The organism is Coralloluteibacterium stylophorae, from assembly GCF_018122625.2.
Taxonomy (GTDB): Bacteria; Pseudomonadota; Gammaproteobacteria; order Xanthomonadales; family Xanthomonadaceae; genus Coralloluteibacterium; species Coralloluteibacterium stylophorae.
In genome coordinates, this window is record NZ_JAGQFT020000005.1 from 113,443 (window position 1) to 226,704 (window position 113,262).

99 protein-coding genes and 3 pseudogenes (2 of these 102 cut by a window edge) are annotated in these 113,262 nt (G+C 72.2%); 57 read left to right on the forward strand and 45 right to left on the reverse strand.

The annotated features are described in order from the left end of the window. The 10 genes from KB893_RS09025 to map form a co-directional block, all read left to right on the forward strand. Window positions 1–358, forward strand: the 3' portion of a protein-coding gene (locus KB893_RS09025; protein WP_211924879.1) for a carboxypeptidase-like regulatory domain-containing protein. The gene continues 320 nt to the left of window position 1, outside the view; 358 of the gene's 678 nt are visible here — the last part of the coding sequence; its start codon lies beyond the left edge, outside the window; it ends in the stop codon at window positions 356–358. Window positions 359–564: 206 nt separating this feature from the next. Next, window positions 565–876: a cupin domain-containing protein gene (locus KB893_RS09030; RefSeq protein ID WP_246505539.1), complete on the forward strand. Its 312-nt coding sequence runs from the start codon at window positions 565–567 to the stop codon at window positions 874–876. Between the two features lie 138 nt (window positions 877–1,014). Then, on the forward strand, window positions 1,015–1,425 hold the full coding sequence (locus KB893_RS09035) for a DUF5655 domain-containing protein (protein ID WP_211924880.1): 411 nt from the start codon (window positions 1,015–1,017) through the stop codon (window positions 1,423–1,425). Window positions 1,426–1,831: 406 nt separating this feature from the next. Continuing rightward, entirely contained in the window at window positions 1,832–2,431 is a 600-nt protein-coding gene (locus tag KB893_RS09040) for an XAC0095 family protein (protein ID WP_246505540.1), read from the forward strand. A 179-nt stretch (window positions 2,432–2,610) separates the two neighbouring features. Beyond that, complete coding sequence (locus tag KB893_RS09045) at window positions 2,611–3,681, forward strand: aldo/keto reductase (protein WP_211924882.1); 1,071 nt, start codon at window positions 2,611–2,613, stop codon at window positions 3,679–3,681. A 3-nt stretch (window positions 3,682–3,684) separates the two neighbouring features. Then, entirely contained in the window at window positions 3,685–4,161 is a 477-nt protein-coding gene (locus KB893_RS09050) for a nuclear transport factor 2 family protein (protein ID WP_211924883.1), read from the forward strand. A gap of 96 nt (window positions 4,162–4,257) precedes the next feature. Beyond that, the gene (locus KB893_RS09055; RefSeq protein WP_211924884.1) at window positions 4,258–5,148 is read left to right on the forward strand and encodes an AraC family transcriptional regulator; all 891 of its coding nucleotides are present in this window, start codon (window positions 4,258–4,260) and stop codon (window positions 5,146–5,148) included. A gap of 140 nt (window positions 5,149–5,288) precedes the next feature. Continuing rightward, on the forward strand, window positions 5,289–7,307 hold the full coding sequence (locus KB893_RS09060; protein ID WP_213173625.1) for a TonB-dependent receptor plug domain-containing protein: 2,019 nt from the start codon (window positions 5,289–5,291) through the stop codon (window positions 7,305–7,307). A gap of 17 nt (window positions 7,308–7,324) precedes the next feature. Continuing rightward, a complete protein-coding gene (locus KB893_RS09065; RefSeq protein ID WP_211924886.1) occupies window positions 7,325–7,726 on the forward strand; it encodes a MerR family transcriptional regulator in 402 nt (133 codons plus the stop codon). 50 nt (window positions 7,727–7,776) lie between these two features. After that, on the forward strand, window positions 7,777–8,523 hold the full coding sequence (map, locus tag KB893_RS09070) for a type I methionyl aminopeptidase (protein ID WP_211924887.1): 747 nt from the start codon (window positions 7,777–7,779) through the stop codon (window positions 8,521–8,523). A 5-nt stretch (window positions 8,524–8,528) separates the two neighbouring features. Here the strand turns inward: map and KB893_RS09075 are convergent, their stop codons facing one another. Beyond that, entirely contained in the window at window positions 8,529–9,002 is a 474-nt protein-coding gene (locus KB893_RS09075) for an AtaL-like protein (RefSeq protein WP_211924888.1), read from the reverse strand. A 49-nt stretch (window positions 9,003–9,051) separates the two neighbouring features. Then, entirely contained in the window at window positions 9,052–9,921 is an 870-nt protein-coding gene (locus KB893_RS09080; RefSeq protein ID WP_211924889.1) for an SDR family oxidoreductase, read from the reverse strand. A gap of 105 nt (window positions 9,922–10,026) precedes the next feature. Here KB893_RS09080 and KB893_RS09085 point away from each other — a divergent pair, with 105 nt between their 5' ends. Continuing rightward, window positions 10,027–10,920, forward strand: coding sequence for a LysR family transcriptional regulator (locus tag KB893_RS09085; RefSeq protein ID WP_211924890.1), 894 nt, complete (start codon window positions 10,027–10,029; stop codon window positions 10,918–10,920). Between the two features lie 12 nt (window positions 10,921–10,932). Then, window positions 10,933–11,289 carry a DUF7079 family protein gene (locus KB893_RS09090; protein ID WP_211924891.1) on the forward strand — a complete coding sequence of 119 codons (357 nt, stop codon included), beginning with the start codon at window positions 10,933–10,935 and terminating at the stop codon, window positions 11,287–11,289. A 168-nt stretch (window positions 11,290–11,457) separates the two neighbouring features. On the opposite strand, the gene KB893_RS18805 is transcribed toward KB893_RS09090, so the two are convergent. Beyond that, complete coding sequence (locus KB893_RS18805) at window positions 11,458–11,679, reverse strand: hypothetical protein (protein ID WP_377730059.1); 222 nt, start codon at window positions 11,677–11,679, stop codon at window positions 11,458–11,460. A 394-nt stretch (window positions 11,680–12,073) separates the two neighbouring features. On the opposite strand from KB893_RS18805, the gene KB893_RS09095 reads away from it, so the two are divergent. Both KB893_RS09095 and KB893_RS09100 read left to right on the forward strand, forming a co-directional pair. Beyond that, on the forward strand, window positions 12,074–12,481 hold the full coding sequence (locus tag KB893_RS09095; RefSeq protein ID WP_211924964.1) for a (R)-mandelonitrile lyase: 408 nt from the start codon (window positions 12,074–12,076) through the stop codon (window positions 12,479–12,481). 4 nt (window positions 12,482–12,485) lie between these two features. Continuing rightward, window positions 12,486–12,731, forward strand: coding sequence for a tautomerase family protein (locus KB893_RS09100; protein WP_211924892.1), 246 nt, complete (start codon window positions 12,486–12,488; stop codon window positions 12,729–12,731). A gap of 137 nt (window positions 12,732–12,868) precedes the next feature. On the opposite strand, the gene KB893_RS09105 is transcribed toward KB893_RS09100, so the two are convergent. After that, window positions 12,869–13,141, reverse strand: coding sequence for a metal/formaldehyde-sensitive transcriptional repressor (locus KB893_RS09105; RefSeq protein ID WP_211924893.1), 273 nt, complete (start codon window positions 13,139–13,141; stop codon window positions 12,869–12,871). A gap of 45 nt (window positions 13,142–13,186) precedes the next feature. Here KB893_RS09105 and dmeF point away from each other — a divergent pair, with 45 nt between their 5' ends. After that, complete coding sequence (dmeF, locus tag KB893_RS09110; protein WP_211924894.1) at window positions 13,187–14,146, forward strand: CDF family Co(II)/Ni(II) efflux transporter DmeF; 960 nt, start codon at window positions 13,187–13,189, stop codon at window positions 14,144–14,146. Between the two features lie 38 nt (window positions 14,147–14,184). Here the strand turns inward: dmeF and arsH are convergent, their stop codons facing one another. Continuing rightward, window positions 14,185–14,919, reverse strand: a complete 735-nt coding sequence (gene arsH / locus KB893_RS09115) for an arsenical resistance protein ArsH (RefSeq protein WP_211924895.1) — start codon at window positions 14,917–14,919, stop codon at window positions 14,185–14,187. Between the two features lie 38 nt (window positions 14,920–14,957). On the opposite strand from arsH, the gene KB893_RS09120 reads away from it, so the two are divergent. The 8 genes from KB893_RS09120 to KB893_RS09155 all read left to right on the forward strand — a co-directional run bounded on the left by KB893_RS09120 (window position 14,958) and on the right by KB893_RS09155 (window position 21,613). Further along, window positions 14,958–15,284 carry an ArsR/SmtB family transcription factor gene (locus KB893_RS09120; protein WP_211924896.1) on the forward strand — a complete coding sequence of 109 codons (327 nt, stop codon included), beginning with the start codon at window positions 14,958–14,960 and terminating at the stop codon, window positions 15,282–15,284. Between the two features lie 27 nt (window positions 15,285–15,311). After that, entirely contained in the window at window positions 15,312–15,803 is a 492-nt protein-coding gene (locus KB893_RS09125) for an arsenate reductase ArsC (RefSeq protein ID WP_211924897.1), read from the forward strand. Then, window positions 15,800–16,855, forward strand: a complete 1,056-nt coding sequence (arsB, locus tag KB893_RS09130; protein WP_211924898.1) for an ACR3 family arsenite efflux transporter — start codon at window positions 15,800–15,802, stop codon at window positions 16,853–16,855. The genes KB893_RS09125 and arsB overlap by 4 nt, the downstream gene beginning before the upstream one ends. A gap of 27 nt (window positions 16,856–16,882) precedes the next feature. Beyond that, complete coding sequence (locus KB893_RS09135) at window positions 16,883–17,560, forward strand: glycosyltransferase (protein WP_211924899.1); 678 nt, start codon at window positions 16,883–16,885, stop codon at window positions 17,558–17,560. Next, window positions 17,557–18,156 (forward strand): glycosyltransferase, encoded by a 600-nt coding sequence (locus KB893_RS09140; protein WP_211924900.1) that lies wholly within the window; start codon window positions 17,557–17,559, stop codon window positions 18,154–18,156. The genes KB893_RS09135 and KB893_RS09140 overlap by 4 nt, the downstream gene beginning before the upstream one ends. An 88-nt stretch (window positions 18,157–18,244) precedes the next feature. Further along, complete coding sequence (locus KB893_RS09145; RefSeq protein WP_211924901.1) at window positions 18,245–19,102, forward strand: PA4780 family RIO1-like protein kinase; 858 nt, start codon at window positions 18,245–18,247, stop codon at window positions 19,100–19,102. Window positions 19,103–19,186: 84 nt separating this feature from the next. Further along, on the forward strand, window positions 19,187–20,809 hold the full coding sequence (locus tag KB893_RS09150) for an alkaline phosphatase (protein WP_338026915.1): 1,623 nt from the start codon (window positions 19,187–19,189) through the stop codon (window positions 20,807–20,809). Window positions 20,810–21,238: 429 nt separating this feature from the next. Next, window positions 21,239–21,613, forward strand: coding sequence for a hypothetical protein (locus KB893_RS09155; RefSeq protein ID WP_211924902.1), 375 nt, complete (start codon window positions 21,239–21,241; stop codon window positions 21,611–21,613). 160 nt (window positions 21,614–21,773) lie between these two features. Here the strand turns inward: KB893_RS09155 and KB893_RS09160 are convergent, their stop codons facing one another. Continuing rightward, window positions 21,774–22,670 carry an NAD(P)/FAD-dependent oxidoreductase gene (locus tag KB893_RS09160; RefSeq protein ID WP_211924903.1) on the reverse strand — a complete coding sequence of 299 codons (897 nt, stop codon included), beginning with the start codon at window positions 22,668–22,670 and terminating at the stop codon, window positions 21,774–21,776. Further along, window positions 22,660–23,124, reverse strand: coding sequence for an RrF2 family transcriptional regulator (locus KB893_RS09165; RefSeq protein ID WP_211924904.1), 465 nt, complete (start codon window positions 23,122–23,124; stop codon window positions 22,660–22,662). The genes KB893_RS09160 and KB893_RS09165 overlap by 11 nt, the downstream gene beginning before the upstream one ends. A gap of 125 nt (window positions 23,125–23,249) precedes the next feature. Here KB893_RS09165 and KB893_RS09170 point away from each other — a divergent pair, with 125 nt between their 5' ends. Both KB893_RS09170 and KB893_RS09175 read left to right on the forward strand, forming a co-directional pair. Next, window positions 23,250–23,498: a DUF4287 domain-containing protein gene (locus KB893_RS09170; protein ID WP_211924905.1), complete on the forward strand. Its 249-nt coding sequence runs from the start codon at window positions 23,250–23,252 to the stop codon at window positions 23,496–23,498. Between the two features lie 48 nt (window positions 23,499–23,546). Further along, on the forward strand, window positions 23,547–24,866 hold the full coding sequence (locus KB893_RS09175) for a glycoside hydrolase family 2 TIM barrel-domain containing protein (protein ID WP_211924906.1): 1,320 nt from the start codon (window positions 23,547–23,549) through the stop codon (window positions 24,864–24,866). A 146-nt stretch (window positions 24,867–25,012) separates the two neighbouring features. On the opposite strand, the gene KB893_RS09180 is transcribed toward KB893_RS09175, so the two are convergent. Then, window positions 25,013–25,849: an AraC family transcriptional regulator gene (locus tag KB893_RS09180; RefSeq protein WP_211924907.1), complete on the reverse strand. Its 837-nt coding sequence runs from the start codon at window positions 25,847–25,849 to the stop codon at window positions 25,013–25,015. Between the two features lie 107 nt (window positions 25,850–25,956). Between KB893_RS09180 and KB893_RS09185 the strand changes: the two genes are divergently transcribed. The 4 genes from KB893_RS09185 (at window position 25,957) to KB893_RS09200 (ending at window position 29,141) form a co-directional block, all read left to right on the forward strand. Then, window positions 25,957–26,385, forward strand: coding sequence for an organic hydroperoxide resistance protein (locus KB893_RS09185; protein ID WP_211924908.1), 429 nt, complete (start codon window positions 25,957–25,959; stop codon window positions 26,383–26,385). A gap of 64 nt (window positions 26,386–26,449) precedes the next feature. Beyond that, the gene (locus KB893_RS09190; protein ID WP_211924909.1) at window positions 26,450–27,391 is read left to right on the forward strand and encodes an alpha/beta fold hydrolase; all 942 of its coding nucleotides are present in this window, start codon (window positions 26,450–26,452) and stop codon (window positions 27,389–27,391) included. Between the two features lie 162 nt (window positions 27,392–27,553). Further along, window positions 27,554–28,666 (forward strand): alpha/beta hydrolase, encoded by a 1,113-nt coding sequence (locus KB893_RS09195; RefSeq protein ID WP_211924910.1) that lies wholly within the window; start codon window positions 27,554–27,556, stop codon window positions 28,664–28,666. A gap of 67 nt (window positions 28,667–28,733) precedes the next feature. Further along, window positions 28,734–29,141: a YkvA family protein gene (locus tag KB893_RS09200; protein WP_211924911.1), complete on the forward strand. Its 408-nt coding sequence runs from the start codon at window positions 28,734–28,736 to the stop codon at window positions 29,139–29,141. A gap of 15 nt (window positions 29,142–29,156) precedes the next feature. On the opposite strand, the gene KB893_RS09205 is transcribed toward KB893_RS09200, so the two are convergent. Together KB893_RS09205 and KB893_RS09210 are read right to left on the reverse strand one after the other, a co-directional pair. Beyond that, window positions 29,157–30,053 (reverse strand): DMT family transporter, encoded by an 897-nt coding sequence (locus tag KB893_RS09205; protein WP_211924912.1) that lies wholly within the window; start codon window positions 30,051–30,053, stop codon window positions 29,157–29,159. 53 nt (window positions 30,054–30,106) lie between these two features. Further along, window positions 30,107–31,519, reverse strand: coding sequence for a serine hydrolase domain-containing protein (locus KB893_RS09210; RefSeq protein WP_211924913.1), 1,413 nt, complete (start codon window positions 31,517–31,519; stop codon window positions 30,107–30,109). A 258-nt stretch (window positions 31,520–31,777) separates the two neighbouring features. On the opposite strand from KB893_RS09210, the gene KB893_RS09215 reads away from it, so the two are divergent. Further along, entirely contained in the window at window positions 31,778–32,311 is a 534-nt protein-coding gene (locus KB893_RS09215) for a hypothetical protein (RefSeq protein ID WP_211924914.1), read from the forward strand. Window positions 32,312–32,381: 70 nt separating this feature from the next. Here the strand turns inward: KB893_RS09215 and KB893_RS09220 are convergent, their stop codons facing one another. The 3 genes from KB893_RS09220 to stpA all read right to left on the reverse strand — a co-directional run bounded on the left by KB893_RS09220 (window position 32,382) and on the right by stpA (window position 34,442). After that, window positions 32,382–32,660 (reverse strand): SWIB/MDM2 domain-containing protein, encoded by a 279-nt coding sequence (locus KB893_RS09220; protein ID WP_211924915.1) that lies wholly within the window; start codon window positions 32,658–32,660, stop codon window positions 32,382–32,384. A 203-nt stretch (window positions 32,661–32,863) separates the two neighbouring features. Next, on the reverse strand, window positions 32,864–33,043 hold the full coding sequence (locus tag KB893_RS09225) for a CsbD family protein (RefSeq protein ID WP_211924916.1): 180 nt from the start codon (window positions 33,041–33,043) through the stop codon (window positions 32,864–32,866). Window positions 33,044–33,158: 115 nt separating this feature from the next. Then, the gene (stpA, locus tag KB893_RS09230; RefSeq protein WP_211924917.1) at window positions 33,159–34,442 is read right to left on the reverse strand and encodes a glucosylglycerol 3-phosphatase; all 1,284 of its coding nucleotides are present in this window, start codon (window positions 34,440–34,442) and stop codon (window positions 33,159–33,161) included. 116 nt (window positions 34,443–34,558) lie between these two features. Here stpA and KB893_RS09235 point away from each other — a divergent pair, with 116 nt between their 5' ends. Continuing rightward, entirely contained in the window at window positions 34,559–36,427 is a 1,869-nt protein-coding gene (locus KB893_RS09235; protein WP_211924918.1) for an EAL domain-containing protein, read from the forward strand. Here the strand turns inward: KB893_RS09235 and KB893_RS09240 are convergent. Further along, a complete protein-coding gene (locus tag KB893_RS09240) occupies window positions 36,360–36,911 on the reverse strand; it encodes a sugar O-acetyltransferase (RefSeq protein ID WP_377730144.1) in 552 nt (183 codons plus the stop codon). The genes KB893_RS09235 and KB893_RS09240 overlap by 68 nt on opposite strands. 122 nt (window positions 36,912–37,033) lie before the next feature. Here KB893_RS09240 and KB893_RS09245 point away from each other — a divergent pair, with 122 nt between their 5' ends. Genes KB893_RS09245 through KB893_RS09255 form a run of 3 tightly spaced genes read left to right on the forward strand, consistent with a single transcriptional unit; the run spans window position 37,034 to window position 39,557 of the window. After that, window positions 37,034–38,497, forward strand: coding sequence for an ATPase domain-containing protein (locus KB893_RS09245; protein ID WP_211924920.1), 1,464 nt, complete (start codon window positions 37,034–37,036; stop codon window positions 38,495–38,497). Window positions 38,498–38,541: 44 nt separating this feature from the next. After that, on the forward strand, window positions 38,542–38,985 hold the full coding sequence (locus tag KB893_RS09250) for a hypothetical protein (RefSeq protein ID WP_211924921.1): 444 nt from the start codon (window positions 38,542–38,544) through the stop codon (window positions 38,983–38,985). After that, window positions 38,982–39,557, forward strand: a complete 576-nt coding sequence (locus KB893_RS09255) for a sensor histidine kinase (RefSeq protein ID WP_211924922.1) — start codon at window positions 38,982–38,984, stop codon at window positions 39,555–39,557. Before KB893_RS09250 ends, KB893_RS09255 begins: the two co-directional genes overlap by 4 nt. Before the next feature lie 16 nt (window positions 39,558–39,573). Here KB893_RS09255 and pncA read toward each other — a convergent pair whose 3' ends face one another. Beyond that, a complete protein-coding gene (gene pncA, locus KB893_RS09260; protein WP_211924923.1) occupies window positions 39,574–40,185 on the reverse strand; it encodes a bifunctional nicotinamidase/pyrazinamidase in 612 nt (203 codons plus the stop codon). 149 nt (window positions 40,186–40,334) lie between these two features. Here pncA and KB893_RS09265 point away from each other — a divergent pair, with 149 nt between their 5' ends. Together KB893_RS09265 and KB893_RS09270 are read left to right on the forward strand one after the other, a co-directional pair. Continuing rightward, window positions 40,335–41,948 carry a carboxylesterase/lipase family protein gene (locus KB893_RS09265; protein WP_211924924.1) on the forward strand — a complete coding sequence of 538 codons (1,614 nt, stop codon included), beginning with the start codon at window positions 40,335–40,337 and terminating at the stop codon, window positions 41,946–41,948. 30 nt (window positions 41,949–41,978) lie between these two features. Further along, complete coding sequence (locus KB893_RS09270) at window positions 41,979–42,218, forward strand: histidine kinase (protein ID WP_211924925.1); 240 nt, start codon at window positions 41,979–41,981, stop codon at window positions 42,216–42,218. 243 nt (window positions 42,219–42,461) lie between these two features. Here KB893_RS09270 and KB893_RS09275 read toward each other — a convergent pair whose 3' ends face one another. Further along, a complete protein-coding gene (locus tag KB893_RS09275; RefSeq protein ID WP_211924926.1) occupies window positions 42,462–42,698 on the reverse strand; it encodes a hypothetical protein in 237 nt (78 codons plus the stop codon). Between the two features lie 485 nt (window positions 42,699–43,183). Between KB893_RS09275 and KB893_RS09280 the strand changes: the two genes are divergently transcribed. The 6 genes from KB893_RS09280 to malQ all read left to right on the forward strand — a co-directional run bounded on the left by KB893_RS09280 (window position 43,184) and on the right by malQ (window position 57,962). After that, window positions 43,184–46,321 (forward strand): maltotransferase domain-containing protein, encoded by a 3,138-nt coding sequence (locus KB893_RS09280; RefSeq protein WP_211924927.1) that lies wholly within the window; start codon window positions 43,184–43,186, stop codon window positions 46,319–46,321. After that, a complete protein-coding gene (treS, locus tag KB893_RS09285; RefSeq protein ID WP_213173626.1) occupies window positions 46,318–49,707 on the forward strand; it encodes a maltose alpha-D-glucosyltransferase in 3,390 nt (1,129 codons plus the stop codon). The genes KB893_RS09280 and treS overlap by 4 nt, the downstream gene beginning before the upstream one ends. After that, window positions 49,704–51,887: a 1,4-alpha-glucan branching protein GlgB gene (gene glgB / locus KB893_RS09290; RefSeq protein WP_211924929.1), complete on the forward strand. Its 2,184-nt coding sequence runs from the start codon at window positions 49,704–49,706 to the stop codon at window positions 51,885–51,887. Before treS ends, glgB begins: the two co-directional genes overlap by 4 nt. Window positions 51,888–51,982: 95 nt before the next feature. Further along, window positions 51,983–54,091: a glycogen debranching protein GlgX gene (glgX, locus tag KB893_RS09295; protein ID WP_213173627.1), complete on the forward strand. Its 2,109-nt coding sequence runs from the start codon at window positions 51,983–51,985 to the stop codon at window positions 54,089–54,091. Further along, entirely contained in the window at window positions 54,088–55,899 is a 1,812-nt protein-coding gene (treZ, locus tag KB893_RS09300) for a malto-oligosyltrehalose trehalohydrolase (RefSeq protein ID WP_211924931.1), read from the forward strand. Before glgX ends, treZ begins: the two co-directional genes overlap by 4 nt. Continuing rightward, window positions 55,896–57,962, forward strand: a complete 2,067-nt coding sequence (malQ, locus tag KB893_RS09305) for a 4-alpha-glucanotransferase (protein WP_213173628.1) — start codon at window positions 55,896–55,898, stop codon at window positions 57,960–57,962. The genes treZ and malQ overlap by 4 nt, the downstream gene beginning before the upstream one ends. 54 nt (window positions 57,963–58,016) lie before the next feature. Here the strand turns inward: malQ and KB893_RS09310 are convergent, their stop codons facing one another. Continuing rightward, entirely contained in the window at window positions 58,017–58,781 is a 765-nt protein-coding gene (locus KB893_RS09310; RefSeq protein WP_211924933.1) for a BON domain-containing protein, read from the reverse strand. Window positions 58,782–58,955: 174 nt separating this feature from the next. Between KB893_RS09310 and treY the strand changes: the two genes are divergently transcribed. The 6 genes from treY (at window position 58,956) to KB893_RS09340 (ending at window position 67,609) form a co-directional block, all read left to right on the forward strand. Further along, complete coding sequence (gene treY, locus KB893_RS09315; protein WP_211924934.1) at window positions 58,956–61,721, forward strand: malto-oligosyltrehalose synthase; 2,766 nt, start codon at window positions 58,956–58,958, stop codon at window positions 61,719–61,721. A gap of 92 nt (window positions 61,722–61,813) precedes the next feature. Continuing rightward, window positions 61,814–63,028 carry an MFS transporter gene (locus tag KB893_RS09320; RefSeq protein WP_211924935.1) on the forward strand — a complete coding sequence of 405 codons (1,215 nt, stop codon included), beginning with the start codon at window positions 61,814–61,816 and terminating at the stop codon, window positions 63,026–63,028. A 50-nt stretch (window positions 63,029–63,078) separates the two neighbouring features. Further along, window positions 63,079–64,005, forward strand: coding sequence for a 4-hydroxybenzoate octaprenyltransferase (gene ubiA / locus KB893_RS09325; protein ID WP_211924936.1), 927 nt, complete (start codon window positions 63,079–63,081; stop codon window positions 64,003–64,005). 5 nt (window positions 64,006–64,010) lie between these two features. Further along, on the forward strand, window positions 64,011–65,054 hold the full coding sequence (locus tag KB893_RS09330) for a hypothetical protein (RefSeq protein WP_211924937.1): 1,044 nt from the start codon (window positions 64,011–64,013) through the stop codon (window positions 65,052–65,054). Between the two features lie 83 nt (window positions 65,055–65,137). Beyond that, a complete protein-coding gene (locus KB893_RS09335; RefSeq protein ID WP_211924938.1) occupies window positions 65,138–66,217 on the forward strand; it encodes a hypothetical protein in 1,080 nt (359 codons plus the stop codon). Between the two features lie 228 nt (window positions 66,218–66,445). Further along, window positions 66,446–67,609, forward strand: a complete 1,164-nt coding sequence (locus KB893_RS09340; RefSeq protein ID WP_211924939.1) for a hypothetical protein — start codon at window positions 66,446–66,448, stop codon at window positions 67,607–67,609. Here the strand turns inward: KB893_RS09340 and KB893_RS09345 are convergent. Beyond that, window positions 67,606–67,860: a hypothetical protein gene (locus KB893_RS09345; RefSeq protein WP_211924940.1), complete on the reverse strand. Its 255-nt coding sequence runs from the start codon at window positions 67,858–67,860 to the stop codon at window positions 67,606–67,608. The genes KB893_RS09340 and KB893_RS09345 overlap by 4 nt on opposite strands. Window positions 67,861–68,012: 152 nt before the next feature. Between KB893_RS09345 and KB893_RS09350 the strand changes: the two genes are divergently transcribed. From KB893_RS09350 to KB893_RS09360, 3 genes are read left to right on the forward strand one after another with little or no spacing between them, the layout of a single operon-like run. Further along, window positions 68,013–68,588, forward strand: a complete 576-nt coding sequence (locus tag KB893_RS09350) for an RNA polymerase sigma factor (protein ID WP_211924941.1) — start codon at window positions 68,013–68,015, stop codon at window positions 68,586–68,588. Further along, window positions 68,585–69,103: a hypothetical protein gene (locus KB893_RS09355; protein ID WP_211924942.1), complete on the forward strand. Its 519-nt coding sequence runs from the start codon at window positions 68,585–68,587 to the stop codon at window positions 69,101–69,103. The genes KB893_RS09350 and KB893_RS09355 overlap by 4 nt, the downstream gene beginning before the upstream one ends. Before the next feature lie 11 nt (window positions 69,104–69,114). Beyond that, entirely contained in the window at window positions 69,115–70,017 is a 903-nt protein-coding gene (locus KB893_RS09360) for a DUF4097 family beta strand repeat-containing protein (RefSeq protein WP_211924943.1), read from the forward strand. A gap of 15 nt (window positions 70,018–70,032) precedes the next feature. On the opposite strand, the pseudogene KB893_RS09365 reads toward KB893_RS09360, so the two are convergent. The 3 genes and pseudogenes from KB893_RS09365 to KB893_RS09375 form a co-directional block, all read right to left on the reverse strand. Then, window positions 70,033–71,239: pseudogene (locus tag KB893_RS09365) on the reverse strand (ATP-binding protein); the annotation flags it as partial. 19 nt (window positions 71,240–71,258) lie between these two features. Further along, window positions 71,259–72,029, reverse strand: a pseudogene (locus KB893_RS18810) (serine hydrolase domain-containing protein); the annotation flags it as partial. A 61-nt stretch (window positions 72,030–72,090) separates the two neighbouring features. After that, entirely contained in the window at window positions 72,091–72,516 is a 426-nt protein-coding gene (locus KB893_RS09375; RefSeq protein ID WP_246505544.1) for a nuclear transport factor 2 family protein, read from the reverse strand. Between the two features lie 223 nt (window positions 72,517–72,739). Between KB893_RS09375 and KB893_RS18710 the strand changes: the two genes are divergently transcribed. Then, window positions 72,740–74,983 carry a pre-peptidase C-terminal domain-containing protein gene (locus tag KB893_RS18710; protein WP_211924944.1) on the forward strand — a complete coding sequence of 748 codons (2,244 nt, stop codon included), beginning with the start codon at window positions 72,740–72,742 and terminating at the stop codon, window positions 74,981–74,983. Window positions 74,984–75,061: 78 nt separating this feature from the next. On the opposite strand, the gene KB893_RS09385 is transcribed toward KB893_RS18710, so the two are convergent. Next, the gene (locus tag KB893_RS09385; RefSeq protein WP_211924945.1) at window positions 75,062–76,033 is read right to left on the reverse strand and encodes a GlxA family transcriptional regulator; all 972 of its coding nucleotides are present in this window, start codon (window positions 76,031–76,033) and stop codon (window positions 75,062–75,064) included. Window positions 76,034–76,213: 180 nt separating this feature from the next. On the opposite strand from KB893_RS09385, the gene KB893_RS09390 reads away from it, so the two are divergent. From KB893_RS09390 to KB893_RS09405, 4 genes are all read left to right on the forward strand, one after another. Further along, window positions 76,214–76,975, forward strand: a complete 762-nt coding sequence (locus KB893_RS09390; RefSeq protein ID WP_211924946.1) for an SDR family oxidoreductase — start codon at window positions 76,214–76,216, stop codon at window positions 76,973–76,975. 73 nt (window positions 76,976–77,048) lie between these two features. Then, entirely contained in the window at window positions 77,049–77,588 is a 540-nt protein-coding gene (locus tag KB893_RS09395; protein WP_211924947.1) for a carboxymuconolactone decarboxylase family protein, read from the forward strand. 95 nt (window positions 77,589–77,683) lie between these two features. After that, window positions 77,684–78,214, forward strand: coding sequence for a DUF6630 family protein (locus KB893_RS09400; RefSeq protein WP_211924948.1), 531 nt, complete (start codon window positions 77,684–77,686; stop codon window positions 78,212–78,214). 178 nt (window positions 78,215–78,392) lie between these two features. Further along, the gene (locus tag KB893_RS09405; RefSeq protein ID WP_211924949.1) at window positions 78,393–79,013 is read left to right on the forward strand and encodes a cation efflux transmembrane domain-containing protein; all 621 of its coding nucleotides are present in this window, start codon (window positions 78,393–78,395) and stop codon (window positions 79,011–79,013) included. A gap of 86 nt (window positions 79,014–79,099) precedes the next feature. On the opposite strand, the gene KB893_RS09410 is transcribed toward KB893_RS09405, so the two are convergent. From KB893_RS09410 to KB893_RS09420, 3 genes are all read right to left on the reverse strand, one after another. Beyond that, on the reverse strand, window positions 79,100–79,789 hold the full coding sequence (locus tag KB893_RS09410) for a hypothetical protein (protein WP_211924950.1): 690 nt from the start codon (window positions 79,787–79,789) through the stop codon (window positions 79,100–79,102). Further along, a complete protein-coding gene (locus tag KB893_RS09415) occupies window positions 79,786–80,235 on the reverse strand; it encodes an RDD family protein (RefSeq protein ID WP_211924951.1) in 450 nt (149 codons plus the stop codon). The genes KB893_RS09410 and KB893_RS09415 overlap by 4 nt, the downstream gene beginning before the upstream one ends. Window positions 80,236–80,458: 223 nt before the next feature. Then, window positions 80,459–81,751: a serine hydrolase domain-containing protein gene (locus tag KB893_RS09420; protein ID WP_211924952.1), complete on the reverse strand. Its 1,293-nt coding sequence runs from the start codon at window positions 81,749–81,751 to the stop codon at window positions 80,459–80,461. A 719-nt stretch (window positions 81,752–82,470) separates the two neighbouring features. Here KB893_RS09420 and KB893_RS09425 point away from each other — a divergent pair. Next, window positions 82,471–84,867, forward strand: coding sequence for a GH92 family glycosyl hydrolase (locus KB893_RS09425; RefSeq protein ID WP_211924953.1), 2,397 nt, complete (start codon window positions 82,471–82,473; stop codon window positions 84,865–84,867). 553 nt (window positions 84,868–85,420) lie between these two features. Here the strand turns inward: KB893_RS09425 and KB893_RS09430 are convergent. From KB893_RS09430 to KB893_RS09520, 20 genes and pseudogenes are all read right to left on the reverse strand, one after another. After that, entirely contained in the window at window positions 85,421–86,032 is a 612-nt protein-coding gene (locus KB893_RS09430; RefSeq protein ID WP_211924954.1) for a DUF1294 domain-containing protein, read from the reverse strand. 104 nt (window positions 86,033–86,136) lie between these two features. Then, on the reverse strand, window positions 86,137–87,948 hold the full coding sequence (locus KB893_RS09435) for a hypothetical protein (protein WP_213173629.1): 1,812 nt from the start codon (window positions 87,946–87,948) through the stop codon (window positions 86,137–86,139). Window positions 87,949–89,162: 1,214 nt separating this feature from the next. Beyond that, window positions 89,163–89,522 carry a hypothetical protein gene (locus KB893_RS09440; RefSeq protein ID WP_211924956.1) on the reverse strand — a complete coding sequence of 120 codons (360 nt, stop codon included), beginning with the start codon at window positions 89,520–89,522 and terminating at the stop codon, window positions 89,163–89,165. 161 nt (window positions 89,523–89,683) lie between these two features. Further along, window positions 89,684–90,250: a hypothetical protein gene (locus KB893_RS09445; protein WP_211924957.1), complete on the reverse strand. Its 567-nt coding sequence runs from the start codon at window positions 90,248–90,250 to the stop codon at window positions 89,684–89,686. A gap of 141 nt (window positions 90,251–90,391) precedes the next feature. Beyond that, on the reverse strand, window positions 90,392–90,778 hold the full coding sequence (locus KB893_RS09450; RefSeq protein WP_211924958.1) for a hypothetical protein: 387 nt from the start codon (window positions 90,776–90,778) through the stop codon (window positions 90,392–90,394). Next, window positions 90,775–91,065 carry a hypothetical protein gene (locus KB893_RS09455; RefSeq protein ID WP_213173630.1) on the reverse strand — a complete coding sequence of 97 codons (291 nt, stop codon included), beginning with the start codon at window positions 91,063–91,065 and terminating at the stop codon, window positions 90,775–90,777. The genes KB893_RS09450 and KB893_RS09455 overlap by 4 nt, the downstream gene beginning before the upstream one ends. Before the next feature lie 1,619 nt (window positions 91,066–92,684). Next, window positions 92,685–94,799 carry a CHASE2 domain-containing protein gene (locus KB893_RS09460; RefSeq protein WP_211924960.1) on the reverse strand — a complete coding sequence of 705 codons (2,115 nt, stop codon included), beginning with the start codon at window positions 94,797–94,799 and terminating at the stop codon, window positions 92,685–92,687. Between the two features lie 49 nt (window positions 94,800–94,848). Next, window positions 94,849–95,463, reverse strand: coding sequence for an OmpA family protein (locus KB893_RS09465; RefSeq protein WP_211924961.1), 615 nt, complete (start codon window positions 95,461–95,463; stop codon window positions 94,849–94,851). Next, entirely contained in the window at window positions 95,460–95,909 is a 450-nt protein-coding gene (locus KB893_RS09470) for a FecR family protein (protein WP_213173631.1), read from the reverse strand. The genes KB893_RS09465 and KB893_RS09470 overlap by 4 nt, the downstream gene beginning before the upstream one ends. Window positions 95,910–96,361: 452 nt before the next feature. After that, complete coding sequence (locus KB893_RS09475) at window positions 96,362–97,042, reverse strand: XAC0095 family protein (RefSeq protein WP_213173632.1); 681 nt, start codon at window positions 97,040–97,042, stop codon at window positions 96,362–96,364. A gap of 1,479 nt (window positions 97,043–98,521) precedes the next feature. Continuing rightward, a pseudogene (locus KB893_RS18375) lies at window positions 98,522–98,611 on the reverse strand (hypothetical protein); the annotation flags it as partial. Window positions 98,612–98,671: 60 nt separating this feature from the next. Further along, window positions 98,672–99,118 carry a hypothetical protein gene (locus KB893_RS09480; protein ID WP_211928010.1) on the reverse strand — a complete coding sequence of 149 codons (447 nt, stop codon included), beginning with the start codon at window positions 99,116–99,118 and terminating at the stop codon, window positions 98,672–98,674. After that, window positions 99,115–102,201, reverse strand: a complete 3,087-nt coding sequence (locus tag KB893_RS09485) for an HD domain-containing protein (protein ID WP_213173633.1) — start codon at window positions 102,199–102,201, stop codon at window positions 99,115–99,117. Before KB893_RS09485 ends, KB893_RS09480 begins: the two co-directional genes overlap by 4 nt. Window positions 102,202–102,344: 143 nt before the next feature. Beyond that, entirely contained in the window at window positions 102,345–103,745 is a 1,401-nt protein-coding gene (locus KB893_RS09490; protein ID WP_211927100.1) for a hypothetical protein, read from the reverse strand. Between the two features lie 116 nt (window positions 103,746–103,861). Further along, a complete protein-coding gene (locus KB893_RS09495) occupies window positions 103,862–105,346 on the reverse strand; it encodes an AAA family ATPase (RefSeq protein WP_211927099.1) in 1,485 nt (494 codons plus the stop codon). 760 nt (window positions 105,347–106,106) lie between these two features. Beyond that, on the reverse strand, window positions 106,107–107,126 hold the full coding sequence (locus tag KB893_RS09500) for a hypothetical protein (protein WP_211927098.1): 1,020 nt from the start codon (window positions 107,124–107,126) through the stop codon (window positions 106,107–106,109). 3 nt (window positions 107,127–107,129) lie between these two features. Further along, window positions 107,130–107,378: an acyl carrier protein gene (locus tag KB893_RS09505; RefSeq protein ID WP_211927097.1), complete on the reverse strand. Its 249-nt coding sequence runs from the start codon at window positions 107,376–107,378 to the stop codon at window positions 107,130–107,132. Beyond that, window positions 107,375–109,297, reverse strand: a complete 1,923-nt coding sequence (locus KB893_RS09510; RefSeq protein WP_211927096.1) for an HAD-IIIC family phosphatase — start codon at window positions 109,295–109,297, stop codon at window positions 107,375–107,377. Before KB893_RS09510 ends, KB893_RS09505 begins: the two co-directional genes overlap by 4 nt. A gap of 19 nt (window positions 109,298–109,316) precedes the next feature. Beyond that, complete coding sequence (locus KB893_RS09515; protein WP_211927095.1) at window positions 109,317–110,909, reverse strand: MBOAT family O-acyltransferase; 1,593 nt, start codon at window positions 110,907–110,909, stop codon at window positions 109,317–109,319. Window positions 110,910–111,573: 664 nt separating this feature from the next. Continuing rightward, window positions 111,574–113,262, reverse strand: the 3' portion of a protein-coding gene (locus KB893_RS09520; protein WP_338026922.1) for a M13 family metallopeptidase. 435 nt of this gene lie beyond the right edge of the window; only the last 1,689 of its 2,124 coding nucleotides appear in the window; its start codon lies off the right edge, out of view; it ends in the stop codon at window positions 111,574–111,576.

Below are 113,262 nucleotides of genomic sequence, written 5' to 3' on the forward strand. Positions count from 1 at the left end.
TCTGTACCTGTCGGAGGGCGGCACCCGCGAGGTTCGCGGTGAGCCGTTGCGGACGGTGGCGGGCTTGGATCCATCGCTCGAGGCGCTGCGCCGCTCGATCATCACCAACTCGTCGGGCGATTTCGAGTTCCGCAACGTCTCGCCAGGGCGCTATCTCGTCTATGCGGAGCCCGAGTGGGAATCGGACGGCGTGGTCCGCACCGGTCGCGCCGCCGGCAACACGGTGGCCGGCTACGTCCATACCGCACGGGTCGATCTCGCGTACAAGATCATCGACGTGCCGGCAGGCGGCGGCGTGGTGGATGCCGACATCCGCTCCGAGAAGATCATCTACGAGAAGAAGACCTACGCCGACTGACTGCGGAGGGCACAGCTGGGTCGGGCGAAGCCCGCCCGCATCGGCGCGGGACGGCTGGCTGCAGTGTCCGCGCCGGAACGACGGGCCTGCCATAGCGGCCTCGGCGTGCATCGCTCGCCGCATCGAACCTGGCGAGCGAGGCGTGCCGTGCAGCCGTGCGCAGCCGCACGATGCGGGGGGCGCCCTCGCTCAGAGCAAGGGACGGTATGAAGGTCGTTCGCGGCAGCACGTTCAAGGCGGATCGTCCCTGGGGCGCCACGCTTATCGCCAACATGGGTGGGATCACCACGCGCCTGCACTGGACCGATCAGCCCTACAAGTGGCACGTCAACGACGGCGAGGAGGTGTTCGCCGTCCTCGATGGCCGGGTGGAGATGCGGTACCGGGAGGCGGGGGTCGAGCGCAGCGTCATCCTGGAGACTGGCGACGTGTTTTATGCCGACGCCGGTACGGAGCATGTCGCCCATCCCATTGGCGAGGCGAGGATCCTGGTCGTCGAGCGCGAGGGCAGTGTCTAGGGCCCGCGACTCTGCCCTGGGTGCGGGCGGGATCCATCTGCGGCTGGATGGGCGGCCTCTATTCTCGGGCTCGCTCGATGCCGGTCGGTGCTTGCGGTCAGGCGGCCCCAGCTCGCGATCGAGTAGGAGACGCTCCGCATGACGAGCACTTGGACATGCCCGCACTGCAGCCGCCGGTTCACCCGGAAGAACCAGCGCCACGCCTGCGGGACGGGCGAGCGGAGCGATGTGCTGCGCAAGAGGCCCGCGGAGGTCGTCGACCTTTATTCGGCGCTGGAGACGTTCGCAACGTCGCTTGGGCCGGTCGAGGTCGTCACCCGCGAGCGCTACGTGCTGTTCCGGAGCAGGCGCGTCTTTGCGGATGCGATCGTGATGAGCGACGCCGTCCGGCTCGCCATCCACCTGACGCGCGAGGTCGAGCATCGACTGTTCTTCAAGGTGGTGTCGGATCACAGGCAGGTGACGCATGTCGCCAGGCTGCATGACCTGCAGGACCTCGAGGCGATGGAGCCCTTCCTGCGGGAAGCCTACGAAGCCTCCTTATCCTGAAACGCAGTACGAGATGCCGGTGGCCGCCGGCCGGAAGCCGGCATGGCGGCTCTGGACGCCGTCGCCACGGTCGAAGCCATTCCTCCAGCGGCAGCACGGCGGCGACCTCGATCAGAAAGCCACCGCCGAGGCGCGGCCCTATTGACCCCGCCACCGCACCGGGTAGAGACTCGGTTCCAAGGAGCCTAGAAACTCCGCACACAGCGGTACCCACCTCCGTCAAACCGGTGGGTTTTTTGTGCCCGTGTTTTCTCGCGGGCGTAGACCGACGCGATGCCTGCGTCGGGAGGGCGGTGAATAAAACACCCGAAAGGGGAATAAGCCCGCCGGCTGTGTGCGGTTTCTAGCCTCCCGACTTCCCGTCCGCCGCCCGGCGGGCGGGCACTTCATGGAAGGAGGATGGGCAATGTCGAACCGCGAATCGAACGCATCGAACACCACCGGCTATTTCCTGCCGGAGGACAGCCAGTTCCGGCTGAAGAAGCTGCGCGACCACATGACGTTCCTCTCGCACCTGGCGCAGCCGCGCACCTGGGACGGGGAGCGCGAATTCGCACCTGAGGTCCGGCTGGACGAGCTGGCGGTCTGCCTGGAACTGCTGGCCGAGCAGGCCGGGATGGTACTGGCCGAGGTGTCGTGGATGGCGCCTCCGAAGGACGAGGCGGATATCTCCGCAGCGGAGCGGAACGCCTCATCCGCCGAAGGCGAACCCGAGGACGCGCCGGAGGGCGTCCGCTTCGGCATCACCCTCGACCAGATCGACGACCTGAACCGCCTGGTGCAGATGATCTCGGCCCACGGCGACGCGATCGCCGCCGGCAGCGCCGGGCTGGCAGCGCAGACCCTGCCGTTGCTGGGCGAGGCGATCTTCGAGGGGGCCGAGGCCGTGCGCACCATCCTCGATCAGGTCGAGGCGCAGCGTTCCGGCCCGACCCCGTCGAAGCGGAACGGCGTCGGCGAGGCGCGGGCGGTCTACCGCATCGCGCCCCTGCCTGCCGCCGCGTAGCACCCCGCCTGCCGCGCGCGCCGTGCCCCGGCGCCGCGGCAGGCTTGTTCATCCCGACCCCCGGACGATCAGGCAAGGATCCGGAAATCCCGTTCTACCGGGCGCCGGCGCGGGGCGACGAGCATGGCCTCCACGACGAACCGGCCCGCTCCGGGCCGCGAACCGGGAGACCTGCCGACATGACCTCCGTCACCTCGCTCGACCGCTACCGCCTGCTCGGCCGCTCCGGCCTGCGCGTCTCGCCGCTGTCCCTGGGCACCATGACCTTCGGTTCCGACTGGGGCTGGGGTGCGGACCAGGACGAGGCGCGGCGCATCTTCGACGCCTACGTCGACCGCGGCGGCAACTTCGTCGACACCTCGGTCAACTACACCGACGGCGCCTCCGAGCGCATCCTCGGCGGCTTCATCCGCGACCGGCGCGAACGCATCGTGCTGGCGACCAAGGCCACGATGGCGCGCGACCCGGCCGACATCAACGCCGGCGGCAACCATCGGCGCAACCTGGTGCGCTCGGTGGAGGCGAGCCTGCGCCAGCTCGACACCGGCTGGATCGACCTGCTCTACCTGCACGCCTGGGACTTCACCGCCACGCCGGAGGAGGTGATGCGCGCGCTGGACGACCTGGTGCGCGGCGGCAAGATCCTCTACGTCGGCATCTGCAACACGCCGGCCTGGCGGGTGGCGCAGATGCAGGCGCTCGCCGACCTGCGCGGCTGGTCGCCCTTCGTCGCGCTGCAGATCGAGTACAGCCTGGTCGAACGCACCGTCGAGCACGAACTGATGCCGATGGCGCAGGCGCTGGGCCTGGGCGTGCTGCCGTGGTCGCCGCTGGGCGGCGGCATCCTCACCGGCAAGTACCGGCGCGAGGACCTGTCCGACGAGAACGGTGCCGACGTCGCCACCACGCGCAAGGGCGTCATCGCCTCGACCGGCCACCTCAACGCGCGCGCGCTTGCCATCGCCGACGTGGTGGGCGAGGTGGCGGCCGAGGTCGGCGCGTCGCGCTCGCAGGTGGCGCTGGCGTGGACGCTGCGCCATCCCGCCGTGGTCTCGCCGGTGATGGGCGCCCGCACGCTGGCCCAGGCCGAGGACAACTTCGGCGCGCTGGACCTCGTCCTCGACGACGCGCAGCTCGCGCGCCTGGACGCCGCGAGCGCGCCGGCGCCCATCTTCCCGGAGCGCTTCATCGGCCGGCCGATGGCGCAGCAGCTCATCTTCGGCACGCACGCCGTCGCCGGGCGGAGGTGAGCCATGCGCACGCTTCTTTACGCCGTGCTGCTGGCCGCATCGCTCGTCGCGACGCCGGCCGCCTCCGCCGCGGAGCCCGCGACCGAACACAACCGCCGCGTGGTCGCCGCGGCCTTCGCCGCATGGGCGGCCGGCGGCAGCGGCTTCTTCGACGAGGTTCTCGCGCCGGACGTGGTGTGGACGATCGCGGGCTCGGGGCCGAGCGCCGGCACCTACCGCGGACGCGAGGCGCTGCTGACCGGTGCCGTGGAGCCACTCACGCGCCACCTCGCCACCCCGGTCCGTCCCGTGTCGCACCGCGTGTGGGCGGACGGCGAGCACGTCGTCGTCGACTGGCAGGGCGAGGCGACCACCACCGCAGGCCGCCCCTATCGCAACAGCTACGCCTGGATCCTGCGGATGGAGGACGGCAGGGCGGTCGAGGTGAAGGCGTACCTCGATCTCGCCGCCTACGACGCGGTGGTGCGGCCGGCGCCCTGAGCCTGGCGTCATCGTGCCGCGGCGCCGACCGCGGCATGCTGGGCGCCGTCGCGTTCGCCATCGCATCCTCCGCCGCGCCCCCGCCACGTTCGAACCATGCACGACGCCACCGCCCTCGCCGACGCCATCGCCCGCCATGCGCCGCACGACGGCATGCTGCCGACCGCCATCCCCGGGCTGACGCTCATCCGCACCTCGGCACCCACGCTGCCGATGCCGGTGGTCTACGAGCCCTCGGTCTGCCTGGTCGCGCAGGGCCGCAAGCGCGCGCTGCTCGGTACCACCGCGTTCGACTACATGCCCGGCACGCACCTGCTGGCCTCGGTCGGGCTGCCGATCGTCGGCAGCGTCACCGAGGCCTCGCCGCAGCGGCCCTACCTGAGCCTGCAGCTGGAGATCGACGTGCACGAGCTCGGCGAACTCGCGCTGCGCCACGTGCCCACGGCGGAGGCGCCGGCGGCACCGACCGGGCTGACGCTCGGCACCACGCCGCGCGAACTGCTCGACGCCTCGGTCCGCCTGGTCTCCCTGCTCGATGCGCCGGACGACATCGACGCGCTCGCACCGCTGACCGTGCGCGAGATGCTCTACCGCCTGCTCAGCGGGCCGGAGGGGCACATCCTCCGGCACATGGCGCGCGCCGACAGCCGCCTGAGCCAGGTCGCGCGCGCGATCGTGTGGATCCGGCAGCGCTACCGCGAGGCCTGCCGCATCGAGGAGGCCGCCGACGTCGCGGCGATGAGCCGCTCGAGCTTCCACCAGCACTTCAGGGCGATCACGCGGATGAGCCCGATCGAGTTCCGCACCCAGCTGCGCCTGCAGGAGGCGCGCCGGCTGATGCTGGCCGAGGCGATGGACGCGGCGTCGGCCGGCTTCGCGGTGGGCTACGGGAGCCCGTCGCAGTTCAGCCGCGACTACGCGCGGGTGTTCGGCAGCCCTCCGGCCCGGGACGCACAGCGTCTGCGCCTCGAATTTTCGAGCGCGTGAGGCCGGCGTTCCGGCCTCGCCGGGACCGTGCGGCATCGGCCCCCGCTGCTTGACCCTGTAGTCGCTACAGCCTGCATCATCGCGCGCCCCAGAAGCGCCTGCCGGCGCCTCGCCCGTTTCCGCGAAGGCTCCCGAACCCGATGTCGATCGTTCTTCTTCGCCGCGGTCTCGCGGCGGCCATGGCGCTGTCCCTGGCTGCTCCCGCGCTGGCCCAGGACGCTGCCCACGCCCTCGATCACGACCACGACGCGCACGGGACCCCTGCGCCCGCGGGCGCAGGTCACGACGCGCACGACGACCCGGTGCGCCTGGACGCCATCGTGGTGCAGGCCACGCGTTCGGGCCGCAGCCTGCTCGACGAGCCGATCCGCGTGGAGGTGAGCGAGCGCGAGGAGATCGAGGAAAAGCTGCTGATGCGGCCGGGCAACATCGCGATGCTGGTCGCCGAGATCGGCGGCATCCGCACTCAGGTCACCTCGCCCGCGCTGGGCGCGGCCAACATCCGCATCCAGGGCATGAGCGGCCGCTACACGCAGCTGCTGGCCGATGGGCTGCCGCTCTACGGCGGCCAGACGGCATCGATCGGGCTGCTGCAGATCCCGCCGACCGACCTGGGCCAGGTCGAGGTGATCAAGGGCGCGGCCTCGGCGCTCTACGGGCCCTCGGCACTGGGCGGCGTGATCAACCTCGTCTCGCGGCGGCCGCAGGCCGTGCCCGAGAGCGAGGTGCTGCTGAACGTCACCAGCCGTTCCGGCCAGGACCTCACCGCCTACACCGCGGCGCCGCTGCGCGACGGCTTGAGCTATTCGCTGGTCGGCGGCGTCCATCACCAGCACCGGCAGGACCTCGACGACGACGGCTGGATCGACATGCCCGGCTACGAGCGCGCGACGGTCCGGCCGCGCCTGTTCTGGGAGGGCGTCGACGGCGGTTCGGCCTACCTGACCATCGGCGCCATGGACGAACGGCGCACGGGCGGCACCCTGCCGGGACGCACGCTGGCGGACGGGTCGGTCTTCCCGCAGGCGCAGGACAGCACGCGGTTCGACATCGGCCTGGTGGCGGAAGTGCCGATGGGCGAGGACGCGCTGCACCTGCGCGCCTCGGGCATGACCCAGGCCCACGACCACCGCTTCGGCGACCTGCTCGAACGCGACCGCCACCGCACCGCCTTCGCCGAGGCGTCCTACGCCGCCGCGCGCGGCGACACCTCCTGGCTGGCCGGCGTCGCGCTGCAGTCCGACACCTACCGCTCGCGGACCTTCCCGGAGTTCGACTACGGCTTCGACGTGCCGGCGCTGTTCGGCCAGGCCGAGCACGAGCTCTCCGACGCGCTCACCCTGGCCGGCAGCGCGCGGCTGGACCGGCACAGCGCGTACGGCAGCTTCTTCAGCCCGCGCCTGTCGGTGCTCTACCGGCCGGGCGACTGGACCGTGCGTGGCTCGCTCGGTCGCGGCCTCCACGCGCCGACGCCGTTCGTGGAGGAGATCGAGGCCGCCGGCCTGTCGCGGCTGGCGCCGCTCGGCGACCTCGAGGCGGAGACCGCGACCACCGCGTCGCTCGACGTCGGGCGCGTGTTCGGCGGGTTCGAAAGCAGCCTCACGCTCTTCGCCTCGCGCATCCGCGACGCGGTGCAGCTGCAGCCGCTCGACGACGATGCGGGCGTGCGCCTGGTCAATGCGGAGGGCGCGACCCGGACCGCCGGCGCGGAGGCGCTGCTGCGCTACCGCTGGGACGATGTCTCGGTGACCGGCAGCTACGTCTACGTGGACGCGTCGGAGACGACCGCCGACGGCGGCCGGCGGGCGACGCCGCTGACGCCGCGCCATACCGCGGGCCTGGTCGCGATGTGGGAGCAGCACGGGCGCGGGCGCGTCGGCGTCGAGGCCTACTACACCGGCAGCCAGCCGCTCGACGGCGATCCCTACCTGGCGCGCGGCAAGCCCTACCTGCTGCTGGGCGTGCTGGGCGAGGTGACGGTGGGCCGGGCCAGCTGGTTCCTGAACCTGGAGAACCTGCTCGACGTCCGCCAGACCCGCGAGGCGCCGCTGGTCCTGCCGCAGCGCGCCGCCGACGGGCGCTGGACGGTCGACGCTTGGGCGCCCATCGACGGCTTTGTGGTCAACGGCGGTGTGCGCATACGCTTCGGCGGGTACTGACGGACCAAGGGCCGGGCGTGCACACCATCGGCGAAGCCGCGCGCAGGACGGACACGCGCGTCGAGACGATCCGCTACTACGAGCGCATCGGCCTGCTCGACCGGGCCGACCGTTCGACGGGCAACTACCGCCTCTACGGCGACGCGCAGCTCAACCAGCTGTCCTTCATCCGCCGCGCCCGCAACCTGGGCTTCTCCATCGAGCAGGTGCGCGCGCTGATGGCGCTGGGCACGACGCCGCAGCAGTCCTGCGCGCAGGTCGACGCGCTCGCACGGCGGCACCTGGACGAGGTCGAGCGCAAGATCGCCGACCTCGACGCCCTGCGCGGCGAACTGCACGGGCTGCTGTCCCAGTGCAGGCAGGGCACCATCGCCGAGTGCAGGATCATCGAGGCGCTGGCGCCCCCGGCAGGAGGCTGAGCGGCGCGCGCGCCGGTATGCTCGCCTGCCCTCCGTCGCAGGCCACCCGGATGACCATCGAGACCGAGGACGACGTCATCGCGCTCCAGCGCATCGGCAGGATCGTGTCCTCCGTGCTGCAGGCGATGCTGGATGCCGCCGAGCCCGGCATGACCACGCGCGAGCTGGACGCGCTCGGCGGGGCCCTGCTAGCGCGCCACGGTGCGCGCTCGGCGCCGCAGCTCACCTACGATTTCCCCGGCTGGACCTGCATCAGCATCAACGAGGAGGCCGCGCACGGCGTTCCGGGCGATCGCGTGATCCAGCCCGGCGACGTCATCAACGTCGACGTCTCCGCCGAGCTCGACGGCTACTTCGCCGATACCGGCGGCACCGCGGTGGTGCCGCCGACCACGCCGCTGAAGACGCGCCTGTGCCACGCCGGCCGCACGGCGCTGGAGCAGGCGATGCGCCAGGCGCGCGCCGACCGCCCCATCAACGGCATCGGTGCGGCGATCGCGCGCACGGCGAGGACCTACGGCTTCCGCATCATCGAGAACCTCGCCAGCCACGGCACCGGCCGCGCGCTGCACGAGGAGCCGGCGCAGATCTCCGGCTACTACGATCCGCGCGACCGGCGCCTGCTGCGCGAGGGCATGGTCATCACCATCGAGCCCTTCCTGTCGACGAAGAGCCGCGTCGTTACCGAGACCGCCGACGGCTGGACCCTCGCCGGCGTGCGCGGCAACCTCTCGGCGCAGTACGAGCACACGATGATCGTCACCCGCGGCGCGCCGATCGTGGTCACCCGGCACTGAAGGACTCAGAGCCGGCCCTGCGCGAGCAGCTCGCGGGTGCGCGCGAGCGTCGACAGCAGCGCCGCGCGGTAGCCCTGCTCGGAATCCATCCACGCCTGCTCGGCCTGCTCCTCGGGCCCGCCCGGCGTCCGGTCGCGCAGGCCGAGGTAGCAGTAGAACCGGAGCTGGAGCGCGCCGGCCGCGTCCTCGAACAGCTCGTTGACGATCGCGCCCTCGCGCGGGCCGGTGGCCTGGAAGAACGACACCTTCCTTCCGGGTTCGAAGCAGACGATCTCGCGCAGCGCGTCGCCGGCGATGGTGGCCTCGCGGACGAGGTGGGTGGCGCTCTCCTCCACGACCTCGCAGCGGGTGCAGACCTCAGGCGGCAGGAACAGGCGCGCGTCGCGCGCCTTGAGGACGAGGCCGGCCCAGGCCTGGGCGCGGGTGAGGACGGGCTGGCCGGGCGGATTCACCGGCACGGTGGCGGTCGAGAAGATCATGGTGGTGTCCTGGTGTGGAAGGTCCGCGCCGGGATGGCGCGGACAGCGGTCAGGCCGAGGCCGCGACGCCGGCGGCGAAGTCGCGGTACGTACGCAGCGGGCGGCCCAGCAGCGCGGTCAGGCGCTCGACGTCGCCGGGCTCGGGCCGCATGCCGTCGCTCGCGAAGCGCTCGGCCATCAGGCGCATGTCGAAGGCCATCCAGGGCGGCATGGCGTTCCTGAGGTTGCGCTCGAAGCCGGCGGTGTCGTCGCCGCCGTGCACGACGGGACGGCCCAGCACCTCGGACCAGATCGCGGCGACGTCGGCACCGGTGAGGGTGTCCGGGCCGACCACGTTGATGCGTTCCAGCGGGAGCGGCGTGGGCGCGCGCTCGCGGCGCAGCAGCTCGATGGCGGCGATCTCGCCGATGTCGGCCGCGCCGACCATGGCCAGGCCGAGCGTGCCGAGCGGCATCGGGTAGACGCCGTGGCCGAGGACGACATCCTTGATCGCCAGGTCGTTGTCGATGAAGTAGGCCGGGCGCAGGATCGTCGCGCCGATGCCCATGGCTTCGATCATCCGTTCCACGCCGAACTTGCCGGCGAAGTGGGGCACGTCGACGTAGCGGTCGGCGTGGATCACCGACAGGTAGACGACGCGGTCGATGCCGGCCTCGCGGGCGAGGTTGAGCGTGATCAGCGCCTGGGTGAACTCGTCCGGGGTCACGGCGTTGAGCAGGAACAGGGTGGACGCGCCCGCAAGCGCGCCGCGCAGCGCATCGACATCGAGCAGGTCGCCCTGCACCACGTCGACGCCTTCGGGCAGGGCGGCCTTGGCCGGATCGCGGACCAGGGCGCGGACATCGGCGCCGCGTGCGGCGAGCTGGGCGAGGACGTGGCGGCCGATGGTGCCGGTGGCGCCGGTAACGAGGATGGTCATGGGAAGCTCCGGATGGTGTCGGGAAGTCGACGAGGGCACGGTATCCATCCCGCATATGGTCCGAAAGACGCTATAAATAGACTGCCCGTCCCGCTGGATAGACACGTGGACCTGCCGGCCCTGGCCGACTTCAACCTGGTGGCCCGCCACGGCGGCTTCGGCCGCGCCGCCCGTGCGAGCGGGCGCCCGAAGGCGACGCTGTCGCGCCGGGTGGCGGATCTCGAGCGCGACCTCGGCCTGCGCCTGTTCGAGCGCGGCGCGCGCCTGCTGAAACTCACCGAGGAAGGGCGGGCGCTGCACGAGCGCACCGTGTCCCTGCTGACCGAACTCGACGAGACCGCGGCGGCGATCGCCTCCGGCGGCGACACGCCGCGCGGCACGCTGCGGATCAGCGCGCCGTTGCTGTTCTCGCAGACGGCGATGGGCAGGCTCGCCGCCGGCTTCGCGCTGCAGTACCCGCAGGTCCGGCTGGAGGTCACGAGCGAGGACCGTCCCGTCGACATGGTCGAGGAGGGCTACGACCTGGCGATCCGCGTCAATCCGCGCCGCGACGAGACGCTCGTCGGACGCGTCTTCCTGCGCGACCGGCTGGTGGTGGTGGCGCCGCCCGGGCTGCGCCGCCCGGACGCAGGCGCCGCCGTGCCTGCCGTGGTGCGCGGCGCGGCGGACCGGACCACCGACTGGACGATCAGGGCGGAGGCCGGGCCCGCGCGCATCGCCATCGATCCGGTGCTGTCCCTGTCCTCCCTGGTCATGGTGCGCGACGCGGTGCGCGCCGGCGTCGGCGCCGGCCGGCTCCCGGTGTCCCTGGTGGGTCGCGACCTCGCCGACGGCAGCCTCGTGCACTGGGGCGACGTCGACGGACCGGAGATCGCGCTGTGGGCGCTCTACCCCTCGCGACGGTTGCTGAGCGCCCGCGTGGGCGCCTTCCTCGACTACCTGAGGGCGGCCTTCCCCCGCGGCACGCCGGAGGAACTCGCCGCCCACCTCCACGGGTGACGGAGAACCACGATGCCGCTTTCGGACGAGGAGGTGGACCTGCGCCGGGCGGTGTGGAGCGCTCTTTCCGAGCTCTACCTGGACACCGAACCGCCGTGGGAGGCGGTCGCCGCCACGTGCGCGGCCTCGCCGTTCTCGCTGGACGCGCTGCGGCGCATCCTCTTCGACGAGGTCGATCCGGTGCTGCGCTTCAACATGAGCTCGGTGGCGGGCGTGTGGCAGGGCTTCGACGAGGCGTGGCTGGTCGCCGCGATCCGCGCCCGCCGTCGGCGGCCGTGGCCGCGCCTGGCATGGTTCGAAGAGCGCCGCTATCCGTGGCGCGAGCTGCGCCCGCTCGTCGTGGCGAAGCGGCGGCCGGATGTCCCGTGACGTTGCCCGGGCAAGCCGGAGCGGGCCGCGTCCGTGCCGGCGACCCTGTAGCCTCCGCGCAGGATGCAGGCGGGGGACGGGCGTGATCGGTCGAACGGCGGCACGTGCGGCGGGCATCGCCGCGATCGTGGCGGTGCTGGCGCTGCAGGCCTTCAACAGCTTCGGGTGCTACGGCCACGATGCCGGCCAGTTCCTGCTGGCCACGGTCATGTTCCTGGGGGTGCCGCTGGTGCCGGCGGTCGTGGCGTTGTTCACCGCCAATCCGCTGCGCGCGGTCGGCGCCTGCCTGCTGTTGGCGCCGTGGCTGCTGCTGGCCTTCCACGTCGACTGCGTGCGCCCCGCCGCGGCCGACGCCTCGATGGTGTACGTGTCGGTCCTGCTCTGGGGCACGCCCTGCGCGGTCGCCGGCGCGCTCCTGACCGGGCCGGCGATGCGTCTGCTCGGGGTCGCGGTGGCCCCGGATCCGCCGCCGCGCCGCGACCGACGCCCGGCGGACGCCGCCCCGCCCGTGCGGACCCGCCACCGTCGCCGCCTGCGCCGCCACCCACGCGCCGGTGCGCGCCGCGCCGCATCGATGAGCCTGGTTCACGAGTCCTTGCGGATTCCATCGGGTAGTCGCGCGGATGGGCAGTCGTTAGCTTCACCGCCACGCGATGCGGCGTCGTGCGCAATCGCCAAACCCATTTCCATCAAGGCAGGAGGTCACATGAAGCGCATCGCGGTGCTCACGATCGCGGCGTCGCTCGCATTCCCCGTCCTGGCCATCGCCCAAGAGGAGCATCCGATGGACATCATCCGTGGCGACGAGGCAGCGCAGAGCAAGGGGCCGGAGGAGTATTTCACCGGCGAGGTCACCATCTCCTCGCAGTTCCAGCGCGACGCGCCGTCGCGGCTGACCGGCGCCATCGTCAGCTTCTCGCCGGGCGCGCGCACCGCCTGGCACACGCATCCGCTCGGGCAGACGCTGTTCGTAACCGCGGGCACCGGCTGGACCCAGTGCGAGGGTGGGCCGATCGTCGAGTTCGAGGCCGGCGACACCCTGTACTGCCCGCCGGGCCACAAGCACTGGCACGGCGCCACCCCGAACAGCGCGATGACCCACATCGCGGTGCAGGAAGCGCTCGACGGCAAGAACGTGACGTGGCTGGAGAAGGTCAGCGACGAGGACTACCTGCGCGGCCCGGAGCGCTGATCCGATGCCGCACGTCGTGGTGAAGCTGTGGCCGGGCAAGACCCCGGACCAGAAGGCGCGCCTGACCGAGGCCATCGTGCGCGAGGTGACCGGCATCCTCGGCTACGGCCGTGATGCGGTCTCCGTCGGGTTCGAGGAGGTCGCGGCCGGCGACTGGGACGAGCTCGTGTTCCGGCCCGACATCCTCGACCGGTGGGACCGTCTCACCAAGCAGCCCGGCTACGGCGAGCGCCCGCAGCACGGGGCCTGAGCCACCGGCCCCGGCACGCCGACGGCGGTCCGGGATGCCTCTGCCGCGCCCGCCGCCGCGATCCGGCGGCGACGCGGCCGGCTCCGGCGCCGCTCCGGCGCCGCACCGGTGCCGGCAGCCCGGACGCCGGGCGCGTCCTAACGCAGATAGGACTTCAGCAGCGCCCCGATCGTCTCGACCTCGGCCTCGCGCTGCGCATCGCTCAGGCCCGGTGCCGCCACGTGGTGGCGCAGGTGCGCGTCTAGCACCTTGACGGTCAGCCCGTTGAGCGCGCCTCGCACCGCCGCGAGCTGCTGCAGCACGGCCGCGCAGTCCGCGCCGGCGAGCAGGGCGCGCTCCAGCGCGCCGACCTGACCGCCCAGCCTGCGCGCCCGCGCGAGCATGGCCTTGTCTCCGGCGATGTGGGCCATAAGCAGCTCCCCGATATACTGCCCCCCAGTATACGAGGAGCCGCCATGGAGACCGCATCCGCCCGCTACCAGTGCCAGCTTCCGGTGCCCGGCAACCCGATGGGCGAGCGCGGCACGCGGCGGGCGATTGCGCTGACCCTGGCGATGATGGTGGTGGAGATCGCGGGCGGGTGGATCTTCAACTCCATGGCCCTGCTCGCCGACGGCTGGCACATGAGTTCGCACGCGCTGGCGCTGGGCCTGGCGGCGCTGGCCTACATGGCGGCGCGACGCTGGTCCGGCGACCGTCGCTTCGCCTTCGGTACGTGGAAGATCGAGATCCTCGGTGGCTACACCAGCGCCCTGCTGCTGCTGGGCGTGGCTGCGCTGATGTGGGTGCAGTCGGCCCAGCGCCTGCTGAGCCCGCAGGCGATCGCCTACGAGCAGGCCATGGCCATCGCCGCGCTGGGGCTGGTGGTCAACCTGGTCTGCGCGTGGCTGCTGCGTGGCGGACATCACCACCACCATCATCACCACGGCCACGCCCATCACCACCACGACCACCACGGGCACGGCCACGCGCACGGCCACACCGACCTCAACCTGCGTGCCGCCTACCTGCACGTGCTGGCGGATGCGCTGACCTCGGTGCTGGCGATCGTCGCGCTCGCCGGGGGCAGGGCCCTGGGCTGGCAGTGGCTCGACCCGTTGGTGGGCATCGTCGGCGGCACCCTGGTCGCGGTGTGGGCGGTGGGCCTGCTGCGCGACAGCGGCCGGGTCCTGCTGGATGCGGAGATGGACGCGCCGCTCGCCGACGAGATCGCCCGGGCCGCCGGCGCGACGGGTGCCGTCCTGCGCGACCTGCACGTCTGGCGCGTCGGCGCGGGGCACTACGCCTGCATCGTCGCCATCGAGGGCGGCGCGGGTGCCGCCCGCGCCCTGCGGCGCGCCCTCGCCGAGCACGAGGAACTGGTACACGTCAGCGTGGACTGCGGCTGTGCGACCGATTCCCCGGCCGTGGCGTGAGTCCTCGCGCCGGCGACACTGCCGGCCGTGCGACCGGATCAGCGTCCGCTATCGGCAGGGGGCCCGACGGCGCCGGACGCCGCCGCCAGTGCCCGCGCGGCGTGGTCCTCCTTGCGCTCGCTGTAGCGGCTGGTGAGGTGGTCACTGCGGTCGCGGACGAGCAGGGTGAACTTCACCAGTTCCTCCATCACGTCGACGACGCGGTCGTAGTAGGCCGAGGGCTTCATGCGGCCCTCGCCGTCGAACTCCTGCCAGGCCTTCGGCACCGACGACTGGTTGGGAATCGTCACCATGCGCATCCAGCGGCCGAGGAGGCGCAGCGCGTTGACCACGTTGAACGACTGCGAGCCGCCGCACACCTGCATGACCGCCAGGGTGCGGCCCTGGGTCGGGCGCATGCCGCCGCTCTCCAGCGGCAGCCAGTCGATCTGGTTCTTGAACACCGCGGTCGGCGCGCCGTGGCGCTCGGGGCTCACCCAGACCTGGCCCTCGGACCACTGCGACAGCCCGCGCAGCTCCTGCACCTTCGGATCTGTGGCGGCGACGCTGTCGAGGAGCGGCAGTCCGTGCGGATCGAACAGCCGCGTCTCGGCCCCCAGTGCATGGAGCAGACGCTGCGCCTCGAGCGCGAGCTTGCGGCTGTAGGACTCGGGTCGCAGCGAACCGTATAGGACGAGGATGCGCGGCGGGTGCGTACTGCCGGCGAGCCGCAGTGCGTCGAGGCCCGGAACCTGGAAAGCCTCCGGGAGGACGTTGGGGAGGTGAGGGGCCATGGCTTGCATCGATCAGATAATTCCATCATTCTAGAAACATGGAACACGAAGCCGCAACCCACGCCCTTTCCGCCCTCGGCCACGCCACCCGCCTGGCGGTGTTCCGGCTGCTGGTCGAGGCCGGCCACGGCGGCCGCCTCGCCGGCGACATTGCGACGGCGCTGGGGCTGCCAGGCGCGACGCTGTCCTTCCACCTGAAGGAGCTTTCCGCGGCGGGGCTGGTCGTCGGCGAGCAGCGTGGCCGGACCATCCGCTACCGCGCGGACTTCGCGGCGATGGACGCGCTGCTCGCCTACCTCACCCGCAACTGCTGCGCCGGCGACGGCAGCTGCGCGCCCGCGCCGCGCTGCCCGCCGCCGGCCTGAAGTCGTCCCGTCCCCCAGGAACATCCCATGCCACGACGCGTCCTCTTCCTCTGTACCGGCAACTCCGCCCGCAGTGTGCTGGCGGAGGCAACGCTACGCGCCTGGGGCGCCGGTCGCTACGAAAGCTTCAGCGCCGGCAGCCATCCCACCGGGACGGTCAATCCCTACGCGATCGCCCAGCTCGAGCGCGAAGGGGTCCCGGCGCACGGCCTGCGCAGCAAGTCCTGGGACGCGTTCGCCGCGGAGGGAGCACCCGGCATGGATCTGGTCGTCACCGTCTGCGACGCCGCGGCGGCCGAGGCCTGCCCGGTCGTGTTCGGCGACTTCGTGCGCGTGCACTGGGGCCTGTTCGACCCCGCGGGCGTCGAGGGCGACGACGAGGCGAAGCGCGAGGCCTTCGCGCGGGCGCACGCCATCATCCGCAACCGCCTGCGCGCCTTCCTCGCGCTCCCCGATACGCTGTGGGAGGACCGCGACGGGATGCAGGCGGCGCTGGCGTCGATCGCGGAGCTCGAATGAGCGCCTCCACGCCCGTCCGGCTGTCCTTCCTCGACCGCTACCTGACGCTGTGGATCTTCGCGGCGATGGCGCTGGGCGTGGGGCTCGGCGCCGCGTTCGACGGCTTGCCGCACGCACTCGACGCGCTGTCCTGGGGCGGCACCAACGTGCCGATCGCCGTCGGCCTGATCCTGATGATGTATCCGCCGCTGGCCCGGGTGCGCTATGCCGAGCTGCCGACGGTGTTCCGCGACCGCCGCGTGCTCGCGCTGTCGCTGGTGCAGAACTGGATCGTCGGCCCGGTCCTGATGTTCGGCCTTGCGGTGCTGTTCCTGCGCGACCAGCCCGAATACATGACCGGCCTGATCCTGATCGGGCTGGCGCGCTGCATCGCGATGGTGCTGGTGTGGAACCAGCTCGCCCACGGCGACGGGCAGTACGTGGCCGGGCTGGTGGCCTTCAACTCGATCTTCCAGATCCTGTTCTTCAGCGCGTACGCGTGGTTCTTCCTCACCTGGCTGCCGCCGGTGTTCGGACTGCAGGGCAGCGTCGTCGACGTCGGCATGGGGACCATCGCCCGGGCGGTGCTGGTGTACCTGGGCATCCCCTTCCTCGCCGGCTTCCTGACCCGCACGCTGCTGACCCGGACGCGCGGGACCGAGTGGTACGAGCGCCGGTTCCTGCCGGCGATCGGCCCGGTCACGCTGGCGGCGCTGCTGTTCACCATCGTCGCCATGTTCAGCCTCAAGGGCGGCGACCTGCTGCGCATCCCGCTGGATGCGGTGCGGATCGCGATCCCGCTGACGCTCTACTTCCTGATCCAGTTCGGCGTCAGCTTCTGGATGGGCCGGCTGATCGCCAAGGACCATCCGCGCACCACGGCGATCGCCTTCACCGCGGCGGGCAACAACTTCGAGCTGGCCATCGCCGTGGCCATCGCTGCCTTCGGGCTCGCCTCACCGGTGGCATTCGCCGCGGTGATCGGCCCGCTGGTCGAGGTGCCGGTTCTGGTCCTGCTGGTCCACGTCGCCCTGCGGCTGCGCCGCGGGGCAGGGGAGCCGCCGGGGCGCTAGCATCGCGCAGCCCGTCAAGGACGCCCCGTGCGCATCCTGATCCTCACCCTCGGCTCCCATGGCGACGTGCAGCCCTATGTCGCGCTCGGGCGCGGCCTCGCCGCCGCCGGCCATGCGCCGAGCCTGTGCACCAGCCTGCACTTCGAACCGTTCGTACGCGCGCACGGCCTCGAGTACAGCCCGATGCGCGACGACTTCGTCGCGCTGGCGACATCGGCCGAGGGCCGCGCGGCGCTGCGCGGCATGCGCCACCTTCCGGGGACGCTGCGCGTGGTGGCGCGCCTGCTGCGCCGGGCACGCAGCCTGCAGCGCGACGTGCTGCGCGACGCCTGGCAGGCGGTGCAGGCGCGGCGACCCGAGGTGATCGTGTTCCACCCCAAGCTGGCCGGCGCCATCGACATGGCCCATGCCGTCGGTGCGCGGCCGGTGCTGGCACCGCTGTTCCCGCAGCCGGTGCCGACCGCGGCCTTCCCCGCCGTAGGCATTCCCGACCTGCCGCTGGGCCCGGCCTACCGGCGCGCGACCTACCGGCTCGTCCATGCACTGACCGGGCGCATCGCCGGCGGTTCGCTGCAGGACTGGCGCCGCGCGCGCAGCGACTCGACCTGCTGCGCGGACTCGACGGCCGTCCGGTGCCGGTGCTGCACGGCTACAGCCCGAGCCTGTGCCCGCGGCCCGACGACTGGCCGGCACAGGCGCAGGTGACCGGAGCCTGGCCGCTGGCGGCGGGCGAGGGCTGGGCGCCGTCGCCCGCGCTGCAGGCCTTCCTCGATGCCGGTCCCGCTCCGGTCTACATCGGCTTCGGCAGCATGGGCGACACCGATCCGGCACGGACCACGCGCATCGCGCTCGAGGCGCTGGCCCGCGCTGGACGGCGTGGGCTGATCGCGACCGGCTGGGGCGGACTGCGTGCGGACGCGCTGCCCGACGATGTCTTCGCCATCGACCACGCGCCGCATGACTGGCTGTTCGCGCGCATGGCCGCGGTGGTGCACCACGGCGGCGCCGGCACCACGCACGCTGTGCTGCGCGCGGGGCGCGGCAGCGTGATCTGCCCGTTCTTCGGCGACCAGCCGTTCTGGGGCCGGCGCGTGTACGCGCTGGGTGCGGCGCCAGCGCCGATCGCGCAGCGCAGGCTGTCCGCGCCGGCGCTGGCGGCCGCGATCGAGGCCGCGACCGGCGACGCCGTCGCCACGCGTGCGCAGGCGCTGGGCGCCCGGCTGCGGGAGGAGGACGGTGTCGCTACCGCGGTGCGCTGCATCGGGCGCCTGGCCCGGTGCACTCCGCGCGGCCGACCATGAACGCGCACGGGTCGCGCCTGCGGCCGGCGCCGCGTCCACGGGCGCGCTGTCCCATACTGTCGGCCGCACTCGCTCCTGCCCCGACCGGATGAAGGTTCCCGCCGCGCTCCAGCCCCTCATCGACGACGGCCTGATCGACGCCGTGCTGCGTCCGCTCAAGAGCGGCAAGGAGGCGGCGGTCTACACCGTCGAGGCCAACGGCGAGGTGCTGTGCGCCAAGGTCTACAAGGACCTCGCGCAGCGCAGCTTCCAGGCCCGTGTGCAGTACCAGGAAGGACGCAGGGTGCGCGGCAGCCGCGAGGCCCGTGCGGTCGGTCGCGCCAGCCGGTTCGGCCGCCGCCAGCAGGAGGAGGAATGGAAGAACGCCGAGGCCGACGCGCTCTACCGGCTCGCCGACGCCGGCGTGCGCGTGCCGACGCCGCGCGGCTACTTCCACGGCGTGCTGCTGATGGACCTGATCGCCGACGGGGACGGGCACAGCGCGCCGCGGCTGGGTGAGGTCGAGCTGGCGCCGGAGGTGGCGCGGCGCTTCCACGCCATGCTGGTGGCCGATGTCGTGCGCATGCTCTGCCTCGGGCTCGTCCACGGCGATCTGTCCGAATACAACGTGCTGGTCGCACCGGACGGCCCGGTGATCATCGACTTCCCGCAGATCGTGAGCGCCTCGGGCAACAACGCCGCGCGCGCGATGCTGCTGCGCGACGTGCACAACGTGCGCGACACCCTCGCGCGCTTCGCGCCGGAGCTGGCGCAGACCCACTACGGCGAGGAGATGTGGGCGCTCTACGAGAAGGGCGAGCTCACGCCGGACGCCGCCCTCAGCGGCCGCTTCGCGTTCGACACCCGCCGCGCCGACGTGCGCGCGGTGCGCGCCTCGATCGAGGACGCGCGCCAGGAGGCGCTGATCCGCCAGCAGGGCCGGGAGGCGGCCGAGCGCGGCGACTGAAAGGCTGCAGCGCGCCTGCAACAGGCGTGCGCCACACTCGGCGGTTTCGTGTCCCGCGGTCGCGGGCACGCGTCGATCCGGGGAGTGGAAACCACAGTGAAGAACCTGCCGAAGTCCGATCGCGCCGTGGGAACGGGAACGCACCTGCGCATGCTGGCGCGCGCCTGCGCCGTGGGCGCGCTGGCGCTGGCGCTGGCCGGCTGCGCGAGCCTGCCGCGGGCCGACCAGGCGCCGCGCGCGCGCAACGTCATCGTCATGATCAACGACGGCGCCGGCTGGGGCACCTGGGACGCCGCCGCCTACTGGCAGTACGGCCGCCGCGATGGCGCGCCCTACGCCGCCTTCCCCGCCCGCTACGGCATGACCACCTTCCCGCTCAACACCGACGGCGCCCCCAGCGGCGACTCGGCGTCGCGCATCGGCTACGACGCGGCCCGCGCCTGGGACGTCGCCGCCACCGGCGACCTCGTGCTGCCCTTCGCCGGCTACCGCTATCTCGCGGAGGCCGCGACCGACAGCGCCGCGGCCGGCACTGCCCTGGCGTCGGGAGTGAAGACCTACAACAGCGCGATCAACCACGACAACCACGGCGACCCGGTCGAGCCGGTGTCGTTCCTGGCCAAGGCGCAGGGCAAGGCCACCGGCGTGGTGACCAGCGTGCCGTTCTCGCACGCCACGCCCGCGGCCTTCGGCGCGCAGAACGCCTCGCGCAACGCCTATCACGAGATCGCCCGGCAGATGCTGTCGGAGGGCCGACTCGACCTGATCATGGGCACCGGCGCGCCGGGCTTCGACGTCAACGGCATCGCCTGCGACGCCTCCGCCGCGAACGGCGGCGGCACCGGCTGCGATGCGCCGGACCAGTTCATGGCGATCGCCGACTGGACCCGGCTCGCCGCAGGCCGCTATGGCGCCGACGAAGGCGGCCATCGCTGGCGGCTGATCCGCGAGCGGGCGGAGTTCGTCGCGCTGGCCGACGGCAGCCTGCGTGTGGACGGGCCGCTGATCGGCCTGCCCGAGGTCGCGATGACCCTGCAGCAGGCGCGCGAGGCCGATGTGGTCGGGCGCGACCCGGCCACGGCCTCCGGCACCGCGCCGGTGGCGACGGTGCCGAGCCTGGCGACCATGACCCGCGGCGCGCTGCGGCACCTGCAGGCGCGCTCGGACGCGGGCCTGTTCCTGATGGTCGAGGGTGGCGCCACCGACTGGGCCGCGCACACCAGCCGCTGCGGGACCGAGTGGAACTACGGCGCCTGCGGTTCGGAGCCGGAGTACGGCCGCCTGATCGAGGAGACGGTGGACTTCAACGACGCCGTGGCCGAGGTCGTGGCCTGGGTCGAGGCCCACAGCAGCTGGGACGAGACGCTGCTGGTGGTCACCACCGACCACGACAACAGCATCCCGCTGGGGCCCGACGCGCAGGCGCAGCCGTTCCAGCCGGTGGCCAACCGCGGCAAGGGCCGCATGCCGGGCATCACCTTCCGCCGTACCGGCGGGCACGCCAACGGCCTGGTGCCGCTGTGGGCCAGGGGCGCGGGCGCGGAGCATTTCGCCGCGCTGGTGCGCGGCCGGGATCCCGGCTACGCGCGCCACGTCGGCCTCAACGACGGCAGCTACGTCGACAACACCGACGTCGCCCGCCTGGTGCGTGCGGCGCTCGCGGGCGAGCGGCCGATGCGATCGACTGACGCCATCAACGCGCGTTGAGCCGGAAGTGCCGCGGCCCCGGTGACCCCGCTAGCGTCGCCGGCGCCGAGACCGGCCTCACCGACCGCGCCGGCAAGCCGCCGCTGCACGTGCCGCGCGCACCGATACCGGCGCCGTCGTGCTCCAGCTCCTGCAGACTGGCGCCGCGCTAACGAGGATCACCGCACCCGAAACCCCGTTCCAGTCCTAGTACTTCCCGATCGCCAAGGCGGTGCTCGACACGCAGTCTCGCCCACACGCTGCGCGATCGCGGCGTGGCCCAGCTTGGAGCGCACGAGGTACCACTGGAGGCGAACGTGGTGCGTCGTACTGGCGGCATGGCCGGTGGCACTATTGGCGCCGTCACTGCAAGCACCAACTGCATCAAGTACGGGTGGGGAAAGTGCATAGAACGAGCTGCCACGCGGTGCAGACCTCGGAGATCAGCAGATGCGCCTAGGCAAGGCCCTCATGGCAATAGCACTCATGATGCCCGTGGCCGCTCTCGCTGATCCACCAGTTGCTCAGTATCAGGTTCTACGAAGAACCGCGGCTTCGTTGCATCTTGATGATCCGGAGGGAGATGCGCAGCGCAGTGTCTCCGAGGGCGATACTCGCTTCATCGGGATCACCGACTACAGCTGCCATCCGCCGGGCAGGCATGGAACGCGCCTAGAAGCACTGGTGGAGTTGCATGGTCTCCGGTGCCTCGCTGGAACGAGCGACGCATTGGAGAGCGCGGAGCATGCGCAGCTGCAGCGGGAGCTTTCCGTGTATGGGATTGCTTACAACCGTGCGCTGATGAAGCTGCTGACAGCAGACTAGCGGCGCGGAGCGCATGGCTTGAAGCAGTCGCCGGTACACACGGCGTCCGTGTAGGGCGCTTACGCTTAGAAACCGGCGAGAGAGCTTGGCAGCTGCATTGACTGTTCAGAGCGAAGGCCATCCCCGGCGTCTTTGCATCTTTGGGTCTGGACGCACGGCGTCAGCCGAACACCAGCGTGCGGTGCGCCGAGATGCCGGCGGCGACGCCGTCGGCGCAGGCGAAGGTGACGCTGTGCGCGGCGCGGGTGATGTCGCCGGCGGCGAACACGCCCGGGACGCTGGTGGCGCGCTGCTCGTCGGTGCGCACGAGGGGGCCGAACGGACCGGCGTCGATCGCGCAGCCGAGGCGCTCGGCGATGTCGCTGTTGAGGCGCGTGCGCGGGGCGAGGAACAGCGCGTCGATCGCTGCCGCGCGTCCGTCCTCGAGCTCGATCGAGGCGAGTGCGGTGCCGTCGCCGTGCACGGCCCGCACCCGCGCCGTCTCGATCTCGATGCCCCGGGCGCGCAGCGGCGCGAGCGCGTCCGGGTCCGGCAGGGCGATGCCATCGAGATAGAGCGTGGTCGGTCCCCACTCGGCGACGAGCTCGGCCTGGTGCAGCGACATCGGCGACACCGCGAGCACGCCCAGGCGCCGGCCGGCGAACTCGAAGCCGTGGCAGTAGGGGCAGTGCAGGACGCTGCGGCCCCAGCGTTCGGCGAGGCCGGCGATCTCCGGCAGGCCGTCGGCGATGCCGAAGGCCAGCACCAGCTGCGCGGCCTCCAGCAGGTCGCCGGTGGCCAGCCGCACGCGGAAGCCTGCATCGCTGCGTTCGGCGTCGACGGCACGGCCCTGCACGAACGACGCCGTCGGATACGCGGCGACCTGGGCGCGCGCCGTGGCCAGCATCTCGCCGGGCACGCTGCCGTCCTGCGCGAAGAGGCCGTGCGCGTGTGCGGCGAAGCGGTTGCGCGGCAGGCCGGTGTCGATCACGCAGACCCGCCGCCGCGCGCGGGCGACGTAGAGCGCGGCGGACAGGCCGGCGAAGCTGCCGCCGACGACGATGACGTCATGACGCATGGGCGTTCTCCAGATCGTGGGTGCCGCCGCGGGCGAGCAGACGCGCGTGGAAGTCGGCGCTGAGCGCGGCGAGGGTGACGTCGCCCAGGCGCGCGAGCAGGCGCGCCTCGGCACCGCGGAAGGCCTCGTCCAGGGCGGCGTTGACCGCCTCCTCGACCAGGCAGCCGGGCGCTTCGGTGCGGTGGCCCATCGCCAGCAGCGACGGCGCGCCGAGCGCGTCGTAGATGTCGCGCAGGGTCACCGTCGAGAGATCGCAGGCCAGCGACCAGCCGCCGCCGTGGCCCTTGTCCGAGCGCACGTAGCCCTGCTCGCGCAGGCCGGCCATGATCCGGCGGACCACCACCGGGTTGGTGCACATGGCCCTGGCCAGCGCCTCGGAGGTGACCGGCCCCTCGCGCTCGGCCATGTGCAGCAGCACATGGAGCACGCCCGACAGTCGGCTGTCCCGTTTCATGGAACATACGATGTTGCATGAAATCGTCCGGGTCAAGCCGGCGCGTGCAGGACGGGTTGATCCGGATGTCGATCCGTGCCCCGGGAGATCGACCAGGAGCAGTCGATCCCACCAGGAGCACCGCGATGACGAATACGCCGCCGCCAAAGGGTCCTGCGTCCTACTTCCCTTCGATCGAGAAGACCTACGGCAGGCCCGTCGCGCACTGGCTGGCGATCCTCGACGGCCTGCGCGACCGCCCGCACATGCAGCGCGTGGCCGTGCTGAAGAGCGAGCACGGGCTGGGCCACGGTCACGCCAATGCGCTCGTGGCCCACCATCGCGCGCGGGACGCCGCCGGCCATGCGGACGGGACGTCGACGGCGAAGGCCTAAGATGCTCGACCCCCGGCCGACGCCCGGCCGACCACGAGGATCTTTCGCATGCGCAAGCGCGCCGCCCTGCTCGCCGCCGCCCTGCTCGCCGCGTCCGCCGCCGCCCAGGCCGCGGACGGTGCCGAACGCCAGCCATCGCAGGTGCGCATCGTCGAGGAGGACGGTCGCTACCGGCTGCTGGTCGACGGCGAGCCGTTCCACATCCGCGGCGCGGGCGGTTCGAGCCGCCTGCAGGAGCTGGCCGCGCGCGGCGGCAACTCGTTCCGCACCTGGCGCCCGGAGCCGACCGAGGCCGCGACCTTCGCCCTGCTCGACGAGGCCCAGCGCCTGGGCCTGAAGGTGACCATGGGCCTGGAGGTCGCGCGCGAGCGCCACGGCTTCGACTACGACGATCCCGACGCCGTCGCCGCCCAGCTCGCGCGCCTGCGCGAGGAGGTCGAGGCCTACAGGGACCATCCGGCGCTGCTGATGTGGGCGGCGGGCAACGAGCTGAACCTGGAGGCGACCAACCCGGCGGTGTGGGACGCGGTCGACGACATCGCCGAGATGATCCACGAGGTCGATCCCAACCACCCGGTGATGACCACGCTCGCCGGCATCGGCAGCGACACCATCGCCGAGATCAAGGCGCGGGCTGACTCGCTCGACCTGATCGGCGTGCAGCTCTACGGCAACATCGACACCCTGCCGACGGCGCTGGAGGAGACGCGCTGGACCGGGCCCTACGTGGTCACCGAGTGGGGCCCGACCGGGCACTGGGAGAGCCCCGAGACGAGCTGGGGCGCGCCGGTCGAGGACACCGCCACCCGCAAGGCCGAGCTGCTGCAGGAGCGCTACCGGCGCGACATCGACAGCGACCGCACCCAGGGCCTGGGCTCCTACGTGTTCCTGTGGGGCAACAAGCAGGAGCGCACGCCGACCTGGTACGGGCTGTTCCTGCCCAGCGGCGAGGCGACCCCGGGCGTCGACGCCATGCAGCGCCTGTGGACCGGCTCGTGGCCGGCCAACCGCAGCCCATCGATCACGCCGCCGCTGCTCGACGGCCGCGGCGCGACCGACAGCGTGACCCTGGCGCCCGGCGCCACGGTCGAGGCGCGCGTCGAGGCCGCCGATCCCGACGGCGACGCGCTCGCCTTCCGCTGGTACGTGCTGGAGGAGAGCACCGCCACCTCGACCGGCGGCGATCCCGAGGACGTGCCGCCAGAGGTCGCCGTCGCGACGACCGAGACGGCGCCCGGTCGCATCCGCCTCACCGCGCCCGCGGAAGCCGGCAACTACCGCCTCTTCGTCGAGGTCCGCGACGGCCACGACCATGCCGCCTACGCCAACCTCCCGTTCCGCGTGCAGGCCGGCGCGGCGGACGACTGACCGGGCTGCGCCCGGGTTCGCGCAACCTGCTCCCTCCCCTGCGGGGGAGGGCTGGAGAGAGGGCGCAGCCGCGGCCTGGATCCGGATGAGGGAATGCCGCGCTTCGCGCGCCCCCCTGCCGACCGCGCCCCGCCCCTGCGCCAGAGTCAGACGGACCCCGCCTCCCGTGCCTGCCTCCACGCGCGCGGCGACAGACCGCACTGCGCCTTGAACGCGCGCGACAGCGCGGCCTCGCTGCCGTAGCCGACCTCGTCGGCGATCACCTTGAGCGGGCGGCCTTCGCCCAGTGCCTGCTGGGCCAGGCCGATGCGCCACTGCTGCAGGTAGCCGCCCGGCGTCTGCCCGACGGTCCCGCGGAAGGCGGCGGCGAAGCTGCTGCGCGACATTCTCGCGACCTCCGCGAGCGCATCCAGGCTCCAGTCGCGCGCGGGGATCTCGTGCATCGCCACCAGCGCGTGGCGCAGGCGCGGATGGGCGAGGCCGGCGAGCAGGCCGACGCGCGCCTGGCCGTCCTCCATCAGGTGCCGCAGCACCTGGATCAGCACCACCTCGAACAGGCGGTCGAGCACCGCGCGGCGCCCGCAGTACTGCTGGAACGCCTCCTCGAACAGGACGCCGAGGATCGGTGTGGCGCCGGCGAGCGCGCCCAGGGGCAGGCACACGAAGGCCGGCAGCGCGGCCAGCACCGGGTTGCCGGCACCGCCATCGAAGCGCAGCCGCGCACAGGCGAAGTCCGCGCCGCGCGCGGGGTCGGTGACGAAGCGATGCGCCAGCGGGCGTGGATACAGCAGCAGGCTCGGCACCTCGACCCGCGCCGCGACCGCGCCGCCGTGGACCACCTCGACGCCGCCGCTGCGCACCAGGTGCAGCTGCCCGCTGCCGTCTTCCGCCGGCAGGTCGTTGATGCCGCACAGCGCCCCGGTGTGGAAGACCTCGGCGTGCACCGCGAAGCGCGCGAGCAGGGCATCGAGCCGGTCGACCATTTGAGACTCCAAGTCAAGTCGTGAGGACGGAAAGCCACCTTGCGTCCCGGTGGCGGGCGCATCGTACCCCTCGCCGACCGGCAACCACCACGACCACGGAGATTCCCATGTCCCTCGACACCGTCCTCTACACCGCGCATGCGTCCGCCACCGGCGGCCGCGACGGCCGCGCCACCAGTTCCGACGGCGCGCTCGATGTCCGCCTCGCCACGCCGCGCGAACTCGGCGGCGCCGGCGGCGACGGCACCAACCCGGAACAGCTGTTCGCGGCCGGCTATTCGGCCTGCTTCCTCGGCGCGCTGAAGTTCGTCGCCGCCCGCGAGAAGGTCGCCCTGCCGGCGGATGTGCGCATCGACGGCGCGGTCGGCATCGGCCCGGTGCCGACCGGCTTCGCCATCCAGGTGGAACTGCGCATCCACGTGCCCGGCCTGCCGCGCGAACGGGCGCAGGCGCTGGTGGACGCCGCCCACGTCGTCTGCCCCTACTCCAACGCGACGCGCGGAAACATCGACGTCGCGCTGGTCCTCGCCGACTGAGCCATTCCCACGCGGCCGGCGCCGCGGCCCCGAGCCGCGCCCGGCCCCTTCTCAGGAGAACCCCATGAACACGCTCACCCGCAGCCTCGCCGCAGCCCTGCTGCTCTCCCTCGGCCACGCCGCGCCCGCCGCCGCGGAGGCCGCGCGCGCCACCCCCCCGGCCGCCAGCGTGCGCCAGTCCAGCGACATGCTGACCATGCGCGACGGCACCCGCATCTACTACAAGGACTGGGGCAGCGGCCAGCCCGTGGTCTTCAGCCACGGCTGGCCGTTGAACTCGGACAGCTGGGAAGCGCAGATGCTGTTCCTCGCCGACCACGGCTACCGCGTGATCGCCCACGACCGCCGCGGCCATGGGCGCTCCAGCCAGCCCTGGACCGGCAACGACATGGACACCTACGCCGACGACCTCGCCCAGGTCATCGAGGCGCTCGACCTGCACGACGCGGTGCTGGTCGGCTTCTCCACCGGCGGTGGCGAGGTCGCGCGCTACATCGGCCGCCACGGCACCGACCGGGTCAGGAAGGCGGTGCTGGTCAGCGCGGTGCCGCCGCTGATGCTGAAGACGCCGGCCAACCCCGGCGGCCTGCCGATCGAAGCCTTCGATCTCCTGCGCGAGGCCTCGCTGGCCAACCGTTCGCAGCTCTACCTCGACATCGCCAGCGGCCCCTTCTACGGCTTCAACCGCCCGGGCGCGACGCCGTCGCAGGGCCTGGTCCAGTCGTTCTGGAGGCAGGGGATGATGGGCGGCCACAAGAACACCTACGACTCGATCGCGGCGTTCTCGGCCACCGACTTCACCGCCGACCTCAAGCGCTTCGACGTGCCGACCCTGGTGATCCACGGCGACGACGACCAGATCGTGCCGATCGACGCCGCCGGCCGCGCCTCGGCGAAGCTGATCGCGGACGCCCGTCTCATCGTCTATCCCGGCGCGCCGCACGGCCTCACCGCGACCCATGCCGACCGGCTCAACCAGGACCTGCTCGACTTCGTCCGGGAGTGAGCACGCCCCACCGCCCGCACGCCAGGACGGGAGCGCGGGCGGTGGGGTTTCCGCCGGATCCGCCCGCGGCGTGCAGGCCGTTGCGCACGGTGACTTCCAACAGGCGGCGCGAGGGGCTGGCGGTGGCAAGGTCGGATGGGTCCGTCTTCCATGGAGGCACCCATGCGGTCCCTACACGCCTTCGTCCTGCTGTGCGTGGCCTGCCTCGTTCCCGAGGCGCGCGGCGACGCCTGTGCCGATACCTCCGCGCTCGCCGACGCGCGCGAGGTGGTGGCCGACCTGCACCGCATCGTCGCCCCCGGCGGCGTGCAGGAGGCCTACGCGGCCGAGATCGGCGGCATTCCGCAATGGCTCGACGTGCGCGGGCAGGACCGCGCCAACCCGGTGCTGCTGTTCGTTCACGGCGGTCCGGCCGCGCCGGTGGTGCCGACGCTGTGGCAGTTCCAGCGCCCGATCGAGGAGTACTTCACCGTCGTCAACTGGGACCAGCGCGGCGCTGGGCGCACGCTCGGCCTGAGCGATCCGGAACATTACGCCGACACGCTGCGCATCGGCCGCTACGTGCAGGACGCGATCGAGGTCGCCGAGCACGTGCGTCGGCGCTACGGCAAGGACAAGGTGGTGCTGATGGGCCACAGCTGGGGCACGATCGTCGCACTGCGTGCCGCGCTGGAACGGCCGGACCTGTTCCACGCCTACGTCGGCATCGGCCAGGTGATCGACGTGCGCGAGAACGAGCGCCTCAGCTACGGCTACGGCCTCGCCCAGGCCAGGGCGCACGGCAACGCGGAGGCGCTGCGCGAACTGGCCTCGATCGCACCCTATCCCGGCGACGCGCCGATCACCCGCGAGCGCATCGTCATCGCCCGGCGCTGGGCGCAGTTCTACGGCGGACTGAGCGCGTTCCGGGAGACGTCCGGCTACTACTTCGACGGGCCGCTGCTCTCGCCCGGCTATGCCGACCGCGATCGCTGCGCCATCGACGCCGGCAGCCTGTTCACGCTGCAGCGCGTGCTGCCGGAGTTCCTGGAGGTCGACTTCGGCGAGGTGCGGGCGCTGGAGGTGCCGGTGGTGATGTTCATGGGTCGCCACGACTACACCACGCCCTCGGCGCCCACTGCCGCCTGGCTGGAGCGGCTGGAGGCCCCGTACAAGCGCGGCGTGTGGTTCGAGCGCTCCGCGCACATGATCCCGTGGGAGGAGCCGGGCCGGATGCTGGTGAGCCTGGTCGAACTCGTCCGGCCGCTGGCGACCGACGCTCCGCCCGCGCACTAGCGCCTTCGCATTTCCGCACGCCCCCGCGCGGCAGGATGGCGCGCACCGACCGTGCGACGGAGGAGTCATGGCCAGGATCGATCTGCGCCGCATGCGCGAGGAGCTGCTGCGGCGCGCACGCAGTGTCACCCCCGAGGACATCGACCGCGTCCTGAACCGGCGCGGCGCGATCGAGGGCAAGTTCATCGACAGGGGCCCGCTGCGCCGTTTCCTCGGCGATGCGCGCGCGCTGTTCTCGATGATCAACGACTACCGCCGCGGCCGCTACCGCTCGCTGCCGTGGACCACGATCGCCGCCGCGGTCGGCGCGCTGCTCTACGTACTGAGCCCGATCGACGTGCTGCCCGACTTCATCCCGGGCCTCGGCCTCATGGACGATGCCGTCGTCATCGGCCTGTGCCTGAAGGCGATCCGCAGCGACCTCGAGGACTACCTGCGCTGGAAGCGCGCGGCGCCGGTCGGCGACGACGCCTGATCCCGCTGCGTGCGATCACGGCGGTGGCGGGGCCTGTCCGGCCCGCACCCGCTCGCGACGCATCAGGTAGAGCCCGCTGGCGACGATGATCGCCGCGCCGAGCCAGGTCGGCGCATCGGGCAGCACCCGCCAGACCGTCAGGTCCATCAGCACCACCCAGACCAGCCCGCTGTACTCCAGCGGCGCGATCTGCGAGGCCTCGCCGAGCCGGAACGCCTGGGTCAGCGCCACCTGTCCGAGCGCCCCGGCGATGCCGACCACGGCGATGGCCGGCGCGTCCTCGACGCGCAGCGGGCGCCAGTCCGCCCACGCCAGCGCGCCGGCGCCCACCGTCAGCAGGGCCAGGAACCAGAACACCATCGCCTCGGTGCTGTCGCGCTGCGCCAGCAGGCGCACGGTGATCGCCGCCGCGGCGTAGCACAACGCCGCCAGCAGCAGGGCCAGCCCGGCGATGCTGACCAGGCCCTCGCCGCGCGGCCGCAGCACGACGAGCACGCCGGCCATGCCGATCGCGATCGCGGTCCATCGACGCGGCCCGACGCGCTCGCCCAGCAGCGGCACCGCCAGTGCGGTGATCAGCAGCGGCGCCACGAACACGATCGAGTAGGCGGTCGCCATCGGCATCCGCGCCAGGCCGTAGACGAAGCCGAACATCATCGCGATGCCCAGCGCGCCGCGCAGCAGGTGCAGGCGCCAGTGCACGCGCAACAGCGTCGCGCCGCGTCCGCGCAGCAGCACCCAGGCCAGGATCGGCGGCAGCGCGGCGGCGCCGCGCAGCGTCGCGACCTGCAGCGGCGGATAGTCCGCGGCGAGCCACTTCATCCCCCCGTCCATCAGCGCGAACAGGAACACGGCGGCGAGCATCCACAGTGCCGCGCGGCGCTGCGGGTCGATGGCGGGAGCTGGAGGCATGCAGGCGGTCCGCGGAGCGGCAAGCGTAGCCCACCCCGGGATCTCCCGCGGTCTCAAGGCTCCGGATCGGGGACCGGGGCTTCCTGCGCTGTCGCGGGTACGTCCGCGAACGCCATGGCCACGGCCTCCCCGCGCGTGCGCGGGATCGCACGCACCACCCCGTCGGCATCGCGGACGAAGCGGATGTCGAAGCCACGCCAGTGCAGGGCGCCGTCGACGTTCGGTGTCAGGTGGAACGACCAGTAGGCCGAACGCTCAGGCATGCGCAGCAGCATTCCGCCGCGCGCCGCGTCGAGGGCGATGTCGACGCGGCCGAAGTCGGGATGGGCGTAGCGACCGGCCAGCGCCCGGTGCGCGTCGGCCAGTGCGACCTCGGCCGGCCGTGCTTCCGGCGGCGCGGGTGCGGGGCCGCGGACGATCGCCCGCAGCGTCGTATCGAGATCCAGCACGGGATAGCTGAAGAGATTGCCGACGAAGGTGATGGAGACGTCGTCCTCCGGCCAGGCGATCGCCGTCGCCGCGTAGCCGGGCAGTGTCCCCTGCACCGACACGAACCGGTCCCCGCCGGACCCGCCAGCGTCGATGGAGCCGAGAGGATCGTCGCCCACGAACAGCCCGGGATGATCGCCGCGCGCCAACGCCCGGACCCACCGCGCCAGATCCGAGGCAGTGGTGATCAGCCCCGAGCTGCCGACCTCGAGCGGTGCGGGCACCGGGTGCATCACTCCGGTCGGGGCCGGGCCCGCGGTGTAGGGCAGGGCGCCGCGTGCGAAGTGGTCGGCGGTGTGGATGTCGATGCGGCTGTCGAGCATGCCCGCGGGCGCGAGCACGTAGTGCCGCGCAGCCTCGGCGAAGGGCATGCCGGCCGCGGCGGCCGCGACCTGGGCGAGCAGCGCATAGCCCACGTTCGAATAGCGCTCCTCGCCGGGCGGCCGGAGCGCCTCGGGATGACCGGCCAGCCACCCGGCTGCGCCGCCGGGGACCGCAGTCATGTCCACATCGTCGGGAAAGTCCCGCGGCAGTCCGGCGCGGTGGCGCAGCACCGCCTCGATCGTGATCCCGTCGTGGCCGTGCAGCGCGGGCAGATGGCGGCCGACTGCGTCGGCGAGCGTGATCCGGCCGTCGTCGCGCAGGCCCAGCAGGGTCGCCGCGACGATGCCCTTGGTGACCGAAGCGGCGCTGTAGAGCGTGTCCGCCGCGTGCGGCGTGCGGTGTTCGAAATCCGCGAAGCCGTAGCGACGTTCGGCGATGAGCCTGCCGCCGCGCTCGACACGCACGATCCCGGAGATGTCCGAGGTGGCGGCCAGCGGCGCGAACCAGGCGTCGATGCGCGCCGCGACTTCGCCGGCGAGCGCGTCCCCGCCCTGCTGGTGCACCCGGGGCGGGGTGGCCGGCGTGGATGGCCCGGCGGCAGCGCCGCCGGACACCGCGACGGCGAGGCAGAACGCGAGGGTGCGAAGGCGCATGCAGGCTCCTGGTGGGCGAGGGACGCGCTTGTGTGGATGCCGGCTGTGCTGCCCGGCCCGACCTGGCGCCACGGCGCCAGCCCGATGCGGATGGTGCGAGCGCGCCTGCCTCCCGGGCATGGCCGCTTTGTCACTGCTCCCATCGGCAGGGTCGGCGGCCACGGCGGCGTGGTTCACCGGCGCTCAACCGCGCCTGCGGCAGCGTCCGCCGTGCCGGCGATGCGAGGCGAGTCCGGGAATCCCTAGGGAGGTGCGTCGATGGAAGCGCGGGAAAGGGTGCTGGGCGAGGCGTCGCGCAGCAAGGTGGTGGCGACGTTCGCGAATCGCGGGCGGGCGCAGGCGGTCGCCGAGGCCCTGCGCGGGCACCTGCATCTTGCGCCGGACCGGGTGACCATCGCGGCGCCCGGGGGCGTCGATCCGGGCCGCGCGGTCGAACCGGAGCAGGCGGGAATCGCGCGCACCGCGGTGCGTGCGCATGTGACGCTCGGCATCCTCGGCGCCGTCGTCGGCGCACTGGTGTTCGTGGTGCTCCTGCTCGTGGGCGTGCCGGCGGTGGTCGCCTCGCCGGGCGCCGCGGCCGCGGTCATCATCGTGCTCGGCACGGCGTTCGGCATGCTGCTGGGCGGCCTGGTGACGCTGCGGCCCGACCACGACCGTGCGATCGAACGCACGCACGAGGCGGTCGACAGCGGGCGCACCGCGCTCATCGCCCACGCGGCGTCGGCGGAGGAGCGGGCGCGGATGATGGCCTTCCTCGAGGCCGAGGGCGGCGAGCCGACGCGGACGCTCTAGCGCCCGCCGGAAACGCGAACGGCCCGGCGCATGGGCACCGGGCCGTCGTCGTGGAGCGCGGAAGCGACGGTCAGCTGACGTGCTTGGAGATCAGCTTGTTCATCTCGAACATGGTGACCTTGTCGGCGCCGAAGATCGGGCGGAGCGTGTCGTCGGCCAGGATCTCGCGCTTGTTCTGCGGGTTCTGCAGATCCTTCTTCTTGATGTAGTCCCACATCTTGCTGACGATCTCGCTGCGCGGCAGCGGATCGGGACCGGTGATCTTGGCCAGTTCGGCCGACGGCTTGACCGGCCGTGCGAGGCCGCCGCCGGCCTGCTTGCCCGATCCGCTTGCTTTCTTCTCTGCCATGCCTGTCTCCTGTGGATTCGATGCGGACGTACGCTGCGTGGCGGACAGGGTAGCGTGAACTCGCTTCCGGCGTGGGTGCGGCGGGCGGAGGAGCCCGCACTTCCTGACGCCCGGTCGGCCCCCCGCCGGGCACGGAGCGCGGATGCCGGACAAGGAACGGGCCGCCGAGGCGGCCCGTTCCGGATCACGATCCGCCCGCTGCCTCAGGGCGCACGCCGGGCGCGGTCGTTGCTCTCGCCGATGTCCTGCTGGACCTTGCCGGCGTTCTTCTGCAGCTTGCCCTCGAGTTCGCCGGACTTGTTGCCGGTGAACTTGCCGGTGGTTTCCTTCAGGGCGCCCTTGACCTGGTTCTTGGCGCCCTCGGTGCGGTTCTTGTCGACCATGGTGTCTCCTCCTCTGCACGGTGCAGGTAGGGCGGTTCTAGGCCTGCCCGGTGAAGACGGGCGTGAATCCGCAGGTCGCCCGCGGGCAAGCGTTCAGCCCCGGAGAGGACGCCGTTCAGCGGGCGCGCATGCTCCGTCGCCTTGCCAGTTCGCAGAAGAAGGCGACGTAGTCGGCGTGCCCGCCGGGGAACACCACGTCCAGGCGCAGCGGATCGTCGCGGTCGCTGATGCCGGCGAACGCGGGCCAGGGGTCGAGGTCCGGCCGTTCCGCGCACCGCCGCAGCAGGTCCGCATCGACACCGGGCCGGCGCACCTCGCCGCGGCTGCTGTCGATGTAGACCACGCTGGCGGGCCGGTCGAAGGCCGCGCCCAGCTCCTGCACCAGGGTAAGGAAGCCGCGGTCGCTGCCGCCGCGCAGCCAGCGGGTACGGCCATCGACGGTCTCCGGGTGCGAGGTCACGGTGTCGCCGACGCCGACGATGTGGGGCAGGCGGGCCGGGTCGAAGTGCTCGCGCGCCAGCCGCAGCAGGGCCTCGTGCCCGCGCGGCGCCTGCCGCGCATTGAAATGCTCGCCCAGCGGCCAGCTGCCGGTGTGCTGGCGGTAGTAGTGGTTGAGGATCACCAGCACGCCGACCTCCTTCACCGCGCCGGCGAGCATGAACTGGAAATCGGTGGTACCGGCGTGGTCGCCCTCGGCGTAGCGGATGCGCTCGTTGCCGGCGTCGTCGCGGCCGAGGTTGGGGGCGTAGTGCACGAAGAAGGAATCGCCCAGGCCCGCCGCGGTCGCCTCCTGCAGCAGCTGCCCCATGAAGGCCTCGACCTCGCGCTGCAGCTGCCGGTACAGCGCGGCCCGTTGCAGGAAGCGGTGATGCAGGGTGTTGAGGTTGACCGTCGGCGAGACGGGGTTGTCGAGCACGCTTGCCGCGACCAGGCGCTCCAGTTCGTCGTCGCCGATCGCGTACGGCGGCGCGCTGAGCAGCCCGGCAAGGAAGGCGCCGGCACGCTCCGGCACCCCCTGCAGGAAGGCGAGTTCGGCGTCGGTGACGCCGGGGTGCGACACGCGGCCGAAGCGATCCTGCAACTGCACCCCGCCGCCGGCCAGTCCGGGCAGGTAGAAGCCCTGCTCGCGCGGATGCTCGGGCGCCTCGAAGGCCTGCTCCACGATCGCATTGAGGCCGCGGCTGCCGATGTGCTCGCCGTTGGTGAGCACGTAGAAGTGCCCGGCGAGGCGCCGTGCGGCGTCGACGTAGCGGCGTTCGATGCGACGGGTGAGCGGGTCGCGGACCAGGCCCATGCACACGCCGTCGAGGTCCTGGATCAGCAGCAGGTCGTCGGTGGCGGCGAGGGTCTCGAGCAGGCCGGCGTGGTCGAGGGAGAACGCGGGAGTCGGTGCATGCATGCCTGCATGGTAGCGAGCCGGGCGGGGGGACCAAGCGCACGACCGGGAGATGTGAACGAGGCGCCGCCGCGGGCCGCGCATGCTCAAGCTCCCGCTGCGCCCGCCGATAGTCGGGGATGGCCGATACTCCACCCCCTCTCGGCGAGCAGGAGCGGCTGCGCATCCTTCGGGAGCTGTGCATCCTCGACACGCCCGACGATCCCGCGCTCGACCGCGTCTGCGAGCTGGCGGCGGCGTTGTTCGAGGTGCCGATCGTGCTCGTGTCGCTGGTCGACGAGCACCGCCAGTGGTTCAAGGCGCGCGTCGGCCTGGGAGCGCGGCAGACGCCGCGCGGGCAGGCCTTCTGCGCGCATGCGCTGGACCGGACGGATGCGCTGGTGGTGCCCGATGCGGCATGCGATCCGCGCTTTGCGGCCAACCCGCTGGTGACCTCCGCACCGCACATCCGCTTCTATGCCGGCTGGCCCTTGCGCACCGCCGAGGGTGCGGTGCTGGGCACGCTGTGCCTGATCGACCGGGTGCCGCGCCACGACTTCGGCGCACCGGCGCAGGCACTGCTGGAGAAGCTGGCGGCGCTGGTGCTCACGCGCATCCATACGCTGCGCTCGTTCGGCCATTCCGACCGTCTCACCGGGCTGCCCAACCGTCTGCGCTTCGCGGAAGAAGTGCTGCACCGGAGCCGGAACGCGGGGATGCGGCCGGGCGCGCTCGCGCTGCTGGCGATCGACGTCTGCGGGACCTCCTACTTCGGCAACATGTCGCGTGCGCTCGGCTACGCCTACGGCGAGCAGTACCTGCTGCGCGCGCAGGCGCGGCTCGCCGCGGCGCTGCCGCCGGGCACGCCGCTCTACCGCATCGACACCACCTGCTTCGCACTGTTCCACGACGTGGCCCGCCATGGCGCCGCCGACGCGCGCGCGGCGGAGCTGGCGGCCGCCTTCGCCGAGGCGGTGACGCACGCCGGCATCCCGCACAGCGCGCGGCCCTGCATCACCCACCTGCCGCTCGCGGCGGACGTGGATGCCGACGACCTGGTGCGGCGGCTGATCACCGCGCTCGGCTGCATCCGCGAACGCGGCGAGATCGTCGGCGACTACGAGGAGGGCTGGGACGTCGCGCAGCGGCGCAGCTTCCAGATCCTCTCCGGCCTGCCGCAGGCCCTGCTCGCCGCCGACCAGCTCTCGCTGCACTACCAGCCGCGGGTGGACCTGGCCAGCGGGCGCTGCCTCGGTGCCGAGGCGCTGCTGCGCTGGCGGCATCCGCTGCTGGGCGAGGTGCCGCCGTCGGAGTTCGTGGCGCTGGCCGAGAACACCGAGCTGATGCGCGAGCTGACCCGCTGGGTGCTCGAGCAGGCCGCCGCGCAGATGCGGCGCTGGCGCGACGCCGGCCGCAACCTGGTGCTGTCGGTGAACGTCTCGCCGGTGGACCTCGACCACCCCGGCTTCGCCAGGCGGGTCGCAGAGGCGCTGGCGCGTCACGACGTGCCCGGCGCCGCCCTCGAACTCGAGTTCACCGAGAACGCCCTGCTGCGCAGCCCGCAGCGGCTGCAGGCCAATCTCGAGATCCTGCGCGCGCTCGGCGTCGGCGTGGCGATCGACGACTTCGGCACCGGCCGCAACAACCTCAACACGCTGCGTGCGCTGGCCGGCGCGGCGCTGAAGATCGACCAGAGCTTCCTGCGCGCGATCGGCGAGGACACGACCAACCGCACCATCGTCCCCGCCCTGCTCAAGCTGGGGCGCGACCTCGGTCACCGCACCGTCGCCGAGGGCGTGGAGACCGGCGAGGCGCTGGAGCTGATGCGGGCCTGGGGCTGCGACGAGGCCCAGGGCTACTGGATCGCGCGACCTCTGCCGGTGGCCGGATTCGAGGCGTGGCTCGATGCACGGCGCGACATGCAGCCCTCCACCAGCGCCCTCAGCCCGGCGCCCGCAGCCGCGCCGGATTGCCCATCGCCGTCGCCCCGGCAGGCACATCCCGCGTGACCACGGCGCCGGCGCCGATCGTCGCGCCGTCGCCGATGCGCACGCCCGGAAGGATGATCGCGCCGCCGCCGATCCAGACATCGGCGCCGATCGACACCGGGCGCCCGGACTCGAGTCCGGTCCGCCGCGTGTCCGGGTCGCGCGGGTGGTCGGCGGTGTAGATCTGCACGGCGGGTCCGACCTGGGTGCGGTCGCCGATGTCCACCCCGACCACGTCGAGGATGACGCAGCCGAAGTTCATGAAGACCTCCGCGCCGATGCCGATCTGGGTGCCGTAGTCGCAGTGGAACGGCGGTCGGATCGCCGCGCCGGGACCGACCGCGCCCAGCCGCTCGCACAGCGCCGCATGACGCGCAGCCGGCGGCGCGGCGAGCAGCGCGTTGTAGCGCGCCAGCCACTCGCGGCAGGCCTGCGCCTCGGCCTGCAGCTCCGGATCGCCGGCGTGGTAGAGCTCGCCGGCGAGCATCTTCTGCCTCTCGGTCATGGTCATGGCGGTGCCTCTGCGGGGATGGACGAGTCTGGACGGGGTCGTCGCACCGCCTCTACACCATGGATCGACCGGAGATGTGACAGAGTCGACACCAACGCTGGCGCTGGAGTGTGCCGATGCAGGCGGTCGAGGCAGGCGAGGATCGTGTCGGCACGGGAGTGGCCGGGCTCGACGACATCCTGGGCGGCGGGCTGCCGCGCGGCGAGCTGCACCTCGTTCGCGGCGATGCCGGGACCGGCAAGACCACGCTGGGGCTGCAGTTCCTGCTCGAGGGCGCGGCGGCGGGGGAGCGGGCGCTGTACCTGAGCTTCGCGCAGTCGCAGACGGGGCTGCGCAGGATCGCCGCCGCCCACGGCTGGTCGCTGCAGGGGGTCGAGGTCCTCCAGCTTCCCGGCGCGGATGCCGGCGCCGGTCGGCAGGAACAGACGCTCTTCCATACCGCGGATGTGGAGCTGCGCGAGGCCACCGCCGCCGTGATCGAGGCGGTGGAGCGGGTACGGCCGGAGCGCGTGGTGATCGACACCATGACCACCCTGCGCCTGCTCGCCGACGGCGGGTTGCGCTACCGGCGCCAGCTGCTGGGCCTGCGCGGCTTCTTCGACGCCCGCCCGTGCACCGTGCTGCTGCTCGACGGCGCCGGCCAGGACGCCGCGCTCGACGACACCGTCTACGGCATCCTGCGGCTGGAGCGGGTCGTCCCCGAGTACGGGAACGTCCGGCGCCGCCTGTCGGCGGTCAAGATGCGCGGCGTGGAGTTCCACGGCGGCCACCACACCTTCCGCATCCGCACCGGCGGCATCCAGGTCTATCCGCGGCTGAAGCCGGCCTGCATGGATACGCCGGGCAACTGGGAGGTGCGGACCAGCGGCGTGCGCGGGATCGATGCGCTGCTGGGCGGCGGGCTCGAACACGGCACCGCCTGCCTGGTGGTCGGCCCCACCGGCACCGGCAAGACCTCGGTGGCGACGCTCTACGCCTACTCGGCCGCGCGCAACGGCGAGACGGCGGCCGTGTTCTGCTTCGACGAGCGCCGCGAGACGTTCCTGATGCGCGCCCGCGGGCTCGGCATGGACCTCGAGCCGCTCCTCGAACGCGGCACCCTGATCCTGCGCAGCGTCAGCACCGCCGAGTTCGCGCCGGGCGAATTCGCGCAGATCGTGCGCGAGGCGGTGGAGCGCCAGCGCGCCCGGGTGGTGATGCTCGACAGCCTGACCGGCTACTTCCACGCGATGCCGCAGGAAGAGGCGCTGCTGGCGCAGATGCACGACCTGCTCGCCTATCTCGGCCGGCAGGGCGTGCTCTCGCTGCTGGTGGTCGCGCAGCACGGGATTGCGGGCGACCACATGCGCGGTCCGCTGGACGTCAGCTACATGGCCGACGCGGTGGTCCTGCTGCGCCACTTCGAGGCGGACGGCCAGGTGCGCAAGGCGATCTCGGTGCTCAAGAAGCGCAACGGCTCCCACGAGAGCACGATCCGTGAACTGCTGCTCTCCGGCGATGGAGTGGCGGTGGGCGAGCCGATCGCCGGCTTCGTCGGGCTGCTCTCCGGCAACCCGACGCTCCGGCCCGAGGCGCGCTGAGCGGGGGCGCGATGGACGCCGGCGCAGGGAGCGGAGCGGCAGTCATGGTGCTGGCGCCACTCGGGCGCGACGCGGAGCTGGTGCGCCGGACGCTGGCGGAGGCCGGACAGGCCTGCCGTGTCTGTCCTTCGATGCACATCCTGGACGCCGAGCCGCTCGACGGGATCGCGGTTCTCGTGGTCACCGAGGAGGTGCTCTCGACGGAGGCCCTGCGCCTGCTGCGCGCGCGGCTGGAAGCGCAGCCGCCGTGGTCGACGCTGCCGCTGATCGCCTTCAGCGCGCGCGGAGGCAGCGGCGCCGCCTGGGCCGGACTCGAGGCCTGCACCTCCGCCGGCCTGGTGCTGCTGGAGCGGCCTATCCGGATCGAAAGCTTCGTGTCGATCGTGCGTGCTGCGGTGGCGGCGCGGCGGCGCCAGTTCCAGCTCCGCGACGAGCTCGCCGCACGGGCTGCGGCCGAGGCGCCGCGCGGATGCTGGCAGGGGAGATGAGGCACCGCATCAAGAACTCGCTGGCCCTGGTCGGGTCGATCGCGGTGCAGACCTTCCGCGGCGATGCGCCGGCCGGCGCCGCGATGCCGCGCTTCATGGAGCGACTGAAGGCGATCGGGCGTGCGCAGGACGTGCTCACCGGCGACGGCGAGGTCAGCGCGCAGCTGCGCGAGCTGGTCGAGCGTGCGCTGGAACCGCATCGCGGCGGCGACTGCCGGCGTTTCCGCATCGAGGGGCCGGACCTGCGCCTGCCGGAGGCCAGCGCCACCGCGCTCGCCATGGCCCTGCACGAGCTCGCGACCAACGCGCTCAAGTACGGCGCGCTGTCGCGCGACGACGGCTGCGTCGTCGTGCGCTGGTGGGTGCAGGCGGACGGCAGCGGCGGAGAGCTGCGGATCGAATGGCGCGAGCAGGGCGGGCCACCGGTGGTGTCGCCGGCGCGGCGCGGCTTCGGCTCCGGCCTGGTGGAGCGTGCGCTCGCCGCGGAACTGCACGGCCGCTGCGTCATCGCCTTCGAGCCCGCGGGCGTGGTCTGCGAGATCCGCGCGCCGCTGCCGCGCGTCGCGGGCTGAGGCTCGGGTCGCGGCCTCAGCCGGCGAGGGATTCCGCAGGTGCGACGGTCACGCCCAGCGTCCGCAGCGCCCCGGCGGTGGCGGAGAACTCCGCATCCGACAGCGCGCGCGTCGCATCGGCGACGATGGCGGTGCGGAAGCCCAGGCCGGCCGCATCGCGCGCGGTGTAGGCGACGCAGACCTCGGCGGCGAGGCCGGCGACGTGGACCTCGTCCACGGCCATCGCGCGCAGCCACTCGCCCAGGCCGGTGCGGTGCCTGCGGCCGTTGTCGAAGAAGCCGGAGTAGCTGTCGACGCGCGGGTCCATGCCCTTGCGGAAGATCGCCGCGACCGGGCCCACGTCCAGCGCCGCGGCGAAGGCCGCGCCGTCGCTGCCCTGCACGCAGTGGTCGGGCCACAGCGTCTGCGCGATGCCGTCGAGCTCGATGCGCTCGAACGGCGCGCGTCCGGCGTGCTGCGAGGCGAAGCTCATGTGCGTCGGCGGATGCCAGTCCTGGGTCGCCACCACCAGCGGATAGCGGCGGACCAGGGCGTTGACCACCGGGAGGATGGCGTCGCCGCCGGCCACCGGCAGGCGCCCGCCGGGCAGGAAATCGTTCTGAATGTCGACGAGGACGAGGGCGCGCATGGCAGAGGGACGTGGGGGGAGCCGCGATGGATACCCGAGCCGGGCGTCCATGTCCAAAGCCTCGCGCACGCGGCGGATGCGCATCGTCGCGGCGCGACCGGACCGGCATCATGGCGATCCCCGCGTCGCACGCGCCCGGCCCGCCCGCCATGCCCCGTCGTTTCCGCCTCTGCCTCCTGCTCCTCGGCGCCGCCGTCGTGGCCGCCTGCGCGCAGCGGCCGCCCGCGCCGCCGACGGCGCCGGAGATCGCGGTCGACGGCGGACGGCTGCGCGGCGAGCGCGGCGACGGCGTCGAGGTGTTCCGCGGCATTCCGTTCGCCGCGCCGCCGGTCGGCGGCAACCGCTGGCGCGCGCCGCAGCCGGTGACGCCCTGGCAGGGGGTGCGCGAGGCGACCGCGTTCGGGCCGGACTGCATGCAGCTGCCGTTCCCGGGCGATGCCGCGCCGCTGGGCGTGACGCCGGCGGAGGACTGCCTCTACCTCAACGTCTGGCGTCCGCCCGCAGCCGATGCCGCCGCGCTGCCGGTGCTGGTGTGGATCTACGGCGGCGGCTACGTCAACGGCGGCGCCTCGCCGGCGGTGTACGACGGCAGCGCCTTCGCGCGCGACGGGGTGATCCTGGTCAGCTTCAACTACCGCGTGGGCCGCTTCGGCTTCTTCGCGCATCCGGCGCTGAGCGCGGCGGCGGAGGGGCCGCTCGGCAACTACGGGCACATGGACCAGATCGCGGCGCTGCAGTGGGTCCGCCGCAACATCGCGGCCTTCGGCGGCGACCCGGGCAACGTCACCGTGTTCGGCGAATCCGCCGGCGGTGGCTCGGTCCTGAACCTCGCCATCGCCCCACCCGCGCAGGGCCTGTTCCGGCGCATGGCGGTCATGTCGGGCGGCGGCCGCTCGCTGATGGGGCCGCTGCGCGACCTCGACATCGACCGCCCGGGCCTGCCCTCGGCCGAGACCGTCGGCATGAACTTCGCGCGCGGCGTCGGCATCGCCGGCACCGGCCCCGAGGCGCTGCGGGCCCTGCGCGCGCTCCCGGCCGAAAGGGTGCGCGGCGACCTCAACCTCGGCAGCCTCATGGCCGCGCCGGCGGTGGCGCCGACCTGGGCCGGCGGGCCGTTTCGCGACGGCCCCGTCGTCGCGGCCACGCCGGAGGAGGCCTACGCCGTTCGCCAGGCGCCGCTGCCGGTGCTGATCGGCAGCACCAGCGCGGACATCGGCTTCGCCTTCGCCGCAGACATGGAGGCGCTGTTCGCCCCGTTCGGCGACGCCGCGGCGCGCGCCCGCGCGCTCTACGACCCCGACGGCAGCGGCGACCTGCGTGCGGTGGCGGCGCGCGTCGGCATGGACCGGACCATGACCGAGCCCGCGCGCTACATCGCCGGGCGCACGACCGCCGCCGGCGGGGCCGCCTGGCTGTACCGCTTCGGCTACGTCGCCGAGGCGCTGCGCGACCGCGTGCCCGGCGCGCCGCACGCCAGCGAGATCCCCTACGTGTTCCAGACCCTGGACGCACGCGACGGTCCCGCGCCCAGCGCCGACGACCGCGCCATGGCCGCCGCCGTCCACGGCTACTTCGTCTCCTTCGCCCGCGACGGCGACCCCGACCGCGCCGGGCTGCCGCATTGGCCGCGCTACGATGCGCAGCAGCACGCCCTGCTCGAATTCGGGCGGACCGGCGCAGTCACCGCCGGTCCCGATCCGTGGACCGAGCGCCTGGACCTCATCGAGGCGCAGGCCGAGGCGGTATCGCGGGATGTGGATTAAGGTCGTCGCCTCTCCGCCCGGCTCACGCGCATGCCCGACGACGTCGCCGCCCACATCGCGGCCCTCGAGGCCGACCGCCAGCGCGTCTCGCGCCTGCTCCACGACGACATCGGCCAGGCCCTGACCGCGGCCGTGCTCAACCTGCAGTTCGCCGGCGACGCCCCGCTCGACCCGGACAGCCGCGACGAGGTGGTGGCCGAACTTAGGGGCGCCATCGCCCGCCTGCGCGACATCTCCCTGGCGCTGGGGAGGCCGCTGGATCCCTCCTGAGCGATCGACCGGCCCTGCCGGGCGGCCGCGACTCCTGCGTCGGCGTGCACGGGCACGGGCTCGCGCGCCGCCAGCGCAGGTGCGCGTGGCGCTCTTCATGCAGGTCTTGCTGGTGTACTCCCTCCCCCTCGTGGGGGGAGGGTGCAGGGCAGCCGCGGATCTGGTCGCCCCGCGTGCTGCGAGCGCCTCGCCCGCTCTCCCGGACCTCCCTCCACGAGGGGGAAGGCCGGAAGCGGGCGCGGCTCAGCGTCCGGGCCGGTAGATCGCGGCGCTGATGCAGGAGAACAGGCTGACGACGAACCAGCCGAAGGGGAACAGCGAGACGGTCAGCACCCAGGTGATGGCGCCTGCGATGCAGGCGGCGACGAACCACAGGATCGCCGACAGCACGCGGCCCTGGACCAGCTGGCCGAGGCCGGGAATGAAAAGGCTGCAGATCGCGGCAATGACGTTGCCGGCGGAACCCTGGCCTGCGCTCATGGACACACCTCCGTAGTTCGAGGGGGAAACGACTGCGATCGTCGCCGATCCCCGCGCACGCACCAGTGAAGGTCGTCACTCCGACCCTTGGCAGGGCGGGCCCGCAGGACGCGCTCCGGGGGGTCGAAGCGCCTCCGGTTGCGGCGGGCATCCCGCGGCTCCGGGCCTCGGGGGAAGGGCGGTCGCGCACCCGGAGCAGCTCCCGCCGCGACGCCGCGCGAACACATTTCATTGTCGGCATGCATGGTCTTTTGACCGTCCCCCAGTGCCCGCGCCGCAGCCCTCCGACATGGACGCCCGTTCCGCGCCGCCCGCTTCCAGCCCGCAGGTCCTGCCGCGGCCTCGGTGCGCCGGCCGGGCGCGCCCGCGGCGCAGTTCCGCCCCTGCATTCCTCCGTGCCGCGGCGCCGCCGCCGGCGCCCGCCTGAGCGCGCGCCGCGATCAGGCCGGACCCTCTTCCTCCCTTCCCCGCCGAACGCCACGCGCATGCATGTCTGCCTGATCGCCCCGTCCGCCATCGCCGACCCCGCGTCCTTCGATGCCGCCCTCGCCGCCGCGCGTCGCGCCGGTTGCGACCACGTCGCCCTGCCGACGCCGTTCGCCGCCGACGCCGAGGGCCGCCTCGCCGACCCGGCCGCGGCCAGCGCCGCGGACGGCGGCGATGGCGACGCCGCGCTGCGCCGCCTCGCCGAGGCCGCCGCCGGACATGGTCTGAAGGTGCTGGTCGACCTGCGCATCGACGAGATCGGAGGCGGGGGAGAGCTCGTCCAGAGCCACCCGCACTGGTTCCGCGCGCGCACCAGCGCGCTGCCCGACCCGCGCGCCGGGCGTGGCGCCGCCGAGATCGCGCAGGCGCGCTTCGACACGCCCGAGGATGCCGCCGGGCTGGCGCAGTGGTGGGGCGGACGCCTGGGCGCCTGGCTCGGCAGCGGCATCGCCGGCTTCCGCGTCCTGCAGCCGCAGCGCGCCCCGGCCGAGGCCTGGCGCATGCTCCTGGGCGAGGCGCGCGCAGGCGCCCCGCAGGCGGTGTTCGCCGCCTGGACCCCGGGCCTGGCGCGACACGAGCTGCGCGCGCTGGCGGGCGCCGGGTTCGACGCCGCGTTCTCCTCGCTGGCCTGGTGGGACGGGCGCGCGACCTGGTTCTTCGACGAGGACGCCGCCCTGCGCGCGATCGCGCCGAAGGTCGTCGCCACCGTGGACGCGCCGCTGGCGGATGCCGACGGCGGGCCGGCGCGCCTGCGCAGGATGAAGCTGGCGGCTGCGCTCGGCGGCGGCTGGGCGGTGGCGTCCGGGGCGCTCGCGACCGCGCCCGAGGCCGCGCCGCAGGGGCCCGGCGATGCGGGCGGCGGCGCGGTGCGCCTGCGTCCGCTGCTGCAGGACGGCGGCGCGATCAGCGCGATCCTGGTCGAGCGCGCCGATGCGGCGCCGACCCTGGTGCTGGCCAATGCCGACGACGACCACCTGGTGCCGGTACCGGCCGCGGCGGTGCTGCATGCGGCGGGCGACATCGGCGCCTTCGTCTGCGACGAGGCCCCTGACGAGCCGATCCACAGCGATGGCGGCGGCCTGCTGGAGCCCTGCGAGGTCCGCGTCTACCGCGCCGAGACCGCACGCCCGGTGCTGGCCGCGGCCAAGGCGCGGATAGCACCGGAAACCGCCGCGGATTGGCCACGGGTCAGCATCGAGGCGGTCACCCCGGCGGTCGACGACGGCCGCTTCCCGGTCAAGCGCACCGTCGGCGAACGCGTCTGCGTCGAGGCCGACGCCTTCTGCGACGGCCACGACCGCATCGCCGTGGCGGTGCTGTGGCGCGCGGCCGACCAGCGCACCTGGAAGAGCGCGCCCATGCGCCAGATCGGCAACGACCGCTGGCGCGGCGAGTTCCCGCTGGAGCGCATGGGTCGTCACGAGTTCCGCATCGAGGCGTGGCGCGACGTGTTCGCCACGACCCATGCCGACCTCGAGAAGAAGCGCGCCGCCGGCACCCTGGTGCCGGTCGACGTGCAGGAGGCCGTGGCCCTGGTCGAGGCCGCGCGCGGCCGCTGCAAGGGCACCCTCGGCAGCACCCTGAAGGGCATCCTCGCCCGCATCGGCAAGGCGCCGGACGACGCGGCGCGGGTCGAGATCGTGCTCGAGCCGGGCACTGCCGACGCCATGGCCCGCGCCGACGACCGGCCGTTCCGCTCCGAGTACCCGGTGGTGTTCCCGGTCGAGGCGGAGCGCCGCGCCGCGCACTACTCGAGCTGGTACGAGCTGTTCCCGCGCTCGCAGAGCGGGCAGCCCGGCGTCCACGGCACCTTCGACGACGTCATCCCCAAGCTTCCGCGCATCCGCGCGATGCACTTCGACGTGCTGTACATGCCGCCGATCCACCCGATCGGCATGAAGAACCGCAAGGGCCGCAACAACGCGGTCACCGCCGAGGAAGGCGAGCCGGGCAGCCCCTACGCGATCGGCTCCGAAGACGGCGGCCACACCGACATCCATCCCGAGCTCGGCGGCCTCGACGCCTTCCGCCGCCTGCGCGACGCCGCGCACGCCGAAGGCCTCGAGCTCGCGCTCGACTTCGCCATCCAGTGCGCGCCCGACCATCCGTGGCTGAGCGAGCACAGGGACTGGTTCACCTGGCGCGCCGACGGCTCCATCCCCTACGCCGAGAACCCGCCGAAGAAGTACCAGGACATCGTCAACGTCGACTTCTACGCGTCCGGGTCGGTGCCGGCGCTGTGGAACGAACTGCGCGACGTGGTGCTGTTCTGGGTCAACGAGGGCGTGAAGCTGTTCCGCGTCGACAACCCGCACACCAAGCCGTTCCCGTTCTGGGAGTGGATGATCGCCGAAGTGCGCGGGCGCCATCCCGAGGTGGTTTTCCTGTCCGAGGCCTTCACCCGGCCGAAGATGATGTACCGGCTGGCCAAGGTCGGCTTCTCGCAGTCCTACACCTACTTCACCTGGCGCAACCACAAGGCCGAGATCCAGGCCTACCTCGACGAGCTCAACCACGGCGTGCCGCGCGAGTGCTTCCGCCCGCACTTCTTCGTCAACACGCCCGACATCAACCCGAAGTTCCTGCAGACCTCCGGCCGCGCCGGGCACCTGATCCGCGCGGCGCTCGCCACCACGCTCTCCGGCCTGTGGGGCATGTACCAGGGCTTCGAGCTGTGCGAGGCGACGCCGCTGCCGGGCAAGGAGGAGTACCTGGACTCGGAGAAGTACGAGATCCGTGCCTGGCCCGACCGCCGCCCCGGCGACATCGTCGACGAGATCACCCGCCTCAACGCGCTGCGCCGGCAGAACCCGGAGCTGCAGACCCACCTGGGCACGCGCTTCTACGTCGCCCACAACGACTACGTCGTCTACTTCGGCAAGGTCATCGACGACGCCCATCTCGCGCACGGCCGCAGCATGGTGCTGGTGGCGATCAGCCTCGACCCGCACGCGGCGCAGTCGGCCTCGATCGAAGTGCCGCTGTGGGAGTTCGGGCTGCCCGACCACGCCAGCGTCGACGTCGACGACCTCTGGGACGGCCGTGGCTTCCAGTGGCACGGCAAGCACCAGCACATCCACCTCGACCCGGTGCGTCCCTTCTCGATCTGGCGCATCCGCGCAGGAGCTCCCGCATGACCCGTGGCAACGCCGCCAATGCCGAGGCGATCCTTCCCGACGTGGCGCAGGACGCGCTCTGGTACAAGGACGCGATCATCTACCAGGCGCACGTCAAGTCGTTCTTCGATTCCAACGACGACGGCATCGGCGACTTCCCCGGCCTGATCGCCAAGCTCGACTACATCGCCGACCTCGGCGTCAACGCGATCTGGCTGCTGCCCTTCTACCCGAGCCCGCGCCGCGACGACGGCTACGACATCGCCGAGTACATGGCGGTGCACCCGGACTACGGCAGCGTCGAGGACTTCCAGCGCTTCGTCGCCCAGGCGCATGCGCGCGGCATCCGCGTCATCACCGAGCTGGTGATCAACCACACCTCCGACCAGCACCCCTGGTTCCAGCGCGCGCGCACCGCGCCCAAGGGCTCGCCCGAGCGCGACTTCTACGTGTGGTCGGACGACGACCACGCCTACGCCGGCACCCGCATCATCTTCTGCGACACCGAGAAGTCGAACTGGACCTGGGACCCGGTCGCCGAGCAGTACTTCTGGCACCGCTTCTACTCGCACCAGCCCGACCTCAACTTCGACAACCCGGCGGTGCTCGAGGCGGTGCTCGAGGTCATGCGCTTCTGGCTCGACATGGGCGTCGACGGCCTGCGCCTGGACGCGGTGCCCTACCTCATCGAGCGCGAGGGAACCTCCAACGAGAACCTCGCCGAGACCCACGCCATCCTCAAGCGCATCCGCGCCACGCTCGACCGCGAATATCCCGACCGCATGCTGCTGGCCGAGGCCAACATGTGGCCGGAGGACACCCAGCAGTACTTCGGCGAGACCGGCGACGAATGCCACATGGCGTTCCACTTCCCGCTGATGCCGCGCATGTACATGGCGATCGCGCGCGAGGACCGCTTCCCGATCACCGACATCATGCGGCAGACGCCGGCGATCCCCGCCAACTGCCAGTGGGCGATCTTCCTGCGCAACCACGACGAGCTGACGCTGGAGATGGTCACCGACTCCGAGCGCGACTACCTCTGGCAGACCTACGCGTCCGACCGCCGCGCGCGCATCAACCTGGGCATCCGCCGGCGCCTGGCGCCGCTGCTCGAGCGCGACCGCCGCCGCATCGAGCTGATGACCTCGCTGCTGCTGACCATGCCCGGCACGCCGGTGCTGTACTACGGCGACGAGATCGGCATGGGCGACAACATCCACCTCGGCGACCGCGACGGCGTGCGCACGCCGATGCAGTGGTCGATCGACCGCAACGGCGGCTTCTCGCGCGCCGATCCCGCGGCGCTGGTGCTGCCGCCGATCATGGACCCGCTGTACGGATTCCAGGCGATCAACGTCGAGGCGCAGCAGCGCGACCAGCATTCGCTGCTGACCTGGACCCGCCGCATCCTCTCCGTGCGCAAGCGCTACAAGGCCTTCGGCCGCGGCGAGCTGCGCTTCCTGTACCCGGGCAACCGGCGCCTGTTCGCCTACCTGCGCGAGTACGAGGACGAGACCCTGCTGTGCGTGGCCAACCTCTCGCACACGCTGCAGGCGGTGGAGCTCGACCTGTCGGAGTTCGAGGGGCGGGTGCCGGTGGACGTCATCGGCGGCGGCAGCTTCCCGCCGGTCGGGCGGCTGACCTACCTGCTGACCGTGCCGGCGTTCGGCTTCTATGCGTTCCAGCTCGTGTGCGAGGGCAACATGCCGGACTGGCACCGCCCCACGCCGGTGCCGCTGCCGGACTACCAGACCTTCGTGCTGCGCGGCGCGCAGGCCGACGCCGCGGCGATCGGCCGGCACTTCCCGGTCATCGAGCGCGAGATCCTGCCGGCCTGGCTGTCGGCGCGGCGCTGGTTCGCGGCCAAGGACCGCGAGCTGCGCGGCGTGCGCATCGCGCGGGCGACGCCGCTGCCGGGCCCGGCAGCGCCGGTGCTGCTGGAGATCGAGGCCAGCCTCGGCGACGGCGGCCGCGAGCGCTACATGCTGCCGGTCGGCATGGCCTGGGAGCGCGAGCACCCCAGCGTGCTCGCCGAGCAGCTCGCGCTTGCGCGCGTGCGCCACGGCCGCGAGGTCGGCTACCTCACCGACGCCTTCGCGCTGGAGTCGCTGGCGCGCGGCATGGTCGCGGCGCTGCGCGCCGGTACCGTGCTCGAGGTCGGCGGCGACGAGGAGCCGGTCGGCGAGCCGGGCGCGGGCGAACTCGGCGCGGGCGTGTCGAAGCCCGGCGAGCTGCGCTTCCAGGCCAGCGAGGCCTTCGGCCGCGTCGACATCGCCGACGAAGCCGAGATCCGCTGGCTTTCCGCCGAGCAGAGCAACAGCTCGCTGATCATCGGCGATGCCGCGGTGTTCAAGCTGCTGCGCCGCGTGGTGCCCGGCGAGAACCCCGAGATCGAGATCGGCCGGCGCCTGACCGCGCTGGGCTACGCCAACGCGGCGCCGCTGCTGGGCGAGGTCACCCGCGTGGAGGGCGACGGCGCGGTGACCACGATCGCGCTGCTGCAGGGCTTCGTGCGCAACCAGGGCGATGCCTGGCGCTGGACGCTCGACCATCTCGCCCGCGGCGTCGACGCCTACCATGCCGCGCAGGGCACCGAGGAGCGCGAGGAGGTGGTCGGCGGCTACGACGCCTTCGCCGCGGTGGTCGGCCGGCGCCTGGCCGAACTGCACGAGGCGCTCGCGCAGCCGACCGAGGATGCCGCCTTCGCGCCCGATCCCGCCGACGAACGCGCCGCGAAGGGCGTGGCCGCGCGCGTGCGCGAGCAGGTGGAATCGGCCTGGCTCACGCTTGCCTCGCGGCGCAAGGAGAGCGACGACGCGGCGGAGATCGAGACGCTCGACGCCCTGCTGGCCGCGCGTGGCCGCATCGACGGCCTGCTCGACCGCGCGCCGCAGGCGCTGGCCGGCAGCCTGCTCACCCGCGTGCACGGCGACTTCCACCTCGGCCAGATCCTGGTCGCCTTCGACGACGTGGTGCTGATCGACTTCGAGGGCGAGCCCGCCAGGACCCTGGCCGAGCGCCGCGCCAAAGCCAGCCCGCTGCGCGACGTGGCCGGTTTCCTGCGCTCGCTCGACTACGCCAGCGAGGTCGCCGCCCGCGGCGAGGAGGGCACCGCGCCGCGCGTCGGCGCCGACACCGAACTCGACACCTTCCTCGCCGAATTCCGCGCCCGCGCCACCCGCGCCTTCGTGACCGCCTACCGCAGCGTGCTCGAGGCGAGCCTGCATCCGTGGGTGGAGCCCGGGCGCTTCACCGCGCTGGCCGAGCTGTTCCTGGTCGAGAAGGCCTGCTACGAGATCCGCTACGAGGCCGCCAACCGGCCGAACTGGCTGGTGGTGCCGGTGCAGGGCCTGCTGCGCATCCTCGACAGCCTGCCTGCCACCGACGAGGAGGACGGCCGATGAGCGCGCGCCTGGTTCCGCTCTCCGACGCCACCGTGCGCGCCTTCGCCGAGGCGCGCCACGGCGATCCCTTCGCCGTGCTCGGCGCCCATCCCGGTCCCGACGGGCGCGTGCTGCGTGTGTTCCTGCCGGGCGCCGACGGCGTCGTCGCGCGCCTGGACGACGGCACCGAGGTCGCGCTCGGGCGCGAGGGAGAGGCCGGCTTCTTCGCCGGCGTGCTGCCCGGCGACGGCGGCTACCGTCTGGCGATCCAGTGGCCCGGCGCGCTGCAGGAGACCGCCGACGCCTACGCCTTCGGGCCGCAGCTCGGCGAACTCGACCTGCACCTGATCACCGAGGGCCGCCACCTGCACCTGGCCGATGCGCTCGGCGCCAACGCGCTCGAGGTCGACGGCGTCGCCGGTACCCGCTTCGCGGTGTGGGCGCCGAACGCGTCGCGCGTCGCGGTGGTCGGCGACTTCAACGGCTGGGACGCGCGCCGGCACCCGATGCGCCTGCGCCACGAGGCCGGCGTGTGGGAGCTGTTCGTGCCGGGCGTCGGTCCCGGCGCGCACTACAAGTACGCGCTGCGCGGCCCGCACGGCGAAGAGCTGCCGCACAAGGCCGATCCCGTTGCGCGCCAGGCCGAGCTCGCGCCGGGCACCGCCTCGATCGTGGCCGATCCCACGGCGTACGCCTGGCGCGACGAGGCCTGGATGCAGGCGCGCGCGCAGCGGCATGCCGGGCAGGCGCCGATCAGCGTGTACGAGGTCCACGCCGGCTCGTGGATGCACGACGCGCAGGGCCACCCGCTGGACTGGGACGGGCTCGCCGAGCGCCTGATCCCCTACGTGGTGGACATGGGGTTCACCCATATCGAGCTGCTGCCGATCACCGAGCATCCCTTCGGCGGCTCCTGGGGCTACCAGCCGCTGGGCCTGTTCGCGCCGACCGCGCGCTTCGGTACGCCGGACGGTTTCGCCCGCTTCGTCGACCGCTGCCACCGCGAGGAGATCGGCGTCATCGTCGACTGGGTGCCGGCGCACTTCCCGACCGACGCCCACGGCCTGGCGCGCTTCGACGGCACCGCGCTCTACGAGCACGCCGACCCGCGCGAGGGCTTCCACCGCGACTGGAACACGCTCATCTACAACCACGGCCGGCACGAGGTGTCGGGCTTCCTGATCGCCAGCGCGCTGGAGTTCCTGGAGCGCTACCACGTCGACGGCCTGCGCGTGGACGCGGTGGCGTCGATGCTCTACCGCGACTACAGCCGCAACCACGGCGAGTGGGTGCCCAACATCCACGGCGGCCGCGAGAACTACGAGACCATCGCCTTCCTGCGCCGGCTCAACCAGGTCGTCGCCGAGCGCGGCCGCGGCGCGATGACCATCGCCGAGGAATCCACCGCCTGGCCCGGCGTCACCGCCGACCTCGCCCACGGCGGCCTGGGCTTCGACTACAAGTGGAACATGGGCTGGATGCACGACAGCCTGCACTACATCGGCCGCGAGCCCGTCTACCGCCGGCACCACCACAACGAGCTGACCTTCAGCATGGTGTACGCCTATTCGGAGCGCTACATGCTGCCGATCTCGCACGACGAGGTGGTGCACGGCAAGCGCTCGTTGCTGGGGCGGATGCCGGGCGACGAGTGGCAGCGCTTCGCCAACCTGCGCGCCTACCTGAGCTTCATGTTCAGCCATCCCGGGCGGAAGCTGCTGTTCATGGGCGCCGAACTCGCCCAGCCGACCGAGTGGAACCACGACGCACAGCTGCCGTGGTGGCTGCTCGACCACGCGCCGCACCGCGGCATCCAGCGTCTGGTCCGCGACCTCAACCGCATCTACACCGCGCACGCCGCGCTGCACGCGCTCGACGACGACCCGCAGGGCTTCCAGTGGCTGGTCGGCGACGACACCGCCAACAGCGTGGTCGCCTACCTGCGCCGCGGTCCCGGTGGCGCCGCGCCGGTGGTGGTGGCGATCAACTTCACCCCGGTGCCGCGCGAGGGCTATCGCATCGGCGTGCCGCAGGGCGGCTGGTGGCGCGAGTTCTTCAACTCCGACGGCGGCATCTACGGCGGCGCCGACATCGGCAACGGCGGTGGCGTCCACGCCGAGGACGTGCAGGCGCACGGGCAGGCGCATTCGCTCGCCCTGACCCTGCCGCCGCTGGGCGCGGTGATGTTCGCGCCCGGCTGAGCGGCGACGCCGCATCGACAGGGGACGGTGCCTGCTGGTGATCCGGCGGCCCCGTCCCGCTTCCATTCCGTCCAGACCTGAAGAACCACGTCCCCATGCCCACCCGTCCTGAACGCATGCTCCCGGGCGTCGCCCACCCGCTCGGCGCGACCTGCGACGGCGTCGGAACCAACTTCGCTGTGTTCTCCGCGCATGCCACGCGCGTGGACCTGTGTCTGTTCGACGCCACCGGCCGCCGCGAGATCGCGCGCTACCAGCTGCCCGAGTGCACCGACGAGGTGTGGCACGGCTACCTGCCGCACGTGCGCGGCGGCCAGCTCTACGGCTTCCGCGCCTACGGCCCGTACCGGCCCGAGGAGGGCCATCGCTTCAACCACCACAAGCTGCTGCTCGATCCCTATGCCAAGCTGATCCACGGCCAGGTGCGCTGGACCGATTCGCTCTACGGCTATCGCATCAACGCGCCCAAGGCAGACCTGAGCTTCGACCGCCGCGACAGCGCCGCGGCCATGCCCAAGGCCGTGGTCGTCGACGACAGCTTCAACTGGCGCAAGGAGGCGCGGCCGGAGATTCCGTGGTCGAAGACGGTGATCTACGAGGCCCACCTCAAGGGCCTGACCCAGCGCATGGAGCACATCCTGCCGCCGGAGCGCGGCACCTTCGCCGCGCTGTCCGATCCCCGGGTGATCGACCACCTGGTCAAGCTCGGCGTCACCTCGCTGGAGCTGCTGCCGATCCACAGCTTCGTGCAGGACCGCTACCTGGTCGAGAAGAAGCTCGCCAACTACTGGGGCTACAACACCCTCGGCTTCTTCGCGCCGGAGCCGCGCTACCTCGGCGAGGAAGGCCTCAACAGCATCCGCTCGGCGGTGATGTCGCTGCACGCCGCCGGCATCGAGGTGATCCTCGACGTGGTCTACAACCACACCTGCGAGGGCAGCGAGCTGGGACCGACGCTGAGCTTCCGCGGTCTCGACAACCTGAGCTATTACCGCCTGCTGCCCAACAACCTGCGCCACTGCCTCAACGACACCGGCACCGGCAACACGGTCAATACCTCGCACCCGCGCGTGATCCAGCTGGTCATGGACTCGCTGCGCTACTGGGTCGAGGCCTTCCACGTCGACGGCTTCCGCTTCGACCTGGGCGTCTCGATCGGGCGCGAGCCGCACGGCTTCGATCCCAACAACGGCCTGTTCAAGGCGATGCGCCAGGACCCGGTGCTGGCCGGGGTGAAGCTGATCTCCGAGCCCTGGGACATCGGCCCCGGCGGCTATCAGCTGGGCAACCATCCGCCGGGCTTCGGCGAGTGGAACGGCCGCTACCGCGACGACATCCGCCGCTTCTGGAAGGGCGATGCCGGCCTGCGCCCGGCGCTGGCCGCACGACTCGGCGGCTCGGCCGACCTGTTCGACCGCCAGTGCCGGCGGCCGTGGGCGTCGGTCAACTTCATCACCGCCCACGACGGCTACACGCTGGCCGACTGGACCGCCTACGAGCAGAAGCACAACGAGGCCAACGGCGAGGACAACAACGACGGCGCCAACGACAACGAGAGCCGCAACTGGGGCGTCGAGGGCCCGACCGACGATGCCGCGATCAACGCCACCCGCGCCCGCGTCGCGCGCGCCATGCTGGCGACGCTCGCGGTCTCCAACGGCACGCCGATGCTGCTGGGCGGCGACGAGTTCGGGCGCAGCCAGGACGGCAACAACAACGCCTACTGCCAGGACAACGAGCTGTCCTGGTTCGACTGGGGGCAGGCCGGGTCGCCGGACGGGCGCGCCCTGGCGACGTTCACCGCGCGCCTGTTCGCGCTGCGCCGCGAGTTCGTGACCCTGTCCACCTCGCGCTTCCTGCACGGCAGCGACGAGCCGCTGCCCGGCGTGCGCGACATCGCCTGGTTCGACGAAGCCGGCAAGGCGATGGAAGACAGCGACTGGCACTTCCACGAGGGCCGCTTGCTGGCGGTGCGCCGTGCCGGCCAACGCGAGGACGGCCGCGTCGAGGTCACCCTCACCCTCATCAACGGCAGCGAGGAGGATCGCCGCTTCGAGCTGCCGGCGCCGCAGTTCCCGTGGATGCGCGAGATCGACAGCGCCGCGCCCGAGACGCCGCGCGGGCGCCTCGGCGCCGGCGCGGTCGACGTGCAGGCGCATGCCCTGGTCCTGCTCTCCGCCCTGGTCGACGACTACCGTTCATGAGCCTGCATCGCATGCCCTACGGCGCCGAGGTGCTCGACGCCGCCCGCACCCGCTTCGCCCTGTGGGCGCCGGACCGCGACGCGGTCGTGCTGGAGCTCGACACCGGCGACGGCGCCCGCAGCCTGCCGATGCGGGCGGAGGACGGTGGCTGGCACCGGCTGGAGGCCGAGGCCGGCGCAGGCGCGCGCTACCGTTTCCGCATCGATCCGGACCTCGCCGTGCCCGATCCCGCCGCCCGCGCCCAGCACGGCGACGTGCATGGCGAGAGCGTGGTCGTCGACCCGCGCGGCTACGCCTGGCGCCACGCCGACTGGCGCGGCCGTCCCTGGCACGAGACCGTGCTCTACGAGCTGCACCCGGGCGTGATGGGCGGCTTCGCCGGCGTCGCCGCGGCGCTGCCGCGGCTGGCGGAACTCGGCGTCACCGCGATCCAGCTGATGCCGGTCAACGCCTTCTCCGGCACCCGCAACTGGGGCTACGACGGCGTGCTGCCGTTCGCCCCGGCCGCGGCCTACGGCACGCCCGATGAGCTGCGCGCGCTGGTCGACGCCGCGCACGGGCACGGCCTGATGGTGTTCCTGGACGTGGTCTACAACCACTTCGGGCCGGACGGGAACTACCTCGGCAGCTACGCCTCGGAGTTCTTCCGCAGCGACGTGCCGACGCCCTGGGGCCAGGCCATCGACATGCGCAGGCCCGAGGTGGGCGGCTTCTTCCTGCACAACGTCCTGTACTGGCTGGAGGAGTTCCGCATCGACGGCCTGCGCTTCGACGCGGTGCACGCGATCGGCGACCCGGACTGGCTGCGCGGCCTGGCCGCGCGCGTCCGCGCGGCGGTGCCGGCGGGACGCCACGTGCACCTGGTGCTGGAGAACGAGCACAACCAGGCCTCGCTGCTTGGCCCGGACGCCGAGGGCGCGATGCTGTTCGACGCGCAGTGGAACGACGACTTCCACAACGCGCTGCACGTGATGCTGACCGGCGAGAGCGAGGGCTACTACGGCAACTACGTCGAGGAGCCCGCCGCGCACTTCGCCCGCGTGCTCGGCGAGGGCTTCGCCTACCAGGGCGAGACGACGGTGCACGATGCGCCGCGCGGCGAGCGCTCCGCACACCTGCCGCCGACCTGCTTCGTGAGCTTCCTGCAGAACCACGACCAGGTCGGCAACCGCGCCTTCGGCGACCGGCTCTCGACCCTCATCGACGACGAGGTCTACGACGACGCCATGGCCCTGCTGCTGCTGTGCCCGCAGGTGCCGATGCTGTTCATGGGCGAGGAGTGGCGCAGCCGCACGCCGTTCCAGTTCTTCGTCGACTACCACGACGAACTCGCCGACGCGGTGCGCGAGGGCCGGCGCGGCGAGTTCCGGCACTTCGCGGCCTTCCAGGACGAACAGGCGCGGGCGCGCATCCCCGACCCGAACGCGGCGTCGACCTTCGCCGCCTCGCGCCCGGACCCGGCCGAGGCCGAGGCGCCGGCCAACGCCGCCGCGCTGGAACTCACCCGCTCGCTGCTGGCGCTGCGCGCGGTGGAGATCGTCCCGCGCCTGCGCGGCGCCCGCCCGCTGGGCGCCCGTGCCCTGGGCCCGAAGGCGGTGGTGGCGCGCTGGCGCATGGGCGACGGCCAGGTGCTGGCGATCTACTGCAACCTCGGCCGCGAGCCGGTGCGGGCGCAGGTCGCGCACAGCCTCGCCGGGCGCTGGATCTGGGGCCGCGCCAGCGCCATCTCCGCGCTGGAGACCGAGAGCCCGCGCGACGGCGTGCTCGACCCCTGCACCCTGCTGGCGCACCTGGAGCCGGTGTCATGAGCGAAGACGCGCTGACCGCCCTGGCCCGCGAAGCGGGCATCAGCATCGACTGGCGCGACGCCTTCGACAAACCGCAGCGCGTGGCCCCCGACGTGCTGCGCCGCGTGCTCGGCATCCTCGACCTGCCTGCCGGCAGCGACGCCGACATCGCCGACAGCCGCGCGCGCATCGAGGCCGAGCGCAGCGGCAGTACCCTGCCGGCGCTGGTGACCGCGCGGGTCGGCGAGGCGCCGGCACTGCGCCTGCCGGCCGGCACGAAGCGCTTCAAGCTCGTCGCCGAGGACGGCACCGCGCTCGCGGAAGGCCGCGCCGGCGGGTCGCTGCCGGCGGTGGACCGGCCGGGCTACCACCGGCTGTGGATCGACGAGACCGAACTGGAACTGGCCGTCGCTCCGCAGCGTGCCTTCGGGGTGGCCGATGCCGCCGGTGCCGGCGCGCGCCTGGCCGGCAGCGCGGCCCAGCTCTACTCGCTGCGCCGCGAGGGCGGCGCCGGAGTTGGCGACTTCACCGCGCTGGAGGAGCACGTGCGCACGCTGGCGCCGCGCGGCCTCGACGCCATGGCGATCAGCCCGGTGCACGCCATGTTCGCCGCGGCACCGCAGCGCTTCAGTCCCTATTCGCCGTCGAGCCGGCTGTTCCTCAACACCCTGCACGTGGATCCGGCGCGGGCGCTGGGGCCGGAGGCGCTGCGCGAATTCGTCGACGACGGGCACCTCGCCCGCGCCGCGGCGCTCGAGGCGGCCGAGACCGTCGACTGGCCCGGCGTCGCCGCGCACCGGCACGCCGCGATGCGGGCGCTGTACCGGCAGCTCGCGCGCCACCCGCAGGCCGCCGCCGACTTCGCCCGCTGGCGCGCGCAGGCCGGCGAGCCGCTGGAACGCCACGCGCGTTTCGAGGCGCTGCAGCTGCATTTCGCCCGCGTCCACGGCGAAGTGCGCGGCTGGCAGGGATGGGATCCGGACTTCCGCGATCCCGCCTCGCCCGCGGTCGCCGCGTTCGCGGCCGAGCATGCGGCGGAGGTCGGCTACCACGCCTGGCTGCAGTACCTCGCTGCGCAGGGACTGGACGGAGCCCAGCGCGCGGCGCGCGAGGCGGGCATGGCGATCGGCCTGATCGCCGATCTCGCGGTCGGCTCCGACCCCGGCGGCAGCCAGGCCTGGAGCCACCGCGACGAGATGCTGCAGGGCGTATCGGTCGGCGCGCCGCCCGACCTGCTCAACGCCCAGGGCCAGGACTGGGGCCTGACCACCTTTTCCGCGCGCGGCCTGCGCGCCTCCGGCTTCGCCGGCTTCCGCGCCATGCTGCGCGCCGCCTTCGCCCACGCCGGCGGTGCGCGCATCGACCACATCCTCGGGCTCAAGCGCCTGTGGCTGGTGCCGCACGGCGGCGGCGCCAACGACGGCGCCTACGTCGACTACCCGTTCGAGGACCTGCGCCGGCTGATCGCGCTGGAGTCGCACCGGCACCGCGCGATCGCCATCGGCGAGGACCTCGGCACGATCCCCGAGGGCTTCGGCGACACCCTCGCCGCCGACGGCATCCTCGGCATCCGCGTGCTGTGGTTCGAGCGGCACTGGCCGCGCACCTTCCTGATGCCGTGGCAGTGGTCGGACCAGGCGATGGCCACGACCACCACCCACGACCTGCCCACCGCCGCCGGCTGGTGGCGCGGGCAGGACATCCGCCATCGCGAACGGCTCGGGCTGTCCGAGGACCCGGTGAAGGAATACGCCGAGCGCCGCGCCGACGCGGTCGCGCTGTGGGAGACCATGGACCGCGCCGAGATCGCGGCCGGTGCGCCGCCCGAGGACTGGGATGGCCACCCGTTCGCGCGGGCCTGCGCGGCGACCATCGCCGCCACGCCGGCGCCGCTCGCCCTGCTGCCGCTGGAGGACGTGCTGGGCCTGGTCGAACAGCCGAACCTCCCGGGGCCGACCGACGACGGGCATCCCAACTGGCGCCGCCGCCTGCCTGCGGATGCCGCCGGCATCGTCGCCACGCCCATCGCCCAGGCCACGCTCGATGCCCTGACCCAGGGGCGCGGCCGGCGCAGCGCGTCCTGACCACCAGCGCGCCGCGATCCCGGCGGGCACCGGGATCGCGGCCCGGCCTTGCCTCTACTCGGTGGTGCCGCCGGACATCTTCTGGCGGACGCGCACGCGGTTGTCGACGTCGCGCACGCCGCTGCAGCTCTCGGCGATGTCCTCGGCCCGGTGCTTCATCCGGCGGTCGCCGACCGTGCCTTCCAGGGTGACCACGCCCTCGACGACCTTGACCTCGATCTCGCTGGCGTCGACCAGCGGATCGTGGGTGAGCCGCTCGCACACGTCCTCGCTGATGCGCTCGTCCGAGCGGGTGTAGCCCTTGGGCCCGCGCCCGGCGTGGCCGCGGTCGCCCGGACCGGGCGGGCGGTTGCCGCCGGCGCCGGGATGCCCGTGCCCCCAGCCGCTCCAGTCGCCGGCCTCCGGCCGCCGTCCGTGCCCGCCGTCGCCGAAGCGCAGGCCGCCCTCGCCGTAGGCACCGGCGTCGCCGCGGTCGCGCCCGTGGCCGCGGCGGTGCTCGAGCTCGTCCATCGCATGTTCGTCGTCGTGGCCGTGGAAGCCGCCGAAGTCGACGCCGCGGTAGTAGCGCGGCTCGTCGCGGTAGTCCCGCCCCGCGCCTGGCTCGCCGCGCCCGCCGCCCCGGCGGTTCGGACCGGGATCGCGCGATGCGCCGCCGCGCGCGACGCCCGCCGTCGGGCCGCGCCAGTCGCCGCTGCCGGGGCGGTAGTCGTTGTGCTCGTAGCGGCCGTGGCGGGGCGCGTCGCCGTCCTGCTCGGGCGCGAAGTCGCGGCCGCCCCACGCGCCCTGGTCGTCGCGGTCGTCGTCGTTGCGATGGGCCATGTCTGCGCTCCGGTGGGGGAAGGGCACCCCACGCTGCGCCGGCATCGATCAACGGAGCGTGGTCCGCGGGCGAGGGCCGACAGCCCGACTTCAGCAAGGTCGCCGCGCCGTGCGAACGCCGGCGTCATGCCGGCTCGCGCACCGTGACCGCGATCCGGCCACCCCAGCACGCCCATGACCGCCCCCCGCGCCACCGTCCGCCTGCAGTTCCATTCGGGCTTTCCGCTCGACGCCGCGCTCGCCCGCCTCGACTACTTCGCCGCACTCGGCGTCAGCCACGTCTACGCGTCGCCGCTGCTGACCTCGCGCGCCGGCTCCATGCACGGTTACGACGTGGTCGACTGCAACGCCATCGACCCCGAGGTCGGCGGCGAGGACGCGCTGCGGCGCCTGGTCGCCGGCCTGCGCGAGCGCGGCATGGGCCTGATCCTCGACATCGTCCCCAACCACATGGGCGTGGGCAGCGAGAACGGCTGGTGGATGGACGTGCTGCGCTGGGGCCGCGAGAGCGCCTACGCGCGGCACTTCGACATCGACTGGCGCGCGCCGGACCCGCTGGTGCGCGGCAAGCTGCTGCTGCCCAATCTGGGGGCGCCGTACGCGGAGGTGCTCGCCGCGGGCGACCTGCGGCTGCAGTTCGACGCGGACGCCGGCGCGCTGGGCCTGCGGCTCTACGAGAGCGTGCTGCCGCTGTCGCCGGCGAGCCACGCGCAGGCGCTGACCGATGCCGGGGGCCACCCGGCGGTCGACGCGTTCGGCCGCTTCACCGGCCGTCGCATGGAGGCCGCCGCCTTCGCCGCCGCGCAGCGCGCCCTGGCCGGGGCGGTGGCCGCGGAGCCGGACCTGCGCGCCGCGCTCGAGCGCGCCGTCGCCGCGCACGACCCGGGCGACGAGGCCGGCCGTGCGCGCCTGCACGCGCTGGTCGAGCGCCAGCACTACCGCCTGGTGCACTGGAAGCTCGCCAGCGACCTGGTCAACTACCGTCGCTTCTTCGACATCAACGACCTCGCCGGCCTGCGCATCGAGCGCAACCCGGTGTTCGAGGACACCCACGCCACCATCTTCCGGCTGTATGCGGAAGGCCTGATCGACGGCGTGCGCTGCGATCACGTCGACGGCCTCGCCGACCCGCGCGGCTATTGCCGCAAGCTGCGCCGCCGGCTGTCGTCGCTCGAGAAGCAACGGCCGGCGGATGCGCCGAAGGGGCCTGCCTACGTGCTGGTCGAGAAGATCCTGGGCGAGGGCGAGTCGCTGCGCACGGACTGGGAGACCGACGGCACCACCGGCTACGAGTTCATGGACCAGGCCGCCGCGGTGCTGCACGACGCCCGCGGCGAGCCGGCGCTGGACGCGCTGTGGCGCAGCGTCAGCGACGGCGGCGACTTCGGTACCCAGGCGCGCAACGCGCGGCGCCAGATCCTGGTCGACAGCTTCGTCGCCGAACTCGGCCGCACCGCGCGCGCGCTGTTCGACGCCGCGCGCGCCGACCTCGCCACCCGCGACGTCAGCCTCGCCGCCCTGCATCGGGTATTGGTCGAGATCCTGGTGCACTTCCCGGTGTACCGCACCTACATCGGCGTGCTCGGCCGCGACGCGGTCGACGAGGCGGTGTTCGCGCGTGCGCTGGCCGGCGCGCGCGAGCGCGTGCGGATCGAGGACCAGGCGCTGCTCGAGCGCGTCGCCGATTGGCTCGGTGGCGAGCCGCTGCGCGCGCTGCCGCCGGGTCCCGTGCGCCACGCCCGCGAGCGGGCGCTGCGCATGTTCCAGCAGGCGACCTCGCCGGTCGCGGCCAAGGCGGTGGAGGACACCGCCGGCTACCGCTACGGACGGCTGCTGTCGCGCAACGAGGTCGGCGCCGAGCCGCAGCACATCGGGCTGGCGGTGGAGGCCTTCCATGCCGCCTGCGCCGCGCGCGCGGAGACCGTCCCCGACAACCTGCTCGCCACCGCCACCCACGACCACAAGCGCGGCGAGGACCTGCGCCTGCGCATCGCCGCGCTGAGCGAGATCGCCGGGGACTGGACCAGCCAGGTGCGGCAGTGGCGCGCGCGCAACGACGTGCTGCGCATCGACACCCCGGAGCGCCGCGCGCCGGCGCCGCAGGACGAGCTGATGCTCTACCAGATGCTGGTCGGCGCCTGGCCGCTGGACCTGCGCGTGGACGACGCCAACGGTCGCGACGCGCTCGCCGACCGCCTCGCCGGCTGGCAGCGCAAGGCGCTGCGCGAGGGCAAGCGCCGCTCGCGCTGGACCAGCCCCGACGAGCCCTACGAGGACGGCTGCGAGGCCTTCCTGCGGCGCCTGCTCGACGGCTCGCAGCCGGAGTTCCTGGCCTCGCTGGACGCCTTCGTCGCGCGCATCGCGCCCGCGGCGGCGCTGTCCTCGCTGGCCCAGGTGGTGCTGCGCCTGACCACGCCGGGCGTGCCCGACCTCTACCAGGGCACCGAGTTCTGGGACTTCTCGATGGTCGATCCGGACAACCGGCGGCCGGTGGATTTCGATGCCCGCGAGCGTGCGCTGGCGGAGGCCGCGGACGACAGCGAGCTGCTGTCGCGGTGGCGGGACGGACGGATCAAGCAGCGCCTGGTCGCACGCCTGCTCGACCTACGCCGCCGCGCGCCGGCGCTGTTCGCGCGCGGTGGCTACCGCCCGCTCGCGGTCGCGGGTGCGCAGGCCGGCCACGTCATCGCCTTCGCCCGCGAACGCGGCGACGCGCGCGTGGTCGTGGTCGTGCCGCGACATCCGCTGGCGCTGGCCGAGGCCGCCGGCGTCCATCTCGAGCGACCGGCGCTGCCGCAGGGGCTCTGGGGCGACACCCACGTGGTGCTGCCCGGGGGCGCGCGGACCTGGCGCACGCTCGAAGGCGGCACGCTCCAGTCCGACGGGCGCCTCGCGCTCCAAGCCACGCCGCCGATCGCGGTGCTCGCGGCCCTCGCCTGAGCGCGTCGCCCGGCCGGTCCTGCGCGGAAGGTCGCATTGACCGCCGCGTGGCGCCGGCCCTAGCGTCGCCCGGGGCATCCGCGGGAGACGGCGTGGCAGCGCAGCAGGAACCGCACGACAGGCATCGCTGGCGCGCGCTCGCGCTGCTCGCCCTCGCCCTGGTGCTGTCGATGACGCCCTGGTTCTCGGCCACCGCGGTGATCGCGCAGCTGCGCGAGGCCTGGGGCTTCGGGCCTTCGTTCGCGGCCTGGCTCACGATCGCGGTGCAGCTCGGCTTCGTGCTCGGCGCGCTGGTCTCGGCGCTGTCGGGCCTGGCCGACCGCGTGCCGGTGCGGCGGGTGATCGTCTGCGCCGCCGTGGGTGCGGCGCTCGCCAACGCGCTGGTCCTGCTCGCGCGGTCGCCGGCCGAGCTCCTCGCCGCACGGATGGCCACCGGGGTGTGCCTGGCGGCGGTGTATCCGCCGGCGCTGAAGCTCATCGCCACCTGGTTCGTGCGCGGCCGCGGCCTGGCGCTGGGCGTGCTGATCGGCGCGATCACCATCGGCTCGGCGATGCCGCACCTGGTCAACGCCTTCGGTGGCGCGCAGTGGCAGCGGGTGATCGCCGCCAGCACCGTGGCGACGCTCGCCGGCGCGGCGGTGGTCGGCCTGCTGGTGCGCGAGGGGCCGTACCCGTTCCCGGTGGCGCGGGTGCGGCTCGGCGACGTCGGCGCCATCCTGCGCAACCGCGGCGTGGTGCTGGCGACGCTCGGCTACTTCGGCCACATGTGGGAGCTGTACGCGATGTGGGCCTGGTTCGCGACCTTCGCCGCCAGCGCCGTCGCCAGCGGCGGCGACCCGCGCACCGCCTCGCTGCTGACCTTCGTGGCGATCGCCGCGGGACTGGCCGGCTGCATCGCCGGCGGCCTCGCCAGCGACCGCATCGGCCGCGCGCGCACCGCCGCCATCGCGCTGGCCGTGTCCGGCGCCTGCTGCATCGCCGCCGGCTGGGCGCATGCGGCGCCGCCGGCGGTGTTCCTCGCCATCGCCATGGTCTGGGGCGCCAGCGTGATCGCCGACTCGGCGCAGTTCTCCGCCCTGGTCACCGAGCGGGCCGACCCCCGCACCGTCGGCACCGCGCTGACCCTGCAGCTCGGCCTCGGCTTCCTGCTGACGGTGGCGACGATCTGGATCCTGCCGCTGCTCGCGGCCGCGCTGGGCAGCTGGCGCTGGGTGTTCCTGGTGCTGGTGCCGGGACCGCTGCTCGGCGTCGCGGCGATGTGGCCGCTGATGCGTCCGCGCCCCGGCGCCGGGCCCGCGCGCGCCTGAGCCGGCGCCTCACCGCGGCGCGGCGGCCCAGGTGCTAGCCTTCGCGCCCCATGTCCTACGAACGCTTCCAGGAGCGGCCCGCGCCGCCGCCCTTCGACCTGCGCGCGCGGCTCGGCCAGTACTGGCTGCTGGTGCGCGGCGACCGCCCGATCGGCACCCTGCTGCTGCTGTGGCCGACCTGGTGGGCGCTGTGGCTGGCCGCGGACGGCCTGCCGCCCTGGCACCTGCTGGCGATCTTCACCGCCGGGGTATGGCTGACCCGCTCCGCCGGCTGCGTGATCAACGACTACGCCGACCGCTGGCTCGACCCGCACGTCGAGCGCACCCGCGACCGCCCGCTCGCCTCCGGCGCGGTCGGCGGCCGCGAGGCGCTGGCGGTGTTCGCGGTGCTGATGCTGGTCGCCTTCGGCCTGGTGCTGCTGACCAACCGCCTCACCGTGCTGCTGAGCGTGGTCGGCGTGGTGCTGGCCGCCAGCTATCCCTACCTCAAGCGCTACACCTACTTCCCGCAGGTGTACCTGGGCATCGCCTTCGGCTGGGGCATCCCGATGGCCTTCGCCGCGGTGCAGGGCACGGTGCCGGCGCTGGCCTGGCTGCTGCTGCTGGCCAACGTGCTGTGGGCCACCGCCTACGACACCTGGTACGCGATGGTCGACCGCGACGACGACCTCAAGGTCGGCGCGAAATCGACCGCGATCCTGTTCGGCGACGCCGACCTCGCCGCGCAGGCGCTGCTGTACGTGGCCACCTTCGCCACGCTCGCGCTGGTCGGCACGCGCGCGGACCTCGGCCCCTGGTTCTTCGGCGGCCTGGGCGTGGCCGCGGCCTGCGTGGCGTGGGAGTTCTGGATCTGCCGGCGCCGCGAGCGCGGGCCCTGCTTCCGCGCCTTCCTGCACAACAACTGGGTGGGCGCGGCGGTGTTCGCCGGCATCGCGCTGGCCCTGTGGTTCGGGCGCGCCGGCGTCCACGGAGCATGACCCCGATGACGACGATGCCGATCCGCCGCGCGCTGCTCGCGCTCGCCCTGGCGCTGGCCCTGCCGGCCGCCGCGCAGGACGTTCCGCTGGAGCCCGCCGATGCCGCCGAGACGAGCGCCGCCGACGCCGCGGCGGCCTACTACGGCGCGGTCGCGGAGTCGCTGTCGGCGAGCGCCTCGCCGTTGGACCGCATCCTCGCGCTCGACTACGCCACGCTCGCCGCCGCCGCGGCCGGGCGCGAGCCGGAGCCGGTCGACCGCGCCCGGGTCGAGGCGCTGGCCGAGGCCGCCGGCGACGATCCGCAGGCGTTGGCCCTGCTGATCGCCAACGCCGCGCTCGACGGGCTGCCCGACCTGCGCCAGCGCCTGGTCGCGCGCCTGCTCGAACTGGATCCGCATGGCCTGGTCGCGCAGCTGCAGGGCATCGCCGCCGCCGGCGACGATCCCGCGCTGCTGACCGAGCGCATCGTCGATGCCGCATCCAACACGCCGCTGCAGGGGCGTTCCGCCGCCTCGCTCGACATGTACGCGCGCCTGGCCGAGCGCCATCCGCTGCCGCCGGCGCTGCTCGCCGCCGCGCCCGGCGTCAGCGCCCGCCTCGCCGGTGAGACCGCGGCGCTCGCCCTGTGGACCCGCGACGTGCCCCCGCTGCGCCCGCTGATGCGGGCCTGCGCGGCGACCGCGGTGGCGAACGATCCCACCCGCGACCGCGCCTGCCAGACCCTCGGCCGCAGCCTGTTCGAGACCGGCGACACGGTGATCGTGCAGACCGTCGGCTTCGCCGTGCTGCGCCAGCTCCTCGCCGATCCCGACGCGGTGGCCAGGCTCGAGGCGGCGATGCGCCGGATCGAATGGCAGCAGGAGCAGGTCGGTGCGCTGATGGCCGACCCGGCGCGGCGCGAGAACCGGCTGCACGCCTGGTTCACCGCCATGCGCACGCCCGGCACCACCGAATCCGGCAACGCCCGCGCCTTCCTCGAACGCGAAGGCGCAGCGCTCGACCCACCCGCCGACTGGCGCTCGCGCCGGGAGCGCGACGAGCAGGAATGACGCGCCTCCGGGCCTGACCTGCGGCACATCCGTGGGGCGGTCCGGCCGGTGCAGGCTGGCGCTGTCCCACAGGGAGAGGTGGCATGCAACGACAGATCGGATCGATCCTCGCGCTCGCGCTGTCGAGCATGTCGCCGGCACTCGCCGGGCCAGCCGGGGCGAGCGAGCCGCATTGGCCCGACGACTACTGCGCTGCGGTCGCCACCCCTGCGCTGCGGAATATCTGCATCGAGCGGCACGCCTCGGATGCCGCCGCAGGGGAAGGCGAGGAAAGCGCCGCAGGCGATATCGCGCTGCTGATCCCCTGGTGGGAAACCGTCGCCGCCAGCCTCGCCGGGGACGCTGACGTGCGCCGACGCATTCTCGGGCTGCAGGTCGGGCGGCTGTTCCTCGGCGAAGACGGCTCCCCCGCGGAGTCCACGAACCTGGCCGCCGCCGCCGGCGACGACCCGCTCGCGCTGCGCATGCTGCTCAACGCGCTGGACGATGGCGAGGCCGCGGTGCGGCGGGAGCTGGCGGCGCGCCTGGTCGCGGTCGAGCCGACCAGCGTGCACGCGCTGCTCCATGCGCTGGCGGCCGCGCACGGCGACGCCATCGAAACCGACCGGATCCTGCTGTCCTCACGCGTGGCGGAAGGGCCGAGCGAAGGCTACTCGTCGCAGCTTGCGTTCTACATCGATGTCCTCGCCGACCACCCGCCGCCCGCCGCCATCGCCGGCCCGGCGACCGCAGGCCCGACGGTCGAAGCGGCGTTCGCGCTGCTGCACGCCACCGCCATGCCATCCTTCATGCCGCTGTTCGGCGCCTGCAGGGACGCCGCGCAAGCGGCCGCGCGACGCGAGCCCTGCCGCGCCATCGCACGCGCGATGGCCCTGCGCGCGGAGACCGCGCTGACCCGCAACATCGGCTTCGGCCTGTGGCGTGCCGTGGAAGACGATCCGGGCGCGATGGTGGAGATCGCCGGGGCGGAGCGCATGTTCCAGTGGCGGATGCTGCAATCCGGCTTCCTCCTCGACGACGACGCCGCACGGTTCGCGCGGCTGTTGATGCGCCCGGGCAGCACCGAGGTCGATGCGATGGCCGACATCCTCGCAGAGCACGGCGTCGCCGCCGAACCGCCGCCCGGCTGGCGGTCGTGGGACGAGCGGGCCGACGCGCGCTGACTTCTGGCGGCGAGACAGCTGGAGGCGAGGTATTCGCGAGAAGCGGCGGGAAGCGACGTCACGTCACCGGTGGATGCTCCGGGCGCGGGCGATCGCGCATCGGCACCGAAGTACCGGCCAGCTGCCGTCGTCGGCAGATCGAAGTGCGGGCCACCGCGCCCTGACCTGCGGCACATCCGCGACGGTCCGGACAGTGCAGGGTGGCGCTGTCCCACAAGGAGAGGTGGCATGCATACGAAGCGGGTTTGGACGGTGCTGCTCGCAGGCGTGGCGGCGGCCGCGCCGTGGCTGCCGGCGGCGGGCGATGCGGTGGAGGCGCCCACCGCGGCCGAGGAGGCGCGGCTGCGCGAGGAGTACCGCGCGTATGCGGAACTGCCGGCTGTGCAGGAATCGGAGTGCCGGATCGCGGTGCTGGAGGTTGCGAACGGGCCGCGCGACGCAGGGGGCGCGGCCGTGGAAGCGGCCGAACACGCGATGGCGGGGTACTACGACGCCTTGCAGGCGCGGCTCGCCGCCAGCGAAGACCCCGTGGAACGGATGATGGCATTGCGTCTGCGCGACATGCCCGGCCGCACGTCCAGCAGCGACGACCCGGCGCGCAGCACCGCGATCGCCGCGGAGGTCGACGTCGCCTGGACCGATCCGGTCGCGCTCACGCACGCGCTCCTGATGTTGATGGCGTCGATGGACGACACCCTGCAGGAGCGCATCGGCGCTCGCATCCGCGAGCTGGATCCGGAGAACCTGGTCGGGCTGCTCGCGGGTCTGGAGCGCGCCGCCTCGCCCGCGGCGGAGACGGCGTTGCTGCAGGCCGTGCGGGCCGGTGGGCGCATGCCGGTCCATTCGCGCTCGCTCCTGCGGCACTACGTGCGGGCACTGGCGGCCGAGCCGCTTCCGCCCGAGATGCGCGCTGCGCTGGAGACGGATCCGAACTTGGCGCCGTTCGCCGACATCGTCACCCCCATCGCGCTGTGGGCGGCGCACATGCTGCCGTCCTACCAGGCCCTGACGCGGGCGTGTTCGAAGCACGCGGTGGCGCAGGATCTGGCGCGCGCCGCGCCGTGCGAGGCGATCGGCGAGGCGCTGGCGACGTCCGGCGAAACCCTGATCGACGAGTTCGCCGGCATGCGGATCCTGCTGGACCTGGCCGCGGATCCCGACGCCGTGCGTGCGCGACGCCGTCTGGCGGAGTGGCGGATGGAGCAGTTCCAGACCCTGTCGGCGACCGGCCCGCGTCGGACCGCGGCGCTGACGGCGTTGCAGGGCGATTCCGCCTACGACGATCGGACGGAATCGGAACTCATGGCCATCCTGCTGGAGCAGGCAGGCATGGCGGTGACGCCGCCCGCCGACTGGGTGAGCCCGCGGGAGCAGCGGGAGATGGCGCCCTAGGCGGCGGGCCGCGTCAGGCACAACGGCGCGGCGGCAGGCGGCGACGATGCGCCGGCGAAGGGCAGGCCAGCGTGTGGCGTCCATGCCGCGCAGGTGCGGGTGAGGCAGGCCACCGCCCGCGCATGCGCGGCGTCGACCAGACAGGCGCGCAGGCCGCGTCCGCTGCCGTCCAGTTCGACCGACCAACCGAAGAGATGCGTCGCGCACCACAGCACGCACAGCAGGGCGATCGCCCCGAGCCCGGATTGCATGATCGTTCCTTGTCCGCTCCGGCGCGCATCGCGCCGTCCGCGACCCATCGCCGCGCACGCAAGTTGGATGCGGCGTCGGCGCGGAGGGTTTAACCGCCGTCGGCGCCGGGCCGCGTTTAAACCCTCCGCCGGCCGGGCGCATCCAAGCGACTATGCTCAGCGACGCCGTGCTCATGCCCGATCCCGTCATCGACGCGCCCGCCCCGGACGACGCCAGCCTGGCGCGCGCGGCCGTCGCCGGCGACGTCGCGGCCTGGGAGGCGCTCTACCGCCGCCACGCGCCGCGCCTGTACGCCGTCGCCTGGCGCCTGTGCGGCGGCCACGCGGCGCGCGCCGAGGACGTGCTGCAGGACGCCTTCATCAAGGCCTGGCAGGCGCTGCCCGGGTTCCGCTTCGAGAGCGCGCTGGCGACCTGGCTGCATCGCCTCGCGGTCACCACCGCGCTGATGGAACTGCGCGCGCGCGCCGGCAGCGGCGATCTCGAGGACGGCGAGGACGGCATGGCGCAGATCGAGAGCGCCGGCCGCTGCACCGCCACCGGGCTCGACCTGGAACGCGCGATCGCGACCCTGCCGCCGCGCGCGCGGGCGGTGCTGGTGCTGCACGACGTCGAGGGCTGGACGCACCACGAGATCGGCGCCGAACTCGGCATGGCCGTGGGCAGCTCCAAGGCACAACTGCATCGCGCGCGCGGTCTGCTGCGCGCGCGGCTGGGAGAAGGACCATGAGCAACGACCACGACGACACCGACCTGCGCTTCCGCCTGCGTGCGCTCCCGCGCGAGATGACGCCGCCCGCCCACGTCTGGGACGCAGTCGCCGCGCACGCGCGCGACGTGCCGCGGCCGGCGCAGCCCGTGCGGGTGCGGCGTGCGCGCTGGCCCGCGCTGTTCGCCGTCGCCGCCTCGATCGCGCTCGCCGTCGCCCTGCTGCCGCGGACCGGACCGACGCCGGCCTCGGCGCCGGAGCCCGTGGCGACGCCCGCCCCGCCCGCGCTCGTGCAGCAGGCCGAGCTCATCCGCGGCGAATACCGGCAGGCGCTCGCCGCGGTCCCGGCGACGGAGGTCTCGCCGGCCCTGCAGCCGGCGCTCGACGAACTCGACCGCAGCGCGCAGGAGATCCTCGCCGCGATCCGCGCCGAACCGTCCGCGACCTTCCTGCTCGGCCATCTGCAGCGCACCTATGCGCGCCGCCTCGAACTCACCCTGCGCGCCGCCGTCGGTCCGGCCGCCGCGCTCACCTGAAGGAGACCGCCATGACCTCTCGAACCCGCGTCCTCGCCCGTGCGGCGCTGCTGCTCCTGGCCGCGGCCACCGCCGTTCCCGCGTTCGCGCAGTCCGCCATCGACGAGTCCCGACCGCTCGCCAGCGGCGGACGCGTCGAGGTGGACAACGTCGCCGGCCTGATCCGCGTGCGCGGCTGGGACCGCGACGCGGTGTCCGTGACCGGCGACCTCGGCGGCGCCGAGCGCCTCGACATCGACGCCAGCGCCAACCGCGTGCGCATCAAGGCCGTCTACCCGAACGGGCGCGGGCACCGCGACGGTGCGCGGCTGGAGCTGCGCGTGCCGGCCGGCAGCGAGCTGGAAGCCAGCGCGGTCAGCGCCGAGGTCGACATCGCCGAGGTCGACCTGCGGCGCCTGGAGGTCGATACCGTCAGCGGCGGGGTCGAGGCGCGCGGACGCGCCGCCGAGGCGCGCATCGAGGGCGTCAGCGGCGGCGTGGAGGCCGAGCTGGTCACCCGCCGCCTGGGCGTGGAGACCGTCAGCGGCCCGATCACCGTCGGCGGCGAGATCGACGGCGTGGTCGAGGCCGAGGCCGTGTCGGGGCCGGTGACGCTGACGCTCGGCACCATCCAGGAACTCCGCGGCGAGACCGTTTCCGGGCCGCTGTCGGTCCGCGCCGCCGGCCTCGCGCCGGGCGGCGGGGTGAGCCTGGAGACGGTCAGCGGGCGCATCGACCTGCACCTGCCGCGCTCGACGTCGGCACGGCTGCGCCTGTCGAGCTTCAGCGGCGGCATCGAGTCGCCGGTCGGCGAGGTGCGCCGCCCGAAGTACGGCCCCGGCAGCAGCCTCGACGCGCAGGCCGGCGACGGCGACGGCGACATCGCGATCGAGACGCTGTCCGGCCGCATCCGGCTCGACCTCGGCGGGCGCTGACCGCACCCCGGCGGCTCAGGCCGGCTGCGCGGCGAGCATCTCGCCGACCTTCTCGGCGAGCGCGTCCAGGGCGAAGGGCTTGGTGATCATCGCCATGTTGGTGCCGAGGAAGCCGGCGCGGATCGCCGCGTTCTCGGCATAGCCGGTGACGAACAGGATCGGCAGCGCCGGACGGTGCTGCCGCGCGATCTCGGCCAGCTGGCGGCCGTTGATGCCGGGCAGGCCGACGTCGGACACCAGCAGGGCGATGGCTGCCGGACCTTGCAGGATCGCGATCGCCGACTGCGCCTCGCCGGCCTCGAGCACGCGGTAGCCGAGCTCCTGCAGCAGCTCGCGCACGAGCAGGCGCACCGAGACGTCGTCCTCGACCACCAGCACCGTCTCGCCGCTGCCCTCGTGGGGCGGCGGTCGTGGGATCCGCCGCGGGCGGTGCGCCGTGCTGCGCCACGTCCGCCGCCGGCAGGTAAAGGCTGACCGCGGTGCCGGCGCCCGGCGTGCTGTGCAGCCGCACCTGGCCCTTCGACTGCCGCGCGAAGCCGTACACCATCGACAGGCCGAGGCCGGTGCCCTGGCCGATCGGCTTGGTGGTGAAGAAGGGTTCGAACACCTTCTCCAGCACGTCCGGCGGCATGCCGACGCCGGTGTCGGTCACGGTCAGCACGACATACGGCCCCGGCTCGATGTCGACGCCCGGCGCGATGCGTCCGGCGTCGAGTTCGGTGGCGCGGGTCGTCACCGTCAGCGTGCCGCCCTCGGGCATCGCGTCGCGGGCGTTGATGGCGAGATTGAGGATCGCGCTCTCGAGCTGGTTGGCGTCGGCCACGCAGGGCGGGACGCCCTCGCCGGGGCGCACCTGCAGGCTGACGTTCTCGCCCAGGGTGCGCCGCAGCAGTTCCTCCAGCGAACGCACCAGCGCGTTGACGTCGAGCGGCCGCGAGTCCAGCGACTGCCGGCGCGAGAACGCCAGCAGGCGCGCGGTCAGCGCCGCGGCGCGCTGCGCCGAGGTCGAGGCGGCGTCCATGAAGCGCTCCAGCCCGTCGGTGCGCCCGGAGGCGATGCGCCGTCGCACGATGTCGAGCGCGCCGATGATGCCGGTCAGCATGTTGTTGAAGTCGTGCGCGATGCCGCCGGTGAGCTGGCCCACCGCCTCCATCTTCTGGCTCTGGCGCAGCGCGGTCCCGGCCGCCGATGCGGCGCGCAAACCAGGCATAGCCGTAGCCGTCGCCGGTGAAGGCCGAGCGCGTGCGCGGCGTCCACGAGGCCTCGATCCAGGCCGCCGGGATCAGTCGCTCGCCGTCGGCGGTGACGCCGCCGCGGCGCACCAGCTCGCCGAAGGCCAGCAGCGAGCGCGGCGTCATCGCCATCTGGTTGCCGCCGAAGTGGATGCCCTGCGGATCGCGGTCCCAGGCGCTGATCGCGAAGCCGTCCAGCGGGCCGAGCCAGTCCTGCGCCAGCGCCCGGGTCGAGCGCCCGCCGACCCGCGCCAGGATCGCCGAGAGCAGGTGGCTGGAGCCGGTCGAATACAGCATCGTCCCGCCCGGCTCGTCCACGAAGGGCTGCGCCAGCGCCGCGCGCACCCAGTCGTCGCTCGCCACCCAGCGTCCGTAGTTCGGCCCCGAGGTGCGGCGCAGGCCGGCCTGCATGCTCAGCAGGTGGCCGATGGTGATGTCGGCCAGGCGCGGGTCCGGATCCGGCGGCAGCGCATCGGCCAGCAGCGGCGCGATCGGCTGGTCGACGCCCTCGAGCAGGCCGCGGTCAATGGCGATTCCGACCAGCGCGGAGACGATCACCTTGGAGGCGGACTTGATGTTGGTCGGCGCGTCCTCCGCGCCGCCGTGGTAGCCGCGCGCGGCGAGCAGTTCGCCGTCGCGGGCGACCAGCACGGTGCGCAGCGGGGCGAGCGCGGCCGCCTCGTCGAGGACGGTGTCGAGCGTGGCGGAGGGCCGTGCCGAGGCGGGCACGACGGTCGCGAGGAGCACGAGCCAGGCGAGGAGGACGCGGACCGAACGCATGCGTCCAAGTGAGGCGGATGCGGTGGCAAGCGCAGGTGAGCGCCGCCGCTGCCGGCATGCGCTAGCTGCGGTCGACGATCGCGCTGATCGCGCCGGCGCGGAAGCCGAACAGGGTCTGCCCCTCGAGCTCGACCAGGGTGCCCGCGGACGGGCCGTCGCGCATGTCGTGGGCGAGGACGCCGCGGAAGGCCACCCGCGCCACGGCGACCTCGCCCTCGAACGCCAGCGCCAGCACGCGCTGCGAGCGCGCCGCGAACAGTCCGCGCGAGTGCGCGGCCAGCGCGAGGAAGCGGTCGCGACCCTCGGTCACCGCGGTGAGCTGGCCGTCGACGACGTTCTCGAAGCGGACGTCCTCGGTCACCAGCGCGCCCAGCGCGGTGAGGTCGAAGCTGTTGTAGGCCTCGACGTAGCGGGCGATCAGCTGGCGGCAGGCATCCGGATCCATCCTGGCGTCCTCGATGGGAACGGCGCCGGCGATAGGCGGCATTGATCCATCCTGCCGCGCCGCAGGCCGGCGGTCCAGCGGCCGCTCGCGGCTGGTGTCCGTCCGCGACCCGCGGCGGATTGCGCAGGCGCGCACGCGGCATGTCAGCGCGTGCCGGCGCCGGCGCGGCGCGGGCGTGGACCTCCTGGCGGCGGCCGTGCAGGCGCTATAAGGCAGCGTCGTTCCGGGGGGAGGACGGCGCTCCCCATCCAACCAGGACCGTCCCGTGCACGTACGTCTTCCCGTCGCGGCGCTCGCCGCCGCGCTCGCCTCCCTCACCGCCGCCGCCTCGGCCGCGCCCTTCGAACTCGAACCGCTGGCCGTCGTCGGTGGCCAGATCGCCGATCCCGTCGAGATCGGCGGCCGCGTCTACCTGCCGATGGGACGCGGTCTCCTCGTGCTGGAGCGCGACCTCGCCGGCGGCGGCGATGCGGTCGGGCGCAGCGTCGGCCTCGCCCGCGGGCGGATCAGCGGCCTGGTCCACGTCGACGGCTTCCTCTATGCGACCTGGCGCCGCGCCGACGGCCGCTCCGGCCTGGCCACCTGGTCGCTGGCCGACGCCGACGCGCCGGCGCTGGTCAGCGACCAGGACGCGCCCGCGCCGTACGGCTTCAGCACCCTGACCGCGATCGCCGCGGTCGACGGCGCGCTGGTGCTGTTCGACAGCGACAACGGCCTGCTGCACGGCAGCCTCCAGGTCCCCTCCGAGCCGCAGCTGAGCGCCACCGGCATCCCCGCGCCGCCCGCCGGCCGCGTGGCGGTCGACGGCCACTTCATCCGCAGCTTCGGCAAGGGCTGGATCGGCGCCAGCCTGGCCACCCTCGACGCCAGCGATCCGGCGATGCCCTACGTCGCCGACGAGATGCCGGTGGACGGCGTCACCGTGTTCAGCACCCACTTCGCGGCGCCCTGGGCGATCGGCGCCGGCGCCGCGTTCACCGTGTTCGACCTGTCCGATCCGTCGGGGGCCATCGTCCAGCGCAGCCAGGTCACGGACGGCCCGCTGGCGACCCAGGCGGTCCTGCTCGGCGCGCGCGCCTACACCATGGGCTTCGACGGCCTCGACGTCTGGAACGTGGCCGATCCCGACGCGCCCTTCGTCGCCGCGCACGCCGACATCGACACCCTCGGCACCGACGCCGCGCTCGCCGGCGACGACGACATGCTCCTGTTCACCCGCACCGATCGCGCGGTCCGCGTCGACGCCGCCGCGCCGGACGCGCCGGTCGCGACCGCCGAGGTCGTCCTGGCGGGCGGGACCTCCGCCTACGACGTCGCCCTGGCCGGCGACCGCCTGCTCCTGGTGCAGAACGCCTACGGCCTGTCGGTCGCCGAGGCCGACACGCTCGCGCCGGTCGCGCGCTGGGAGGCCGACCTGCCGCCGAGCCTGCAGGCGCGCGCCTTCGAGGCCATGACCGTGGTCGGCGACATCGCCTACGTCTCCTCCTGGGGCAGCGGCCTGTATGCGCTGGACATCGGCGATCCGGACGCGCCGGTGCAGGTCGACTACGAGCCCTTCGACTTCGCCGCCGAGAGCGTCGCCGACGACGCCGGCCACCTGTTCGTGGTGCGTGCGACCAACGAGCCGGGCATCGGCGTGTTTGACCTCGACGCCGCCGGGCTGCCCGCCTTCCGCGGCTTCTGGCCGATGTCCGACAACCCGCTCGCGCTCGCCGTCGACGACGGAATCCTCTATGCGCCGGTGAGCGGCACCGACGGCGGGTTCTACGCGTTCGACATGCGCAACCCGGACGCGCCAGTCCAGCTCGCGCACTACACCGACGACTGCGCCGCGCCGAGCGACGTGGTGCTCGAACCCGCGCGCGACCGCGCCTACGTCGCCTGCGACCAGGGCGTGCAGGTGCTCGACGTGAGCGATCCCGCGCAGCCGGTGCGCGTGGCGGCGGTCCCGGGCGAGCCGTGGTCGGGCGGGCGCCTGGCCCTGCAGGACGGGCTGCTGTGGTTCGCCGACGCCGCCGGCCTCGGCGCCTGGGACGTGCGCGCGGAGGGTGCGCCGGTCGCGGTGGCGCATGCCGACCTCGGCGGCGACGCGCCGGTCCGCCTGCGCGTGCTCGCCGACGGCCGCCTCGCCGTGCCCACCGGGCAGGCGGGCCTGCACCTGTTCGCCGCGCCCGCGCTGCCGGAGACGCCGGCCATCCCGCTGGAGAACGGCGTGCTGGTGCGCGACCTCGCCGGCGCCGCCGGCGACGAGCTGCTCTACCGCGTCGACCTGCCCGCCGGTGCCACCCGCCTGCGCGTGCTGACCGCCGGCGGCAGCGGCGACGTCGGCCTGTCGATCCGCCGCGGCGCGGCACCGACCGACACCGAGTACGACGCCCGTTCGACGCGGCCCGGCAACAACGAGACGGTCACCGTGGACGCCCCCGCCGCGGGCACCTGGTACGTGCGCGTGCACGGCGAAAAGGCGTTCGCCCGCCTCAGCCTGCGCGCGAGCTGGACCACGCCCTGACCCCGACCTAGGCGCGGCTTCGGCCGCGATCCCGCACCGCATCCGCGCTGCGGGATCCCGTCGCCGCGGCGGTGCGCCTCAGGGCGCCGCCGCGGCCATGGTGCGCTCGACACCGCGCGTGCGCGCCTCGCGCAGCAGGGCCTGCGGCGGTCGCCCCAGGGTGCGCAGGAAGGCCCGGCGCATCCGCTCCTCGTCGCCGAAGCCGGTCAGCAGCGCCACCTTGCCGATCGAGCGCTCGCCGTCCTCGATGAGCGCGCGCGCCGCCTCCATGCGCAGCTTCTCCACCGCCTTGGCCGGCGACAGCCCGGTCTGGGCCTGGAACGCGCGGCTGAAGTGGCGCGGGCTCCAGTGCACGTGCGCGGCGAGCTGCTCGACCGACAGCGGCTCGCGCAGGTTCTCGCGCGCGAACTCCAGCGCCGTGCGCACGCGGTCGGAGCCCGGTTCCAGCTCGGCCAGCGTCGAGAACTGCGATTGGCCGCCGGTGCGGCGGTAGTGCACCACCATCTTGCGCGACACGAGCCTGGCGAGCTGGGCGCCCTCGTCGGCATCGAGCAGGGCCAGCGCGAGATCGATGCAGGCGGTCATGCCGGCCGAGGTCCAGACCCCGTCGTCGGCGACGAAGATGCGGTCCTCCTCGACGCGGACCGCCGGATGCCTGCGCTGCAGCTCGCGCGCCAGGCCCCAGTGCGTGGTCGCGCGGCGGTCCTGCAGCAGGCCGGCCTGGGCCAGCACGAAGGCGCCGGTGCAGATGCTGGCGATGCGCCGCGTCCGCGGCGCGGCGCGGCGCAGGTCCTCGACCAGGCCGGGCTCGGCGTCCGGCACCGCCAGCGCGCCGGCGACGAGCAGCGTGTCGAAGCGCCGCCGCCCGATCGCCCGGGTCTGCATGTCGACGCCGGCCGAGCTGCGCACCATGCCGCCGGCGTGCGACACCAGCTCGAGGTCGTAGACCGGGCGGGCGCGCGCCTCGTTGGCGAGCTCGAACACGGTCAGCGCCGCCAGGTCGAGCACCTGGAACCCGGGATAGACCACCAGTGCGATGCGTGCGGCCATGCCGTCCTCTTCCGCGTGTTCCCGCGATCTGCGGCCGGGCGAGTGTAGCGCCGGCGACAGTCGCGGAGGCTCCTCGCGTCATGTCCTGAATTGCGGGTTACGCGTCATTTGCGCCATTCCCGCCGCGGCCAAGAATGGCGCCACGGCAACAGCCGCCACCCACGACACGGAGCCCATCCCATGCAACTCACCGACAACACCATCTTCATCACCGGCGGCACCTCCGGCATCGGCCGCGCGCTGGCCGAGGCGTTCCACCGGCTCGGCAACCAGGTGATCATCGGCGGCCGTCGCCAGCACCTGCTCGACGAGGTCACCGCGGCGAACCCGGGCATGCGCTCGATCCGCATGGACATCACCGATCCCGCCGAGATCCAGGCCGCGGCCGAGACGCTCATCGCCGACTTCCCCGGCCTCAACGTCCTGGTCAACAACGCCGGCATCATGCCGTTCGACGACGCCGCTGCCGACATCGACGAGGCGGTGATGCAGGCCACGGTCGACACCAACCTGCTCGGCCCGATCCGCATGACCGCTGCGCTGATCGAGCACCTCAAGCGCCAGCCGCGCGCCACCGTCGTCCACAACACCTCGGTGCTGGCCTACGTGCCGCTGGCGTCCACGGCGGTGTACTCGGCGAGCAAGGCCGCGCTGCACTCCTACGCGCTCTCGCAGCGCTTCGCCCTGCGCGACAGCAGCGTGCGGGTGCAGGAGATCGCGCCGCCGTGGGTCGACACCGACCTCATCCACCGCAGCGGCGATCCGCGCGCGATGCCGCTGCAGGCCTTCATCGAGCAGACCATGGCCGCGCTGGCCAGCGATGCCGAGGAGGTGCTGGTCGAGGCGGTGCGCCCGCTGCGCGACAACCCCGGTGCCGGCGAGCACGCGCTGGTCAACGCCTTCAACCAGAGCCTGGTCGACGCACCGATCCCGGTCGCCTAACCGCCGCGGGCGCGGGCCCGGCGGCAGCGCCGGCCCCGCGCGCGACGCCACGTCCATCAATGAGGAGAACCCCATGTCACGCATTCCCGCCATTCCCCCCGAACAGGCCGCCGAGGCCGCCCGCGCGCAGCTCGAGGCGGTCGGCAAGAGCCTGGGCATGGTCCCCAACGCCTTCCGCACCCTGGCCAACTCGCCGGCCGCGCTGGGCGGCTACCTGGCCCTCAACCAGGCGACGGCGAAGAGCACGCTCTCCGCGCGCGAGCGCGAGACCGTCGCGCTCGCCACGTCGGAAGTGAACGGCTGCGACTACTGCCTGGCGGCGCACTCGCTCGGCGGCCGCAAGGCCGGGCTCGACGCGGCCTCGCTGCTCGCCGCGCGGCGCGGCGACCTCGACGCCTTCGCCGCCCTCGCACGTCGCATCACCGAACGCCGCGGCCGCATCGACGACGCCGACCTCGCCGCCGCCCGCGCCGCCGGGCTCGGCGACGCGCAGATCGTCGACGTCATCGCCCAGGTCGCGCTGCTGACGTTCACCAACTACCTCAACAACGTCGCGCAGACCGAGCTGGATTTCCCCGCCGTCGCCGCGCTCGCCGACGCGGCCCCCCTGTAGGAGCGGCTTCAGCCGCGACCGGGCTGCACCGGGGCGCCCCACCGGGCGCCGCCTGCGCGGCACACTGCGCTCCCGCCCTTCCTCCGAGAGCCGCCATGCCCGACAACAGCGACGCCTGGGACGACCCGTCCGACCTCGGCCACGACTACGACGAGGACGACTTCCCGGCCCGGGTCTGGAACCTGCTGGTCCTGATCAATCCCGGCGACGAGGAGACGGCGCTGCGCCAGTTCGACGCCTGGCGCGACACCGCGTCCGAACCCGGCGACGAGGCCTGGCTCGAGAGCCTGCGCGACGTGGTCGACTGGACCTCGGGCTTCCATGTCGCGCAGGACGATCCGGCGACGCTGATGACCGCCGTCGACGAGCTGGTCGCGCGCTGGAACCTGCGCATCGACTGGGGCGGCGACGCCGACGACGAGGACTTCCTCGCCGACAACGACGCCGGGTCGCTGCTGGCCACCGCCTACGACCAGCTGCGCACCCACGGCTACACCCTGTGGACGCTGTACACCGGCGACGACACCGCCACCGGCTGGATGACCCTGAGCCGCGACGACGAAGGCCTGCTCGCGCTGTGCGGGCTGCTCGGCGTGGATGTGCGGCAGGCGAGCGAGTTCGGCTGACGGGAGCGGCGGGCAGGGAAACGGGGAACGGGGAACGGGGAACGGGGAACGGGGAGCGGGGAGCGGGGAGCGGGGCGTTGCAGCAGACCATCGCAGCGTTCCGCGCGGCCGCCCGCGGCAGGTCCTACCATGTGCGGTCCCGGCGCGGCCGGGCCGTTCGAACCACGCGGAGGGCGACATGGCCGGATCATGCTGCGGCGGCGGGACCGTCGACCTGCAGGCCATGCAGGCGCGCCAGCGGCGGGTGCTGATGATCGTGCTGGCGATCAACCTCGGCACCTTCGCGATGATGCTCGCCGCGGCGGTCTACAGCGGCTCCTCGTCGCTGCTGTCGGGCAGTCTCGACAACCTCGGCGACGCGCTGACCTACCTCCTGAGCATCGCGGTGATCGCCGCCAGCACCCGCACCAAGGCGCGGGTGGCGCTGTTCAAGGGCGCGCTGATCTTCGCCGCCGCGGTCGCCGTCGCGGTGCAGATCGGCTGGCGCCTGGCGCATCCGGAGGTGCCGGTGTTCGAGGCGATCGGCGCGGCAGGCGTGGTCAACCTCGCGCTCAACGGCGTGTGCCTGTGGCTGCTGACGCCCTATCGCGGCGGCGACGTCAACATGACCTCGGCCTGGGAGTGCTCGCGCAACGACGTGTTCGAGGGCATGGCCGTGCTGGTGGCCGCGGCCGGCGTGTGGTGGTTCGACGCCGGCTGGCCGGACCTCGTGGTCGCCGCGGCGCTGCTGGTCCTGTTCCTGCGCTCGGCCTGGCGCGTGCTGCGCCTCGGCTGGCGCAACTACCGCGCCGAAGGCTGAGCGACAGCCCTCCTCCTGTAGGAGCGGCTTCAGCCGCGACCGCCCGCATGCGATGCACGCGGCGCCGCAGGACACACAGGCACCGCCTACAGCCCCGGCGCGTCAGCCGGCACCGTCAGCGTGCGGATCTCCCCGTCGTTCCACGCGGTGACCATGCCGAACGCCAGCCTGGGCCGCATCGGGTCGCCGTCGGGAATCGCGACCACGACGTGGTAGCGCCAGCCGTCGCCGAGCTGCCGCCGCGCGAGCGCCTCGGCCTGCGCCGCGGCGTCCGCATCCAGCGCCAGCCGCGGCTGCAGCGCGAGCGCGAGCCCGATGACGCCGCCCAGCACCGCGGCCGGCCACAGCGGCCAGCCCCGCCCGCCGGCCGCGGACTGCATCGCCCGCACGGCCGGCGCGCCCAGGCGCCACGTCGCGAAGACCGCGACCGCCAGCGCCGCCAGCGGGACCAGCAGCGACGGCCAGGCGAGCCCGGGCTGCACGCGCAGTTCCATCAGCAGCAGGGCCGGCGGCGTATTCACCGGGATCATCAGCAGCCGTGCCAGCACCAGGGCCGCGCCCAGCGCCGCCAGCGCGCGCGCCGGGGCGATGGCGCCGGGGCTCCGCACGAGCAGCAGCACGCCGGCGAGCGCCGCGACCACGCCCAGCTGCGCCTGGAACCAGATTCCCGCAAGGATCGCGTAGAGCTTGAGTCCGGCCTCGACCGCGGCGGCCGCAAGCAGCAGCGCGCCCACGCGCAGCAGGATGCCGCGCGCCTCGCGGTGCGCGTCGTTCATGCGCGCCCGTACCGGACCGGCGCGTTCCGCTGCACCACGACCGTCCGCGCGAGCTTGTCGTGCCAGCCCTGCTTGCGCCCGTCGAAGGCGACCCAGAGGAAACCGAGGCCGAGCGGGAGGCCGGCGACCACGTAGCCGATATAGCGCACCACCGCCTGCAGGGCGCCGATGGTGTCGCCGGTGCGGGCGTCGACCACCTGCGTGGACACCGCCATCTTCCCCGGCGTCGCGCGCTTCCACAGCCAGAACGCGATCGTGGCGACGGCAGGAAGCACGTAGGACAACAGCACATCGACCGGCCCGGCGACGAGGGGCGCGTCCGGCTCCAGGTAGGCCGGCCCGTAGGCGGCCAGGAGCAGCGGGATGGTGATCAGCGCGATCAGGATCATGTCGATGAGCGAAGCGCCCACGCGGATCCAGAAGCCGGCGTAGCGGGTGTCGTCCAAGTTGTTCCCCTGTGTCTCGCCCGCGGACGGGGCGGTCGTCGTCGACCGCGCATTCTCGCATCCGCAACGGCGGCAGGTCGCGTCCTTCGCAGAGAGGGCGGGACGCGCTGCGTCCGCGCCGGAGCCCTTCGGCCGCCGCGCGTGGCGAAGGGCGAGCCGGCCCGGCCCTCCCGACCCACGCAACGGCGCCCGTGCCCGTGGCGGAGGCGCGGCACGCCGCCGCTCACTCCATCGCCGCGTAGACCATGTTGGCGAAGGTGTCGCGCACGTTGGTCCGGTTCGGCATCAGCTGGATCATCATCACCGTGACCAGGCCGAGCGCCGGGTCGACGCGGTAGTACGAGCCGTAGGCGCCGCTCCAGCCGTAGGCGCCGGGCGTCTCCATGCCGTTGGCGCCGTAGCGCTCGACGGTCTGGAAGCCGAGCCCGAAGCCGAGGCCGTCCTCGGAATAGCGGTCGCCGACCTGGTTGGTGCGCATCAGCGCGACCGTGCGCGGCGCCAGCAGGCGCACGCCGTCGAGTTCGCCGCCGCGGCGGATCATCTCCAGGAAGCGCGCGTAGTCGCGCGCGGTCGACAGCAGGCCGGCGCCGCCGGAGAAGTTCATGCGCGGGCCGTCGACGTAGTGGCCCTGCCCGCTCGCGCCCTCGGGCGCGCGCACGTAGCGGCCGTCCCCGCCGCTGCCGTACAGCGTGGCCAGGCGCGCACGCTGCGCCTGCGGCAGGAAGAACTGGGTGTCGTCCATGCCCAGCGGCGCGGCGATGCGTTCGCGGACGAAGCGGTCGAGCGGCATGCCCGACGCGCGCTCGACGATGCAGCCGAGCACGTCGGTGTTGTAGCCGTAGACGAAGTCCGCGCCCGGCTGCGCGACGAAGGGCAGGGTGCCCAGCCGTTCCATCGTGTCGCAGGTGCCCTCGCGCTTGTCCGCGGTGTACCAGCCGTTGCCGGCGGCGGGGCCGAGGCCCTTGGCCTCGTACTGGGCCGCGATCGTCTCCTCGCGGCCGTAGGAGATGCCCGCGGTGTGGGTCAGCAGGTCGCGGATCGTGATCGGGCGCTCGGCGGGCACGGTGCGCGTGCTGCCGTCCTCGCCGCGCACCGCCACGCGCGTGTCGCGGAACGAGGCGATGTACCTGCCCGCCGGGTCGTCGAGCGCGAGCCTGCCGTCCTCCATCAGCATCAGCACCGCGACGCTGGTGAGCGCCTTGGTCTGCGAGGCGATGCGGAAGATGGTGTCCTCGCGCATGCGCCGGCCGGCCTCGCGGTCGGCCCAGCCGAACGTGCCCTGGTACACCGGCTCGCCGTCCTTGAGCACCAGCGCCACGATCCCCGCGACCTCGCCGTCGTCGACGTAGCGCTGCATGACCGCATCGATCCGCGCGAGCTTCTCCGGCGCGAAGCCATCGGGCATCGGCACCGCGGCCGGCGACGCCGCGACCTCGGCACGCGCCGCATGCGGCGTGGCGGCGAAGGCCGCGAGCGAGGCCGCGAAGAGGGCATTCAGCACGGGACGGTGGCGCATGGGATCTCCTTCTGCAGGTCGTGACCCACGGATGCTAGCGGCTCCGCCACACGATGCAGGCTTCCCCTGTAGGAGCGACTTCAGTCGCCACGCTCTTCCCACGACAGCGGGCAAGCCGCCCGCCCCGTCAGGGCTGAAGCCCCTCCCACAAACGCAGGGCAACACCGACGCGGAGCCCCTGTAGGAGCGACTTCAGCCGCGACGCTTTCCCACGACAGCAGGCAAGCCCCGCCCACCCCGTCGGGGCTGAAGCCCCTCCCACAAACGCAAGGCAACACCGACGCTAGGCTCCTGTAGGAGCGGCTTCAGCCGCGACGCGTTCCCACGACAGCGGGCCAGCCCCGCCCACCCCGTCGGGGCTGAAGCCCCTCCCACAAGCGCAGGGCAACACCGAAGCGGGGCCTCCTGTAGGAGCGGCTTCAGCCGCGACGCTCTTCCAACGGCAGCGAAGGACCCCGCCCGCCCCCGTCGGGGCTGAAGCCCCTCCCACAAACGCAGGGCAACCCCGACGCGAGGCTCCTGTGGGAGCGGCTTCAGCCGCGACGCTTTCCCACGACAGCAGGCAAGCCCCGCCCGCCTCATCGGGGCTGAAGCCCCTCCCACAGAATCGGTCCACCCACGGCAGCACTCGGTTCGGGCAATCCTTTAAACCGATCCAAATGCTGCAATACTCGAAGGCTCCGGCGTCCCCGGACGCGCCATCGCCTGCGAGGAACGCCATGCATCGGCCCCTGCTGCCCTTCGCCTCCGTCCTGCTGACCATCGCCCCGGCCTTCGCCGCCGGGCCGCCCGCGCGCACCGTCGCCGACGACCTCGCGGCCGAGGTGAATCCCTTCATCGGCACCACCAACGGCGGCAACGTGTATCCCGGCGCCACGCTGCCGTTCGGCATGGTCGCCTTCAGTCCGGAACAGACGCCGCTGCCCGGCAAGCGCTTCCCGATCGCCGCGCCCGGCGGCTACGAGTGGCGGGCCAACGGCGTGCGCGGCTTCGCCCTGACGCACGTCTCGGGCACCGGCTGCACCGGGGCGAGCGGCGACATCCCGCTGATGCCGGTGACCATCCCGGTCGAGATCGCGCCGTCCTCGATCGATGCCGGCGTGCTGTATTCGAGCCTGCTCGACCACGCGAAGGAGTCCGCCAGCCCCGGCGCCTACGCGGTGACGCTCGACAACGGCGTAACGGTGGCACTGGGCGCGACCGAACGCACCGCCGTCGGCCGCTTCACCTTCCCGGAGGACAAGCCGGCCAACCTGCTGTTCCTGACCTCTGACAGCGAGGTCGGCAGCACCGACTCCAGCATCCGCATCGATCCCGCGACGCGCACGGTCAGCGGCTCGGTGACCAGCGGCAACTTCTGCGGCTACCTCGCCGAGGACCGGCGCGAGAGCTACTACACGCTGCACTTCGTCGCCGTGTTCGACCAGCCGTTCCAGGCCGGCGGCACCTGGCGCGACGACGCGATCGCGCCCGGTGCCACCGAGGGCGGCGGCGGGACCACCTACGGCACCCGCGGCCATCCGCCGGCGGGCCGCGGCGCCGGCGGCTGGATCGCCTTCGACGCGGAGGCCACGCCCGTGGTCGAGGTGCGCATCGGCATCTCCTACGTCGACGCCGCCGGTGCGCGCGCCAACCTGGAGGCCGAAAGCCCCGCCGGCACCACGCTCGAGGCGACCCAGGCCGCGGCGCGCGAGGCGTGGAACGACACCCTCGGCCGCATCCGCATCGAGGGCGGCAGCGCCGACGACCGCACCGTGTTCTACACCGCGCTCTACCACGCGCTGCTCGAGCCCAGCCTCTACAGCGACGCCGACGGCCGCTACCGCGGCTTCGACGGCACCGTGCACGACCTCGCGCGCGGGCAGGGCGCGCAGTACGCCAACTATTCCGGCTGGGACGTCTACCGCTCGCAGCTGCAGCTGGTGACCCTGCTCGATCCGGCGCGCGGTGCCGACATCGCGCAGTCGCTGCTCAACCAGGCCGAGCAGAACGGCGGCGTGTGGGACCGCTGGACCCACCTCACCGGCCCGACCGGCGTGATGAACGGAGATCCCTCGCCGCCGTCGCTGGCCGCCATCCACGCCTTCGGCGGGCGCGGCTTCGACCTGCAGCGCGCCTACGCCTCGCTGAAGAAGGCGGCCACCGAGCCCACGGCCAAGGACCTCGACACGCGCGGCTGCCCGATCCTCTGCGTCGGCCAGCGCCCCGGGCTCGACCAGTGGCTGCGCCTGCACTACATGCCGGTCGGCGCGCCGGGCTGGGGCAGCGCCGCCGACACGCTGGAGCTGGTCGCCGCCGACTTCGGCCTCGCCGAGCTCGCGCGCGCCGCCGGCGACGCGGAGGGCGAGCGCCTGTTCCGCGCGCGCTCCGGCTGGTGGCGCAACCTGTTCAATCCGCAGGCGACGCCGGAGGGCGGCTACATCCAGCCGCGGCATGCCGACGGCCGCTGGGCCGAGTTCGATCCCGCCTCGCACGACGAGTTCGTCGAGGGCAGCGGCGCGCAGTACCTGTGGATGGTGCCGTTCGACCCGGCCGGGCTGGTCGAGAAACTCGGCGGCGCGGAGACCGCCGCACGCCGCCTCGACGCCTTCTTCCGCACGCCCGAGGGCGAATGGGCGGTGACCAAGTCCGGCCCGCTGCACGCCGAGCTCGACAACGAGCCCTCGATCGCCTCGCCGTGGCTGTACAACTTCGTCGGCCAGCCGTGGAAGACGCAGGCGACCGTGCGCCAGGCCATGCGCCAGATCTGGACCAACCGTCCCGAGGGCATGCCCGGCAACGACGATCTCGGCGCGATGTCGTCGTGGTACGTGTGGTCGGCGCTGGGCCTGTATCCGCTGTACCCGGGGCGCGCGGATCTCGTGGTCGGCAGCCCGCTGTTCCCGCGCGCGGCGATCGAACGCCCGGACGCCGGCATCGAGATCCGCGCCGACGGCGCCGCCCCGGACGCGCCCTACGTGCAGGCGCTGCGCGTCGACGGCGAGCCGAGCGACCGCGCCTGGCTGCCGGCCGACTTCGTCGAGCGCGGCGGCCGGCTCGACTTCACCCTCGGCCGCGAACCCAACCGCGCCTGGGGCAGCACCACGCCGCCACCGTCGTACGGCCCCGAGGGCTGAGGCACCGGTCGTCGCCGGCCCGACGGTGCCAGCCGCGGGCTGTTGGACTTGCCGGGGCGCCAGCCGCGGGCTTTTGCTCCTCATCGCCAGGCGAGTCGCGCTCCGCGCGCCCCCATTCCAGCCTTCCCCCCGCAGGCGGGGGAAGGAGGCCGCAGGAGCGCGGCCGGAGAGGGTCGGCGCTCGACGGGCGCTCCGAACGTGCGGTCAGCGCAATGACGAAGCGCAACCAGCCCCCTCTCCCGCTTGCGGGGGAGGGTTGGGGTGGGGGCGCGGCGCAGTCGCGGACTGCTCGCTCGGCCCGATCGCCTCGGAGCGCCGCGTCCTGGCCGGCGGCTTCGGCGTGCCCGACAAGCCATGCCAGCACCGCCTGGGCGATCCGCTGCTCGGCGGCAAGGCTCGGCTCGCGCCGCTGTACCGCGCAAGGCACCAACTGCGCGGCGAGCACGGCTTCCGTAGTGCGCATGCCATAGCGCCGCTCGCGTCGCCACCCTTTCGCGCGGGGGCGAAGGGCCGGCTGGATGGCCGGCCGCGGTGGTCGGCGACGCCCGGTGCCTCAGTCGGCCCGCAGCAGCGGCGACAGCGCGCCGGCCAGGCCGCTGTCGAGCAGCCAGACGACGCCGCCGATATTGGCGATCACGGTGAACCAGAAGACGACCTGGAACGAGGCCTTGACCGTCTTGTGCCGGAAGCGGTGCTGCGCGACCAGGGCGCCCGGCCAGCCGCCGAGCAGGTCGACGAGGTGCAGCGACGCCTCCGGCGTGCGCCGGCGTCCCGCACCGGCAGCCGCCTTGTCGTGCCCGTACATCAGGTACGACACCAGGCTCAGCGTCGCGTACACGACCACCACCGCCGGCGGCATCCGGCCCAGCAGCATCGCGGCGATCAAGGCGACGACCGCGCACGCGGCGATCCAGGGGCGCGGGAGGCGCGCGCCGCGCGCGGGCCGTTCGACCCTCTGCCCCGCGAAGCGCACCTTGCCGGCGTTGAGCCGGCCCCTGGCGTCGGTGCCGACCTCGTACGAGACCAGGTCGCCGTCCACCGGGCGCCGCGGCGGCTTCACGAAGGCACTCACGTGCACGAACGCGCGGTCGCCGCCGCCGTTGGGCGTGACGAAGCCGAAGCCACGCTCGTCGTTCCAGCCGTGGATGCGTCCGGCGTAGCGCATGAAGTCCTCCCCGCGATCGTTGTGGTTGCGGCGGCGCGCCCGTACCGGCTCCGGCAGCGATCCGGCGGCGCGCGGTCGAAGCCCGCGCCGCCGGCGCGGACGCGTCAGGGCTCGGCGAGCCCGCCCGAGGTGCCGGTGTTGCGCAGCGACATGAAGGTCTCGCCGGTGGAGGCGCAGACCGCGTAGCTCCAGTCGTCGCCCGGCTGCACGCCCCACTCGGTGCCGCAGTTCCAGCCGCGCTCGGTGTTGTGGCAGAGGCGCACGTCGACCGGATGCGTGCACTGGTTGGTGACGGTCGCCGAATACCCCTTGCCGCAGGCGCGGTCGGGGCCCAGGCGCGGCGGCGTGACGCAGGTGGACGGATCGTCCAGCGTGGACGCGCCGCCGCCGCCCGGCGCAGCCGGGGCGGTCGCCGCTGTCGCGACGGGCGCCGCGCCCGCGGACCGGGCGCCGGATACCTGCGCCGGCGCCGCGGCCGCCGCCAGGCGTGCATCGGCCTCGGCCGCCACGCGCGCGTCCTGCTCCGCCTGCATGCGCATCTGCGCCTGGGCCTCCACGCGCCGCGCCTCCGCCTCGGCCGCCATGCGCAGAGCCTCGGTTGCCTGCCGCTCGCGTTCGGCGGCCGCGACCTGCGCCTGCAGGTCGGCGATGAAGGCGTCCTGCTCGTCGCGGCGCTGCGTCTCCTGGGCGGCGTAGTCGGCAAGGTCGCCGAGCATGCCCGCGAAGGCCGCGTCCTGCTGCGCACGCGACTCGGCATCCATGCGCGCCATCTCCTCCTGGTTGCGACGGAGCTCGGCGGCCGCCAGCGCGTGCTGCGCCGCGGCGACCTCCGTATAGGGCTCGTAGCTGTGCGCCCACGCCCACTCCCAGCCGCTGAAGTTGAGGCCGCCCATGTCGTAGTCGGCGTCGATGTCGAAGCCGCCGTAGTCGTTCGCCGTGAAGCGCAGCCGGTGCCTGCCGCCGGTGAGGTTGGTGATGCCGCGCCGTTCCTTGAGGTTGATCTCGACGGTGCCGTCGTCCTCGACCACGGCCACGCCGTCGCGCAGCCCGTCCGGATGGATCGGCACGTCGAACACCCGCGGATCCGGGGTCGCGACGAGCTGGTAGGTCGTGGCGCCGAACTGGATCAGCAGCGACCTGCCGTCCTCGCCGGGCGTCAGGAACGCGGAGAAGTCGTGGTAGACGAACCTCTGGCCGAGCAGGGGATCGAGCACGCCGAAGCTCGAACGCGCAGGCGCGGCGGCCGGCACCGCAGGCGCGGGCGCCGGCCCGGACGTGGCTTCGGGCGTCGGCTCGGGCGTCGGCACCGCCGCGATCGCCGCTGCGGGGGCCGTCTCCGGCGCTGCCGCTTCCGCGACCGTCGCGGGCGCGGGCTCGTCCGCCGTCGCCGCTCCGGGCGCGGGGGTACCCGGCACCGCGTCGACGAAGGCGAAGCCGGTCGTCCCGTCCTCGACCGGCGCGCTCACCCGGCCGGTGTCGTCCAGCTTCACGCGCTTCACCTGCCACGTCCCGTCCTCGCCGACGCCGGCCAGGTAGGGCAGCTTGAGCAGGCCCTTGCCTACGAAGAGCACCCTGCCGTCGGGCTGCACCGTGCCGATCCAGCGCTTCTTGAGCAGCAGCGAACCGTCCAGCACCAGCGTGCCCGGCGCCTCGCCGCGCGCGACCACCTCGCGGAAGGCGGGCTCGCCCGCGTCCGGCTCCCAGTACTCCTGCAGCAGGCGCTCGCCGGGCACCTCCCAGCGCCAACGCAGGACCAGGCTGCCCTGCTCCATCCGGGCTTCGCGCCCGGCGACGCCGGCGTAATCGCCCCAGGCCTCGCGCGAGACCTCCACATCCCCACCGGTCTGCGCCCGGGCGCCCGCGCCCAGCAGCAGGCCGGCGAGGAGCACCGCTCCCCACCGCACCCGTCCGATCATCGATGTCCCCCTGTGCGGCGCACGCTGGCCGCGCGCGGATTCTGGAGCCGCCCACGCACTCCGCACAACGGGCACCGCAGTGCGACCAGCTCCCTCTCCGCAGCCGCGGAAAAGGTCAGGACCGAGGGAGAGGGAGGTCGACGTTCAAGCGAAGCGCAGCCAGCTCCCTCCCCCCTCGCGGGGGAGGGTTGGGGAGAGGGGGGCGGCGCCAGCCGCGGGTTTTGCCCGACGTGGCCGGACGAGTCGCGCTTCGCGCATCCCCCATCCCAACCTTCCCCCGCAAGGGGGGAAGGGGCCAGGAGCGCGCGCGGGAAAGGTCGCAGACGTCGTGGGCGGGCCAGGGCACGGGCGGGGAGGTCGCGAGCCTGCGGGAGCATTCCGAACAGGCGGTTGCCGCGCAGACGAAGTGCACCCGGCTCCCTCCCCCCTTGCGGGGGAGGGCTGGGGAGAGGGGGCGGCGCCAGCCGCGGCTCTTCGATTGGCCGGGGCGCGAGCGCCGCGTTTCGCGCGCCCCCATCCCAACCTTCCCCCGCAGGCGGGGGAAGGGGCCAGAAGCGCGGGCGGGAATGTCGTAGACGTGGGGGAAGGGGCCAGGGGCGCGGGCCGGAGGGTCGCGGACCTGCGAGGGAGCGCTCCGAAACAGGTGATTGCCGCGCAGACGAAGCGCACCCGGCTCCCTCCCCCCTTGCGGGGGAGGGTTGGGGTGGGGGGAGCGGCGCGAGCCGCGGGCTTTTGCCCGACGTGGCCGGACGAATCGCGCTCCGCGCATCCCCCCATCCCAACCTTCCCCCGCAGGCGGGGGAAGGGGCCAGAAGCGCGGGCGGGAATGTCGTAGACGTGGGGGAAGGGGCCAGAGGCGCGGGCGGGAATGTCGTAGACGTGGGGGAAGGGGCCAGGACCGCGGGCCGGAGGGTCGCGGACCTGCGAGGGAGCGCTCCGAAACAGGTGATTGCCGCGCAGACGAAGCGCACCCGGCTCCCTCCCCCCTCGCGGGGGAGGGTTGGGGAGAGGGGGGCGGCGCCAGCCGCGGGCTTTTGGCCGACGTGGCCGGACGAGTCGCGCTTCGCGCGTCCCTCCATCCCAACCTTCCCCCGCAAGGGGGGAAGGGGCGAGGAGCACGCGCGGGAAGCTCGGCGCCTGCGGGGCGCTTCGGGCAGGCGGTTGCCGCAACGACGAAGCACATCCAGGTCGAGCAGGCGGCGCTCGTCCGCCTGCTACAGCGTGGGTTGGGGCACCGGGAGGTCCGCCGGAATCGACTTGGCATTCCGCACGGCCTTGCTGCACGAGGAGCTCATGCCCCATTTGGCGATGACGCCATCCTCGACCAGGAACTTCTTGCTGCATCCGCTCCATTCGTCGTCGTACGAGATGAGCTCAGCGCCGCTGGACAGGACATGGCTGTTGGTCGGCGGACCCCACTTGATGATGAGGTCGTCCTCCGGCGCACCGACCCACGACGCAGCGATGTCGTAGGAGGTCTGATAACGCTTGTTGGTAACCATGTTGTGCAGCGGATGCCCGGCGCAGCCCGCCAGCATTGCGGTCACGGCAATCGACATTACGACGTTCTTCATCGTTCTCTCTTCCTTGATTAGGGCCGATTCCGGCCATTGAAAAAACACGTGCTGCTGAGGGCGCCGTCGATGACCCCACTGCAGTGCGGAGCCTGTTGTCACCGAGCTCCCGGGCTGCCCACTTCGATCGCGCGTGGCGTGCGATTGCGCGGGAGACGGTCCTACGGGCGCTGCGGCGATGGGCGTGCGATCCGATGCGCGGGCGAGGGAGGGAAGCCCGCAGCGATCCGCGGCGACAGCAATCGTTTCGCGCTCCAGCCGAACAGGGCGCCGATGATCAGTGCCTTCGCGACGGCGAAGACGTCGCCGCTCAAAGCGAACGCCCTCATGTTGGCCGTGTCGGGCGAGACGCCGGCCTGGCTGACGAAGCGCGCGACCAGGAGCCAGAGCGTCCAGACGATGGCGGCGCACAGCAGCCCGACGAACAGCCGCCGCGCCCAGTCCTTCCGCCGCAGCAAGCCGATGGCCGCGGCCAGCGTCGCCACCGACCACGCGAACGGCGCGATCGTGAGCAGCTGGCCGACTACGAACGCCACCATCACGTCGGGCGCCGCGGGTATCGGCCAAATGCCGAACACGCCGGGCAGGCGCATCAGCATCACGAGGTGTGCCCCGCTCAGCAGCGTGTAGAACGCCGCGATCAAGAGGAAGCCGAAGCCGACCACGTCGACGAAGATCGAACGCGACGGTGCGGGCGGGGCGGCGGTGAGGGTGTCGTCGGGTGGCATTCCATTGTCCCTGGTGCACGCCCGGGTCCCTGGGCGGTGGAGTTGCGCGGCGACCCTGTCGCTACGGCGTGAGTCGATGCAGGTGGAGTTCCCGCGCCGGCGGGCTTTACCGGACGGGCGCCTTCAGCGCTGCCGGCGCTGTCAGACGCTCATCAGCATGTCCATGGCCGCCGACGCTGGAAGTGCCGTCAGTGCGGCGCTACCTGCCGCCGCGACGAGCGCGGGGCGCTTCCGGAATACCAGGAAACAGGCGCCGGAGACGAACATCCCGGCCAGTCCGGCGACGAGGGCGCATCGCAGCGCCAGTATCGTGCCCTCGGGATCCCCGATGCCGAACAGCACCGGGTAACTCAGCGGCACCCACAGAACCGCGAGCAGTGCCGCCCCCACATCGGCAACGGACGCAAGCCCGGACGACACAACGCGCCCCAGCACCGCGCCCGCCGCCAGTCCCGCCAGCGCCGCGGGCAGGAGCCACGCCGTGTGTGGCTGCGCCGCGACGTCGACAACTGCCGGCCGAGCCATCATCCGGCAGCACCGTCCGAGGCCGCGCCCCCAGCACTGGCGAGCAGCCGCCCGACCAGCGCGCCGAGCACGCCGCCGACGAGCACGCCGGGCGCCATGCGGTCGAAGCCCAGCAGACCGACGGCGGCGCCGATCGCCGTGCCCACCAGTGCGAGCGCCGCGATCCGGGCCTGCATCGCGCTTCTGCGAGCCTTGCCTTCCCGCCGCCGCGTCAGCGCGGCCTGCGCGTCGAGGTTGGGCTGCATGATGGCTTCGGCGACCGCCTCGGCGTGGGACTTGTTCAACGACATTCCATATCTCCCCGTGATTGCCCCGACTCTCCACCGAGGCTGGAACTGCGTCCGCTCCAGCGACGCGAGGCGTCACCGTCCCCAGCTCCAGGCCTCCTGCCGGAGCGACCGCCGACGGCACGGACCGCGGCGTAGCCGACGATCAGGCCGAGCGCCGCACAGGATAGAACAACCGCCGGCAGGAGCCAGGGCGGCCCGTTCCCCGCCGCCACAACCAGCTGCGGTCCGGCGCAGATGCCGGTCACGGCGCCGGCCAATGCGAGCAGGTAGACCACGACGGTCGAATACAGCGGCTTCCTTTGCCTGTCGATCGTCACATGCGAGACCTCTTCCGGATAAGCCAACGAATGTAGCCGACCCCTGCATTCTTCCCAATGCGCTTCGCGCGTCCCCCCATCCCAGCCTTCCCCCGCAAGGGGGGAAGGGGCCAGAACCGGAGCGGCGAAGTGGATGCCCCGGACGAAGCGCAACCAGCTCCCTCTCCCGCTTGCGGGGGAGGGTTGGGGTGGGGGCGCGGCGCCAGCCGCGGGCTTTTGCTCCTCATCGCCAGGCGAGTCGCGCTTCGCGCGTCCCCCCATCCCCGCCTTCCCCCGCAGGCAGGGGAAGGGGTCAGAAGCGGAGCGGCGAAGTGGATGCCCCGGACGAAGCGCAACCAGCTCCCTCTCCCGCTTGCGGGGGAGGGTTGGGGTGGGGGCGCGGCGCCAGCCGCGTGCCGTCCGGCTGGGACACGAGCGCCGCGCTTCGCGCCTCACCCCCATCCCAGCCTTCCCCCGCAGGCAGGGGAAGGGGCCAGGAGCGGAGCGCTCTTCTGTGGGAGCGGCTTCAGCCGCGACGGGCGGTGGTGCGAGGTGGAAGGCTGTCGGGGCTGAAGCCCCTCCTACAGGGAGCGGCGCTCCGCGCGTCCCCCCAACCCAACCTTCCCCCGCAAGGGGGGGAAGGGGCAGAAGCGGGGCGCTCTTCTGTAGGAGCGGCTTCAGCCGCGACCGACGGTGGTACGGGGTGGAAGGCTGTCGGGGCCGAAGCCCCTCCTACAGGGAGCGGCGCTTCGCGCGTCCCCCAATCCCAACCTTCCCCCGCAGGGGGAGGGGCAGAAGCGTCGGGCTGGTACGGAATCATCGGACGAAGCGCACCCAGCTCCCTCCCCCCTCGCGGGGGAGGGTTGGGGAGAGGGGGCGCGGCGCCAGCCGCGGGCGTTTGCTCCTCATCGCTACGTGTGCCGCGCTTCGCGCCTCCCCCATCCCAGCCTTCCCCCGCAGGGGGGGAAGGGGTCAGGAGCGGGGCGCGCTGTTGTGGGAGCGGCTTCAGCCGCGACCGGCGGTGGTGCGGGGTGGAAGGCTGTCGGGGCTGAAGCCCCTCCTACAGGGGCTGCGCTGCGCGCCTGACCCCCATCCCAGCCTTCCCCCGCAGGCGGGGGAAGGGGCCAGGAGCGGGGTGGCGAAGTGCATGCCCCGGACGACGCGCAACCAGCTCCCTCTCCCGCTTGCGGGGGAGGGTTGGGGTGGGGGCGCGGCGCCAGCCGCGTGGCGTCCGGCCGGGACGTGGACGGCGCTTCGCGCGTCCCTCATCCCAGCCTTCCCCCGCAAGGGGGAAGGGCCAGAAGCGGGACTGCCGCGGCTGCCCTATCCGCGGTCGTGGTCGAGAAGGAATTCCGGCGTCGTACGGGCGGGAGCATGCCGTCGGACAACATCCGCATCCGCATCCGCGGCGGCAACGCCCGCGCCCGTCGCTGCCTCCTCCTCGTCGCGGAAGGCGGCGGCGATGCGCGTGATCTCGTCCTCGATCGCGAAGAAGGCATCGAGCACGACCGGGTCGAAGGTCGCCCCGCGCAGCTGCCGCATCATGTCCATCGCCTGCGCGTGCGGGAACGGCTCCTTGTAGCAGCGCCGGTTGACCAGGGCGTCGTAGATGTCGGCGACCGCCATGATCCGGCCCGACAGCGGGATCGCCTGGCCCTGCAGCCCTGCCGGATAGCCGGTGCCGTCCCACTTCTCGTGGTGGCTCGCGGCGATCTCCGCGGCGACGGAGAGGAAGTTGTCGCCCTCGATGTGCTGCGACGTGCTGAGGATGATCTTGCGGCCGAACTCCGCATGCCGGCGCATGACCACCCACTCCTCCTCGGTGAGCGGGCCGGGCTTGAGCAGGATGTGGTCGGGCACGCCGACCTTGCCGATGTCGTGCAGCGGCGCCGACAGGAACAGCAGGTGGATGTACTCGTCGGTCAGGACCTCGGCGTATTGGCCGGTGTCGCGCAGGCGCCGCGCGATGGCGCGCACGTAGTGCTGGGTGCGCTTGATGTGCGCGCCGGTCTCCGGGTCGCGCGTCTCGGCGACCGCCGACATGGATTCGATGGTGACCTGCCGCGCGTTCTCGAGCTGCCGGCGCCAGCGCCGCGCATGGCGCTGCTGCATCGCGAAGCGCGTCACGAAGGCCACCGCCAGCACGATCGCCGCCACCAGCACGGGCGCCGCAACCGGTAGCACCAGCCCCCAGCGTGCGAAGGCGACATAGGCCAGCGCACCCAGCAGTGCGACGGCGCCCACGCTCGCCACCGTCAGCGCCAGCAGGCGTCGCCCGGCCAGGAACAGGCCGCCCAGCGCTAGCGCGAGCACCAGCCCGAGCGCCAGCGCCGCGATGCCGCCCCACGCCGGCGCGCGCAGCGCGCGGCCGTCCAGGATGTTCTGCACCAGGGCCGACTGCACCTGCGCACCGGAGAACGCCGGGCTCACCGCCGTCATGTGCCGGTCGCGCAGGCCCACGGCCGACGCGCCGACGATGACCACCTTGCCGCGCAGGTCCTGCGGCGCGTGCCGGCCGGCGAGCACCTCCACCGCGGGCACGCTTCGATACCGCGACGGCCGGCCCTCGAAGCGCAGCAGCGCCCGCCCCCGGCGGTCGACGGGGACCGCGTGCGATCCGATCACGAGCGAAGCACCGTCGCGCCCCTCGACCACCCGGGCGGAGGACGCATCCAGCGCGCGCATGGTCGTGGCCAGCGCCAGGCTCGGGTGCAGCACGCCGCGGTACTCGACCAGCAACGGCAGGCGTCGCAGCACGCCGTCGTCGTCGACGCCCATGTTCACGAAGCCGCTGGCGCGGGTCTGCGATGCGATCGCGTCGACGTTGTCGAGCACGCCGTGCGCGCGGTCGAGCTCCAGCGCGTCGAGTGCGCCGTCGAAGCCCACGCCCGGGCGCGTGGGCCGCGTCTCGCCGGTGGCGTGGTCGAAGTAGAAATAGCGCGCGCCGACCACGTCGGCCGCGGCCATCACGTGGCCCAGGTAGCCGTCGTTGTCGCGCAGGCCGTCGGGCACGCCGTCGATGGTCACCGCGATGCCGAAGTCGCGCTGGAAGGTCTGCTGGATGTCGGCCAGCGAGGTGCGGTCCGCCTCCGGCATCAGGATGTCCAGCGCGATGGCCGCCGGGCGTGCGGCCGCGATGCGCTCCAGCAGCGCCGCGAGCCGGTAGCGCGGCCACGGCCACTGGCCGACCGCCGCCAGGCTCACGTCGTCGATGTCGACGACCAGGGTGTCGGGCGCGGCCGCGTCGGTCGCGGTGGCCCGCGTCAGCGCGTCGAGCACCGCATTGTCCAGGCGCGCGACCGGCGCGACGCGCAGCAGCCCAGCGAGGCCGACCGCCAGCGCGATCGCCACCGCGGCCGCCAGGAACAGCAGGCCCTGGCGCCGCGATGCCCGCGGAACCAGGCCCGCCGGCGGGTGCAGGGGACCTATGCCGAGCATGGGCGGTACCCGACGCGGTCCAGGTGTCTCCCTGCGGCCACGGCTGCCGTCACAGGATCAGGATTTCCGCACGCCGGTTGCGTGGCTCGGGCACGCCCGGCGCGGTGGGCACCAGCGGCGACTTGTCGCCGAACCAGTCCATCCGCACCGGCAGGTCGGGGTCGATCTTCCGGAGCACGTCGACGACCGCCCGCGCGCGCTCGGCCGACAGCGCCATGTTGTAGGCCGGCTCGCCGGCGGAATCGGCATAGCCGAACACGGTCACCTCCGTCGGCAGGCGCGCACGCACCGCGGCCAGGATCCCGGGCAGCTTCTGCGTGGACTCCGGGGTGAGCTCCATGCTGTCGAACAGGAAGTGCAGCACGAAGCTCAGCGGCGGCGCCGGCTGCGCATCCAGCAGGGCGCGGTGCCGGGCCTCGAAGGCCTCCCGGCCGCCGGCCGCGACCAGCCTGGGCGCCGTGTCCGCATCGGCCTCGACGCTGGCATACGCCTGCTCGAGGCCCTGCCGGCCATGCGCGTTGCCCACCGCCACCGCGCCGAGATGCCCGGCGCGGTCGGGCAGCAGCGTCACCCGCGTCGGCACGGCGGCGCAGGCCGACAGCAGGGCGGCCGCCGACAGCGCGGCGAGCGCATGCCGGACGCGGCGCCAGCGGCATAGGCTCATGGCCCGCCCGCTTCGATCAGGAAGCGGGTGCCGCGCACGCCGACGGTGGCCTGCGGCGTCTCCACCTCGACCGCCTCGGGCGCCACCCGGCCGATCTTGCCGGACTCGTAGATCGCCGAGCCCTGGCTCATGTAGAGCGAGAACGCGTACCTCTCCGCCTTCGGCTCGAACACGTAGTCGCGCACGTGCGCGTCCGCGCTGCCGCCGAGGGTGAGCATGGTGCCGTCGAGGAACACGATCGACGCCGTCGCATCCGGCGCCGTGACGACGCGGTCGGCGACCTGCAGCTGCGTGCCGACCTCCACCTCCTGCGTGTCGGCACCCCGGACCACGGTGACCTGACCCGTCACCCCCCGCACCAGCGCCACGTGCGACTCCGTCGCGACGACCGGCAGGGACAGGCAGGCGAGCAGCGCGGCGGCGAGCAGGACCAGAACGTTGCGCATCGGATTTCCCCTGTTGTGTGGACCCATGACCGGATGGCCCGGCACGCGCCGCCGACGCCTGGACGGCACCGGCGGTCGACGTGCCGCTATCCGGATCCTATCGGCAGCAACGCCGGGAACTTCAGCCAACGCAGACCACCTTCACATCTGCCAGCGCACGCCCCACCCCTGTAGGAGGGCCTTCAGCCCCGACCACACCCCCACACCGAGCCAAACCCCTCCGCACTCGCACCCATCTGTAGGAGGGGCTTCAGCCCCGACAGCGCACCGCCAGATCAAGGCTGAAGCTCCGCGCCGGCGCAGCATTGTGGGAGGGGCTTCAGCCCCGACAGCGCACCGCCAGATCAAGGCTGAAGCTCCGCGCCGGCGCAGCACTGTGGGAGGGGCTTCAGCCCCGACAGCCCACCACCACACCAAAGCCAAAGCCCCCACGATGCGGAAACGCATCACCCCTAATGCCACCGCTGCGCATGTGCTCCCACCCGCACCGAAGGCGCCATCCAAAGCGGCCCCACCCCATACACCGCCCGCTCCTCCCCAACCCGCCCACCCGCCGCACTCCCAATCCGCTGCCCCCTCACCCGATCAAGCAGCGCACCCAACCCCTCCGCCGCCTCGCAGATCTCCCCCGCCAGCTGCGACAGCGTCCCATCCGCCAGCGCACGCGCCTCCACGACAGCCATGACATCGCCATGCGTGGACACCACCCGCAGCAGCTCGGCAAGCGACTCCATCTGATCCGGCGTCACACCGAACCGGAAGCCCGCATCCTCGCTCTCCGACGCGCCATACGCCGAGGCGGCCTCCTGCGCCTCAGCGTCCTCGCCCGCATCCCCATCCCCCTCCACCACCACCACCACCTCCGGCGCAGCAGCCCCCGCACCCACGAACTCCGCAGGCCAATCCACCTCATCCAGCACCGCCTGCAACTGCTCCCCCAGTATCTCCAGGCAGAACGCCAGCTCCCCGGTGCGCACCTCCGGCGCCCATTCCCGGCTCTCGTCCGCCGCACGCGGCTGCGCCAGCCGCGCGAGGAACCCGATGTGGTTCCGCAACCGCGCCAGCCGCAGCTGGCTGTCCTCCGGCAGGAAATAGCCCGTGGTGTCCCGGTCTTCCGTCTCGAACGTCGACATCGTCGCCTCCTCGGTCCATGGAGTACCCGTCCCCCACCGTGGAGGACGGGAAGTCGGGAGGTTCGAAACCGCTTAGAGCCGGCGGGCGTATTCCCCTTGCGGGTGTTGTATTAGCCGCCCTCCCGACGCAGGCATCGCGTCGGTTGCGCCCGCAGACATGCAGGCACAAAAAACCCACCGGTTTGACGGAGGTGGGTACCGCTCTAAGAGGAGTTTCGACGCTCCTTGCGGGCGAGTCTGCTACTGGCTGCGCGGGAGAGTCAATGGGTGGGGCAGCATCGGCTGCGCCGCTGGGCCTCGCGCGAAGAGTGAAGCTCAGGAGGTAAGCCTGACCCCTTCGTTGCACTTCTCGAAGTATGCGTGCGCTGCTTCATAAGGTGGCCGCACCAGTTGATCCATAGCCTCCGGGTCCAAAGGCGAGAGATACATAGCCACCCCAAGCGCCAGCTCGCCGAACACCAGAATGTTGTCTACCGCGTGTGTCGGCTCGTCCCACTCGATGGTCTTTATAGCCCAGGCGAAGAAAATGCGCTCCGCGCCTTCTCTTCGCAGGCGGAGATGAGATTTATGCCATTAGCACTTTTTTTCGACACCTGCCCGTCAACCATATATTTGCGTACAGCCGATGCAGCATCGAGGCCATGCCTGCTCGAGGCAATAGCCTCTTTGGGGAGATTCTGAAACGATGGGAGACTCCCCCGAGGAAGATCTCGCTCCTGCAGCACACCAAGAAACTTTAGTTGTGCACAAGCGCCAAGTTCATAGGCCAGCACCTCGTCACGCTGCAGGGCGGCCGGCTTACCTAGCACCCCAGCAGCTACATGTACGGTTTCATGCGCCATCTTCGATATCACATTGGCAGTACTGGCTCGACTATCCTCGCTGCTCCACGGGAACGCGAACGACACATCCATCGACCCCCCAATCGATATCGAGGATCTGCTGGTCACAAAGGACCGGCCCGCGGGTACTAGCGTTACTCGAAACCTGCCTGTGCGCCCCGTTGCGCCGGCTAGCTGCCTGACCCATGTAACCGCAGAAAGCAACTGCTCACACAGCAGAGATGAACCGTCAACCGGATGGGGGGAGTAAATCTCAATGGAGGTCTCGTTGAGTCTGCAGTTGTCTACTTCATCAGCAACTTCATCGAATGGCAGTTCTCCCGGAATAACGCTAGCAGTGGTCAGAATCGCGATCCCCATAAATGAAGCAACCGAGGTGGAGTTCGCGCCGCGGTCGGACACTTGAGATAGAAGGTCGCCACGACTGCTAACACATCCGCTCAGCAACAGGGCCGAGATCAGAAATGCCTTTGACAGCGCGAGAAAGCGCCGCAAGCATGAACTTGCGGCGCTGAATTTCCCATTCGGCATTGATGAGGCGATGGATGCTTTGTGCAGCGATAGTAGGTGGAGGTAGCCAGACCCGAAGGGGTCAGGTTCATTTGTAAACCTGCTGAAAATGAACCTGACCCCTTATTTTAGCCTCGAGCTCCTTGACCCGACGCAGCTCCGACGCCTCCAGCCCGCCATGCTTCGACTTCCACTGGTAGTACGTCGGCGCGCTGATGCCGGCTGTATGTAGGAGAGGGCCGATTTAAATGGATCGCGCTGTCGAATCTTTGAGCGTTCAATCGAGAGAGCGCAGCATACAAAAAAACCACGTAAATCCAGCGGTGATCGCCAGAATGGCAATCGCCACATATGTTTCATACCAGTGAAATAGCCTACCGATCTTTGGTAGCGGTCGGCTGCCCCCGAGGTACTCGTCCTCCATTAGCGCCTCCGCATGGCGGTAATCGAGCCACGATAAGATTCCGCTGATCAGCATCGAGACAGAAAACAGCGCGAGGACCCAGAGTAGCATCAGCAGGCCATCGCTCGCAGCTGAAGCAAAACCTTCTGAAACCCGTTCTTCCGCAAGCGCCGTCCACAGACGATAATGAGCCCCCACAACGAGCGCCAGCCCAGCCTGATAGATGGCGAGAAGTGCCAATGTCGTCTTGTTCAGGAATTTTTTCTGCTCGAGTACGTACTTGTACCGCTCTAGCATGAAGTCTTTGTCGACATTGGTCATTGCTGCTCCTTACGATCCCACGCAAAGGGGTCGAAGAAGTCGCCCGATGAGCTGCGGGTCGCGAATATGAAATCATCGATGTCAGTCAAGTGCGGGGAAAGCATATTAAAGACACCTGGCTCCACTTGCCTGCGGATAGAATCCTCGTCTACCGATTGCCACCGAAGGCGCGCACTCAACAACGTCTCAAGAAGTATGAAGTAAATGACTAGTTTGCGATGCTCGGCCGCCTCTTGAGCGCCTGTCCATAAACTGCCAAGAAATTTCGTAAGCGGATCTTCCGGCTGGAAATACCAGTCCCTATTCACAAGCACGCCCGACGCATCACCGAGCCCGGTAGCACTCACATCACCCACCGGGATTTTGACGTCCTGGCGTGCGCGGCGGCTGGCATGCCGCACCTGCACTAGTATGTTTGCGAGGCGGCGGTCAATGGATTCCAGTGCGTTCAATGCCACCTCGAAATCAATCCATCTCCCCTTCTCGCCTTTGCACCGCCAGCGCGCATCCACGCGGCGAGATTTCTCTGAGGCAACTATTTCCGTAACCTCAAATTCTCGGTAAAGAATGCGAGTTAAATAGTGCGACGCTGAGTAATTCAGTAAGGTAAGGCCGGGAGGGTAAGGGGAATCAACGTTTCCCAGCATCTTTAACATTGACTGTGCACTGATGTTTGTGGGGGCATCTCGGACAAATTGCTCAGCTGACCTCGATAGGGGCGACTCGACCGTCCAGAACTCGGTTGCCTGCTGCAAATCACGCAGAGATACCCGGCGACGCCGCCCATCATCGGACTCACCCAGTAGAAGGGCGCTTTCGGCCATGGCCGCTTCGAGTGCAGCGGCTCGAATAACCGTCTCTTCCCGGCCAAGCAATGCCGAAGCTATATAAGGCGCTTCACCTACGGCGCGGGTTAGCGAGAAGCCTTCTTCAGTCTGGAGCCGCTGGATCTCCGTACTAACGTGGCCGGCGTAAAGCCGGTAAATGGTTTCGAGCATCCTTCTCTGCTCGGCCGTGTCCTCCAAGGCTGAGCGGGCAACGTTAGTTTTCGGGGCGTCTTTTCCAACAGCATTTGCGATGGCCACGATGCTGCCACCGCGGAAGCCAGGAGTAGAGAACTCTACGCCGACGCCCTCGATGCACGTCGCCATTGGCGGGCGCTCACGCCCATCTGGAAGTCTCGCCTCATTACCAACCTCAACAAAGCTCCAATCCTTGAAGTAGCGGCTCCGCGCCAAAGCGAAAGCGAGTGTGACGCCGTCCTGGGAGACCTCGTGAACGGCGACTTCGCGCCGGAATCGCGAGCTAGCTGCGGACGTCGTTGCCAAGTAGCTCTCGATGGCTTCTTTGGGTGAGGAATAGCCTACCGGTTGCGGCGCGTTGTCATCGACCTGTACCGTCACCGCACACCGCGGAAACATAAGCCACAAGCGTGCGATTTCCATTATGTCGCGAATCGCCGCTGTCGGTCTGATAACGAGGCGAACACTGGTGCCATGCGGCACAACACCAATTTCGTCTCGATCCACCTCTTTATCTAGCAACTTGATCAGGTACTTTCCGTGTACCGACCGCAAGGAGACGCGGCGCGCCTTCTCATCCTCTGGGCTGCACGTGGTAATTTCGACGTCATCGGAAACCATGAATGCGGTGAGCACTCCAATCCCGAATCGACTAATAGAGCTAAAGTCGGGATGCCTTTCTTTGAACTGCGGGTCCTGATAGCGGGATGAGCCAACCTTTAGGAGGTGATTAACAATCACCTCTTGCGACATCCCTGTGCCATTATCTTCTATTGTCAGTGTCCGTGGTTGGCTCGCCCATTTGATTCTGATGCTCGGTTCGTAGGTTGTGCCACTCGGCTCGGATGCCTGCTGCAAACGCACTGCGTCCAGTGCGTTCTGCGTTAGCTCACGCAACACAACGGTCGTGTCGTTGTAGAGCGTGTGCCCGGTGAGAAGATCAAGAATCTTTTGCTGATCCAACGTGAAGCCAAACGACTCCGTCAAGAACCCGGTTGCCTCGATGTTGCTTTGATCAATGTAGCGCCATGGATATTTCAGAGGACGTGTTGTTTTCGTAAGCGACTTGGCGATAGCCGCATAACAAGATTGTATCTCTCTTTCCGCGTAGGTCAGGTAGCTGGTAAGGCCAAAAAACCCATCAGCGTGCTGGAACTGCGCGTGGACCTCAATCGTGTCCGCCTGCGCATCTGGTGACACGTTCCCGTCGCGGTCCAGGCCCGGCTTCGGCCTCACGTTCCGAACTGCCCCTTGTTTCCGCCATTCCACCTGGCTCAGGGGGTCGGTCGGATTAATCAATTGATACAAAATAGATGGGGCGCGGTTCTTGGTGATCTGTAGCAAATCGACGGTGCGAAGGACTGCAGCTAAGTATTGCAGGTTGACGGTCTCTTCCTCAGAGCTGCCGTAGGGCTGCGAGACCTTATATCTCTGAACATCCGCAAGGTCGTCTCGTGTGTGACTCTCGCATAGCAGTGCCAGATCACGCTTCAGCGCGGGATCAAACTTCGCGAAAAGTGACGACACAAGCTGTCTGATTTCCCCAGACTCGTCGCCCGCGTCCGTAGGTAGTCCTTCGATCCAAGACCGTATACGCCTGCCGTGGCTATAACGCACGTATTCTTGGAACCAGATTCGCTCAGCCTCTTCATCTGGCAACTGGTTAAGACGGGCTCGGAATTCGTCAAGCTGATTAGCACTAATGATGGGCTCATTACGAAACTTCGTGAAGTCAACGTTGTCATTGCGCCGGTTGTACTCATGCCTGCTGATGAGCATCCCGACATCATGGAAATAGATTCCTAAGACGAGAAGTAGGCATTCGCCGGCGGACAGTTGATCTTTCGAATCTGCAGGTATCAACCACTCGGCTGTCTTGATCATGCTTTCGACGTGGCGAAAGCTGTGGTCGGTGTACTCGTTAAAGAAGCCGTATCGACCCACCTGCGTAAGAAGCAGCTCAACGTTATTTCGTACATCCGCAAGGTTGATCGGAAAACTCGGAAGCTTAGTTGCTGCATCAGCTCGGAGTTCGAGCTCAGACCAATTCGACTCGTTCATACGCCTCCTTTGCAAAGTAAGGGGTCGGGTTGATTTTGTTCCGTAGGCCCGCGGTGCGTTGAGGAGCCATGTCTGGGGGAGTCGGTGATGAGTAGGTTGAACGACTGCGTGCCTGAAGCGGCGCCTTTGCCTGGCTCTTCTCACTAATCGGACGCTGTTTGGGGCGCGGCGGGACTCTGCTCGCCAGGCTCGTTGCGGTCCAGGGCACCCAGCTCGGCTTCCTTTTGCATTGCAGCGGGCCCCACATCGGCTGGATCTGTACGGTCCTCCCTGATCCTCGGCGCCCGTGGCTGCCACGCCTTCAGGTGCTGACCAACCTGCTCGTAAAAGTCGGGGATCGCCTGCTCGAGGTCGATCACGAAGTTGCGACGCTGCGAGAACCTTCCGGCCAGATCCCTGGCGAAGACCACTTCGAACGACGATACGACCTGTCCGTTCTGTTCGGCCGCCTCCGGGGTTTCCCTCAGCCGAGCCAGGGGGTGTTGCGTACATGGCCCACGGCCCGGCCGGTAGAGACGAACATGGATGTTGTCTGGCTTGGACTTGCCTAGTTGGCGGAGCAGCCATGTCAACCTGGCCCGCGTGGATTTTCGATCGGCTGGGGCAGAAACCCGCATCGATGCGTAGATCGTGCGCCTATTGAAGTCGGCCGCCACTTCGATCGCTGCTGCCGTGTTGGGGACCGAGAACACGCTCCGCAGTCGACCCTCCTTGGCCAGGCGGTCCGCGTCCTCTCTGAGGCGCAGCGCTGGATCCACCGCATGCGCCCTGGGCACCTTGACTGAAACTTCTTCTCCAAGCTGGCGGCTGAGGATGAGGCTCAGGTCGCGGGTCTCCTGGTACCACGCCCCGACCACTTCCTGCGTCTCAGGGGACTTCGGCGAGAGCGTCGCCCCCGCCTGAACCGCGTGAGCGACGGCGGTCCAAGCCGCGGGCATCTGATCGAAGCTTTTGACGCCGGCGCTGGGATGGCTGAGGAACCTGATCATCTCGTTCAAGATCACCCGCTGCTCGCGATCGCGAACCTCGCCGTCCTCGAGATGAAGCATCGCCTGGGTCAGCACGTACATCCACGACCAGTGCCAGAGCGCGGCCTTCTTCGCTGAGGCACTGCTGACAGCAATGGGGTGATGGCTGGGCATGGGTGCGAACTGATTCGAGATCGTCAGCAGCGCATCGATCCCGTTGATCTTGGCGAGCTCCAAGTACGACTCAATCTGCTCCGTGGTCAGGTCAGCGTTGCCCACCTTTGCTTCGACCAACGCGGTCCAACGGGTGGCGCCCGACCTCAGCACAAGCAGTCCATCCGGTCGCAGCTTCGAGTCGCCTCCCTTTCGAAGCACCACTTCGGTGTATGTCTCCAAGCGGGTTCGTGCGCCCACCTTGATGCCGAGGTCCGCTAGGAGAGCTTTGCCGAAGTCGTCGATCGTCTCCATGCACGCCAGCACGATCGAAAGGGTTCGCCCCTCCTTCGAGGTTTCGGCGAGCACCGGGAAAAGCCGGGCCCGCTCGCCCCGAAGAAGAAAGTCAGGTTTCTCGTCCATGCTCGCTCGCTCCTCAAGCTAGTGATGAATCCGTCGCCGCTCAGGTCACTGCCCGGACCCCTGCCCGGTTCGGGCGGTCCATCTGCAATGGATCGGGCCCCTGCTCCGTCGCTGCGTCATTCCGCCCCCACCGTCCTCTCCCTTGCCCATTCCCTGAGCGCCTCAACCTTCTCCGCCATCACCACTGACAGCGGACGGGTGGCGCGGAGTTCGTCGAGGAGGAGGGGCATGGCGAGCGGAGAGCCGCTGCCGTGCGCGGCATAGAGCCCCGCGACGATCGCCTGCTCGATTTCCGCACCCGAGAACCCTTCTGACCCAGCGGCCAGCGCCGCCAGGTCGAACACGTCCGGGTCAAGCGCACGGCGGGCGAGGTGGATGCGGAAGATCTCCGCCCGCGCCTCGGGCGTCGGCAGGTCGACGAAGAAGATCTCGTCGAAGCGACCCTTGCGCAGCAGTTCGGGCGGGAGCTGGTGGACCTGGTTCGCCGTGGCGACGAGGAACACGCGGCTCTTGCGCTCGGCCATCCAGGTCAGCAGGTAGCCGAGCACGCGGCGCGAAACGCCGCCGTCGCTGCCTTCGTCGGCGGCCAGGCCCTTCTCGATCTCGTCCATCCACAGCACGCAGGGCTCGAGCTGCTCGGCGGAGGCCAGCGCCTCGCGCAGGTTCTTCTCGGTCTCGCCGTGGTACTTGGCGTAGAGCGTGCCGAAGTCCAGGCGCACCAGCGGCACGCCGAAGCCGCCGGCCACGGCCTTGGCCGCGAGCGACTTGCCGCAGCCCTGCACGCCGAGCAGCAGCACGCCCTTGGGCGGGTCGAGCCCGGGCGGTGCGTTGCCGCCGACGAACACGCCCTTGCGCTGCGCGACCCAGCGCTTGAGACGGCCGACGCCGGCGACATCCGCGAACTGCGCGGTGTCGAACTCGAAGTGCAGGTGCCCGCTCTTGTTGATCAGCTCGAACTTGAGCCGGGCCAGGTGCGGCAGGTCGTCGGGGCCGAGCGCGCCGTCGTCGTGGATCAGGTGCCGGGCGATGCGGCGCGCGTCCAGCGCGGAAAGGCCGGCGAGGTTGCGCACGATCTGCGCGACCGCCTGCTGGTCGACCTCGACCCGGCGCCCGCCGTTCTCCTTCGCGTAGGCCGCGGCCTCCTCGCGCACGATCTTCAGCAGCGCGTTGGCGTCGGGCAGCCTGAGCGACACGCGGGTGGCGAGGAGCTCCAGGTCCGGCGGCAGCTCGACCTTCATCCCGACCAGCACCAGCACGTGCGGCTGGCAGTCGCGGCGCTGGCAGATCTCGCGCACCTGGCGCTGGGTGGAGGCGTAGCCGAGGTAGGGGTGGAAGTCGAACAGCAGGTAGATGCCGCGCTGCTCGGCCTCGCGGATGGCGCGCAGCGTGGTGCTGGCGTCGGGCGCGACGGTCGGCGGGTCCTCGGTGTCGAGGTCCATGCGCCGCAGGCCCTCGGTGATCGACCAGCGGTGCAGCGCGCGCCACACCTCCATCAGCACGTGGCGGAACAGCTCCACCACGCGCGCCTCGTCCGGCGTCTCGATGACCAGCAGCGGCGTATTCGCCCGCACCAGCGCGGCCAGGTCCTTGAGGTCGCTCACCCGCACAGTCCTTGTTTCCCCTGCGGGGGACGATAGCAGAGCGGGGCCGCCACGCCGCGGCTGGGCCCTCACCCGCGCACACGCTCGACTCCCTCTCCCGCGGAGCGGGGGAGGGGGCCAGCAGCGTGGCGCATCGCTGTAGCCCCCTCTCCCGCAAAGCGGGGGAGGGTTGGGGTGGGGGCGCGGCGTAGCCGCGGCTGTGGGATTGGCCCGGGCGCCCATGGCGCGCTGCGCGCCTCACCCCCATCCCAACCTTCCCCCGCAGGCGGGGGAAGGGGCTGAAAGCGCGGCCGGGAAGGGGCGAGAAGCGCTGCCGGGGGAAGGGGCCAACAGCGTGGCGCATTGCTGTAGCTCCCTCTCCCGCGGAGCGGGGGAGGGTCGGGGTGGGGGCGTGGCGTAGCCGCGGCTGTGGGATTGGCCCGAGCGCCCATGATGCGCTGCGCGCCTCACCCCCATCCCAACCTTCCCCCGCAGGCGGGGGAAGGGGCCAAAAGCGCGGCGGGGAAGGGGCCAGAAGCGCGGCCGGGAAGGGGCGAGAAGCGCTGGCGGGGGAAGGGGCCGACAGCGTGGCGCATTGCCGTAGCTCCCTCTCCCGCGGAGCGGGGGAGGGTTGGGGTGGGGGCGCGGCGTAGCCGCGGCTGTGGGATTGGCCCGAGCGTCCATGATGCGCTGCGCGCCTCACCCCCATCCCAACCTTCCCCCGCAGGCGGGGGAAGGGGCCAGAAGCGCGGGCGGGGACTTCGACGGCAATGCGGGGGGCTCAGCGGGCCGCCGTGGCGCGGGTGATGTCGGGGGAGGCGGTGTCGTCGAGGTCGAGTTCGCGGGCGAGGGCTGCGGAGAAGTCCTGGGCGCCGGACCATCGCAGGTGGATGGCGTCGGTGAACGCGGCCACCGGCGGGGTCCATTCGCGGTCGGCGTTCCAGTAGCGGGCGCCGTGGGCGTCGGCCAGGGCGTGCAGGCGGCGGTCGAACTCGGCGAGGAAGCGGCCGTCGGGGTCCTGCTGCGCCTTCCAGTCGGGGTGCAGCGGCGTGACCACCAGGCTGAAGCCGCGGCCCTCGGCGTGCATGCGCCGGGCGAAGCGGTCGACCGCGGCGAAGCAGGCGTCGTCCAGCGGCGGCGGCGCGCCGTAGTAGAGGCCGGGCCGGCTGGCGTCGGTGTCCATCGGGCCGTCGGCGTAGCGGTCGAACACCAGCGGGTCGAGGGCGATCAGGGCCTCGCGCTGGTCGCGCACCTTGCGCGCGTTGCGCAGCAGCGACACCGGCGCGAAGTAGCGCACGTAGAACGGCCAGGTCGCGGCGTCGCCGTAGACGAAGCGGTCGGCGTCGGCGCGGTCGAACACGGCCTCGCGGGTGCGCGCGCATTCGCCGAAATCCTGCGGCGAGGCGATCATCACCACCTCGCTCACCGCCGGCTCGCGGCCGAGCAGCCAGTCGGCCACGTACACCGCCTGGTTGGCGCGCAGCCCGCAGAAGGCGCCGTTGAGCGGGCGCAGGCCGGTGATCGCGGCGCCGTCGAAGTGCCGCCACGCCACCGAGGAGCCGATCACCAGCAGGTCGGCGTCGCTGGTCGGGTGCCTGCGCATGAAGCCGAGCTTCTCGTCGACGCACAGGCTGTTGGAGAACGCCGGCGGCGGCAGGTGGCCGGTGGCGTGCAGCGCGCCCAGGCCGAGGAAGAAGGCGGCGCAGGCGCCGGCGACGCCGCCGATGAGCCCGGCGAGGTAGCGGCCGCCGACGGCGGATGGGCCGCCGCTGGCGGCAGGGTCGTTGCGGGACGCGGCCATGGCTCAGGCACTCGCGAGTTTCTGGTGGATGAGGTCGGCGAAGGCGCCGACGTCGTGCAGGCCGTCGAGCTCGGCGGTGCGGAAGCGCACGCCGAAGCGCATCTCGGCGGCCACGATCAGGCTGACGTGGGCCTGGCTGTCCCAGCCGTCGATGTCGCCGGCCTGGGTCGCGCGGGTGAGTTCGATCGCATCGTCGTCGAGCACGTCGCGGAAGATGTCCTCGAGCGTGCGCATGATCTCGGCGTGGGTCATGCGTAGGCCACCTCGATGTGGTGCGCGGCGGCGCGCGGCGCGGCGAGTTCGTGGCGCCAGAAGCGCGCCGCGGGGTCGGCGCCGGGCGGGGCCGGCATCGGCACGAAGCCCAGCCGCGGGTAGTGCCCGGCGACCATGCCGTTGCGCGCCGTCGGCCGGTACTCGCCGATCAGGGCGCGGGCGCCGCCGGCGCGCGCCTCGCGCACCAGCACCTCGAGCACGGCCTCCTCGACCTGGCGGCCGAGCACGCGGCAGCTCATCAGCCAGGTGTCGACCAGCAGTTCGTCCGGCGGCAGCGCGGCGTCGCGGCGCGCCAGCACCACGCTGATCACGCCGTTGTCGCCGAACCGGTCGCGCAGGCGCAGCGCCAGGGCGATGGCGCCGGGGTCGGCGAGCAGCCGTTCCACCTCGGGCCGGGTGTGGCGGCGCGTGGTCAGGTTGAACTGGTTGGTCTTGTTGACCAGCTGCACCACGCGCGGCAGGTCGGCGCCGCGCACCGGCACCGGCTGCAGGGTCATCTCCAGGCTGCGCAGGTAGCCGGCGAGATCGGTGGCCTGTTCCAGCGCGGCGTGGCGCTCGGCATTGCCGGCGTAGCTGCGCGCGCGGGCGGCGTCGTCGGTGGTGAAGCCGGCGGCCTCGAACCAGCCCGAGGCCGCCAGCGCCGCCGGCCAGTGGGCGACGTCTTCGGGCAGCTCGGGCACTGCGACCTCGGGCAGCTCGCGGCGCACGATGGCGCGCTCGGCCGGGTTGTCGTCGACGAACACCAGGCTGTCGAGGCCGAGCTCGAGCTGGCGCGCGATGCGCCGCAGGTTGCCGGCCTTGTCGTCCCAGTTGGCGACGAAGGCGGCGATGTCCTCGCGCGCCAGGCCCATCTCCGGATGCGCGAAGGCGGCCTCGGCCACCTCCGGGTCGTTCTTGCTGCACACCGCCAGCACGATGCCGCGCCGCGCGAGCAGGGCGACGTGGCGCTGGAAGGCGAGGAAGGCCTCGCCGCTGGCGCTGCCCTGGCCGAGCAGCAGCGCCTCGACGCCGTCGTCGCCGGCCACGCCGCCCCACAGGGTGTTGTCGAGGTCGAGCACCAGGCATTTGCGCGCACGGCCGGCCGCGGCCATGGCGACGCGCGCGAGCAGGTCGCCGTACAGCGGTGCCAGCGCGTGGTCGACCAGCTGCTTGGCCTGGTGCCAGCGCACCGGGTCGGCGAGGCCGCCGGCGGCGCGCAGCTCCGCAGCGTGCAGGGCGAGATCGAGCAGCAGCACGCCGTCCTCGCGCGCGGCGCGGCGCAGTGCGGCGTTGAGGCGGTCGACCACCGCATGCGGCGAGGCCGGCACCAGCATCTCCCAGGAGCCGAACAGCGGCGGACCGGCCGGCATCAGGGTCTGCTGCACGACCTGCGCGGCGTGGCGCTCGCGCGCCTGCCGCCACAGCGCGCGCAGGCCGTCGACGCGCGCGGCGACGGCGGCATCGACGGTGGCCTCGTCGGCATCGAGCGCAAGCTGCAGCGGCGCGTCGTGGGCGTCGAGCGCGAGCACCACCAGCTGCGGTGCGAACGTATCCAGCGCCGGGTCGGCGCCCAGCAGCGCCTGCCGGTACTGGCCGTACGCGCCGACGTGCACCGCGAGCGCGAGCCCGCGCGCGAGCCCGGCGACGCGGATCGCCGGCACCAGGTGCTCGAGCGTGTGCGAGCCGAGCAGGGCCACGCGCAGCGGCGCCAGCGCGCCCGGGGCCGCGCCGGCGGCGATGGCGTCGAGGCCGGCGCCGGCGAGCCGGGCGATGCGGTCGGTGAGCAGGAAGTCGCGGCGGTGCCCGGCCAGCACGACGGCCGCGGCCAGGCGTTCGGCGGGGTCGTCGAGCTGCCGCGCGGCACGCAGCGCGGCGGCGGGGTCGGAATGGGCGGGAAGCCAGGGCAGGAGATCGGACATGGTCGCCTCGCGGCGGTGTTCAGAACTGGAAGTAGAGGAACTCGGTCGGCGCGGCGGAGAACGCCAGCGCGAGCGCGAAGAAACCGGCGACGCCGACCGCGGCGCCGAGCGCCGGCGCCGGCCGCCAGGTGGCGAGGCCGGACCAGCGCTCCATCCAGCCGGGGCGCACGTGCCAGTCGAGCGCGGTGCGGTAGTGGCGCATCCACTGCTGGGTGTTGGGCAGGGTCCACACCACGGCGAGCAGGCCCACGATCAATGCCGCGTCCGAGCGGACCAGCGCCGCGACCTGCTGCAGCGGCGAGAGCGGGCCGACCGCGACCTCCGCCGGTGCGGCGGCGCCGGCGCCGTGCAGGCCGGCCATGCCCGCGAGCAGCGACAGCGCCGCGGGCACGTCGGCGGCGCGGAAGAACACCATCGCCACCACCACGCACACGAAGGTGGTCAGCACCGCCGCGGCGCGCGCGAGCCAGTGGTCGCTGTCGGGCGCGCGCCCGCGGCTGGCCTTGTACGCGCGCCAGCCGTGCGCGACCACCAGGTACAGCCCGTGCAGCAGGCCGAACACCAGGAACTGCCAGCCGGCGCCGTGCCACACGCCGGAGACGAACATGGTGAACAGCGTCGGCCAGGCCAGCAGCGCCACGAAGGTGCCGGGCGACATCCTCCCGCGCCGCGGCAGCGGCCGGCCGGCGGCCATGCGCGCGCGGGTGATGCGCAGCACGATCGGGTTGTAGAGGTAGGCGGTGAGGAAGCGGGTCAGCGTCATGTGCCAGCGCGACCAGTACTCGATCACGTTGCGCGCCTTGAACGGGCTGTCGAAGTTGGCCGGCAGCGCGATGCCGAACAGCAGGCCCAGGCCGATGGCCATGTCGCTGTAGCCGGAGAAGTCGAAGTAGATCTGCAGCGTGTAGTTGAGCGCCGCGCCCCAGGCCTCGCCGAAGCCGGGCATCGCGCCGTCGGCGGCGGCGGCGAACACCGGCGAGGCGCGCTCGCCCAGCGGGTCGGCGAACACCACCTTCTTGAACAGGCCGACCAGGAACACCGTCAGCCCGAGCGCGATGGCGTCCATCCGCGGGCGGAACACCGCGCGGTCGCGGAACTGCTCCATCATCTCGCCGTGGTGGGTGATCGGCCCGGCGATGAGCTGCGGGAAGAAGGTGATGAACAGCGCGTAGTCCAGCAGGTCGTGGTCCTTGACCACGCCGGCGTGCGCGTCGACCAGGTAGGCGATCTGCTGGAAGGTGAAGAACGAGATCGCCAGCGGCAGCACGATCTGGTCGATCGACCAGTGCGTCCCCGCCACGTGCTCAAGCGTCTCGACCAGGAAGCCGGTGTACTTGTAGTAGCCCAGCATCAGCACGTTGGCGGCGATGCCGGCGACCAGCAGCGGACGCGAGGGGTGGCGGATGAGTCGTCCGCCGACCAGGTAGTTGAACAGGATGCTCGCCGCCAGCAGCGGCACGTAGGCCGGGTTCCACCAGCCGTAGAACACGAACGAGGCGAGCATCAGCCACAGCGCCGCCGCGCGTTGCCGGCCCATCCCCGCGAGCAGCAGGAAGCCGGCGAGCACGACGGGCAAAAACCCGCCGATGAAGAGTGCCGAGTTGAACAACATCGCGCGTCCCCCTGGGGTCCGGCTCCGTGCTGGCAAGCGGGCCGCGACCCGGCCCGACCCCGCTGCGACGGCCCGGACATCCCCGGGACGTGGTGCGACAGCGGGCCCGATTCTGTGACGTATGTCACGTCTTTGCCAGCCGCCGCGGCGCGTCCCCCAGAGGGAGCAGTTGTGAACGGATGACCCTTCCGACAGGCGGGCGCAGATGTGTGTGGGGTGTGATGAATGTGCTCGCGCAGCAGCGCTTCACCACATGCGGGGAAGGCTTCGCCCCCTCCCCCGCGACGCGGGGGAGGGTTGGGGTGGGGGCGCGGCGCAGCCGCGGAGCTTTTGCTCGTCCGGTCGCCAAGTGCGCTTCGCGCCTCACCCCCATCCCAACCTTCCCCCGCAGGCGGGGGAAGGGGCCAAAAGCGCACCCGGCTCCCTCCCCCCTCGCGGGGGAGGGTTGGGGAGAGGGGGCGCGGCGTGAGCCGCGGGCTGTTCGCTCGATCGGAGCACCAGCGTCGCGCTTCGCGCTCCCCCCATCCCAGCCTTCCCCCGCAAGGGGGGAAGGGGCCAGAAGCGCGGGCGGGGAAGGCTTTGCCCCATCCCCCGCCCCGCGGAGGCAAAAGAAACGGCCCGCCGAGGCGGGCCGTTCCGGGTGCTGCGTGCCGCGGTGCGCGGGTTACCAGATCACCACGCGCTCGGCGCGGACCATGGGATCGCCGGGCTTGCACTCGAAGGCCTCGGCGAAGGCCGGCAGGTTCGAGGGTGCGCCGACGGCGCGGAAGTTCGCCGGGGCGTGCGGGTCGGTGTTGAGGCGCACCTTCAGTTCGTCGTCCTTGAAGTTGCGGCGCCACACCGTGGCCCAGTTCATGAAGAAGCGCTGCTCCGGCGTGTGCCCGTCGACCTCGCGGCGCGCGTCCGGGTTCTCCTCGAGCGCGTTCTGCAGGGCGTCGTAGGCGATCGTGAGGCCGCCGAGGTCGCCGATGTTCTCGCCGAGCGTCAGCCGGCCCTTGACCGCGATGTCGTCGACCGAGCGGTACTCGTCGAACTGCGCCACCAGCGCGTCCGCGCGCTTCTCGAACTCGGCGCGGTCGGCGTCGGTCCACCAGCTGTTGAAGTTGCCCTGGGCGTCGAACTGGCTGCCCGAGTCGTCGTAGCCGTGCATCATCTCGTGGCCGATGACCGCGCCGATGCCGCCGTAGTTGCTGGCGAGGTCGGCGTCGGGATCGAAGAACGGCGGCTGCAGGATGGCGGCCGGGAACACGATCTCGTTGCGGGTCGGGTTGTAGTAGGCGTTGACCGTCTGCGGGGTCATGTGCCACTCGTCCTTGTCCACGGGCTGGCCGATCTTGTCGAGCATGTAGCGGTAGTTGAACGCGCGCGCGGCCTGCACGTTGGCGAGGTAGCTGTCGCGCGTGGTCTCCAGGCCGTCCCACTCGCGCCACTTGTCGGGGTAGCCGATCTTGGGCGTGAAGCTCGCCCACTTCTCGAGCGCCCGGGCCTTGGTCTCCTCGCTCATCCAGTCGAGGTTCTCCAGCCGCGCCTTCAGCGCCTCGCTGAGGTTGCCGACCAGGGTCTCCATCTGCGCCTTGGATTCCGGCGGGAAGGCGACCTGCACGTAGAGCTCGCCCAGGGCCATGCCCATGCTGCCGTTGACCGTCTCCAGCACGCGCTTCCAGCGCGGCTGCATCTCCTCCTGGCCGCGCAGGGTCTTGTCGTGGAACTCGAACGCGGCCTGCTCGAACCCGCTGCCGAGGTAGGGCGCGGCGTCGTCGAGCGCGTGGAAGCGCAGGTAGGCCTTCCAGGTCTCGATCGACTCGTCCGCGAGCATGGCGTCGAGCTCGGCGAAGAACTCCGGCTGGCCCATCGAGAACATCTCCGGCGCGTCCACGCCGATGCCCTCGAAGAACGCCGGCCATGCGAAGTGCGGCGTGCGCGCGTCGGCGTCGGCGAGGCTGACCGGGTTGTAGCGGCGGGCCGGGTCGCGCAGCTCGATGCGCGAGAGCGAGGCGTTGGCCAGGCGCGTCTCGAAGTCCATCACCGCCTGCGCGTCGCGCTGCGCCTGCTCCGCCGAGGTGCTGGAGAGTTCGAGCAGCCTGGCGATGTAGGCGACGTAGGCCTCGCGGATGTCGGCCTTGTCCTCGTCGACGTAGTACCCCTTCTCCGGCAGGCCCATGCCGCCCTGGCCGGCGTAGGCGATCACCTGCTCGGAGTTCTTGTAGTCGGCGTTGGCGCCGAACGAGAACGGGCCGCCCTCGCCGCGTGCATAGGCCTCGCGCAGGTAGGCGACCACCGCGTCGCTGTCGCCGAGGGCGGCGATGCGGTCGAGCTCGGGCTGCAGCGGCGCGATGCCGGCCGCGTCGATCGC

Bases quoted from the DNA above. Each gene is read 5' to 3' on its own strand.
- KB893_RS09030 (WP_246505539.1), top strand. From the start codon at position 565: ATGAAGGTCGTTCGCGGCAGCACGTTCAAGGCGGATCGTCCCTGGGGC.
- KB893_RS09035 (WP_211924880.1), top strand. From the start codon at position 1,015: ATGACGAGCACTTGGACATGCCCGCACTGCAGCCGCCGGTTCACCCGG.
- KB893_RS09040 (WP_246505540.1), top strand. From the start codon at position 1,832: ATGTCGAACCGCGAATCGAACGCATCGAACACCACCGGCTATTTCCTG.
- KB893_RS09045 (WP_211924882.1), top strand. From the start codon at position 2,611: ATGACCTCCGTCACCTCGCTCGACCGCTACCGCCTGCTCGGCCGCTCC.
- KB893_RS09050 (WP_211924883.1), top strand. From the start codon at position 3,685: ATGCGCACGCTTCTTTACGCCGTGCTGCTGGCCGCATCGCTCGTCGCG.
- KB893_RS09055 (WP_211924884.1), top strand. From the start codon at position 4,258: ATGCACGACGCCACCGCCCTCGCCGACGCCATCGCCCGCCATGCGCCG.
- KB893_RS09060 (WP_213173625.1), top strand. From the start codon at position 5,289: ATGTCGATCGTTCTTCTTCGCCGCGGTCTCGCGGCGGCCATGGCGCTG.
- map (WP_211924887.1), top strand. From the start codon at position 7,777: ATGACCATCGAGACCGAGGACGACGTCATCGCGCTCCAGCGCATCGGC.
- KB893_RS09075 (WP_211924888.1), bottom strand. From the start codon at position 9,002: ATGATCTTCTCGACCGCCACCGTGCCGGTGAATCCGCCCGGCCAGCCC.
- KB893_RS09080 (WP_211924889.1), bottom strand. From the start codon at position 9,921: ATGACCATCCTCGTTACCGGCGCCACCGGCACCATCGGCCGCCACGTC.
- KB893_RS09090 (WP_211924891.1), top strand. From the start codon at position 10,933: ATGCCGCTTTCGGACGAGGAGGTGGACCTGCGCCGGGCGGTGTGGAGC.
- KB893_RS09095 (WP_211924964.1), top strand. From the start codon at position 12,074: ATGGACATCATCCGTGGCGACGAGGCAGCGCAGAGCAAGGGGCCGGAG.
- KB893_RS09100 (WP_211924892.1), top strand. From the start codon at position 12,486: ATGCCGCACGTCGTGGTGAAGCTGTGGCCGGGCAAGACCCCGGACCAG.
- KB893_RS09105 (WP_211924893.1), bottom strand. From the start codon at position 13,141: ATGGCCCACATCGCCGGAGACAAGGCCATGCTCGCGCGGGCGCGCAGG.
- dmeF (WP_211924894.1), top strand. From the start codon at position 13,187: ATGGAGACCGCATCCGCCCGCTACCAGTGCCAGCTTCCGGTGCCCGGC.
- arsH (WP_211924895.1), bottom strand. From the start codon at position 14,919: ATGGCCCCTCACCTCCCCAACGTCCTCCCGGAGGCTTTCCAGGTTCCG.
- KB893_RS09120 (WP_211924896.1), top strand. From the start codon at position 14,958: ATGGAACACGAAGCCGCAACCCACGCCCTTTCCGCCCTCGGCCACGCC.
- KB893_RS09125 (WP_211924897.1), top strand. From the start codon at position 15,312: ATGCCACGACGCGTCCTCTTCCTCTGTACCGGCAACTCCGCCCGCAGT.
- arsB (WP_211924898.1), top strand. From the start codon at position 15,800: ATGAGCGCCTCCACGCCCGTCCGGCTGTCCTTCCTCGACCGCTACCTG.
- KB893_RS09145 (WP_211924901.1), top strand. From the start codon at position 18,245: ATGAAGGTTCCCGCCGCGCTCCAGCCCCTCATCGACGACGGCCTGATC.
- KB893_RS09155 (WP_211924902.1), top strand. From the start codon at position 21,239: ATGCGCCTAGGCAAGGCCCTCATGGCAATAGCACTCATGATGCCCGTG.
- KB893_RS09160 (WP_211924903.1), bottom strand. From the start codon at position 22,670: ATGCGTCATGACGTCATCGTCGTCGGCGGCAGCTTCGCCGGCCTGTCC.
- KB893_RS09165 (WP_211924904.1), bottom strand. From the start codon at position 23,124: ATGAAACGGGACAGCCGACTGTCGGGCGTGCTCCATGTGCTGCTGCAC.
- KB893_RS09170 (WP_211924905.1), top strand. From the start codon at position 23,250: ATGACGAATACGCCGCCGCCAAAGGGTCCTGCGTCCTACTTCCCTTCG.
- KB893_RS09175 (WP_211924906.1), top strand. From the start codon at position 23,547: ATGCGCAAGCGCGCCGCCCTGCTCGCCGCCGCCCTGCTCGCCGCGTCC.
- KB893_RS09180 (WP_211924907.1), bottom strand. From the start codon at position 25,849: ATGGTCGACCGGCTCGATGCCCTGCTCGCGCGCTTCGCGGTGCACGCC.
- KB893_RS09185 (WP_211924908.1), top strand. From the start codon at position 25,957: ATGTCCCTCGACACCGTCCTCTACACCGCGCATGCGTCCGCCACCGGC.
- KB893_RS09190 (WP_211924909.1), top strand. From the start codon at position 26,450: ATGAACACGCTCACCCGCAGCCTCGCCGCAGCCCTGCTGCTCTCCCTC.
- KB893_RS09195 (WP_211924910.1), top strand. From the start codon at position 27,554: ATGCGGTCCCTACACGCCTTCGTCCTGCTGTGCGTGGCCTGCCTCGTT.
- KB893_RS09200 (WP_211924911.1), top strand. From the start codon at position 28,734: ATGGCCAGGATCGATCTGCGCCGCATGCGCGAGGAGCTGCTGCGGCGC.
- KB893_RS09205 (WP_211924912.1), bottom strand. From the start codon at position 30,053: ATGCCTCCAGCTCCCGCCATCGACCCGCAGCGCCGCGCGGCACTGTGG.
- KB893_RS09210 (WP_211924913.1), bottom strand. From the start codon at position 31,519: ATGCGCCTTCGCACCCTCGCGTTCTGCCTCGCCGTCGCGGTGTCCGGC.
- KB893_RS09215 (WP_211924914.1), top strand. From the start codon at position 31,778: ATGGAAGCGCGGGAAAGGGTGCTGGGCGAGGCGTCGCGCAGCAAGGTG.
- KB893_RS09220 (WP_211924915.1), bottom strand. From the start codon at position 32,660: ATGGCAGAGAAGAAAGCAAGCGGATCGGGCAAGCAGGCCGGCGGCGGC.
- KB893_RS09225 (WP_211924916.1), bottom strand. From the start codon at position 33,043: ATGGTCGACAAGAACCGCACCGAGGGCGCCAAGAACCAGGTCAAGGGC.
- stpA (WP_211924917.1), bottom strand. From the start codon at position 34,442: ATGCATGCACCGACTCCCGCGTTCTCCCTCGACCACGCCGGCCTGCTC.
- KB893_RS09235 (WP_211924918.1), top strand. From the start codon at position 34,559: ATGGCCGATACTCCACCCCCTCTCGGCGAGCAGGAGCGGCTGCGCATC.
- KB893_RS09240 (WP_377730144.1), bottom strand. From the start codon at position 36,911: ATGACCGAGAGGCAGAAGATGCTCGCCGGCGAGCTCTACCACGCCGGC.
- KB893_RS09245 (WP_211924920.1), top strand. From the start codon at position 37,034: ATGCAGGCGGTCGAGGCAGGCGAGGATCGTGTCGGCACGGGAGTGGCC.
- KB893_RS09250 (WP_211924921.1), top strand. From the start codon at position 38,542: ATGGTGCTGGCGCCACTCGGGCGCGACGCGGAGCTGGTGCGCCGGACG.
- KB893_RS09255 (WP_211924922.1), top strand. From the start codon at position 38,982: ATGAGGCACCGCATCAAGAACTCGCTGGCCCTGGTCGGGTCGATCGCG.
- pncA (WP_211924923.1), bottom strand. From the start codon at position 40,185: ATGCGCGCCCTCGTCCTCGTCGACATTCAGAACGATTTCCTGCCCGGC.
- KB893_RS09265 (WP_211924924.1), top strand. From the start codon at position 40,335: ATGCCCCGTCGTTTCCGCCTCTGCCTCCTGCTCCTCGGCGCCGCCGTC.
- KB893_RS09270 (WP_211924925.1), top strand. From the start codon at position 41,979: ATGCCCGACGACGTCGCCGCCCACATCGCGGCCCTCGAGGCCGACCGC.
- KB893_RS09275 (WP_211924926.1), bottom strand. From the start codon at position 42,698: ATGAGCGCAGGCCAGGGTTCCGCCGGCAACGTCATTGCCGCGATCTGC.
- KB893_RS09280 (WP_211924927.1), top strand. From the start codon at position 43,184: ATGCATGTCTGCCTGATCGCCCCGTCCGCCATCGCCGACCCCGCGTCC.
- treS (WP_213173626.1), top strand. From the start codon at position 46,318: ATGACCCGTGGCAACGCCGCCAATGCCGAGGCGATCCTTCCCGACGTG.
- glgB (WP_211924929.1), top strand. From the start codon at position 49,704: ATGAGCGCGCGCCTGGTTCCGCTCTCCGACGCCACCGTGCGCGCCTTC.
- glgX (WP_213173627.1), top strand. From the start codon at position 51,983: ATGCCCACCCGTCCTGAACGCATGCTCCCGGGCGTCGCCCACCCGCTC.
- treZ (WP_211924931.1), top strand. From the start codon at position 54,088: ATGAGCCTGCATCGCATGCCCTACGGCGCCGAGGTGCTCGACGCCGCC.
- malQ (WP_213173628.1), top strand. From the start codon at position 55,896: ATGAGCGAAGACGCGCTGACCGCCCTGGCCCGCGAAGCGGGCATCAGC.
- KB893_RS09310 (WP_211924933.1), bottom strand. From the start codon at position 58,781: ATGGCCCATCGCAACGACGACGACCGCGACGACCAGGGCGCGTGGGGC.
- treY (WP_211924934.1), top strand. From the start codon at position 58,956: ATGACCGCCCCCCGCGCCACCGTCCGCCTGCAGTTCCATTCGGGCTTT.
- ubiA (WP_211924936.1), top strand. From the start codon at position 63,079: ATGTCCTACGAACGCTTCCAGGAGCGGCCCGCGCCGCCGCCCTTCGAC.
- KB893_RS09330 (WP_211924937.1), top strand. From the start codon at position 64,011: ATGACGACGATGCCGATCCGCCGCGCGCTGCTCGCGCTCGCCCTGGCG.
- KB893_RS09335 (WP_211924938.1), top strand. From the start codon at position 65,138: ATGCAACGACAGATCGGATCGATCCTCGCGCTCGCGCTGTCGAGCATG.
- KB893_RS09340 (WP_211924939.1), top strand. From the start codon at position 66,446: ATGCATACGAAGCGGGTTTGGACGGTGCTGCTCGCAGGCGTGGCGGCG.
- KB893_RS09345 (WP_211924940.1), bottom strand. From the start codon at position 67,860: ATGCAATCCGGGCTCGGGGCGATCGCCCTGCTGTGCGTGCTGTGGTGC.
- KB893_RS09350 (WP_211924941.1), top strand. From the start codon at position 68,013: ATGCTCAGCGACGCCGTGCTCATGCCCGATCCCGTCATCGACGCGCCC.
- KB893_RS09355 (WP_211924942.1), top strand. From the start codon at position 68,585: ATGAGCAACGACCACGACGACACCGACCTGCGCTTCCGCCTGCGTGCG.
- KB893_RS09360 (WP_211924943.1), top strand. From the start codon at position 69,115: ATGACCTCTCGAACCCGCGTCCTCGCCCGTGCGGCGCTGCTGCTCCTG.
- KB893_RS09375 (WP_246505544.1), bottom strand. From the start codon at position 72,516: ATGCCGCCTATCGCCGGCGCCGTTCCCATCGAGGACGCCAGGATGGAT.
- KB893_RS09385 (WP_211924945.1), bottom strand. From the start codon at position 76,033: ATGGCCGCACGCATCGCACTGGTGGTCTATCCCGGGTTCCAGGTGCTC.
- KB893_RS09390 (WP_211924946.1), top strand. From the start codon at position 76,214: ATGCAACTCACCGACAACACCATCTTCATCACCGGCGGCACCTCCGGC.
- KB893_RS09395 (WP_211924947.1), top strand. From the start codon at position 77,049: ATGTCACGCATTCCCGCCATTCCCCCCGAACAGGCCGCCGAGGCCGCC.
- KB893_RS09400 (WP_211924948.1), top strand. From the start codon at position 77,684: ATGCCCGACAACAGCGACGCCTGGGACGACCCGTCCGACCTCGGCCAC.
- KB893_RS09405 (WP_211924949.1), top strand. From the start codon at position 78,393: ATGGCCGGATCATGCTGCGGCGGCGGGACCGTCGACCTGCAGGCCATG.
- KB893_RS09410 (WP_211924950.1), bottom strand. From the start codon at position 79,789: ATGAACGACGCGCACCGCGAGGCGCGCGGCATCCTGCTGCGCGTGGGC.
- KB893_RS09420 (WP_211924952.1), bottom strand. From the start codon at position 81,751: ATGCGCCACCGTCCCGTGCTGAATGCCCTCTTCGCGGCCTCGCTCGCG.
- KB893_RS09425 (WP_211924953.1), top strand. From the start codon at position 82,471: ATGCATCGGCCCCTGCTGCCCTTCGCCTCCGTCCTGCTGACCATCGCC.
- KB893_RS09430 (WP_211924954.1), bottom strand. From the start codon at position 86,032: ATGCGCTACGCCGGACGCATCCACGGCTGGAACGACGAGCGTGGCTTC.
- KB893_RS09435 (WP_213173629.1), bottom strand. From the start codon at position 87,948: ATGATCGGACGGGTGCGGTGGGGAGCGGTGCTCCTCGCCGGCCTGCTG.
- KB893_RS09440 (WP_211924956.1), bottom strand. From the start codon at position 89,522: ATGAAGAACGTCGTAATGTCGATTGCCGTGACCGCAATGCTGGCGGGC.
- KB893_RS09445 (WP_211924957.1), bottom strand. From the start codon at position 90,250: ATGCCACCCGACGACACCCTCACCGCCGCCCCGCCCGCACCGTCGCGT.
- KB893_RS09450 (WP_211924958.1), bottom strand. From the start codon at position 90,778: ATGATGGCTCGGCCGGCAGTTGTCGACGTCGCGGCGCAGCCACACACG.
- KB893_RS09455 (WP_213173630.1), bottom strand. From the start codon at position 91,065: ATGTCGTTGAACAAGTCCCACGCCGAGGCGGTCGCCGAAGCCATCATG.
- KB893_RS09460 (WP_211924960.1), bottom strand. From the start codon at position 94,799: ATGCTCGGCATAGGTCCCCTGCACCCGCCGGCGGGCCTGGTTCCGCGG.
- KB893_RS09465 (WP_211924961.1), bottom strand. From the start codon at position 95,463: ATGAGCCTATGCCGCTGGCGCCGCGTCCGGCATGCGCTCGCCGCGCTG.
- KB893_RS09470 (WP_213173631.1), bottom strand. From the start codon at position 95,909: ATGCGCAACGTTCTGGTCCTGCTCGCCGCCGCGCTGCTCGCCTGCCTG.
- KB893_RS09475 (WP_213173632.1), bottom strand. From the start codon at position 97,042: ATGTCGACGTTCGAGACGGAAGACCGGGACACCACGGGCTATTTCCTG.
- KB893_RS09480 (WP_211928010.1), bottom strand. From the start codon at position 99,118: ATGACCAATGTCGACAAAGACTTCATGCTAGAGCGGTACAAGTACGTA.
- KB893_RS09485 (WP_213173633.1), bottom strand. From the start codon at position 102,201: ATGAACGAGTCGAATTGGTCTGAGCTCGAACTCCGAGCTGATGCAGCA.
- KB893_RS09490 (WP_211927100.1), bottom strand. From the start codon at position 103,745: ATGGACGAGAAACCTGACTTTCTTCTTCGGGGCGAGCGGGCCCGGCTT.
- KB893_RS09500 (WP_211927098.1), bottom strand. From the start codon at position 107,126: ATGGCCGCGTCCCGCAACGACCCTGCCGCCAGCGGCGGCCCATCCGCC.
- KB893_RS09505 (WP_211927097.1), bottom strand. From the start codon at position 107,378: ATGACCCACGCCGAGATCATGCGCACGCTCGAGGACATCTTCCGCGAC.
- KB893_RS09510 (WP_211927096.1), bottom strand. From the start codon at position 109,297: ATGTCCGATCTCCTGCCCTGGCTTCCCGCCCATTCCGACCCCGCCGCC.
- KB893_RS09515 (WP_211927095.1), bottom strand. From the start codon at position 110,909: ATGTTGTTCAACTCGGCACTCTTCATCGGCGGGTTTTTGCCCGTCGTG.